This window comes from Aliiglaciecola sp. SL4, from assembly GCF_041538045.1.
Classification (GTDB): domain Bacteria; phylum Pseudomonadota; class Gammaproteobacteria; order Enterobacterales; family Alteromonadaceae; genus Aliiglaciecola.
On the sequence record NZ_JBGOSE010000004.1, the window covers coordinates 172,213 to 287,555 of the forward strand.

General features: G+C 40.8%; 95 protein-coding genes and 1 pseudogene (2 of these 96 only partly in view). 59 read left to right on the top strand and 37 right to left on the bottom strand.

Annotation, left to right across the window (positions count from 1 at the left end; translation table 11 throughout):
* The 3 genes in view from accC to aroQ are tightly spaced (at most 14 nt apart) and all read right to left on the bottom strand, a layout consistent with a single transcriptional unit that may run on beyond the window.
* Nucleotides 1-1,176, bottom strand: partial view of an acetyl-CoA carboxylase biotin carboxylase subunit gene (gene accC / locus AB6T38_RS07890; RefSeq protein WP_348491898.1) — the 5' portion only. Its footprint begins 165 nt before the window's first position; the window shows 1,176 of its 1,341 coding nt (coding positions 1-1,176); it begins with the start codon at nucleotides 1,174-1,176; its stop codon lies beyond the left edge, outside the window.
* Between the two features lie 14 nt (nucleotides 1,177-1,190).
* A complete protein-coding gene (gene accB / locus AB6T38_RS07895) occupies nucleotides 1,191-1,637 on the bottom strand; it encodes an acetyl-CoA carboxylase biotin carboxyl carrier protein (protein WP_372546775.1) in 447 nt (148 codons plus the stop codon).
* Between the two features lie 11 nt (nucleotides 1,638-1,648).
* Nucleotides 1,649-2,098 (bottom strand): type II 3-dehydroquinate dehydratase, encoded by a 450-nt coding sequence (gene aroQ, locus AB6T38_RS07900; protein WP_372546776.1) that lies wholly within the window; start codon nucleotides 2,096-2,098, stop codon nucleotides 1,649-1,651.
* A 210-nt stretch (nucleotides 2,099-2,308) separates the two neighbouring features.
* Here aroQ and AB6T38_RS07905 point away from each other — a divergent pair, with 210 nt between their 5' ends.
* The 3 genes from AB6T38_RS07905 (at nucleotide 2,309) to AB6T38_RS07915 (ending at nucleotide 8,262) form a co-directional block, all read left to right on the top strand.
* On the top strand, nucleotides 2,309-2,893 hold the full coding sequence (locus tag AB6T38_RS07905) for an ACP phosphodiesterase (protein ID WP_372546777.1): 585 nt from the start codon (nucleotides 2,309-2,311) through the stop codon (nucleotides 2,891-2,893).
* Between the two features lie 10 nt (nucleotides 2,894-2,903).
* Nucleotides 2,904-3,533: a uracil phosphoribosyltransferase gene (gene upp, locus AB6T38_RS07910; protein WP_372546778.1), complete on the top strand. Its 630-nt coding sequence runs from the start codon at nucleotides 2,904-2,906 to the stop codon at nucleotides 3,531-3,533.
* Between the two features lie 172 nt (nucleotides 3,534-3,705).
* The gene (locus AB6T38_RS07915) at nucleotides 3,706-8,262 is read left to right on the top strand and encodes an EAL domain-containing protein (RefSeq protein WP_372546779.1); all 4,557 of its coding nucleotides are present in this window, start codon (nucleotides 3,706-3,708) and stop codon (nucleotides 8,260-8,262) included.
* 166 nt (nucleotides 8,263-8,428) lie between these two features.
* Here AB6T38_RS07915 and AB6T38_RS07920 read toward each other — a convergent pair whose 3' ends face one another.
* Nucleotides 8,429-10,252, bottom strand: coding sequence for a protein-disulfide reductase DsbD (locus tag AB6T38_RS07920; protein ID WP_372546780.1), 1,824 nt, complete (start codon nucleotides 10,250-10,252; stop codon nucleotides 8,429-8,431).
* Nucleotides 10,249-10,569: a divalent-cation tolerance protein CutA gene (gene cutA / locus AB6T38_RS07925; protein WP_348491906.1), complete on the bottom strand. Its 321-nt coding sequence runs from the start codon at nucleotides 10,567-10,569 to the stop codon at nucleotides 10,249-10,251. Before cutA ends, AB6T38_RS07920 begins: the two co-directional genes overlap by 4 nt.
* 174 nt (nucleotides 10,570-10,743) lie before the next feature.
* On the opposite strand from cutA, the gene AB6T38_RS07930 reads away from it, so the two are divergent.
* Entirely contained in the window at nucleotides 10,744-11,274 is a 531-nt protein-coding gene (locus AB6T38_RS07930) for an FxsA family protein (protein WP_372546781.1), read from the top strand.
* Between the two features lie 18 nt (nucleotides 11,275-11,292).
* On the opposite strand, the gene AB6T38_RS07935 is transcribed toward AB6T38_RS07930, so the two are convergent.
* Complete coding sequence (locus AB6T38_RS07935) at nucleotides 11,293-11,862, bottom strand: DUF502 domain-containing protein (RefSeq protein ID WP_372546782.1); 570 nt, start codon at nucleotides 11,860-11,862, stop codon at nucleotides 11,293-11,295.
* A gap of 82 nt (nucleotides 11,863-11,944) precedes the next feature.
* Here AB6T38_RS07935 and AB6T38_RS07940 point away from each other — a divergent pair, with 82 nt between their 5' ends.
* The 6 genes from AB6T38_RS07940 to AB6T38_RS07965 all read left to right on the top strand — a co-directional run bounded on the left by AB6T38_RS07940 (nucleotide 11,945) and on the right by AB6T38_RS07965 (nucleotide 17,703).
* Nucleotides 11,945-12,220, top strand: a complete 276-nt coding sequence (locus tag AB6T38_RS07940) for a peptidylprolyl isomerase (RefSeq protein ID WP_372546783.1) — start codon at nucleotides 11,945-11,947, stop codon at nucleotides 12,218-12,220.
* 214 nt (nucleotides 12,221-12,434) lie between these two features.
* Nucleotides 12,435-12,725, top strand: a complete 291-nt coding sequence (locus AB6T38_RS07945; protein WP_372546784.1) for a co-chaperone GroES — start codon at nucleotides 12,435-12,437, stop codon at nucleotides 12,723-12,725.
* 39 nt (nucleotides 12,726-12,764) lie between these two features.
* On the top strand, nucleotides 12,765-14,417 hold the full coding sequence (groL, locus tag AB6T38_RS07950) for a chaperonin GroEL (protein WP_372546785.1): 1,653 nt from the start codon (nucleotides 12,765-12,767) through the stop codon (nucleotides 14,415-14,417).
* Between the two features lie 326 nt (nucleotides 14,418-14,743).
* Entirely contained in the window at nucleotides 14,744-15,031 is a 288-nt protein-coding gene (locus tag AB6T38_RS07955) for a type II toxin-antitoxin system ParD family antitoxin (protein WP_372546786.1), read from the top strand.
* The gene (locus AB6T38_RS07960) at nucleotides 15,018-15,308 is read left to right on the top strand and encodes a type II toxin-antitoxin system RelE/ParE family toxin (RefSeq protein ID WP_372546787.1); all 291 of its coding nucleotides are present in this window, start codon (nucleotides 15,018-15,020) and stop codon (nucleotides 15,306-15,308) included. The genes AB6T38_RS07955 and AB6T38_RS07960 overlap by 14 nt, the downstream gene beginning before the upstream one ends.
* A gap of 40 nt (nucleotides 15,309-15,348) precedes the next feature.
* On the top strand, nucleotides 15,349-17,703 hold the full coding sequence (locus AB6T38_RS07965; protein WP_372546788.1) for a DEAD/DEAH box helicase family protein: 2,355 nt from the start codon (nucleotides 15,349-15,351) through the stop codon (nucleotides 17,701-17,703).
* 415 nt (nucleotides 17,704-18,118) lie between these two features.
* Here AB6T38_RS07965 and AB6T38_RS07970 read toward each other — a convergent pair whose 3' ends face one another.
* Nucleotides 18,119-18,946: a hypothetical protein gene (locus AB6T38_RS07970; protein WP_372546789.1), complete on the bottom strand. Its 828-nt coding sequence runs from the start codon at nucleotides 18,944-18,946 to the stop codon at nucleotides 18,119-18,121.
* A 252-nt stretch (nucleotides 18,947-19,198) separates the two neighbouring features.
* Between AB6T38_RS07970 and AB6T38_RS07975 the strand changes: the two are divergent.
* Nucleotides 19,199-19,384: pseudogene (locus tag AB6T38_RS07975) on the top strand (transposase); the annotation flags it as partial.
* A 417-nt stretch (nucleotides 19,385-19,801) separates the two neighbouring features.
* Here the strand turns inward: AB6T38_RS07975 and AB6T38_RS07980 are convergent.
* From AB6T38_RS07980 to AB6T38_RS07990, 3 genes are all read right to left on the bottom strand, one after another.
* Nucleotides 19,802-21,178, bottom strand: coding sequence for an NAD-dependent succinate-semialdehyde dehydrogenase (locus AB6T38_RS07980; protein WP_372546790.1), 1,377 nt, complete (start codon nucleotides 21,176-21,178; stop codon nucleotides 19,802-19,804).
* Between the two features lie 298 nt (nucleotides 21,179-21,476).
* On the bottom strand, nucleotides 21,477-21,974 hold the full coding sequence (locus AB6T38_RS07985) for a DUF6702 family protein (RefSeq protein WP_372546791.1): 498 nt from the start codon (nucleotides 21,972-21,974) through the stop codon (nucleotides 21,477-21,479).
* Between the two features lie 2 nt (nucleotides 21,975-21,976).
* A complete protein-coding gene (locus AB6T38_RS07990; RefSeq protein ID WP_372546792.1) occupies nucleotides 21,977-24,439 on the bottom strand; it encodes a M1 family metallopeptidase in 2,463 nt (820 codons plus the stop codon).
* A gap of 611 nt (nucleotides 24,440-25,050) precedes the next feature.
* On the opposite strand from AB6T38_RS07990, the gene AB6T38_RS07995 reads away from it, so the two are divergent.
* The 8 genes from AB6T38_RS07995 to AB6T38_RS08030 all read left to right on the top strand — a co-directional run bounded on the left by AB6T38_RS07995 (nucleotide 25,051) and on the right by AB6T38_RS08030 (nucleotide 36,451).
* The gene (locus AB6T38_RS07995) at nucleotides 25,051-25,365 is read left to right on the top strand and encodes a multidrug efflux SMR transporter (RefSeq protein ID WP_372546793.1); all 315 of its coding nucleotides are present in this window, start codon (nucleotides 25,051-25,053) and stop codon (nucleotides 25,363-25,365) included.
* A gap of 39 nt (nucleotides 25,366-25,404) precedes the next feature.
* Nucleotides 25,405-25,827: an ACT domain-containing protein gene (locus tag AB6T38_RS08000; RefSeq protein ID WP_372546794.1), complete on the top strand. Its 423-nt coding sequence runs from the start codon at nucleotides 25,405-25,407 to the stop codon at nucleotides 25,825-25,827.
* Nucleotides 25,828-26,097: 270 nt separating this feature from the next.
* Nucleotides 26,098-27,291, top strand: a complete 1,194-nt coding sequence (locus AB6T38_RS08005) for an efflux RND transporter periplasmic adaptor subunit (protein WP_372546795.1) — start codon at nucleotides 26,098-26,100, stop codon at nucleotides 27,289-27,291.
* 3 nt (nucleotides 27,292-27,294) lie between these two features.
* Nucleotides 27,295-30,477 carry an efflux RND transporter permease subunit gene (locus AB6T38_RS08010; RefSeq protein ID WP_372546796.1) on the top strand — a complete coding sequence of 1,061 codons (3,183 nt, stop codon included), beginning with the start codon at nucleotides 27,295-27,297 and terminating at the stop codon, nucleotides 30,475-30,477.
* On the top strand, nucleotides 30,470-31,900 hold the full coding sequence (locus AB6T38_RS08015) for an efflux transporter outer membrane subunit (protein WP_372546797.1): 1,431 nt from the start codon (nucleotides 30,470-30,472) through the stop codon (nucleotides 31,898-31,900). The genes AB6T38_RS08010 and AB6T38_RS08015 overlap by 8 nt, the downstream gene beginning before the upstream one ends.
* Before the next feature lie 75 nt (nucleotides 31,901-31,975).
* A complete protein-coding gene (locus AB6T38_RS08020; RefSeq protein WP_372546939.1) occupies nucleotides 31,976-32,662 on the top strand; it encodes a response regulator transcription factor in 687 nt (228 codons plus the stop codon).
* Complete coding sequence (locus AB6T38_RS08025) at nucleotides 32,659-33,963, top strand: sensor histidine kinase (protein ID WP_372546798.1); 1,305 nt, start codon at nucleotides 32,659-32,661, stop codon at nucleotides 33,961-33,963. The genes AB6T38_RS08020 and AB6T38_RS08025 overlap by 4 nt, the downstream gene beginning before the upstream one ends.
* 91 nt (nucleotides 33,964-34,054) lie before the next feature.
* The gene (locus AB6T38_RS08030; protein WP_372546799.1) at nucleotides 34,055-36,451 is read left to right on the top strand and encodes a fatty acid cis/trans isomerase; all 2,397 of its coding nucleotides are present in this window, start codon (nucleotides 34,055-34,057) and stop codon (nucleotides 36,449-36,451) included.
* A 416-nt stretch (nucleotides 36,452-36,867) separates the two neighbouring features.
* On the opposite strand, the gene AB6T38_RS08035 is transcribed toward AB6T38_RS08030, so the two are convergent.
* Nucleotides 36,868-37,845 carry a hypothetical protein gene (locus AB6T38_RS08035; protein WP_372546800.1) on the bottom strand — a complete coding sequence of 326 codons (978 nt, stop codon included), beginning with the start codon at nucleotides 37,843-37,845 and terminating at the stop codon, nucleotides 36,868-36,870.
* Nucleotides 37,846-38,359: 514 nt separating this feature from the next.
* Here AB6T38_RS08035 and aldA point away from each other — a divergent pair.
* Both aldA and AB6T38_RS08045 read left to right on the top strand, forming a co-directional pair.
* A complete protein-coding gene (aldA, locus tag AB6T38_RS08040) occupies nucleotides 38,360-39,799 on the top strand; it encodes an aldehyde dehydrogenase (protein ID WP_372546802.1) in 1,440 nt (479 codons plus the stop codon).
* Nucleotides 39,800-39,863: 64 nt separating this feature from the next.
* Nucleotides 39,864-40,262, top strand: a complete 399-nt coding sequence (locus AB6T38_RS08045) for a hypothetical protein (RefSeq protein WP_372546803.1) — start codon at nucleotides 39,864-39,866, stop codon at nucleotides 40,260-40,262.
* Between the two features lie 94 nt (nucleotides 40,263-40,356).
* On the opposite strand, the gene AB6T38_RS08050 is transcribed toward AB6T38_RS08045, so the two are convergent.
* Both AB6T38_RS08050 and AB6T38_RS08055 read right to left on the bottom strand, forming a co-directional pair.
* Entirely contained in the window at nucleotides 40,357-41,565 is a 1,209-nt protein-coding gene (locus AB6T38_RS08050; RefSeq protein ID WP_372546804.1) for a hypothetical protein, read from the bottom strand.
* A 322-nt stretch (nucleotides 41,566-41,887) separates the two neighbouring features.
* Nucleotides 41,888-43,873 carry a sigma-54-dependent Fis family transcriptional regulator gene (locus AB6T38_RS08055; RefSeq protein WP_372546805.1) on the bottom strand — a complete coding sequence of 662 codons (1,986 nt, stop codon included), beginning with the start codon at nucleotides 43,871-43,873 and terminating at the stop codon, nucleotides 41,888-41,890.
* Between the two features lie 368 nt (nucleotides 43,874-44,241).
* Between AB6T38_RS08055 and AB6T38_RS08060 the strand changes: the two genes are divergently transcribed.
* The 7 genes from AB6T38_RS08060 to AB6T38_RS08090 all read left to right on the top strand — a co-directional run bounded on the left by AB6T38_RS08060 (nucleotide 44,242) and on the right by AB6T38_RS08090 (nucleotide 55,799).
* Nucleotides 44,242-46,041, top strand: coding sequence for a PQQ-dependent dehydrogenase, methanol/ethanol family (locus tag AB6T38_RS08060; protein ID WP_372546806.1), 1,800 nt, complete (start codon nucleotides 44,242-44,244; stop codon nucleotides 46,039-46,041).
* Nucleotides 46,042-46,133: 92 nt separating this feature from the next.
* The gene (locus tag AB6T38_RS08065) at nucleotides 46,134-46,802 is read left to right on the top strand and encodes a ubiquinol-cytochrome c reductase iron-sulfur subunit (RefSeq protein ID WP_372546807.1); all 669 of its coding nucleotides are present in this window, start codon (nucleotides 46,134-46,136) and stop codon (nucleotides 46,800-46,802) included.
* Between the two features lie 68 nt (nucleotides 46,803-46,870).
* A complete protein-coding gene (locus tag AB6T38_RS08070; RefSeq protein ID WP_372546808.1) occupies nucleotides 46,871-47,332 on the top strand; it encodes a hypothetical protein in 462 nt (153 codons plus the stop codon).
* Nucleotides 47,307-50,702, top strand: coding sequence for an FG-GAP-like repeat-containing protein (locus tag AB6T38_RS08075; RefSeq protein WP_372546809.1), 3,396 nt, complete (start codon nucleotides 47,307-47,309; stop codon nucleotides 50,700-50,702). The genes AB6T38_RS08070 and AB6T38_RS08075 overlap by 26 nt, the downstream gene beginning before the upstream one ends.
* A gap of 61 nt (nucleotides 50,703-50,763) precedes the next feature.
* The gene (locus tag AB6T38_RS08080; protein WP_372546810.1) at nucleotides 50,764-51,909 is read left to right on the top strand and encodes an alpha-hydroxy acid oxidase; all 1,146 of its coding nucleotides are present in this window, start codon (nucleotides 50,764-50,766) and stop codon (nucleotides 51,907-51,909) included.
* A gap of 74 nt (nucleotides 51,910-51,983) precedes the next feature.
* Nucleotides 51,984-54,029 (top strand): TonB-dependent receptor, encoded by a 2,046-nt coding sequence (locus AB6T38_RS08085; RefSeq protein ID WP_372546811.1) that lies wholly within the window; start codon nucleotides 51,984-51,986, stop codon nucleotides 54,027-54,029.
* A gap of 993 nt (nucleotides 54,030-55,022) precedes the next feature.
* On the top strand, nucleotides 55,023-55,799 hold the full coding sequence (locus tag AB6T38_RS08090) for a BPSS1780 family membrane protein (protein ID WP_372546812.1): 777 nt from the start codon (nucleotides 55,023-55,025) through the stop codon (nucleotides 55,797-55,799).
* 50 nt (nucleotides 55,800-55,849) lie between these two features.
* Here the strand turns inward: AB6T38_RS08090 and AB6T38_RS08095 are convergent, their stop codons facing one another.
* From AB6T38_RS08095 to AB6T38_RS08115, 5 genes are all read right to left on the bottom strand, one after another.
* Entirely contained in the window at nucleotides 55,850-56,269 is a 420-nt protein-coding gene (locus AB6T38_RS08095; RefSeq protein ID WP_372546813.1) for a hypothetical protein, read from the bottom strand.
* A gap of 117 nt (nucleotides 56,270-56,386) precedes the next feature.
* Nucleotides 56,387-58,027, bottom strand: a complete 1,641-nt coding sequence (locus tag AB6T38_RS08100) for an endonuclease (protein WP_372546814.1) — start codon at nucleotides 58,025-58,027, stop codon at nucleotides 56,387-56,389.
* 310 nt (nucleotides 58,028-58,337) lie between these two features.
* Nucleotides 58,338-58,892, bottom strand: a complete 555-nt coding sequence (locus AB6T38_RS08105) for a hypothetical protein (protein WP_372546815.1) — start codon at nucleotides 58,890-58,892, stop codon at nucleotides 58,338-58,340.
* A gap of 9 nt (nucleotides 58,893-58,901) precedes the next feature.
* Nucleotides 58,902-59,381, bottom strand: coding sequence for an RNA polymerase sigma factor (locus AB6T38_RS08110; RefSeq protein ID WP_372546816.1), 480 nt, complete (start codon nucleotides 59,379-59,381; stop codon nucleotides 58,902-58,904).
* A gap of 8 nt (nucleotides 59,382-59,389) precedes the next feature.
* Complete coding sequence (locus tag AB6T38_RS08115; protein ID WP_372546817.1) at nucleotides 59,390-60,088, bottom strand: hypothetical protein; 699 nt, start codon at nucleotides 60,086-60,088, stop codon at nucleotides 59,390-59,392.
* A 161-nt stretch (nucleotides 60,089-60,249) separates the two neighbouring features.
* Between AB6T38_RS08115 and AB6T38_RS08120 the strand changes: the two genes are divergently transcribed.
* Together AB6T38_RS08120 and AB6T38_RS08125 are read left to right on the top strand one after the other, a co-directional pair.
* Complete coding sequence (locus AB6T38_RS08120; RefSeq protein ID WP_372546818.1) at nucleotides 60,250-60,735, top strand: DUF3224 domain-containing protein; 486 nt, start codon at nucleotides 60,250-60,252, stop codon at nucleotides 60,733-60,735.
* Between the two features lie 155 nt (nucleotides 60,736-60,890).
* Entirely contained in the window at nucleotides 60,891-61,907 is a 1,017-nt protein-coding gene (locus AB6T38_RS08125) for a GNAT family N-acetyltransferase (RefSeq protein ID WP_372546819.1), read from the top strand.
* Between the two features lie 31 nt (nucleotides 61,908-61,938).
* On the opposite strand, the gene AB6T38_RS08130 is transcribed toward AB6T38_RS08125, so the two are convergent.
* Nucleotides 61,939-62,691, bottom strand: a complete 753-nt coding sequence (locus tag AB6T38_RS08130) for a phosphatase (protein WP_372546820.1) — start codon at nucleotides 62,689-62,691, stop codon at nucleotides 61,939-61,941.
* Between the two features lie 319 nt (nucleotides 62,692-63,010).
* On the opposite strand from AB6T38_RS08130, the gene AB6T38_RS08135 reads away from it, so the two are divergent.
* The 4 genes from AB6T38_RS08135 (at nucleotide 63,011) to speA (ending at nucleotide 66,314) form a co-directional block, all read left to right on the top strand.
* Nucleotides 63,011-63,451 (top strand): nucleoside deaminase, encoded by a 441-nt coding sequence (locus tag AB6T38_RS08135; RefSeq protein ID WP_372546821.1) that lies wholly within the window; start codon nucleotides 63,011-63,013, stop codon nucleotides 63,449-63,451.
* Nucleotides 63,452-63,559: 108 nt separating this feature from the next.
* Entirely contained in the window at nucleotides 63,560-64,030 is a 471-nt protein-coding gene (locus AB6T38_RS08140) for a hypothetical protein (protein WP_372546822.1), read from the top strand.
* A 2-nt stretch (nucleotides 64,031-64,032) separates the two neighbouring features.
* On the top strand, nucleotides 64,033-64,248 hold the full coding sequence (locus AB6T38_RS08145) for a helix-turn-helix transcriptional regulator (protein WP_348491962.1): 216 nt from the start codon (nucleotides 64,033-64,035) through the stop codon (nucleotides 64,246-64,248).
* 143 nt (nucleotides 64,249-64,391) lie between these two features.
* On the top strand, nucleotides 64,392-66,314 hold the full coding sequence (gene speA, locus AB6T38_RS08150; RefSeq protein WP_372546823.1) for a biosynthetic arginine decarboxylase: 1,923 nt from the start codon (nucleotides 64,392-64,394) through the stop codon (nucleotides 66,312-66,314).
* Between the two features lie 39 nt (nucleotides 66,315-66,353).
* Here the strand turns inward: speA and AB6T38_RS08155 are convergent, their stop codons facing one another.
* A complete protein-coding gene (locus AB6T38_RS08155) occupies nucleotides 66,354-67,514 on the bottom strand; it encodes a serine hydrolase domain-containing protein (protein ID WP_372546824.1) in 1,161 nt (386 codons plus the stop codon).
* A 150-nt stretch (nucleotides 67,515-67,664) separates the two neighbouring features.
* Between AB6T38_RS08155 and AB6T38_RS08160 the strand changes: the two genes are divergently transcribed.
* The 3 genes from AB6T38_RS08160 (at nucleotide 67,665) to AB6T38_RS08170 (ending at nucleotide 70,444) form a co-directional block, all read left to right on the top strand.
* Nucleotides 67,665-69,032, top strand: coding sequence for a DNA-3-methyladenine glycosylase 2 family protein (locus AB6T38_RS08160; RefSeq protein WP_372546825.1), 1,368 nt, complete (start codon nucleotides 67,665-67,667; stop codon nucleotides 69,030-69,032).
* The gene (locus AB6T38_RS08165) at nucleotides 69,029-69,502 is read left to right on the top strand and encodes a methylated-DNA--[protein]-cysteine S-methyltransferase (RefSeq protein WP_372546826.1); all 474 of its coding nucleotides are present in this window, start codon (nucleotides 69,029-69,031) and stop codon (nucleotides 69,500-69,502) included. Before AB6T38_RS08160 ends, AB6T38_RS08165 begins: the two co-directional genes overlap by 4 nt.
* Nucleotides 69,503-69,565: 63 nt before the next feature.
* On the top strand, nucleotides 69,566-70,444 hold the full coding sequence (locus tag AB6T38_RS08170; protein ID WP_372546827.1) for a DMT family transporter: 879 nt from the start codon (nucleotides 69,566-69,568) through the stop codon (nucleotides 70,442-70,444).
* Nucleotides 70,445-70,479: 35 nt separating this feature from the next.
* Here the strand turns inward: AB6T38_RS08170 and AB6T38_RS08175 are convergent, their stop codons facing one another.
* Nucleotides 70,480-71,907, bottom strand: coding sequence for a diguanylate cyclase (locus AB6T38_RS08175; protein WP_372546828.1), 1,428 nt, complete (start codon nucleotides 71,905-71,907; stop codon nucleotides 70,480-70,482).
* A 182-nt stretch (nucleotides 71,908-72,089) separates the two neighbouring features.
* Here AB6T38_RS08175 and glmU point away from each other — a divergent pair, with 182 nt between their 5' ends.
* From glmU to glmS, 4 genes are all read left to right on the top strand, one after another.
* Nucleotides 72,090-73,451 (top strand): bifunctional UDP-N-acetylglucosamine diphosphorylase/glucosamine-1-phosphate N-acetyltransferase GlmU, encoded by a 1,362-nt coding sequence (glmU, locus tag AB6T38_RS08180; protein ID WP_372546829.1) that lies wholly within the window; start codon nucleotides 72,090-72,092, stop codon nucleotides 73,449-73,451.
* Between the two features lie 145 nt (nucleotides 73,452-73,596).
* Nucleotides 73,597-74,730 carry an HDOD domain-containing protein gene (locus AB6T38_RS08185; RefSeq protein ID WP_372546830.1) on the top strand — a complete coding sequence of 378 codons (1,134 nt, stop codon included), beginning with the start codon at nucleotides 73,597-73,599 and terminating at the stop codon, nucleotides 74,728-74,730.
* 144 nt (nucleotides 74,731-74,874) lie between these two features.
* Nucleotides 74,875-75,651: a DeoR/GlpR family DNA-binding transcription regulator gene (locus tag AB6T38_RS08190; protein WP_372546940.1), complete on the top strand. Its 777-nt coding sequence runs from the start codon at nucleotides 74,875-74,877 to the stop codon at nucleotides 75,649-75,651.
* A 9-nt stretch (nucleotides 75,652-75,660) separates the two neighbouring features.
* On the top strand, nucleotides 75,661-77,493 hold the full coding sequence (gene glmS, locus AB6T38_RS08195) for a glutamine--fructose-6-phosphate transaminase (isomerizing) (RefSeq protein ID WP_372546831.1): 1,833 nt from the start codon (nucleotides 75,661-75,663) through the stop codon (nucleotides 77,491-77,493).
* Nucleotides 77,494-77,636: 143 nt separating this feature from the next.
* On the opposite strand, the gene AB6T38_RS08200 is transcribed toward glmS, so the two are convergent.
* The gene (locus AB6T38_RS08200) at nucleotides 77,637-78,548 is read right to left on the bottom strand and encodes an HNH endonuclease (protein WP_372546832.1); all 912 of its coding nucleotides are present in this window, start codon (nucleotides 78,546-78,548) and stop codon (nucleotides 77,637-77,639) included.
* 391 nt (nucleotides 78,549-78,939) lie between these two features.
* Between AB6T38_RS08200 and AB6T38_RS08205 the strand changes: the two genes are divergently transcribed.
* The 8 genes from AB6T38_RS08205 to AB6T38_RS08240 all read left to right on the top strand — a co-directional run bounded on the left by AB6T38_RS08205 (nucleotide 78,940) and on the right by AB6T38_RS08240 (nucleotide 88,409).
* On the top strand, nucleotides 78,940-79,611 hold the full coding sequence (locus tag AB6T38_RS08205; protein ID WP_372546833.1) for a DVUA0089 family protein: 672 nt from the start codon (nucleotides 78,940-78,942) through the stop codon (nucleotides 79,609-79,611).
* 837 nt (nucleotides 79,612-80,448) lie between these two features.
* A complete protein-coding gene (locus AB6T38_RS08210; protein WP_372546834.1) occupies nucleotides 80,449-82,038 on the top strand; it encodes a hypothetical protein in 1,590 nt (529 codons plus the stop codon).
* A gap of 578 nt (nucleotides 82,039-82,616) precedes the next feature.
* Entirely contained in the window at nucleotides 82,617-83,882 is a 1,266-nt protein-coding gene (locus AB6T38_RS08215) for an amidohydrolase family protein (protein ID WP_372546941.1), read from the top strand.
* Between the two features lie 595 nt (nucleotides 83,883-84,477).
* Entirely contained in the window at nucleotides 84,478-84,729 is a 252-nt protein-coding gene (locus AB6T38_RS08220; RefSeq protein ID WP_372546835.1) for a YdcH family protein, read from the top strand.
* Nucleotides 84,730-84,767: 38 nt separating this feature from the next.
* Nucleotides 84,768-85,235, top strand: coding sequence for a hypothetical protein (locus tag AB6T38_RS08225; RefSeq protein WP_372546836.1), 468 nt, complete (start codon nucleotides 84,768-84,770; stop codon nucleotides 85,233-85,235).
* Between the two features lie 172 nt (nucleotides 85,236-85,407).
* Nucleotides 85,408-86,034 (top strand): LysE family translocator, encoded by a 627-nt coding sequence (locus AB6T38_RS08230; RefSeq protein WP_372546837.1) that lies wholly within the window; start codon nucleotides 85,408-85,410, stop codon nucleotides 86,032-86,034.
* 210 nt (nucleotides 86,035-86,244) lie between these two features.
* Complete coding sequence (gene msrA, locus AB6T38_RS08235; protein WP_372546838.1) at nucleotides 86,245-86,832, top strand: peptide-methionine (S)-S-oxide reductase MsrA; 588 nt, start codon at nucleotides 86,245-86,247, stop codon at nucleotides 86,830-86,832.
* A gap of 230 nt (nucleotides 86,833-87,062) precedes the next feature.
* Complete coding sequence (locus AB6T38_RS08240; RefSeq protein WP_372546839.1) at nucleotides 87,063-88,409, top strand: hypothetical protein; 1,347 nt, start codon at nucleotides 87,063-87,065, stop codon at nucleotides 88,407-88,409.
* Between the two features lie 310 nt (nucleotides 88,410-88,719).
* On the opposite strand, the gene AB6T38_RS08245 is transcribed toward AB6T38_RS08240, so the two are convergent.
* From AB6T38_RS08245 to AB6T38_RS08255, 3 genes are all read right to left on the bottom strand, one after another.
* Nucleotides 88,720-88,941, bottom strand: coding sequence for a hypothetical protein (locus AB6T38_RS08245; RefSeq protein WP_372546840.1), 222 nt, complete (start codon nucleotides 88,939-88,941; stop codon nucleotides 88,720-88,722).
* Between the two features lie 280 nt (nucleotides 88,942-89,221).
* Nucleotides 89,222-91,312: a TonB-dependent receptor gene (locus AB6T38_RS08250; RefSeq protein WP_372546841.1), complete on the bottom strand. Its 2,091-nt coding sequence runs from the start codon at nucleotides 91,310-91,312 to the stop codon at nucleotides 89,222-89,224.
* 322 nt (nucleotides 91,313-91,634) lie between these two features.
* Nucleotides 91,635-91,808, bottom strand: a complete 174-nt coding sequence (locus AB6T38_RS08255) for a hypothetical protein (RefSeq protein ID WP_372546842.1) — start codon at nucleotides 91,806-91,808, stop codon at nucleotides 91,635-91,637.
* Nucleotides 91,809-92,073: 265 nt separating this feature from the next.
* Here AB6T38_RS08255 and AB6T38_RS08260 point away from each other — a divergent pair, with 265 nt between their 5' ends.
* Entirely contained in the window at nucleotides 92,074-93,012 is a 939-nt protein-coding gene (locus AB6T38_RS08260) for a hypothetical protein (protein ID WP_372546843.1), read from the top strand.
* Between the two features lie 82 nt (nucleotides 93,013-93,094).
* Here the strand turns inward: AB6T38_RS08260 and AB6T38_RS08265 are convergent, their stop codons facing one another.
* Nucleotides 93,095-94,744 (bottom strand): methyl-accepting chemotaxis protein, encoded by a 1,650-nt coding sequence (locus AB6T38_RS08265; protein ID WP_372546844.1) that lies wholly within the window; start codon nucleotides 94,742-94,744, stop codon nucleotides 93,095-93,097.
* Between the two features lie 57 nt (nucleotides 94,745-94,801).
* Nucleotides 94,802-94,996 carry a nitrate/nitrite transporter NrtS gene (gene nrtS / locus AB6T38_RS08270; RefSeq protein ID WP_372546845.1) on the bottom strand — a complete coding sequence of 65 codons (195 nt, stop codon included), beginning with the start codon at nucleotides 94,994-94,996 and terminating at the stop codon, nucleotides 94,802-94,804.
* 459 nt (nucleotides 94,997-95,455) lie between these two features.
* Here nrtS and AB6T38_RS08275 point away from each other — a divergent pair, with 459 nt between their 5' ends.
* Nucleotides 95,456-95,944: a hypothetical protein gene (locus tag AB6T38_RS08275; RefSeq protein ID WP_372546846.1), complete on the top strand. Its 489-nt coding sequence runs from the start codon at nucleotides 95,456-95,458 to the stop codon at nucleotides 95,942-95,944.
* A gap of 119 nt (nucleotides 95,945-96,063) precedes the next feature.
* Complete coding sequence (locus AB6T38_RS08280) at nucleotides 96,064-96,441, top strand: hypothetical protein (protein ID WP_372546847.1); 378 nt, start codon at nucleotides 96,064-96,066, stop codon at nucleotides 96,439-96,441.
* A gap of 61 nt (nucleotides 96,442-96,502) precedes the next feature.
* Here AB6T38_RS08280 and AB6T38_RS08285 read toward each other — a convergent pair whose 3' ends face one another.
* Complete coding sequence (locus tag AB6T38_RS08285; protein WP_372546848.1) at nucleotides 96,503-98,554, bottom strand: ATP-binding protein; 2,052 nt, start codon at nucleotides 98,552-98,554, stop codon at nucleotides 96,503-96,505.
* A 302-nt stretch (nucleotides 98,555-98,856) separates the two neighbouring features.
* Entirely contained in the window at nucleotides 98,857-99,318 is a 462-nt protein-coding gene (locus tag AB6T38_RS08290) for a hypothetical protein (RefSeq protein WP_372546849.1), read from the bottom strand.
* 371 nt (nucleotides 99,319-99,689) lie between these two features.
* Between AB6T38_RS08290 and AB6T38_RS08295 the strand changes: the two genes are divergently transcribed.
* Nucleotides 99,690-100,274, top strand: coding sequence for a DUF3299 domain-containing protein (locus tag AB6T38_RS08295; protein WP_372546850.1), 585 nt, complete (start codon nucleotides 99,690-99,692; stop codon nucleotides 100,272-100,274).
* 68 nt (nucleotides 100,275-100,342) lie between these two features.
* Nucleotides 100,343-101,023 carry a DUF3299 domain-containing protein gene (locus tag AB6T38_RS08300; RefSeq protein ID WP_372546851.1) on the top strand — a complete coding sequence of 227 codons (681 nt, stop codon included), beginning with the start codon at nucleotides 100,343-100,345 and terminating at the stop codon, nucleotides 101,021-101,023.
* A gap of 5 nt (nucleotides 101,024-101,028) precedes the next feature.
* Here AB6T38_RS08300 and AB6T38_RS08305 read toward each other — a convergent pair whose 3' ends face one another.
* The 3 genes from AB6T38_RS08305 to AB6T38_RS08315 form a co-directional block, all read right to left on the bottom strand.
* Complete coding sequence (locus AB6T38_RS08305; protein ID WP_372546852.1) at nucleotides 101,029-101,703, bottom strand: DUF1826 domain-containing protein; 675 nt, start codon at nucleotides 101,701-101,703, stop codon at nucleotides 101,029-101,031.
* A 52-nt stretch (nucleotides 101,704-101,755) separates the two neighbouring features.
* Entirely contained in the window at nucleotides 101,756-102,169 is a 414-nt protein-coding gene (locus tag AB6T38_RS08310; protein WP_372546853.1) for a MerC domain-containing protein, read from the bottom strand.
* Between the two features lie 136 nt (nucleotides 102,170-102,305).
* Nucleotides 102,306-102,830 (bottom strand): DUF2796 domain-containing protein, encoded by a 525-nt coding sequence (locus AB6T38_RS08315; RefSeq protein WP_372546854.1) that lies wholly within the window; start codon nucleotides 102,828-102,830, stop codon nucleotides 102,306-102,308.
* A gap of 374 nt (nucleotides 102,831-103,204) precedes the next feature.
* Between AB6T38_RS08315 and AB6T38_RS08320 the strand changes: the two genes are divergently transcribed.
* Complete coding sequence (locus AB6T38_RS08320) at nucleotides 103,205-104,593, top strand: alkaline phosphatase PhoX (RefSeq protein ID WP_372546855.1); 1,389 nt, start codon at nucleotides 103,205-103,207, stop codon at nucleotides 104,591-104,593.
* Nucleotides 104,586-105,605, top strand: a complete 1,020-nt coding sequence (locus tag AB6T38_RS08325; protein ID WP_372546857.1) for a GTP-binding protein — start codon at nucleotides 104,586-104,588, stop codon at nucleotides 105,603-105,605. The genes AB6T38_RS08320 and AB6T38_RS08325 overlap by 8 nt, the downstream gene beginning before the upstream one ends.
* A gap of 30 nt (nucleotides 105,606-105,635) precedes the next feature.
* On the opposite strand, the gene AB6T38_RS08330 is transcribed toward AB6T38_RS08325, so the two are convergent.
* Together AB6T38_RS08330 and AB6T38_RS08335 are read right to left on the bottom strand one after the other, a co-directional pair.
* Nucleotides 105,636-106,067 (bottom strand): MerC domain-containing protein, encoded by a 432-nt coding sequence (locus tag AB6T38_RS08330; RefSeq protein ID WP_372546858.1) that lies wholly within the window; start codon nucleotides 106,065-106,067, stop codon nucleotides 105,636-105,638.
* Nucleotides 106,060-106,557: a Fur family transcriptional regulator gene (locus tag AB6T38_RS08335; RefSeq protein WP_372546859.1), complete on the bottom strand. Its 498-nt coding sequence runs from the start codon at nucleotides 106,555-106,557 to the stop codon at nucleotides 106,060-106,062. The genes AB6T38_RS08330 and AB6T38_RS08335 overlap by 8 nt, the downstream gene beginning before the upstream one ends.
* Before the next feature lie 211 nt (nucleotides 106,558-106,768).
* Here AB6T38_RS08335 and AB6T38_RS08340 point away from each other — a divergent pair, with 211 nt between their 5' ends.
* Both AB6T38_RS08340 and AB6T38_RS08345 read left to right on the top strand, forming a co-directional pair.
* Entirely contained in the window at nucleotides 106,769-109,162 is a 2,394-nt protein-coding gene (locus AB6T38_RS08340) for a TonB-dependent receptor (RefSeq protein ID WP_372546860.1), read from the top strand.
* 37 nt (nucleotides 109,163-109,199) lie between these two features.
* Nucleotides 109,200-110,576: a 5-methyltetrahydrofolate--homocysteine methyltransferase gene (locus tag AB6T38_RS08345; protein ID WP_372546861.1), complete on the top strand. Its 1,377-nt coding sequence runs from the start codon at nucleotides 109,200-109,202 to the stop codon at nucleotides 110,574-110,576.
* 125 nt (nucleotides 110,577-110,701) lie between these two features.
* On the opposite strand, the gene AB6T38_RS08350 is transcribed toward AB6T38_RS08345, so the two are convergent.
* Complete coding sequence (locus tag AB6T38_RS08350) at nucleotides 110,702-111,391, bottom strand: phosphatase PAP2 family protein (RefSeq protein ID WP_372546862.1); 690 nt, start codon at nucleotides 111,389-111,391, stop codon at nucleotides 110,702-110,704.
* Nucleotides 111,392-111,724: 333 nt separating this feature from the next.
* On the opposite strand from AB6T38_RS08350, the gene AB6T38_RS08355 reads away from it, so the two are divergent.
* Nucleotides 111,725-113,239 (top strand): acetyl-CoA hydrolase/transferase family protein, encoded by a 1,515-nt coding sequence (locus tag AB6T38_RS08355; RefSeq protein ID WP_372546863.1) that lies wholly within the window; start codon nucleotides 111,725-111,727, stop codon nucleotides 113,237-113,239.
* A 181-nt stretch (nucleotides 113,240-113,420) separates the two neighbouring features.
* Here AB6T38_RS08355 and AB6T38_RS08360 read toward each other — a convergent pair whose 3' ends face one another.
* Nucleotides 113,421-114,884 (bottom strand): carbon starvation protein A, encoded by a 1,464-nt coding sequence (locus AB6T38_RS08360; protein WP_372546864.1) that lies wholly within the window; start codon nucleotides 114,882-114,884, stop codon nucleotides 113,421-113,423.
* Between the two features lie 212 nt (nucleotides 114,885-115,096).
* On the bottom strand, nucleotides 115,097-115,343 hold the 3' end of the coding sequence (locus AB6T38_RS08365; protein WP_372546865.1) for a TonB-dependent receptor family protein. Its footprint extends 1,937 nt past the window's final position; 247 of the gene's 2,184 nt are visible here — the last part of the coding sequence; its start codon lies off the right edge, out of view; it ends in the stop codon at nucleotides 115,097-115,099.

Here is a 115,343-nt window from a genome sequence, read left to right on the forward strand (position 1 = left end):
TCCATAGGCTATTAACTTACCAATCATAGAGTCGTAGTGCGGCGGGACGCTGTACCCTGCATAGATGTGAGATTCCCAACGGATACCAAAACCACCTGGCGAATGGAACATATCGATTTTTCCAGGACTAGGCATAAAGGTAGCGGGATCTTCTGCGTTAATTCGACACTCAATGGCATGACCACGAACTTGCACATCTTTTTGTTCGATTGATAGAGGTTGACCAGCGGCAATACGAAGCTGCTCTTTGATCAAATCTACACCGGTAATCATTTCTGTTACTGGATGCTCAACCTGAATACGGGTATTCATCTCAATGAAGTAAAAGTCACCGTTTTCATACAAAAACTCAAAGGTTCCTGCACCGCGATAGCCTATTTCGATACAGGCTTTACGGCAGCGTTCACCGATACGCTCACGAGTTTCAGAATTAATGCCAGGTGCAGGGGCTTCTTCAACTACTTTCTGGTGGCGGCGTTGCATAGAACAATCGCGCTCGCCTAAATGAACTGCATTACCTTGACCGTCGGATAAAACTTGAATCTCAACGTGACGAGGATTTTCCAAGAATTTTTCCATGTATACAGTCGCATTACCAAAAGCAGCACCAGCTTCAGCCTGAGTCATAGAAATAGCTTCGATTAGCTCTGACTCTTTACGCACAACGCGCATGCCTCTACCACCGCCACCGCCAGCAGCTTTAACGATAATCGGATAACCAATTCGCTTTGCAATATTTTTATTGCGTTCTGGGTCGTCGTTCAGGGGACCATCAGAACCAGGTACACAAGGCACACCCGCTTCTTTCATAGATTTAATGGCCGACACTTTGTCACCCATTAAAGTGATGGTTTCTGCTTTTGGACCAATGAAAATAAACCCACTTTTTTCAACTGCTTCTGCAAATTCTGCATTTTCAGCTAAAAAACCGTATCCAGGGTGGATAGCAACTGAATTAGAGACTTCAGCTGCGGCAATGATTCGGGGGATATTTAAATAGCTTTCTGTGGCTGAAGCTTTACCTATACAGATAGATTCATCTGCAAGCAAAACGTGTTTCAGATCCTTATCTGCGGTAGAATGTACAGCGACGGTTTTGATCCCCATCTCTTTACATGCACGCAGAATTCGAAGTGCTATTTCACCCCGGTTCGCAATTAAGACTTTATCAAGCATGATAATTCGCTCGCTTATTCGATTACGAACATTGGTTGATCAAATTCAACAGGTTCTTGGTTCTCTACCAAAATTTGTTTTATCACACCTGCCTTATCGGCTTCTATTTGGTTCATCATTTTCATTGCTTCAACAATACACAATGTATCACCAACATTTACTTTCTGACCAACTTCAACAAATGCAGGCGAAGTAGGAGACGCTGAACGATAAAAAGTACCAACCATAGGTGATTTTACAACATGTCCCGATATTTCTGGGCTTGCTGCTGGGGCCGCCGCAGCAGCTGGAGCAGCAACTACCGGAGCGGGTGCCGGAGCTGGCGCATATTGCACAGGAGCTTGTGAACTTGCGCTTGCTCTGTGAATACGGACTGACTCTTCCCCTTCGGTAATTTCAAGTTCCGAAATACCAGACTCTTCAACTAGTTCTATCAATTTCTTTATTTTACGAATATCCATTTAAGCTCTCTTTAGTTACTCATTAAATTAATTTGGCAGTGGCGTTTGGCAGCAATAATTGCCGCTTCGTAACCGTAATCCCCTAATCCACAAATTACCCCTTTGGCAATATCTGATAAATAGGAGTGTTTTCTAAATTCTTCACGGGCGTGCACGTTCGACAGGTGCACTTCAATAAATGGAATGCTAACACTTAATAATGCATCTCTAATAGCAACGCTTGTATGGGTAAATGCACCGGGATTAATAATGATAAAATCAATATTCCCCATGGCATTATGAATTCTTTCTATCAGCTCATGTTCAGCATTAGATTGAAAATGAAGCAGCTCAATGCTTTCTTGATTTGCTAGAATTGTTAATTCATCTACAATATCTTGTAACGTCTTTGACCCATATATCGTTGGTTCACGTTTTCCCAACATATTAAGGTTAGGACCGTTTAATAATAAAAATTTCACGAATTTGTCGCTATCTTCTTTTAAATTTCATCGTTGCGATACTCTTAACGTAAATCTGATAAAAGTCAAATGAGAACCGAATAAAAATCAACCAATCAGAGGTTGTTTAGATTAATTATAGAGAATAGTGTCCAATTAGCAGCAAAATACTGGTCTTATCAGCGAAGTTTACTGCATCTTTTTTTAGTTTTAGCTCAAAAGGTAACGTTTTTGAATTATTTAGCCCATATCCACCTTGCTCATGTTTCCCAAACGAGCTTGTTGGGTAATTTTTTGGGAGACTTTGTAAAAGGGAGTAATTTAGAACACCTTCCCATTTCGTTACAGAACGGCGTGCGTTTACATCGAAAAATTGATTCATACACTGATAACCATCCTGTTGTTAAATCATTGAGAGAACAGTTTTCCCCAGATTTGCGGCGCATTTCTGGCGTTATTATCGATATTTATTTTGATCATTTGCTGTCCACACACTGGCAAAATTTTACAACGCAAACTCAACCCCTAGTATTGTCTGAGTTTTACCAGCAATTGAAACAACAACCACCTAATATTAGTCAACATTTTGCATCCGTGCGAGCTGGCTTGCTAAAACATCAGTGGTTGCAAAACTATGAAGACCGGAAAAGCTGCTTAGGGGCTTATCAACAAATTGAAAAGCGTTTGAATATGCGAATTAAATTCGCACAGGATGGATATCGATTCATGAATTCATATCATGCGCAGATAGAGCAAGATTTTTTGGCGTTCTATCCCGAACTCATACATTATGTGCAAACAGTTGAACTAGATTAAAGGATCAATTATGGCCGTCCATGAAATTAAACACCCATTGATTTTACATAAAATAGGCTTGATGCGAGCTAATGGTATTAGCAGTAAAGATTTCCGTGAACTGGCTAGCGAAGTTGGTAATCTGCTGACCTATGAAGCGACACGAGATTTACAAACCGAACAAGTGACTATTCCTGGTTGGACGGGAGAGCCAATTGAAGTGGCAAAAATCAAGGGTAAGAAGATTACGGTGGTACCCATTTTACGGGCTGGATTAGGCATGTTGGATGGTGTGTTGCAATTAATTCCAAACGCTAAAATAAGTGTCGTTGGGCTCTATCGCAACGAAGAAACCCTCGAGCCTGTGGCTTATTTCGACAAAGTAGTTAAAGATGTTGATTTACGTACTGCACTGATTGTTGATCCTATGTTGGCAACTGGTGGAACGTTAATTGCCACCATTGACCTGTTAAAGCAGAAACAATGTAAAAAAATACTTGGCCTTTTTTTAGTCGCCGCGCCAGAGGGAATTGCTGAGGTCGTTAAAAAACATCCTGATGTTGATATTTATGTGGCGGCTATTGATGACAAGCTAGATCACCGAGGTTATATATTGCCAGGGCTAGGTGATGCTGGAGATAAAATATTTGGCACACGTTGATATTAGTGATTTTGCCTAGGGTTTGGTTAAATACATTGTTCGCCGATTTAAGAGTAATATATAAAAGAGTTGGTAAGCGAGCTATATTGAGTAATAATTAAATTTTGCACATTTAGTTTATTTATTCAACATGCTTGGCTAGAACGAGTATAACCTCGGAGTGTTACCAACTTTGCTTGAAAATTTCAAAAATAGCGTTGTTTTTTATGGATTGAGTTATATCTATCGGTTTTGTAGCGCTATTTCTATTGCTTGTTTTTCAATTCTGTGGGGATTTCATGTTTCTGCAGCGCCGCTAATTAGCGAACCCAAGTTTGTGCAGTTATCTACTGTGCAAGGATTGTCACAAGATACAATTAATGACTTACTTATCGATTCCAGCGGATTTTTATGGGTAGCAACTCGGGCTGGTCTGAATCGATTTGATGGTTATCGTGTGCAGCATTTTGATGGCAATGAAATGCAACTGGCCGATATTTCCATTGAAATTATTTTTGAAGACAACAATCAAAACATTTGGCTAGGCACACGTCGTTCAGGTCTTTTTAAGATTGAGACCAAAACCGGAGAAACGACCCTTATTGAACATTTCGCCGTCGGCGGCAGTACTTGGTCGGATAGCGTCACAAGTATCAGTCAATTGCCAAATAACCAAATTATTGTAAGCACGGAGCGAAGTGTTTATATCGTTAGCCCTGATTTGGGCAAAGCTTCACTGTTATATCAACTGCCTAAACACAAACAAGTGGTTGAGTTTAAAATCAACGCTACCCTCTTCTTAGGGGATAAACTGTTAATTGGCCGAGGTGATGGGTTATTTGAGGTTGATTTAGAAAGCGGCAAAGAACGTCAAATTGAACTACTAGGGCAGCAAAACCAGGAACCCATCAGCGAATTGTTTTTAGCCAGCGATAACGTTATTTGGATTGGCAGTAAGATAGGCCTGTTTTGCATCACCCTGAATCAGAATAATCAATTTGATCTGGTTGATCATGCGTTGAGTATTCCAATTTTAGATATATATGAAACGAGCTATGGCAGTTTATACATAGGCTCGCAAGAAGGTCTATTTAGTTACGATCCTTCTTCGGAACAGCTTCAAGACTATTTAAATCCCTCCGATAGTCGGCTTTACATAACATCAGACGATGTAACCGCAATTGATGTAGATAGTAAAGGTAACCTGTGGTTGGGTTCCGCGTTTGACGGTGTATTGTATTGGTCAACACAAAGCACGAAATTCGAAAACGTTCGTCAAAATAAAGACGATGAGATCCAGTTAAGTAGCAACAGTGTGAAGTCTTTCGCCCAGTTCAATGATGATGGTTTGTGGATCGGCACGAGTAATGGCCTGAATTATTATGACCTTAAACAACATGAGTTGCGCGGCCATTGGTTTACTAAAGATATAGTCGGGGCCAAACGAGCTCGAATTCGAGATATAGAAACTTACGGTGACAACACCTTATTGTTAAATACCGATGGTGGCCTGTGGTCTTTTGACACTACTACCAATACTTATGCTCTGGCAGCGAGCGTTGATTCAAAAGTTGCCCAATTACTGAGTAGCAGGCTAGACAGTTTTGCCAAAGGTAATAACGGCTTTTACTGGTTCAGTAACTTGGAAAGCTTCTACAAATATGACGCACAAACTGGTGTCGTGTCTGAAGTCGAAACGTTAAATAAACAAATTGATGCCAGCGCGTCATACGGATTTCTGGGGCGAAGCCGTGTTTACAAAGATCTATTATGGATAGCAGAACGAGAGCAATTATGGGCTTACAACACGAAAACCGATAGCTTGCAAAGTGTCCATCGACTCGAGCGTGCCAGCATGGGACAACCTGTTTACCCTGAGAGTGTCGTTGAAGACAACAATGGGACCCTATGGATTGCGTATCCGGGAGCGGGTTTAGTGGGACTTGATGCGACCATTTATACCCCGAAATATGGCTTCGACAAGCAGAACTTGCTGCCGAGTAATATGATTTATGGGATCAACCAAGATGCAAATGGCTTTATCTGGATGAGCTCTCATGCAGGTTTATTGAAATTCGACCCTGCAGGCCCTTATTTACAACAATATGGGATTTCTCAGGGACTAGACGGAAAAGAGTTCAATGGTTTATCGCATATCGTTTTACAGGATGGACGTTTGGTCTATGGCTCACAAAAGGGGCTGAGCATATTTGATCCATCATCTTTTGAAACTGATGATGGCGTACCACCCCAAGTAAAAATAACGTCCATTAAACTCAGTTCCAGTACACTCAAAATGCCATTGGTCAATTTGGACAAAAGAGTGGTGTTACTTGATCACAAAGATGCCGGTTTGACTATCGAATTCTCTACACTTGCATTTGAACATCAAAATACCATTCAATACCAATACAGGCTTGATGGAACCGACAGTTATATTTATCCGGCAACAACGGATTCGCAGGTTACTTTCCCCAAATTAGATCCGGGGGAGTATGTGTTTTCAGCCATTTCTTTTGACCCTATGACGGGAGTGAAAAGTCCACCTGCTTCAGTCCATATCTTTGTTAAATATTCACCTTGGTTATCGCCTGCAGCTTATACTATTTACATTTTTATATTTGTGTCTTTGGTGCTGTTTTGGTGGTATCGACGAGATATACAAAATAATCAGGTGATGTCGGCACATGCTCAAGCTTTGCAGAGTAAAAATCGACTAACCTTAGCGTTAAGTGCGAGTAACAGTAATGTGTGGGAGTGGCGCTCGGATAGTAACGAGTTTTACGCACCTAGAGTTTCCGAAGAATTAGATTATCAGTCTGACGATAACTTACTTAGCTTTGATGCGCACATGGATCTCATCCATGAAGATGATAAAGCTTTATTTAAGTCTAATTGGCAGGCTTTTATCGATAAAAATAGCCACGGTTTAGACGTAACTTATCGATTACGTTCGCGTACGGGGGATTGGTTTTGGTACCGTGATGTGGGTAATGAAGTAGTAGATGAAACTGGGCTAGAAAGTGTTGTCGCAGGTACCTACAGCAATGTGACTGAAACCGTGGCAGATCGAGAAAAAGTCAGGTTATTTGGTGAGGCTTTCAAGCATACACGAGACTGGGTCGTCATTTTCAATACAGATCTGGTACCAGTAGCGGTAAATACTGCTTGTTGTGAGGCATTTGGGATTAATGAGAATGGTGATTTAAAGAGCCAATTAACTCGTTTATTTAAATTGAATGCTGATTATCCTCCTCGATTCTGGAAGAAACTATCCGAATTGAGCGTGACAGGGCACTGGAAAGGAGAAGAGCAGCTAGATATTCACAATGATAAAGTCTTAAATGTACTCATTAATATGACTTCCATTGCTAGTATGCGGGCTCAGGGGGAAATAGATTATTATCTAATGATTATGTCGGACATTAGTGAACAAAAAGAAGCAGAGAACGAACTGCGTCGACTGGCTAATTTTGATGGTCTGACTGATCTCCCCAATCGCACTTTACTACTCGACAGGATTAAACACGGGATTGATCACGCTTCCCGACACAAGTCTAAATTGGCCGTGTTTTTTATCGATTTAGATCGCTTTAAACAAGTTAATGACAGCCTAGGGCATAAAGCGGGAGATGAATTACTCAAAGTCGTCGCCCAGCGCCTGACCAACCTATTGAGAAAAGATGATACTGTTGCGCGCTTAGGCGGAGATGAATTTGTTGTAATGGTAGAGGAAGTTAAACATCCTGATCGTTTAAGTATCTTGGCTGAGCAACTTATTGAGATCCTTGAAGCGCCTATCCAACTGGGGAACCAAACCGTCAGCGTATCTTCAAGTGTGGGTATAGCGATTTATCCTGGTGATGCCGATACGCCAGAAGAGTTGTTGAGAAATGCTGATTTGGCAATGTATCACGCCAAAGAACAAGGTCGTAGTGATTTTCAATATTTCACTCAACATATGAATGAAAAAGCCCAAGACCGTTTGTTAATGGAAAATCGCCTCAAGAAGGCCCATCAAAGCAAAGCGTTTATTAATTATTACCAACCAATTGTCAATACTAAAACAGGGTTAGTGGGCGGATTTGAATTACTGATGCGCTGGCCTGATACCAATGGCATGGTGCCACCAGAGCAATTTATACCCGTTGCCGAAGAATTAGGTTTAATTGAAAACATGACGTGGGATGCATTAGAGCGGGCCATGCCAGTATTGAGTGAATGGCAAACTAGAGAGCGGGAAGTGTATTTATCCGTTAATCTTTCAGCACGACATTTTGAACGTCAAATCTCAATTGATCATATCGTGTTGCTGTTAGAACAACACGGTTTGCCTGTATCAGCCTTAAGGTTTGAAATTACTGAAAGTGCTTTGATGCGAGATTATGAACGCGCGCTCCATTATATGGAGTCCATGCGCCAACGTGGATTTACCATTGCTTTAGATGACTTTGGTACGGGTTATTCATCACTCAAATATCTAAAAGAGTTTCCTATTCAAGTGCTTAAAGTTGATAAAAGTTTTGTTGATGATATTGGTAAAGATAAAAGTAACGAAGCTTTAGTGTTAACAACTCTGCGTATGGCTGAAAGCCTTGGAATGTATTGTGTTGCTGAAGGTATTGAGGAACAAGTGCAAATTGATTTCTTCAAACAGCATGGTTGCAACCACCTGCAAGGCTATTTTTATTCTAAGCCCGTGCCAGAAGAGCAAACCGCAGCATTAATTGCGAAAAGTTGGCTGCTATAAAGGAAATTAATTGTTCATCATTGTGATTTAGGGTTTCCAACACATGCAACAGGCAATGTTCCGAATTTGCCTGTTTAAAAGCAGTTATAATGAATACGCAGTTAAGGATTAACGTCAGTTTCTTGCTATCTAAATCCAAGCTGACTTAGCACTGCCTTAAAGCTCCCTAATTAAATATCTGATTCACATGGTTAGCAAAAGGGCTAGCTTTCATAAACCCAGTTACCCTGACAGAAGACAATTCCTTACCTTGCTCGTCAAAAAATAGAATAGTGGGCAATCCTAATATGTCGAACGCTTCTTGAAATTCAATGTTAGTGGCGGTGTTGTCAGTAAGATCTATCTGCATCCATACAGTATCAGAAAGGGCATCCATTACTTGCGGATCTGGAAAGGTATATTTTTCGAATTCTTTACAGGCCACACACCAGTCGGCATATAAATCCACCATTACGGTTTTGCCTTGTGCATTGGCTGCACTGAGCTTTTCCTCAAAGTCCTGTAAGTTCTTCACCAATAAGAATGTGGGGTGAGCACTGACATCGGCCTTTGACGATGATGTATCAGCTAAATGGGTTTGATACTGTGACTGTTTAAACTGATGATAACCATATAACACTGAGCCTATTAATCCGGCAAAAATAATTAAACTGCGTATTCCTTTCCACAACGTGGTGGGGGTATTTATATTCATCACGTAGAAATAGGTAAACGCAATCAGGCCTAGCGCAGACCAAATATACTCAATCCAAATATTGCTCACTAAACGCTCCAAGAAGGTTAGTGCAACCACTAGCATCATAAAGCCGAAGGCAACCTTAACTACATTCATCCAGTTGCCTGCTTTGGGCAGTAATTTACCACCTGTAATACCAAATAAGATTAGCGGAATGCCCATGCCAATACTCAATGTATATAAGGCAAAGAAACCTAGAAGTTGATCACCTTGTTCGGCAATGTATAACAAAATGCCAGTCAAAGGTGCTGTAGTACAAGGAGATGCCACTAATCCGGATATAATGCCCATAATAAAGGCACCAATAAAACTGCCACTTTTTTGCTTGTTACTTAATCCGTTTAACTTTTCCTGCCATTTAGATGGCAATTGCAACTCATATGCGCCGAACATCACTAAGGCAAGGGACACAAAAATCACAATTAAAACCCCTAAAATATATGGGTTTTGCAAGTAAGCCGTAAATTGAGCTCCCGCTGAAGCAATGACTAATCCTAATATGGAATAGGTAATTGCCATGCCCTGCACAAATATGAAAGATAAGCTAAAGGCCTTAGAGGTACTGATTGATTTACCTTGGCCTATCACTATGCTGGACAAAATGGGATACATAGGAAATACACAGGGAGTAAAGGCTAAACCTATGCCTAATAATAGAAAGGCTGCTAATTTAAGAATTAGTATTTGCTCACCTTTGAGTAAATTAGCTAGCTCGAACTGTTGTGACACCGGTGCTGAATCGGTAACTTGGTTTGCATCCTTTGGTTGCTCTGCTTCAGTAACTTGCTTAGGGGGGGATGTATTACGTACTTCGTCTAAATACACCACTTGTACCGTTGGTGGGTAACATAAACCAGCGTCAGCGCAGCCTTGATATTGCAGTTTCACTACTGCGTCTTTTTCTGAGCTTAGAACGGTGTAGTGAATTTCAACTTGATCATAGAAAACAGGTTGAGGCTCATCAAAAAACTCGTCTTCTTTGATGATTGCTTCGGGATATATGGGTTGACTAATCTCGCCATTTTTTACGACAGTCTTAAATTGGTTTTTGTATAAGTAGTATCCCTCTGCGATGGTGAAACGCAAAAGTAGCTGATCATTTTTCTGATCAAAATCAAATTGAAATGCCTGCTCAACGGGTAAAAATTCCGGTTCATCGGCAAACAAATCATCAAAAGCTAAATTGCTTTGAGCCAAACTTGCCCAAGAGAATAATACAAATACAGTTAACGATATAAGACGTCTAAAATTCATGTAAGGCTACTTTTAATCCAATTTAAATATGCGTCGCTGGCGGAGGCACTATCAATAATTACCCATTGAGGAACATCATATGGATGCATGCTTAAGGTTAACTTAAATGCGTCTTCTACCTTATTCGACATGGTTTTAATAATTAAGTGCATTTCGGAGTCGGTGACGACCTCATCTTCCCAATGGTAGAACGATGATATCGGCTGAGATATCTGCACACAAGCAGCGAGCTTAAGGTTTACCAACTCACTTGCTATTTTTTCGGCTTGCTTCTTAGTCGGACAAGTCGTTAATACTATACAAAATTGTGAACTCATTAATATACCTTTTGTACTCTGGCCATAATTGACCTTAATAATAAAAGATATCTTTCAAAAGATAGAGATTGGATCTATTCGCACTGTATAGAATTTTATACTTGCTCCTTTGTAAAATAGTCTTGTGAAATTGCAAATTGTCCCCAGATTACTTGTTTGACCGAGGAGCATAATGTGTTTGGTAAATTGTTTATTTTGTTCGCTATCTTACCCATTGCTGAGATTGCGTTGTTAGTGAATATTGGCGAGCAAATTGGTGGTTGGAATACAGTTGCTATCGTTATTGTTACTGCAATCATCGGAGCTTATTTTGTGCGACAGCAGGGGATTGCAACTTTGATGCAAGCACAATCAAAAATGCAATCAGGTGTTATGCCCGGACAGGAGGTGGCCGAAGGTCTTTTGCTGGTGTTGGCTGGAGTGCTATTGGTGACGCCAGGTTTTATTACTGATGGATTGGGCTTTTTACTGTCACTGCCCATAAGCCGTCCATTTATTGCGAAAAGCTTACTTAAGCAACTCGCTGTTAACGTTGTAGCGGATCAACCTGGCCAAGGACAACATACTTATTCTCATACCACTTACTCTGAAACTACATACTCTCAACGGGGAAATCAGCAAGATGGTGATATTATCGAGGGAGAGTATGTTGATAAAGATGAGGTTGAGAAACGGCCTAAAATTGACTCACCATCAGACCATTAATCTCTATAGGTTATTGGATTAATCTTGTTTTGCTTTAACCCCGCCGGTTAAAGCAACTCGCATAGCCTCTTCTACGCCAATGTCTAACTTAGTAATTTGCTGACGTTTTACATATAAGGTGTAACCCCCTATTTGATAGCTCAGGGGAATGTAAACTCCCACTTTATCCTCATCTTGGAAAATTTCGAGGGCAACTTGGTCGGCTGTGATAAAACCAATCAAGTGCATATCGGGTTTAATTTCCACTGATACAACGGCTTTAGAGTTTTCTTTATCGTTGATTTGGAATACGGTTAAAGTATCTCTTATTGCGCCATATACCGATTTAACCAGTGGAATTTTTTCAACTTGTCGATTTGCTGTTGATACAATCCAACGGACAAAAAATACATTCACTAACAGACCTGTAAGGAGAATAAGCGCGCAGGCGGTTAAAATTCCCATGCCAGGAAAGTAAAATGCTTGAGAAACGTATGGAAACAGCAGCGCTTCTGCTCCTGACATAAACCAATAAATAAAATACAGGGTCAATGATAAGGGTAAAATCGCGGCTAGCCCCTGAAAGGATAAAGACAATAGCTTTTTCATTAATTAACAACTTATGTAGTAACGAAATCGAGGCTATAATGACAGAGCTTCGAGCAACTGGCGAGATCTTAAGGATGAAAAAATGAAAGCAGGCGTATGTCACATATTAGTCAAAGATAAACAACAAGCCGAAGAGTTGAAACGTCAACTTGCAAAAGGGGCAAATTTCCAACAACTCGCTAAAAAACATTCTCAATGCCCTTCGGCTAAAAAAGGCGGAGATTTGGGAGAAGTGAAACCCGGTCAAATGGTAAAGGCATTCGATAATGTGGTGTTTAAGAAGCCAGTTTTAACTATTTATGGCCCTGTTAAAACGCAATTTGGTTTCCATCTGATTAAAACCCTATATCGCTCATAATCGCTACAATTTTCCCAATTCCTACAAAAACGGCAAATAAAAAACGAAAATCATCCTAAAAATAGATTTTTTTTAACATAAACCCTTGAAGTCAGTAAGGCTATCCCCATCTTTCCTCGCAGACACTCATTCGAGTTGAGGTGAAAGCCGCAACTCAATCCCCCGATGTTCGGGAACTTTAACTTTAATATTGGAATTTTCAGGAGATTTGAAAATGGCAATCCGTCCTTTACACGATCGCGTTATCGTTAAACGCCAAGAGCAAGAAAGTAAATCTGCTGGTGGCATCGTGCTAACTGGCTCTGCGGCCGAAAAATCAACTCGTGGCGAAATTGTTGCAGTTGGAAATGGTCGACTTTTAGATAATGGTGAAGTAAAAGCGCTTGACGTTAAAATTGGCGACGTCGTAATTTTTAATGATGGATATGGTGTTAAAACCGAAAAACTAGATGGCGAAGAAGTGCTTATCATGAGCGAAGGCGACATCCTAGCGGTTGTTGAATAACAGCATAATCAATAAGATAGAATTAAGAGGAAATTAAACATGGCAGCTAAAGAAGTACGTTTTTCTGATGACGCACGCGTCAAAATGCTTGCAGGCGTTAACGTTCTAGCTAACGCAGTAAAAGTAACATTAGGCCCTAAAGGTCGTAACGTAGTTTTAGACAAATCATTCGGCGCACCTACTATCACTAAAGATGGTGTATCTGTTGCTAAAGAAATCGAACTTGAAGATAAGTTTGAAAACATGGGCGCACAGATGGTTAAAGAAGTTGCGTCTAAAGCCAACGATGAAGCTGGTGACGGAACAACTACTGCAACAGTACTAGCGCAAGCTATCGTGACTGAAGGTTTGAAATCAGTTGCTGCGGGAATGAATCCAATGGATCTTAAACGTGGTATCGACAAAGCTGTCGTTGCTGCGGTTGAAGAACTAAAAGCACTATCTGTACCTTGTGCAGACAGCAAAGCTATCGCGCAAGTAGGTACTATCTCTGCTAACTCTGATTCAGAAGTAGGCGACCTTATCGCGGAAGCAATGGACAAAGTAGGTAAAGAAGGTGTTATCACTGTTGAAGAAGGCCAATCTCTACAAAACGAATTAGACGTTGTAGAAGGTATGCAATTCGACCGTGGTTACCTATCTCCATACTTCATGAACAACCAAGAAAACGGCACAGTTGAATTAGACAGCCCTTTCATCCTTTTGGTTGACAAAAAAGTATCTAACATCCGTGAATTACTACCTACTCTTGAATCAGTAGCAAAAGCCTCTAAGCCTTTGCTTATCATTGCTGAAGACGTTGAAGGTGAAGCACTAGCAACACTAGTAGTGAACAACATGCGTGGCATCGTTAAAGTTGCTGCTGTTAAAGCTCCTGGTTTCGGTGACCGTCGTAAAGCTATGCTTCAAGACATCGCGACACTAACTGGTGGTACTGTTATCTCTGAAGAGATTGGACTAGAACTTGAAAAAGTTCAACTAGAAGACCTAGGTACTGCAAAACGTGTTGTTATCAATAAAGACAACACAACTGTTGTTGACGGTGCTGGTGAAGAAGAAGCTATTCAAGGTCGTGTTGCGCAAATCCGTGGTCAAATCGAAGATTCTACTTCTGACTACGACAAAGAAAAACTTCAAGAACGTCTTGCTAAATTAGCTGGCGGTGTTGCAGTTATCAAAGTTGGCGCAGCGACTGAAGTTGAAATGAAAGAGAAAAAAGACCGTGTTGAAGATGCACTTCACGCAACACGTGCTGCAGTAGAAGAAGGCGTAGTAGCCGGTGGTGGTGTTGCTCTAGTACGTGCAGCGTCTAAAGTTAGCAACCTTACTGGTGAAAACGAAGACCAAACTCACGGTATCAAACTAGCACTACGTGCTATGGAAGCGCCACTTCGCCAGATCGCAGCTAACGCCGGTGCTGAAGCATCAGTAGTAACTAACGCTGTTAAAAATGGTGATGCTAACTTCGGTTATAACGCCGGTAATGACACTTACGGCGATATGCTTGAAATGGGTATCCTAGATCCAACTAAAGTAACTCGTTCAGCTCTTCAATTCGCAGCATCAATCGCAAGCTTGATGATCACGACTGAAGCGATGATAGCTGACGCACCTGCTGACGACGCAGCAGCACCTGGAATGCCTGATATGGGCGGCATGGGTGGAATGGGTGGCATGGGCGGTATGATGTAGTAAATTTCAGCCTAAATCGCTTTTCTAAGAAGCCATAACATGTTGATGTTATGGCTTTTTTTATTTGTATTTTTCGTCAAGATATAAAAGTTTAAGGGTATAAAGTGGGGGATCGATAATGCCTCCCATATATTTAGCTCAATAAAAACAAAGTGATACTTCATCTATGGGCGGCATATAACGGTTTAAGTTGCGTGTTCATATCAATTAAATAAAGCCATGAAAGTAATCAACTGGCTTTACTTTCATTACACTCTTATAGTTAAACTTGAATTACACGCATATAGTGCGCATAATGTGAACATTAAGTGGTTGGAGTGTTAATTATGAATATTACCTTAGGTAAAGAATTCGAAAGAAGAATCACAGAGAAAGTCTCTGATGGCTTATATACCTCAGCGAGTGAAGTGATCCGTGATGGGTTGAGATTATTGTTTGAAAAAGATGCTGCTAAAAATCAGCAGCTTGAAATATTACGCGAAGAAGTAGCTAAAGGTTTTGAACAGCTAGCTGCGGGCGAATCGTCAAACAACAGCGTGATGGATATATTTGAGCAAGCCTCTCTTTCAGTAAATCAACAGTCTGAAACTAAGGGCGACAATGCCAACCTATAGGCTTTCTCCTTTAGCAGAAGATGATTTATATAAAATAATCTCTACGACAATTAACTCATGGGGTAATGAGCAAGCAAAAAAGTACGCACAGAATATAGATGCCGCATTAATAAAACTTGCTCAATATCCTGATTTTGGTAGAGAAAGAAATGAAATTTATAAAGATGCTAAAAGCTTTCCTGTAGAAAAACATATAGTGTTCTATCGAGTCAGTGTTAACGGTATTGATGTTGCTCGTATTCTTCATCAACGTATGGATCCCTCAAAACATTTTTAATGATTAAAAAAATAGAGCGGACTTTGGTGAGAATATAATTATGCCAGAAAGTCATATTAACAAGCTTGCCAAAATAGATGCTCGTCTTCAATTATTAAATGAAGAGCGCTTGGCTTTGCTTAATGAACGCCAAACGTTAATCACGCAACATGAAACTGAATTAGCCAAAAATTTCAATCTACACGCCTCTCCTGAAGCTAAAATTGACCTTTTTCTTTCCTATTTTAAAGGCCGTAATGATGTTTACCCATTTAGGTGGGAATCGAAAAATGGTCACAGTGGTTATTCTCCTGCTTGTTGGAATGAATGGCAGCCAAAAATTTACAATAAACCAAAAATCAGTTGTACTGAATGTAAAAATCAGAACTTTAAAGTACCTGACCATCAAGCTCTCTACGGACATTTAAAAGGTACTCAAACCATCGGTATCTATCCTCTATTAAATGATAATTCGACGTATTTACTTGCAGCAGATTTTGATAAAGAGTACTGGTTTGAGGCTACATCTGCATTTGCAACGACTTGCGAATCATTCAATATTCCCTATCTATTAGAGCGTTCAAGAAGTGGTAACGGTGGCCATATATGGATCTTTTTCTCGGAAGCTGTAGCGGCTAGTGATGCTCGTCGATTAGGCAATGGTTTACTGCGTAAAACGATGGAACTTTATCCACTATTATCATTTGATTGCTTCGATAGATTATTTCCTAATCAAGATATTATGCCAGAGGGTGGCTTTGGTAACCTGATTGCTTTACCACTGCAGCTAGAGCCAAGAAAAGATAACAATAGTGTTTTCATTGACAATGAAGGCGTACCTTATAATGATCAGTGGTCAATATTAGCAGCTACTCAAAAAGTGACTAAACCCCAGCTTCAATCAACGCTGAATCAGCTAAATTCTTATATTGAAATAGCGCCTGAGGATATTGAAAAGAATGAGCCATGGAATAAGCTTAACGGTAATGACAATATTAAGATCAACGATTGCCCAAAGAGTCTTACATTAACGCTAGCAGATCAGCTATATGTTCCGATCGCTAATTTACCCGGCAAGCTGACTTCTACGTTAAAGCATTGCGCAGTATTTTCTAATCCAGAGTTCTACAAACGACAAGCCATACGCTTATCAACGATTGGTACAAGTCGATATATTTGTTCCGCACATATAGAGAATGGTTATTTAATCTTACCTAGAGGTTGTTTAGCCGATGCCATTCGCATCATATCAGGCCAAACAATAGAGATTGAATACACCGATAAACGATTTGAAGGTAGCCAACTAGAAAAAATAAAATTCACTGGTAAGCTTAAAAGCCAGCAGAAAAAAGCTGTTGATGCTTTATTTTCACAAACAAATGGTGTTTTTGTTGCATCGACGGGCTTTGGTAAAACCGTTACGGGATTAGCACTTGTCGCAAAAAGGAAAGTGAATACATTAATCCTAGTTCATAACCGGCAATTGGCAGAACAATGGCTTGAACGGATAAAGGTCTTCTTAACTCATGTGGAAGTAGGCTCATTGTTGGGAGGGAAAGATAAACTAACTTATGAAGTTGATGTTGCTACTTATCAAAGTTTAGTTAGCCGTAATGGACTAGATATTAAACCTGCCATTGAAAAATATGGGCAAATATTAATAGATGAATGCCATCACTTGCCTGCATCAAACTATGAGTGTTTGATAAAGTCAGTACATGCTAAATATATTCACGGATTTACGGCAACACCTAAACGCCAAGATGGTTTAGAAAAATTAATGCACTTCCAAATAGGCGCTGTTGTTTATAAGGCTGCAACTACTGCCAGTAGTTTTGAACAACATGTGAAGATGGTTAAGACTAATACTAGTTTTCCTTCAGAATGGTTAATTGCTGAGACTAAACCACATATATCTCAAGTTTATAAGCACTTAGTTTGTGATCAAGCTAGAAATGAAATGATCGTTAACAAAATCAAACAGTCCGTAAACAATGACAGATCTGTCATGGTGCTTACCGAAAGAAAAGAGCATATTGAATTACTTGCTAAGTTGATGGCTGATAAGGGAATAAAGGTTGTTGAACTGCATGGCGGTATTTCAACAAAGCAAAGACAAGAACGAATAACTTTCTTATCCAGTAAACCAAGTAATGATAAAGCTGTTGTTATCTTAGCGACAGGAAAATACGTCGGTGAAGGTTTTGATTTACCACATTTAGATACTTTATTTATAACACTACCGATAGCTTGGAAAGGCATTTTAGCGCAATACGCTGGACGAATTCAGCGAGAATGGAGTAGTAAAACTGTTATTCAAGTTTACGACTTTATTGATGACTTCCCAACATTACAGCTGATGTGGAAGAAACGAGAAAAAGGTTATAAAGCGCTAGGGTATAAATTTAATGAATAGAATAACTTAGATCTTTGATTTTATATTGAATATCATTCTTCGGGCTGTGAAAAATAATTTTAATTCAATGGGGTAGTTTGTACGCAGCTTTCTAGGGGATAAAGCGGGGTATCACTACTAATACCCATATAACTAATCTATTAAAAACAAGTAGATAAACCCTATATGGGCGGCATGATGTAGTAGTTTTTTAACTCTACATATATAGCTCTAACCATTGAAACGAAAGCCTGAATAGTGATATTCAGGCTTTTTTATTGGTTATTTTAGAGCCGCTGTAAACTTACTTAGGAGCCTGCCAAGAGTGATTCGTATTTGCCAGCTAAATGCGCACTGCCAACCGCTGTGCTGAAGTGTAGTTTGAATTCTGTGGTAAGCGTTAACCATTGCTATCTGCCTTTTAATTATGAATAGTTCACTCAGCATTAGAGTAGAGGGAAAAACTTTCAAAATTCATAATTCTGGCGTCTGCAATAGAAAGAGTTTTAGCTTTTTCGATATTCTCATTTGGAAAAACAAATATTGAGCCAATTTGGGCATATTTCATTTTGTAGAAAACAACCACTCCTACCTTCGACTTTTCAAAAGCAAAAATATTGTCGTGTGGTAGGGTCGTGAGCAATGTAGACTCAGCTATTAAATCTGCAAGTTTTGAAAACTCTATTGCACGAAGCAAAATATAAAATCCGTATTCTGTGAGTAACTCGGTGTCATCTTTAATTCTGTCGTAAAAGACCTCAGAATTATATTCTTCCTTTGTTATCTCCCTCTTTGCATATTTATAAAGTATTGCAAAGTTCACCAACTTCTTAATAGTGAAGTTACCTTCTACAGCCGCCAAATCTGCGGTTTTGATAGCAAAAGAAAGTGGATCATTAGCGTATTTTCTTCTACTGTCTAAATTAAGGTGTTGGTTCATATAGGATGTGTAATTTTCGTTTGATGAAAAACTGTTTATCTTATCAATAATTATTTCTAAAAGGCTTGCTCCCATTTTAAGCCTCATTTTAAAACCAAACTCCATAGTTTCACTAGAAGCCATATTGATGCTGTTCCACTCGTTCAATTTTTCGATATCGATACTAAAATAGTGAGCTCTTACGTCATATTTAGTAAGCTCTTCAAACTTTTCACCTTCCAACTTCCCATAGGTCAATGCACTATTAGATTTTGGTACAGGATCTGAGCAAGCCACAGCGAGTAGAATAAATCCCAGAAATAATATGCTTGTAACTTTATTCATAAAGCCTCTGTTGGTTGAGGTTTGATTTTAGGGGTGAAACTTTCTTTTTTTATAATCTAACCAAGCTATTGATTTTAAGGTTGCCTTAAATTCAAACATTAAACAAACTAATTTATACATCTGTTACCTACTATTCATATGTATATTGATTGACAATTTTAGTCGTTTTAGTGGTTGATCTTCCCCTAACTTTGTAGACACTTTTTACTTAGAAACCGAAGTAAGGTAAAAGTGTTATGAAAAAAATATCCTGATGAATTTAAACAAGAAGCCGTTTGCCAAGTAGTTGAAAAAGGCCATTTCGTACCTAATGTTTCCAAACGACTAGGTATATCGGATAAGTCACTCTATTTTTGGGTGAGTAAGACGAAAGTACCTGCCAGTCAATCAGCAGAGCAAGATGAAATACGTAAATTTAAAGAGAAGTTAAGCCTCTGACAGATGGTCGCTTGCCACAGTTTACCGAGGCTATCATTCGTCCTGATTTAGAACAGCTAGTTAATGGGATTGAATTTGCGTTCGATAAAGACTATCCAGTACCTGGTACTCATCAAAACTAACCTTAAGTTAAATTGTCAGTTTAGGTCGGCAATCGGTGTTTTTACTAAAGCCAAATTGCCGCAGTTAACTACCATTGCCAGCCGTCCTTATATTTACTTTTTCGTTTCTCTAATATTACTTTATTCCCCTTCAACAATAATCTCGCTAATCACTACTGGGCTTAAAATTCAAAGCACTGATTAAAGCAACTACGGAACTAGCGCAACCCACAATAAAAAAGAGCCGATACAATATCGACTCTTTTGACTTTCAAAACCTATTAAACTGCTCTTTATAATATATATCTCAGTCTAATCATTTATTGATCATCACTGATTTAATATTTACAAACTCAGTTATGCCAAATCCACCATGTTCTCTGCCATAACCGCTGGATTTCACGCCACCAAAAGGCAAATTTGGCTGTGCTAATCCATAACCGTTGATATTAACCATCCCGGTATCAAATTCTTCAACGGCTAGTTTTACCGCTTTGTCTTCGTCTGCTGAGAAGATACCGCCGCCTAAGCCATATCTGGAGTCATTGGCAACTTCCATTGCTTCTTTGTTATCTTTGACTTTGATTAGCGCTGCGACTGGACCAAACAATTCATCGTCATAAGCAGGCATACCTGATGTTACGTTCTCAAGAACTGACGGCGGGTAAAAATACCCTGTCATATCCGGGATTTCGCAACCAATCAAAACTTTCGCACCTTTATCAATGGACGTTTTAACTTGCTCATGTAATTCGTCTCGTAAATCTTCTCGTGCCATAGGGCCTATGTCTGTTTCTTTATCGTTAGGATCACCCATTTTTATATTTTTAAGTTGCTCAACGAAGGCTTGTTTGAATTCGTCGTATTTCGCTTCAGTAACAACAAAACGTTTGGCGGCCACACAGGTTTCCCCATTGTTAATCATTCGCCCCTGAACACAGGCTTGTACCGCGGTTTCAATATTGGCATCATCAAGTATCACATATGCATCGTTACTGCCTAATTCCAATACGGTTTTCTTTGAATGTTTGCCTGCTGTTTCAGCTACTTTTTTACCTACACCGTCACTGCCTGTAAACGTAACACCACGCACTTTGCTATGTTCAATAAGCTGGGTTGCCATCGACCCTTTGATGATCAGTGATTGATAAACGTTTTTTGGAAAGCCTGCCTTTTCGTACATCTTTTGAATTTCTACAGCCATGCCAAATACGTTGGAAGCATGTTTCATCACTGTGGTGTTGCCGGCCACAATGTTGGTGATGCTATATCTAATTACCTGATATAGAGGAAAGTTCCAAGGCTCAATACCCAAGATAATCCCTATAGGTTGGTAGCTGATTATCGCTTTACCACCTTCAATTTCACGCTCTTCGTCTTCTAGAGCTTTTATCGCTTCAGTGGCAGTGTATTCACAAATGCCTGCACAAAGTTCAATTTCTTGTTCACCCTGAGCGCGCACTTTGCCCATTTCTTCGGTCATTAATCTGAGCAATTCACTTTTATTTTCGCGAATTGTGTTGGCCAAGCTTAATACCAGTTCCGCGCGTTTATCTTTAGGTGTTTTTCGCCAAGATAAAAATGCGTCATGACTTTTATCTACGGCTGCATTGGCTTGTTCTAAGCTCAAAAGTTGAAACTCGTCTAGTACCTGCTCAGTAAAGGGATTAATTGTTTTTACTGCGTTCGACATGATATTTCCTCTTTTTAATTCAACGAAGCTATAGGTGCAAAACCTTTACCAACTTGTAACCTCATGAATTTAAGGTGAAATTCTATTTTTTAAGTTTAATTCTGTGAACTTGATTCAATACCTTTGCAAAATATTCACAGTCAACATGCATGGTGATTGGTCTTGAAAAAGTAAATAAAAAAGCCCGTAAAATGGGTATTACGGGCTTTTCGACAGAGCAAGTTTAGATTGAAATTTCAGTTGGACTAAAAAATTCTAAATCCAAGCAAACTCTATATATTGCAGTGCAAAGAAAGAGCTAGTGGAATCTGACTTGTAATAATTCCACAGAGTCTGAAAAAGTAAGGGTTTGTAACTCACCTTTACCTTCAACATTAATGGTGTTGACTTGTTGTGGCCATAAATCGCGTAAGGCATCATGACGTATACTTAGATTCTCTAACTTAGCAGGCTGTGTAGTTTCCTGATAAACCCAGAAAAACTTCCCCTCTATTTCATGACCAACTACTTTTAGAGGCAAGGCTTTTTGCTGACTATCAAACAAGTAAAAGCGTTTGCTTACATAGTCGCTAAACTCATTTTGCGTCTTTTCTGAATCGAGTATATCCGCATCCTTACCAAATATTTCTTTTACTGCATGTTCGGCATCATGAACCCTAAAGCGGTGCATGATTTCAATATTCTCAGTGCGCGGATTAAACAACACTGTGCTTATGGAGGTTTTTTGTTGATGTGCGCTTAGGGAAAACGCTATTAATAACAGCGCCCCTAAAGCTAGTTTGATGAAATTATTCATGATTAATTATTGTCGTCTTCGTCAATATTGTCTTCATCATAGGTTTTCACTTCGGTTTTTATGTCATGCATAATATCCCGATAAACCTTGCCGCTACGCTTTTTGGTTTTATAAGCTTCAATCCGCGACGGAATAATTTTCCGAGGATAATGGTTGTTGCTTATATCCACGTCAGCTGTTTCCCAAAGGGGGTCAACCGTCACACTAACTAGCTCTTTGTCTTTGTCAGTGATAATCAGTTTGCTAACCGCTTTAGGGGTACGACGCCAGATTTCTGCTGGAATATATTGGTTTTCAACACTGCCATCGGCAAAGGTTAGCTCCAGTATAATTGGCATGACTAGACCACCTTTATTGGAAAAGTCCAATACATAGTAGTTTTTGTCTTCTTTCACCGCGCGCTCTAAGGCTGTTTTTTCCCAAGGTTTAAGCTTACTTAAGAACTTCTGATAAGCATTGCGTTCTTTGTTGGTTACCGTGAAACGATCATTCTCGTCATAAAAATCGGTAATATCTGGGAAACGCTCAATCCAAAGTTTGCGTCCTTCCGCTTTGTTACGGATGTCTGTTAACGACTTAGGTTTATCCAACTCTTCTTGGCGCTGACGAGCAAAATCGATATCTGGATCATGGGTGTCTAAACGTAGTTTATAGATTTTATCTATGGAGATATCAACATGGTCAGTACTGTAGAACCAACCGCGCCAGAACCAATCTAGATCAACCCCAGAGGCTTCTTCCATAGTGCGGAAAAAGTCTGATGGTGTAGGGCGCTTATACTTCCAACGTTGCGCATACTCTTTAAATGCAAAGTCGAATAATTCACGGCCTAGGATAGTTTCGCGCAGAATATTGAGGGCTGCGGCAGGCTTTGTATAAGCATTAGGACCTAATCGTAAAACGCTGTCTGATTGAGTCATAATGGGTACTTGGTTTGATGACTTCATGTAATCCACAACATCTCTCGGTTCAACACCCCAAGGAATACTAGGATCCCATTCACGACCGGCTACACCGTCTAAAAAGCTATTTAACCCTTCGTCCATCCAAGTCCACTGACGTTCGTCTGAATTGACTACCATTGGAAAATAAATGTGACCAATTTCATGGATAACCACGCCGATTAAGAAACGCTTTTCAGCTTGTGAATAAGTGCGGCTTCCATCTTTTTGCAATTTAGTACGAGGACCGTTAAAGGTGATCATCGGATATTCCATTCCGCCCACAGGACCATTCACTGATTGTGCAACAGGGTAGGGATAATCAAAGGAAAAACGAGAATATACTTCTAAGGTTTGGATGATTGATTCAGTGGAATACTTTTCCCATAATTTGCCGCCTTCTTTTGGGTAAAACGACATGGCCATGACTAAAGGTTGATCATCTCCACCTTGTTGATGGCCACGGGCATCCCACATGAATTTACGTGATGAAGCCCAAGCAAAGTCACGTACATTGTTGGCTTTGAATTCCCACGTTTTAGTTTTGTCAGTGCCTTCTTTTTCGTTTTCTAGTGCTTCTTCAGCTGTCACTACGAAGACGATGCGTTCTGCATCTTCAGCTTGTTCTAAACGCTTGCGTTGGGTGGAAGTGAGTACTTTTTTCGGGTTTTGTAATTCACCGGTAGCACTGACTATATGATCTGCAGGTACGGTCAGTTCAACCTCATAATTACCAAACTCTAAAGTAAATTCACCACGGCCAATGAACTCTCGGTTAGTCCATGCTTCATAATCTGTATAGGCATGTAAGCGAGGAAACCATTGGGCTAACAAGAAAATATCGTTGCCACCTTCACGTTCATCATCAGGGAAGTGTTCATAACCAGAACGTGCTGTTACGGCATCTTCTTCTACAATGTTAAATGCGTAGTCGATATTGAATACGGTCTTTTTGCCAGGCTTGAGGTGACGCGGCAAGTCGATACGCATATTGGTACCCACTATGGTGAATTTAAGCTTGTTACCACTACTGTCGGTCACTGACTGAATGTCGAAACCCAATTCATGATCATCGGTGAATTGCTGGCGACGCAACGCACCTATACTAAGTTGTGCAGGTTTGTCCGATGATGCAGAAGCCGTTGCTGGACCGCGGTTACCAATACCACCAAAGGTTGTGGTCATGGCCGACATTGAGTCGTTGCGAAATTTGTTCTGCTCTAATTGCATCCACAAATACTTTAACGTATCCGGTGAATTGTTGTGGTAAGTGATTTTTTCACTGGCTTCAATTCGACGCTTTTCTTCATCTAATTTAGCCTTGATTTGATAATCAACTTGCTGCTGCCAATATTCATGACCGGGTTCACCTGCGGCGTTACGATACACATTGGGAGTTGGCAGAGATTCATCTAGCTGACGAAATTTATCTTCAAAATCGCCTTTTGTTTGATTAATTGCTGCATTTGCAAAGCCAATGGCAAAACATGATAGCAGGGCTACCATAAAGAATGGTTTAAACATTGTGTTACCTGATTATTGTATAGAAAAATTGCAATGTGAGCAGAGTTTTAATCTAAACTTTCATCGACATGCGGTTATTATTATTTTAGAAACACCTCTAAAATAAGATGTTTACAACGCAGATTTGAAGCCCAAATATGAGATCAAATCATTCTTAAATTGAGCTTACAATAATGAACTATAAAATGAAATGTTATAACATAATTATTGGGTGGCTGAGAATTCCAGAAGTGTATCAATATGATTACACAGTTTGCGAGTTGGATTCTATTCAACGCGATGAATAGCCAGAAATAAGAGGGGAATAGCGAAGTTGATTCAAAATCTCTAGCTTAACTCTTTGCAATCAAAACAGCCCATATATTGTCTTTGACTTAATCTAAGAAGCGTAAAGCAGCTTAAAAACCATCAAAAAAATTGGGGAAATAAAAAAATGGGTGACGCCATTAAGGTATGCTGTTGATTTTGTTGAGTAATTTTATTTTTAAAGGAAGAGGGATTGCTTTCTAAATTGGCTGTTGCTAGGATGCAAACAGCAAACATGATGTGAGGACGACCTCACCGCTCTTTTTTATTAATGGGGACGACCCCAACATAATAAGAGTGTATTTATGTCTTGGTTAATTCTTATCATTGCAGGGTTTTTGGAAGCCGGCTGGTTAGTTGGTATTCAAAAATCTGAGTCATTTACGCATATCCCTTACGTTTTACTTGCCATAATATCTATGACACTAAGCTTAGTGTTGTTTGCCATTGCTATAAAAGACATCCCCATTACTCACGCATACCTTGTTTGGTTGGCTGTAGGCGCGTCTAGCATTGCAATTATTAATCATTACTTTTTCCAGCAAAGCCTTTCAATTGCACAATTGTTTTGCCTTATCATCATTGCTTTAGGGGTGATAGGATTAAAAATAGCCAGTTAAGGGTTTTGTGGAAATACAAACATCAACAAGGGGAGATTTATGTCTGGAGAAAAAGACTTAGCAACACTGATAGCTTCCATGGAGCCCGTTTTGTCACAACACGAGTATGTATTTACCACCTTTACAAGCTACGATTACTCAAGTTTAGGACGATTGAAACCCGTTGGCACCTTTTTAGAAAAAGAAGGCATGACTGCGATTATTCAAAAAGACACTGCTGATGAGGCTGAGATCCCCTATTCCGGTGTTTTCAACTGTATCACTTTGAATGTACATTCGAGTTTGGATGCCGTTGGTTTAACTGCCGCCATTTCTCAAAAGCTGACCCAATCCAATATCAGCGCAAATGTAGTTGCTGGTTATTACCACGATCATATTTTTGTCAGTATCAAGGACGCCGTTCAAGCTGTTAAAGATCTAAAGGATTTGGCTAAGAACGGTTTAGTCAATTTTACTGATTAAAAGAAATTGCCCGAGGTATACCCATTCGGGTTTCGCGATTTCGAGTATTTAGCCGCGTTAGACCAACTTATGCTGGCTTCCCCTCTTAAGTTATAAACATTCCTGATCATTTTTTATAAGTAACTTTTAAACGTTAACCCTACCTTAACCATCACCTTGTTAAGCTTTACTCAATTATCGGCAAATACACTTTATGCATCGTGCACTAGGCAATCATAAAGTGGCTTTAGCTTCATCTTATTTTATGTATTTAATTAGGAATGCTTAATTATGAAATCTTCAATCAGCACAGTGGGACTAGTCGCGGTACTAACTTTGCTAATAAGTGCTTGCCAGCAGGAAAGCGCGCCCACCCAAACAGTTTCTGTTCCTGCCGTCTCTTATGTTGCAGTGACTACGGGCGAACATAAAATTGATACGAAAATGCAAGGCCGTGTTGTGGCTTCCTCCATTGCAGAAGTACGCCCACAGGTTGGCGGTATTGTGCAAAAACGTTTATTTAATGAAGGCAATACAGTTGAGCAAGGAGAGTTGTTGTATCAAATTGATCCTGCTACTTATCAGGCTGCTTATAACGAAGCAAAAGCAAGTTTGAACAGTGCTAAGGCGGCCCTTGAAACAGCAAAGTTAAAAGATGAACGTTATGCAAATTTATTAAAGTTTGAAGGTGTGTCTCAACAAGACGCTGATGATGCCCATGCCACTTACCTAGAAGCAAAAGCTAATATCGAAAAATATGAAGCTGCACTAGCCACTGCTGCTATTAACCTTGAATTTACCAAGGTGACAGCTCCTATATCTGGCCATATTGGTATTTCTAACGTTACGCAAGGCGCCCTCGTAACAGCTTTACAAACTGACGAGTTAGCGACCATTCGTAAACTAGACCCAATTTATGTGGACATGACGAAAAGCAGTAAGGAGATGCTAAAACTGCGTCAAATGTTGGGTTCTAACGGTATTACTCAGGGCTCAACAGAAGTTTCTCTAACTTTGGAAGATGGCTCTGAGTATGACCACAAAGGTCGACTAAAAATGCAGGAAGTATCCGTGGATTCATCAACGGGTACAGTAACGTTACGCGCTGAGTTTCCCAATCCAAATGGTTTACTGCTGCCAGGCATGTTCGTTCGTACTCAGGTAAATGAAGCGGTAAATAAAAACGCAATATTAGTGCCTCAACAAGGCATTTTCCACTCTGCTTCAGGCGAGGCTTATGCCTATGTGATTGGTGAAGATAATGTAGTGGAAAAGCGCGTAGTCGAAACGGTAAATGCCGTTGACAATAAGTGGTTAATTTCAAGCGGCTTATCAGAAAACGATAAACTCTTGGTGGAAGGCGCTGGTAAAATCCGCCCGGGTAGCGAAGTGAAACCTATTTTGGTGGAAATGAACGAGCAAGGAACCATGATTACCGTGGTTAAACAAAACCAAAGTACCTCTTCTATACAAGTGGGAGGTTAGTAAATGTTTGCTCGCTTTTTTATTGATCGCCCTGTCTTTGCTTGGGTTATCTCAATCATTATCATGCTCACAGGTATTGCCTCTATTTTGTCTTTACCCGTGGCCCAGTATCCAAGTGTGGCTCCGCCTGTAATTAGTGTAAGTACTAACTACACAGGCGCAGATGCCGCCACAGTAGAGAATAGTGTTACCCAGATTCTAGAGCAGCAGTTAACGGGTTTAGATGGCTTATTGTATTTTTCATCTTCGAGTACATCTGATGGTTCTGCCTCGGTGAAAATTACCTTTGAAGAAGGTACAGATCCCGATTACGCCCAAGTACAGGTGCAAAACAAAGTTGAACAGGTTAATTCCCGCTTTCCAGAGTCGGTACAAAACCAAGGCGTAACCGTCACCAAGTCAAACTCTGACTTTTTACTGGTTACCGCTTTATATGATAAAACCGATCAGGCGACAGCCTTTGATATTGCTGACTACATATCTTCAAATCTACAAGACTCTTTAGCCCGTGTTGAAGGTGTGGGTGACGTGCAACTTTTTGGTTCACAATATGCCATGCGCATATGGTTAGATCCCAATAAGTTGGCGGCTTATGAGCTGATGCCTTCGGATATCAGCAGTGCTCTACGTGCGCAAAATGTGCAGGTTCCGGCGGGTAAAATTGGCGCTGTACCTACTCTTGCCAATCAAGAACTAAACGCCACAGTTACTGCGCAATCGATGATGTCTACTCCTGAACAGTTTCGCGACATCATCATCAAATATAATTCAACGGGTGCTAATGTACGCTTAGGCGATGTTGCGCGGGTGGAAATTGGTAGTGAAAATTATAGTGCTATCCCTCGTTTGAATGGTCACCCTGCGTCGGGTATCGCCATTATGTTATCACCAGGTGCTAACGCCCTTGATACTGCGACCCGAGTGAAAGATAAAGTGGCTGAGCTGTCAGCTAACCTGCCCGATGGTTACGAAGTGACTTTTCCCCGTGACAGCACCGAATTTATCAAGATTTCCATTAGTGAAGTGGTTCAAACCCTAATCGAAGCGGTAATTTTAGTTGTATTGGTTATGTGGCTGTTTTTGCAAAATTGGCGAGCTACTTTGATTCCAGCCATTGCTGTACCTGTAGTGCTGTTGGGAACCTTTGGGGTGTTGTCAGCATTTGGGTTCTCAATTAATACTCTCACCATGTTTGGTATCGTGTTATCCATAGGTCTACTCGTGGATGATGCCATTGTGGTGGTTGAAAACGTTGAACGTTTGATGCGTGAAAAGAATCTATCGCCTCGTGATGCCACCATCGAGTCTATGTCAGAAATTAGTACGGCATTGGTGGGGATTGCCGTTGTGCTTTCCGCGGTATTCTTGCCCATGGCCTTTTTTGGCGGTTCAACCGGGGTTATCTACAAACAGTTTTCCATCGCTATTGTTTCTTCCATGACCTTATCCGTTATAGTGGCGTTAACACTAAGTCCTACCCTTTGTGCGAGCATGCTTAAGAAAAGCAATCACAGTAGTGAAGGGAAAGGTTTTTTCGCTCGTTTTAACCGTAAATTCGACAGTTTAACGGAATCTTACACTGGGCATGTGCAAAGCATTATTACCCGCAAGGTACGCTGGATGTTGGTGTACGGCGGAATTGTTGTGGTCCTTGGTTTGTTAATTGTGCGTTTGCCAACTGGTTTCTTACCTCAAGAAGATCAGGGTAGCACTATGTTCCAAATTAACTTGCCCCCTGGCGCTTCAATCAAACGCACAAGAGCGGTGGCAGAGCAGGTAGAGCAATACCTAATGGAAAATGAATCTGACATTGTTATTCGCTCATTTTCTATTTCCGGGTTTAACTTTGCCGGTAGTGGACAAAATGCCGGTATGGGATTTGTTGCACTGACCCCTTGGGATGAACGTCCTAATGAAGATCAAAGTGCCGATGCTCTCATCGGTCGCATGAATAAAAACCTGTCTAGTATTCGCGATGCGAGTGTTTACTCCATGTCGCAACCAGTGATTCAAGGGTTAGGTCAAAGCAATGGTTTTACCTTTGAATTACAAGCTGCAGCAGGTACAAGTCGTGAAGAGTTAACCGAGTTGAAAAATGAGTTACTCGAAAAAGCGCGGCAAAGTGGTTTGTTGGTTGGCGTTCGCGAAGGAGCATTAAGTAATACGCCACAATTGAAAGTGGATATTGATAATGGCAAAGCAACCGCCCTGGGGTTGTCGCTATCGGACGTGGCTAGCACCTTAACGTCGGCTTGGGCGGGTTCTTATGTCAATGATTTCATTGATAATGGCCGAGTCAAAAAAGTGTACATTGAGAGTGATGCGCAATTTCGTTCCAAGCCCGAAGACTTGGGGGAATGGCATGTGCGAGGCACCAATGTCGATGGTGAAACTAGCATGACGCCTTTCTCTGCATTTAGTACTACATCATGGTCGGATGCACCGCAAAGTTTATCTCGATTTAATGGTATTGCGTCGTATCAAATTCAGGGTGCTGCCGCCAGCGGTGTGAGCTCTGGTCAAGCGATGGCCGAGATGGAGCGCTTAACTCAAGAAGTGGGACAGGGAAAGCTAGCTTACTCTTGGAGTGAGTTGTCTTATCAAGAGAAGCTCTCCAGTGGACAGTCTTCTATTTTATACGCGATTTCTATTTTAGTAGTGTTCTTAGCCCTAGCAGCTTTATATGAAAGCTGGTCTGTGCCTTTCTCGGTAATTATGGTGATCCCGCTTGGGGTCATAGGAGCAGCATTGGCGGCAACACTAAGAGGTTTGGAAAATGATATTTATTTCCAAGTAGCGCTGGTGACAACCATTGGTTTGGCATCAAAAAATGCTATTCTGATTGTGGAGTTTGCCGAGGCCTCTTATCAGAAAGGTATGTCACTAATTGATTCAGCAGTGCATGCCGCTAAGTTGAGATTACGACCTATTATTATGACTTCATTGGCGTTTATTTTTGGCACCATACCTTTGGCTATCTCAACGGGAGCCGGCGCGAACAGTCGCATATCCATTGGTACCGGTATCGTAGGTGGAACCTTTACTGCTACTGTGTTGGGGATTTTCTTTGTGCCCTTATTCTTCGTGATAATCCGCGGTATCTTTCCAAAAAGACGGCCGGTTTGTGACGATGCCAATGGCCTAGCTAACGATGAACAAACTAAATTGGAGAAAGCGGATGTTTAATTTCTCTTTACCTAAAAACTGGGGGGCTCGGCTACTACCCATGGCCGGAGCATTGGTGTTGGCAGGGTGCAGTACCTTAGCGCCTGAGTATTCTCGTTCAGATTTACCTGTTGCTGAGACTTGGGATAATGCGCCTCTAGAACAAACTCAAGGTGTATCTGAACAACGGGCCGACGAGGTGTCATGGAAAAGTTTTATTAAAGATCAGCGCCTAAGCCAAGTGATTGAACTTGCTTTAAACAGTAACCGAAGTTTGCGCCAAACCTTGGCCGATGTCGAAGCTGCGCGCGCGACTTACCGAATCCAAGACGCTGACTTATATCCAACTATCAATGCAGGCTTAAGTGGTAATCGAACTAAGTCCTCGTCTGGTACTATAAGCACAATTTACCAAGGTGAAGCTGGGTTAAGTGGTTATGAAATCGATCTTTTTGGTAAAAATCGCAGTTTAAGCGAAGTACAAATGGAAGCCTATTTATCGACTCAAGAAACGGCGAAGGCAGCAAAAATTTCATTAATAGGCGAGATTTCCAATGCTTGGTTAACCTTGGCGGCAGATAAAAACCAACTTAAATTGGCTAAAGAAACCGCTAGCAATGCTGAACAAGCCATGGAAATAACCAATAAACGCTTGGAAATGGGTATTGATTCAAAAATCGATGTGGCCAGTGCTGAAACTATCTATTATAACGCCCGCTCTGATATTGCACGTTACACAACCCAAGTAAATCAAGATATAAACGCTTTACGATTGCTGGTGGGCGAGCAAGTTGACGAGAGTTTACTGCCTGATTTATTGCCAACCAGTGACAGTTTAGTGGCTGATGTGCCTGCTGGTTTGTCATCATCGCTGTTATTAGAGCGTCCAGATGTATTAGCCGCTGAGCATACGTTAAAGTCGGCAAATGCCAATATTGGTGTTGCCAGAGCCGCTTTTTTTCCCAGCCTTTCTTTAACTGCAACTGGTGGGCTTGCCAGCTCGGTGCTTGCCGATATATTTAGCGGTGGAGCAAGCTCAATTTGGACGTTAGCGCCAAGTATTACTCTGCCGATATTTGATGGTGGGGCGAATGATGCCACCTTGGCCTACAATGAAGCTCAGCAACAAAAATACTTAGCGGCTTATGAATATACTATTCAAAGTGCCTTTTCTGAGGTGGCTGATGCGCTAGCGCGTCGAGCAACAATTCAAGCTCAGCTAAACAGTGAAAAGTCCTTAGTATTAGCCGCTACTCGCAGTTATGTGTTATCCGTTGCTCGTTATAAAGGTGGCATTGATAATTTCCAAAGGGTTTTAGAGGCACAGCGCACTATGTATCAGGCTAATCAATCCCTTATTTCAACGAAACAGACTGATTTGCAAAACCGGATCACCTTGTATCGCGTGTTAGGCGGTGGCCTAGCAGAAGAAAAAGCTTCGTAAAAATATCTGAATGTTAGTTATGTCCTTGGGGATATCTGCAAGTGGTTATTAGGAAAAAGTAGGAAGAGTTAAGCAATCATGAACGTATTGTTAGTTGAAGATGATATCGACCTTGCAACAACCATTGTTGACTATCTTGAAATTGAGTCTATTGAGTGTGATCACGCAAGTAATGGGTTGATGGGATTGAATTTAATCGAAAGTAACCCTTACCAAATGATTATTCTCGATATAAATATGCCCAAAATGGACGGTTTAACCCTATGCAGTACGCTGCGCGAAAAAGGCATGGATATTCCTATTTTAATGTTAACCGCCCGTGATAGTTTAGAAAATAAGTTACAGGGGTTTGAAGCTGGTAGTGATGACTATCTAGTCAAACCCTTTGCCATGAAAGAGCTGGTGGCTAGAGTTCAGGTACTGGCGAAACGCCGTAGCGGTGAAGTTAAAAAATTATCTGCCGGTGATTTAAGTTTGGATGTAACCCAACATAAAGCTAGTTTGAAACAAACTGCCTTGAAGCTATCGCCAATTGCATTTAAGTTATTGGAAGTGTTGGTGCGCGCGTGTCCAAAAACCGTGAGTCGGCAACAACTTATCCAACAAGTATGGGGAGATGAACAACCTGACAGCAACAGCCTCAAGGTACATATTCATCACGTTAGAAAGCAATTAGATGTTGAGCAGAGCAACGTTAAACTGGAGACGGTATCAGGTGTGGGTTTTGCCATTAAAGTGAATCATGAAGGAATACAAGCATGATAAACAGGCCAAGCCTCAAACTACATTTTTTCCTGAGTGTTGTATTGCTTGGCTCTTCCATGGTAATCGGTTTTTCGTTTTTAAGTGTTAACTACTTTGTCGACGGACTCGATCGAAGTTTAAATGGGATTATGCGCGAGATCGCTCAAACCACAGATGTTGAAGATCAGCACCCTAAAATTATAGCCGGTATTCATATTGCCAGTCGCTGGCAGGACACCCCTGAATTAATCCAGCAAAAATTTCCAAATCCCCCCACAGAAGTTGGCCAACTACTAAAGATAAAAGACCAAAGCACTATTTTATCCATGCCTAAAAATCTGTATTACGTGGTGCTGTATCATGATCTAAAAGGGGAAGACCGTTACATATCTAAGGTTTTACTCGAAAGAGATTTTGTTCCACATTATTCAGATATTCATCCGACTAACCGGTTAGTCTGGACACTGATATTGGCAGTTATCGGCATTTTATTATTTGCATTGCTTTTGATTATGATAATGCTAAAAATTACTAAGCCAATTAAATCATTAAAAAATTGGGCAAAGTCTTTAGGTCAGCATAACCTTCAAAACCCGCCACCGGACTTCACCTTTAGCGAACTCAATGAATTGGCTTTTTTGGTGCAAAACAGCTTAACCTCAGCCCACCAAAGCTTAGAACGAGAGCAGCGTTTCTTGAGTTATGCGAGTCATGAGTTGCGAACGCCCATTGCGGTCATTCGAAGTAATGTGGATTTGTTACAACGAATAAATGAAAAAATGCCTGCCAGTGAAAAGCAAAAACAAGTTCTGGAACGCATACAGCGGGCGGGCCTTACAATGACCAATTTAACCGATACTTTTCTCTGGTTGAGTCGAAATGAGGAAATAAAGTTATCCCCGGAACCTGTCAATTTAGGGGAGAAAATTAATCAAGCCTGTTGTGATCTAAATTATTTGCTTAGTGGTAAAGAAATAGACTTAAAAGTGGATACCGATGACTGCGAGGTGAAAGTTGTTGCGGTAGCTTGTCACATTGTTATTAATAACCTGATTCGAAATGCATACCAGCATACGCAACAAGGTGAAGTGCATATCAAGCAACAAGGGAGTCGCGTAATTATTATTAATAGTAATACCGCAACGGATAGTAATGCTTCAGTGGTAGATTCACAAGATGACAAAGTCGCCTTTGGATACGGCTATGGATTAGGCTTGCAATTAAGCGAGAAAATTGTCAGTCATCATGATTGGTTTTATGAAAAAACCAGCACAACAGGCTTTTATCAAGTTACAGTAGATTTTAGTGGTAACAAGTAATTACCCTTAGCTAACAAAACTAAGTTAGTTTAAAATTTCGCTTCTTTTTTACCTTTATCTAGGGCGTGTCTATTAGCCCGATTGGACTAATATGCAATACAAACAGAACAGATGGATAAAGTTGTTCATTGGCGTCATCCTCATATGTTCAGGCTGCGCAACTATAGCAAGCCTAGATTTAAATCGACTTTACGGTGAAGAAGACACCAATAACCGGGCCTATGCAATCGCTGCTCTTGCCACTCCAGAAAGTACAGCGACTCTTTTCTATGAAAATGAAGTTGCCCCAGTTATCAATGCCCGCTGCGTCGTTTGTCATGCCTGTTACGATGCTCCTTGCCAGTTGAAAATGACTCATCCAGATGGCATCGAGCGAGGCGCAAACAAAGAAAGGGTTTATCACGGTTCGCGAATTATTGCCGCGACACCTAATCGTTTGATGATCGATGCACAAAGCTCTAGCGAATGGCGAGAGCGGGACTTTTATCCGGTATTAAACGAGCGTGAACAAACCGCAACGGCTAACACCCAGGCTTCGGTTTTAGCTAAAATGCTAGCCTTAAAAAAGGCCAATCCTTTACCTGATGACAAAGTTTTGGATGAGCGCTTTGATGTGAGTATTGACCGCAGCCAACAATGTCCCACAATCGAAGAGTTTGAAGGTTATGCCCAAAGCCAAGCATTTGGTGGTATGCCTTATGCGTTGCCGGAATTAAGTGATGATGAGCACAATACCTTAATTAGCTGGATCCAGAGCGGTGCGTATATGCCATCTCCGGCACCGATTTCTGCAGCACAACAAAAGGCCGTTGATCAGTTAGAACAGTTTTTGAATGCCGACAGTTTAAAAGTGCAATTGAGTGCCCGTTATATCTACGAACATCTATTTAGCGCTCACCTATTTTTTAGTGAGCTAAGTGAAGCTGATGTGCAACCGCAATTTTATAATCTAGTGCGCTCCCGCACACCTACAGGTCAGCCCGTCGAAATAATAGCCAGTCGTCGCCCATTTGACGATCCAAAGGTGACTAGGGTCTATTACCGTTTATACCCCGTTACCTCAACCATTGTGAATAAAACCCATCAGCCCTATGCCATTAACAAAGCGTTGACCGACAAATGGCAACAGTGGTTTGTGGATGCTGATTACCAAGTGACAGACATGCCCAGTTACCAGCCTGAAGTGGCTGCAAACCCGTTAACAGCTTTTACTCAACTGCCGGTGAATGCGCGCTATCGATTTATGTTAGAGCGAGCGCAAAATACCATTATGGGATATATCAAAGGGCCAGTGTGTCGTGGCCAAGTGGCACTGAATGTAATCAATGATAGATTCTGGGTGTTTTTTGTTAAACCTGAAGTGGCGGCTTCAAGTGAGATCAATACATTTTATGAAACCCAAAAAGATAATTTGCGTCTACCTGCAGAAAAAGAAAGTACCGCTTTTACGGTAACTTGGATTGAGTATGCCTCACGCCAAGGTGATTACATGCGGGCTAGGCAAAACTTCATGAGTGCTGAAATAGACAAGGGCCATCACTTTAACCCTGACGATATTTGGGATGGTGATGGCGAAAATCAAAACGCCACCTTAACGGTGTTTCGCCATTTTGATAATGCCACTGTGATTAAAGGGTTAGTGGGCGAACAGCCGAAAACCGCTTGGGTCATTGACTATGCGTTGTTAGAACGTATTCACTACTTGTTGGTGGCAGGCTTTGATGTCTATGGTAACTATGGCCATCAATTGATGACCCGCTTGTATATGGACTTTTTACGTATGGAAGGTGAAAGCAACTTTTTGGCATTCCTACCGCCAGATAGCCGCCGTAAAGAACTAGCTTCTTGGTACCAAAAATCTAGTCCTGAGCTCACCTCTTTTTTCGAAGGCAAAGTGAGTATTTTTGATCAACCAAGTGGCATGGAATTTAAAACCAAAAATCACAAACAAGAGTTATTTGATATCTTCACTCAACACGTCGAGAAAGTTTTGCCCGAGCGCTACCAGGTTAGGGACAGTCATTTAACAACTAATTCTAAGGCGTTGCTGGCTCAACTAGGCAAGATTAAAGGGACCAGCGCTTCTATCTTACCTGAGTTAACCATGATTATGGTTAAACCTAAAGATGGTAAGAAAGAGGAAATATTCACCCTAGTGCGCAACAGTGCGCATTTTAACGTGAATAGTTTATTTTCCGAAAATGCGAACCGTGATCCAAAAAATGATAACGTGACGTTAGTGCATGGGTTGTTGGGAAGTTATCCCGACGCATTTTGGCGGGTCAAAGAAACTGAGTTAGCAAGGATGGTTGCTTTGGCTCAACAAATCAAAACAGAGCAAGATTACGCTAGTTTTCTTGACGCTTTTGCCGTGCGACGCACCTCCAAAGACTTTTGGCAATTTAGTGAAAAGCTCAATCAAATATTCATGCAAGATAACCCCATCGAAGCCGGTTGGTTAGACTACAACAGGTTAGAAAACCGTTAAATTCCCCGCTGTAGCACGGGCTTTAGTCCGTGAAAACGATGACCAAACCCCTCGCGGGGCTAAAGCACCCGCCTACAGGTTGGGAATAGGCTATGGAAATAAACCAAACCCAAAAAGGTTGTAGCACGGGCTTCAGCCCGTGGAAACGGTTGCCAAACCCTTCGCGGGGCTAAAGCACCCGCCTACAGGTTGGGAATAGGCCATGGAAATAAACCAAACCCAAAAAGGTTGTAGCACGGGCTTCAGCCCGTGGAAACGGTTGCCAAACCCCTCGCGGGGCTGAAGCACCCGCCTACAGGTTGGGAATAGGCCACGGAAATAAACCAAACCCAAAAAGGTTGTAGCACGGGCTTTAGCCCGTGAAAAGGTTGCCAAACCCCTCACGGGGCTAAAGCACCCGCCTACAGGGTGGTACGTTAAATTTCATCAATTATAGCGCTCACTTTCTGCAAATAAACTTGTTCAGGAATCTTTCCATTTAGATACAACTGTTTGAGCTTTTCTAAACGTACTTCGATGTCTGTTTGCCTTGCTTGGTCAGGTTGACTTGAGCTTGCTTTTTTTTCTGCAGCTTTGAAGGTTAAGTTGCTTTGATTAACATTAGTTTGATTTGTTGTTGTAGGAGTTTGTTGGAGAGTATTTGCGATAGAATTTGTTTGCTGTAAAGGCGTATCTAATGCAATTTTTATCCAGTCTTTTCGTTGGTTAACCTGAGTTACACCATCGGACAACTGGAGTTGCCATGAGTGATCAGCTTCTGAGCTGTAATCGCCATTTGATAATTTAAATCCCTTTAATTCTGAATTGGTGGCAAAGCGTGAGTTATTGACACTATTTCCAGCTCTAATGTACTTTTTTTGAATATCGACCTGAGCTTCTGCCAACAGCAAATACAGATCATTTCCGCTAACATACACAGAACCACTGGAATACAATGTATCGGCGCCTATACCAAGAAACGAAGTGTGCCTATCAGACACTGAAAATATCAATAGTTGATTACCGGAAAGGGATTGTAAGGTGTTAAATAAACCCTCAGATAAAACCTTTACCTCTCGTTCTGTAAAAACTGATTTGACCTCATCACTGCTTACCCAAGAAGATAACAGGCTGTCTGAAGATTTAGGCTCGATGTTAATTTCAGATAAAGCAGAGGCTAATTGGGATTGTGAAATCTGTGCTGCAGGTTGCTTTTTTGTTGGTAAATTTTCAACTTCTTGAATAGCAATATAATCGAGCTTATGCTGCCAAATTGTTTTTTCGAAGCCATGCAGACTGGATGTGTATCCGAATAACATTAGAATTGCTGTAAAACATTGTAAGTTGCTCATAATCATTAGCTGCCAGTCATGCTTAGTTGTTTTAATAGTAGCCTTAGATACAGCAATATACATACCATAGCCTTGATTACAGAGCTTTATATTCCTTTGAAAAAATTAAGGTTAATCTGGATGTGTTGATAGTATTGAGTCTAATGATGCTTTAGTGTGTGTTCATCTTAATAAGATCAGCCATGTTACAACTGTCTTAAAAATCACCAAACTGTATCATCTGCGACACTTGGACATGCAACACTTGATGCTTTTTCTCCTTTATTAAGTTCGCTCAAGTCTGCATAGCTTTTGCCATTTTTATCCCATTAAAATAAAAAAACACTTTTATAACATTGGCTTAACAATAAAGTGGCGATAGTTATAACAGCTGGTGTGACGCTTGCACTAAGTCTTAAGTGTTGTTTTTTTACCTGGTCATATTACAAAGCTAAAAGGTTGCCTGGTAATCAACAATCATTCTGTTTAAACGGATTAGAGTATTCCGAGCCGATACAGTCCTTGAAAGGAGTCTCATGAAGACACGGCGCAATGATTTATAAACGACTTGAAATTAAAACGTGGGAGTAATTCAAGCATGTCTGATATACCAGTTTATCGTAATTATATTAATGGTGAGTTTAGCGCTGAGCCAACATCCACCATTGAGGTGTTCAACCCTGCAAATGGCCGTTTGTTGTCTAAGGTTCCTAATTCTTCAGCTGAGGAAGTTGAACAAGCTATTCATGCTGCGCGAAAAGCCCAGTCTTCATGGGCTCAAAAGCCGGCTATAGAACGCGCAGGTTTTTTAAAGAAAATCGCCGATAAGGTAAGGCAGAATGCTGAAAGGCTGGCTACTGTCATCGTAAAAGAGCAGGGAAAAACAAAAGAGTTAGCAAACGTAGAAGTTAATTTTACTGCTGATTATATTGATTATATGGCTGAGTGGGCACGTCGAATTGAAGGTGAGGTGGTCACTAGTGATAGACCCGGAGAAAACATCTTTGTTTTTAGAAAACCATTGGGTGTTGTGGCCGGTATTTTACCTTGGAATTTTCCTTTTTTCCTAATTGCTCGAAAAATGGCGCCAGCACTCATTACCGGTAATACAATTGTCGTTAAACCTAGTGAAGAGACGCCAAACAATTGCTTTGAGTTCGCTAAGCTTGTTGCCGAAACAGATTTACCTCCAGGTGTATTTAATGTTGTCTGTGGCACAGGACATGAAGTGGGGAATGCTCTTTCTACAAGCCCTAAAATTGATATGATCAGCTTTACTGGGAGTGTCGAAACGGGCTCTAGAATTATGTCAGCCGCAGCGCCTAATGTAACCAAGCTTAATTTGGAGTTAGGTGGAAAAGCTCCAGCAATTGTTTTGGCTGATGCTGATTTAGACCTTGCAGCGCAAGCGATTAAAGATTCCAGAGTCATTAACTCAGGACAAGTTTGTAATTGCGCTGAACGCGTCTATGTTCAGGCTTCTGTGGCTGAAGAGTTTATCGCAAAACTAAGCCAAGCTATGTCCGCCACAAGATACGGTGACCCTATGGCCCAGTCTGATATTGATATGGGACCATTGGTAAATAAAGTAGGTTTGGATAAAGTTGCAAAAATGGTTGAGTTTGCCAAGAAGCAAGGAGCTGAAGTGGTGACTGGAGGCCAAGTTGCTGATTTAGGTCAAGGTTTTCATTATCAACCGACGGTTTTAACTGGCTGTAATAGTGACATGGAAATCATGCAAAAAGAGATTTTTGGTGCTGTGTTACCGGTTCAAATTGTTGCCGATTTAGATGAGGCCATTGGTTATGCAAATGCTTCTGAATATGGACTAACATCCTCTGTATATACACAAAATCTAAGTCTCGCTATGAATGCGGTCAGAGGTTTAGATTACGGAGAAACCTATATTAACCGTGAAAACTTTGAAGCGATGCAAGGGTTTCATGCTGGAGCACGTAAATCAGGTGTTGGAGGAGCCGACGGTAGACATGGATTATATGAGTATATGCGCACTCAAGTGGCCTATATTCAGTCTTAATCTTATTAAGTGGGTCTCGTTTGACGAGACTCACTAAATTAAGGTCAAAGTGGAATGGAATTTCATGGAAAGATTAAAACGAAAACTTAAGAATCGAGGTGTTCATGTTGTTGAATGCAGTAAGGAAACTTACCAGAATAAGAGCGCAGCATTAGAAAGAAAAACAGGCTTTAATAGTAGCGATGAGTTTACAATCTGTGATGAGTTTGCGAGCTTTAGTGCTATCTTAGCTGTTGATGAAAGTGCAATGTTTTACCTTGATAGAAAAACCTTCAATGATTTAGCTTTATTACCAGAAGGACATCCCACGACTATATCCATTTATGAAAATAATATTTTTGAAAGTATCGAAATAGCTTCATTTTTTATACAAAATAGCATTCCTAAAAACCAGTTACCGCTACGCAATATTAATCCCGCAGAACTATCTAATTTGTATCGTGTTTATATAGTAAAAAACTAACTCTGAATTTGGCTTTTTGCTTAATAAAAAGGGCATATTAGGTATGCCCTTGTAATTGATTATTTAATTATTCTTCGGCTATAGCCAACACCATTTAGAATGTTACTGAAGCTTCAGCAATTATACCGTCCCACTCAGCGCCGCCAGCAGCACCAAACTCGGTAGCTCCACCGCCAGAGAATTGCTCTTCTTCTTGTTTCACATATTCAATTTTAAATAAGGTTGAGTCATTCATCCACCAACCGGCACCAACCTGCAACCTTGTTGCATCATTTTCCGTTTCAATTCCTTCACTATCGTTTGTAGATTCTTGATAGCGCACCGCTATGTAGGCACTAGCGGTTAGATCATATTTACCTTCAATTGACCAGAATGCCATTTCCGATTCTTGTTCGATATAGTTGGTCTGCAAGCTGCCTTGACCATCTGCCCAACTGAAATCGTCGGTGGCTTTACCGTATAACCCATGGATCATGAAGTTATCCGTTTTGTATTGAATATCAGCTTGCCAGATGAAGGCATCGACACCGGGTATTATTAATGTGTGAGTACCTCTAGCACTTACTGGCGTGTTGGCGAACTGATAGTTATCGCCATCACCTAAACCTATTGCGGAACCAAATGCTTTACCTGTTACCGCATCCATATCATGATTGGTTTTGAAGGTACCCGCACCGAAAGAAAGTCCGCTCTTGAAATTCAACGTCCCTCTTAAACCATAGTTATAACCACGACCGTCACTGAAATCAGCAAAGAAGTCAGGTGTAGAAATAACTGCATCCCAGGTGATGTTTGTGTCGTTTGAGACATCATGAACACCGTAAACCCAAACACCTTCTTCAGCGGTGATCATGTCAACTAACCCATTTCCTACAAATGGGTTAGCTTGTACCGCGGCACCATCTGAATATCTTAAGAATGTCTGAGTTGTGGAAATGAGATTACCTAAACGCAAGCCCATGGTATCGCTCATATCAAATTGAATCCAAGCCAAATCTTGCGAGATAGCCGCACTGCCGTTATTCCAATCATTTGGTTCTTCTGCAAGCTCGGCAAATATCGACACTTTTTCGGAAACCTGCGCGTTAACGTTCAATGCAAAGCGCAAACGATGGAAGCCAGAGTCAGATTCCGCATCTGCTGGATTTACCGCGGCTCCATCAACTTCCATTCCTGTCTGCCAAGACTGCATAACGGCACCGCTAAATTGAATTTTACTTGTATCAGCAGCGAAGGCTTGGCTAGCTAATAAAGAGGTCAGAATCGCTGATGCGACTTTTAATTTTTTAAATTTAATTTTCATGATTATTTTCCCATTGTATTGTGGCCTGTGAACGGTTAGCCATCGACTATTTCGCAATTCGCATGCCATGCTTTTTACATTTCAGTAACAAAATAAATGCAATAAAAACAATGGGTTGTTTTTTCTATAAAAACTAAAAGTGATGCTTATGTCGCAATGTTGCATTAGCTATGCGACAACTGAATGATACCTGTGATAAACATGCTAAGAGCGGATTTGAGGGAGCAAAAAAAAGCCAACGCAAGACGCATTAGCTTTTTTGAAAGGGACTAAATTAGATCAATTAAGCCGTGCAATAAGACAGTATTTTATAGTTCGTTTGCTAGTAAATTTCGTTAGGTTGAACGATGTTATATTTGCGCATTTTTCGATATACAGTGGAGCGGCAAATATTCAGTTCTTCAGACACTTGGGTGATATTCCAGCGATACTTTTTAAGTGTTTCCAATAAGTGGAGTCCTTCTTGATTTCCGACATAATTTGAAAGCGTTTTATTTTGTTCCGCTGACTCTTTAACCGGCTCTTTCTTTTCAATTTGTACGTTGGTACTTACTATATCTTTTGGCAGGCAATCTAAATCGATTTTGTTATCTTCAGATAAGGCTTCAGCGAACTTTAGAGCGCTGACTAACTGACGGATATTTCCAGGCCAATGATAACTGTGCAAAACATTCCGTGCCTGCTCTGAAACTTGGATTTCTTGCTCAGAGTTTAGATTGTTCAAAAGGTAACTAATTATAAAATCCTTGTCTTTTCTGTCTCTTAAGTTTGGTAATTCGATAGACATACCATTCAATCGATAATAAAAATCTTCTCGAAACAGTTTTTGACTAATTAGTTCCTGTAAATTTTGATGGGTAGCCGAGATGACCTGAATATCAATGTGAGTGGGCTCTGATGCACCGAGTGGGATAGTTTCTCGTTCAGCTAAAACTCGTAATAAGCGAGTTTGCAGTTGAATCGGCATATCTCCAATTTCGTCTAAGAAAATTGTACCTCCGTGGGCTAATTCCAATTTACCTTTCATACCTTTCTTGTTCGCACCGGTAAAAGTGCCACTGCGATAACCGAACAATTCACTTTCAATTAGAGATTCAGGAATGGCTGCACAATTTAGCGCAATGAAAGGACCGTCAGCACGGTCGCTGGCTCGATGAATTGCCCGGGCAAAAGCTTCTTTACCAGTACCCGTTTCACCGGTAATTAGAAATGGAATATCTTTATTGATAACCCGCATTATTTGTTTGATTTGCGACTGAGCCACGGCATCTTCACCTGCTAGTTGTTGCAAGCTAGGGTGAGCGTTCATGGCTACGCTTTCCGCAGGTTTACGTTCTGCAACAGCGTGTACACTGTTCAATTTATTTGATGGAACTCGTAAGCCGATTTCTATTTCTTCGAGCATTTTAGGAGAAAAGGAGCGGACGACTACTCCTCCACCTTTACTTTTGCTCAGGAGTTCATCGATAGATTGTCCAACGATATCCTCTATTTGACTACCAGGCAGTTGTTGGTCAGCTTGCAGTAGAGCATCATATTCAGTAAAAGCTGAGCGATTAGCGCCAACAATAATCCCTCGTTCATTAACTGCTAACAACTGCTCCTGAATAAGATCTGCAAAGCTCTCTGTTGGCCTTATACTCATGGTGATTTGATTTCGATAAGCCTGTCGAAAATAACTATTTTCAATCATTCTTCCGTACATCATTACCATTTGTAAGGTAAGAAATTGGTTTTCTTTGTTTTTCGAGGCACCTAAACAAGAGGCATTTAAACACCCCCTCAATTCACCCATTGGATCAAAAATAGGTGTCACAGAGCAACTTAATTGGCTTTGTTCGGCGAAAAAATGTTCGTGTTGATGAACAATAATTGATTCTTTTTCGGCTAAACAAGTGCCAATTCCATTCGTTCCCACTTGTTTTTCTGACCATCCAGCTCCGATTCGCAGTCCAGATTTCTGACATTTCTCTCGCATACTACTGGGAATTTTCGCGTCTAAAGTGAGGCCTGTTTCATCTGTTAAAACTACAGAAAATCCGGCATTGGAAATCCGTTTTGAGAGACCCGTAACACCATGTTTTGCGATATCCAAAAACTCTTCTTGTCGTTGCAATTGTTGTTGCATTTCAGTACTAGAAAGAATCTCCACTTCCTTTTGTTTATATGGGTCCAGGCCATATTTAAGGATACTTCTCTGCCAGGAATTTACGATTTTTTCGCTTGGACTAATATCTCGGATTTGGAAATTTCCGGTCATAAAAGCGATGACATCATTAGTTGATCTGAGCTGAGGTGTTTGTCTCATTTTATCCGTTCTCCAACACTACTAAATTCCCAGAATAAAAAGTAAAACGATACTCTTTTTGCCCTAGTTATTTGAGCCTGTTTTTTACCAGTCTTTTCACCATAACACTGAACTTTTAAATTTTTAACAACTTTTTGACAAATGTTTGAGAAGTTTATTATATGCAGAGTTTAGGTGTCTCATTTTCGCATTTGTGCTGCAACACCTGTGTACTATTTAAAAATAGTGTTTTTAAAACGTTAAAAGTGAAAAATGAAAAATCATTATTATTCAGTGGGTTAGGAAAATTACTGGTTCGATATGTTATTGGCATGTTAATTGATTTGTAAGTTCGCCAATCAAAAAATCAAACAGGGGCACGGATAATAATGAAATCTTTAGTATTTAAAATGAAATATCTTAGTTGTTGCATTGGCGCTGTCGGACTGATATCCGCTTATTCAGTATCAGCAGCGAATTTGACAACGCTTAACAAAAAAATTGAAAACTACAAACCGGTTACGCACAAACGATTAGTTGAAGCAGCACCCCAAGACTGGTTGTTGCCTAAAGGTAATTACGAAGGCTGGATGTACAGTAAGCTAAAAGAAATAAACTCTAAAAACGTCAGTAAGCTTAAACCGGTTTGGACTTATTCTACGAACTTGGATTCTGGTCATGAAGCACCTGCACAAGTTAACAATGGCGTTATGTTTGTATCTACGCCTTACAACAACGTACTTGCGTTAAACGCCAAAACTGGGCAACTGTATTGGCGTTATAAGCATGATAATCCGTATGATTTAAGTGTTATGCATAATACTAGCCGTGGTGTAGCGTTGTGGGGTGATAAAGTTTATGTTGCTGGCTTAGATGGAACTTTAAACGCGTTGGATGCAGCAACCGGAGAGCGCTTGTGTCAAAGCCAAATTGGCGATTGGAGCATAGGTGCATACATCACGTCAGCTCCCACTCCAGTGAAAGGTAAAATTTTAGTTGGTCCTTCAGGCGGCGAATATGGTGTACGTGGCTTCCTTGAAGCTATGGATGCAGAAACCTGCGAAACTGCTTGGAAAACTTACAGCGTACCTGGCCCCGGTGAGGCTGGTCATGAAACCTGGAAGAAAGAAGGTAAACGCCCTGATGCATGGAAATATGGTGGCGGCAGTATGTGGATGCCAGGCAACTATGACTCTGATGAAGATATTCTTTATTGGGGTGTAGGTAACGGTTCGCCTTGGTTGGGTGATCAACGTCCAGGTGACAACTTGTATGTTGCATCTTCTATCGCGATGGATCCTGACACGGGCAAAATTAAAGGGCACTACCAGTACCACTATAACGACTCTTGGGACTGGGCTGCGATGAACGCACCTATGCTAATTGACGGCCTTAAAGACGGTCGCAAAAAGGTTAAAGGTTTAGTTTCTCCGCAACGTAACGGTTACATGTATTGGTTAGAAAGAGATGGTAAAGGCAAGATTGAATATCTCGAAGGTAAACCTTTCGTAGCGAACAATGCGTTTAAATCTTTGGATCCTAAAACGGGTCGTCCAACCTATGACTACGACCACGTGCCGGTTACTGGCAAACGAGTTTCTTACTGCCCAAGTCTTTGGGGTGGAAAAAACTGGCCTTACGAATCATACAACCCTGATACTGGGATGATGTATGTCCCCGCAAACGACAACATTTGTAATTCCTTCGAAGGTAAATTCCAAGATGATGTTGAACCTGCTTCAGGTCAATTCTGGGCTGGTATCGATATTCCTGACTTAGATGTGTACTTAGCTGATCAAAACAAAGGTGTTGGCCAGATGCAAGCTTGGGACGTGAACAAGCGCGAAAAAGTATGGCAGCACGATTACGGCAAAACTATGAACTGGGGTCCTGTTCTATCTACAGCTGGCAACATTGTATTTAGTGCCGGTACCAATGATCGCATGTTGCGAGCATTCGATGCCAAAACTGGCGAAGTACTTTGGGAATTCCCTCTGAACTCAACCGCTATTGCACCACCTGTCGCTTATGAAGTAGACGGTAAGCAATACATAGCTATAACCGCTGGCTACGGTGTTGATCCTCATTGGACCAATGGTGTTTTGGCAGCAAAAGACGAAAGTGGTGAGTGGATATCAGATGTGCCTGAAGGTGGCGTTATTTGGGTATTCGCTTTACCTGACGCTTAAAAAGCTATAAGGGGAGGCGAGTGTCTCCCCTGACTTTCATAAACCAATAAAATAAAAAGTCTATTTAGCCTGCTGAAGTTCGAGGTGTAGCAATGAAACAAAAAATAAATAATAAGCATGATGATATCGAGCAAGAAGCATGCTGCGGTTGTGCCCAAACCAATCAAAATCACATTACAGATAGCAAGAGACGCAATTTGCTGAAATATCTTGCTTTAGCGATACCGGCAGTGAACTGTTTTACTGGCAATACAGCATTAGCTGCAATCAAGAAAAAATCGCCAGAAAGTAAATTGCCGCCACAAGTGGGTGATCGTTTTACTTATTTTAGTAAGCGTTTACAGGGACCTTTAATTAAAATATCTGATCTCGCCAAATCGGATAAGCAAGTGCTAGTGGTGCCTGTCGATCCAAAAACCGGGGAAGTTCGGGATGGCTCTCGTTACAACCAAATTCTGATTCAAAAACTTTCTAAAGAATCGCTATCCACAGAAACACAGCAAATGTCTGCCGACGGCATAGTTGCTTACTCCGCCATATGTACTCACGCAGGCTGCCCAGTGACTGGTTGGGTAAAAGAGGAAGAAAACTATATGTGCCCTTGCCATCAGTCAGTTTTTAATCCCAAAGAAGGCGGTGGAGTAGTGTCTGGTCCTGCCCCAAGAAAATTACCTGCCTTGGCATTAACCGCTGAAAACGATGAACTCGTAGTTGCCGCAGAGTTTAATAGTTGGATTGGATTTGGTAAGCCACGTCGGTAAACAGGTTAATTCAAATTAATTGGTAGTGAGTCAAATACTACTTAATCGATAACCAAAGAGAGTGAATTATGAAAAAAGTCAGTATTAGTTTAATTGTTATTTCGCAAATGCTTTTGGGACTTACTGTATCTACAACTGTGTCAGCCGCAGCGAAGCCCATCACCGGAGTGAATTGTAATGGTGGTTTTTTCGTAAGAACACCTGATAAACACATTCATTGGATTGATGAAGAAACCGAAGAACATGTTCAGGTTTACGATAAAAGTGATGACATTTATGCCATGGCTCAATGTGGTACAGGTGTGGTGACGGTTTTTGAAAAGCAAATTGATGGTGAGCAGCAATATAATGCGATCTACAGTCCAAATTGCATGAACATTGGCAGTGAAAAAGGTTTGTCGTCACATATTTATCAAGGTAAAGAAAAGATAAATAAGATTGACGCAAAGGACGGAAAGCTCGAAATTCGTTTTGTTAATAACACTTACCTGCGCGGTGAGACCTGTGCGTCAGTTAGTGCAGGAAAATAAAGTGTTAGCGCGCGCTTTTGGGCACGTTGCAGTGGTGAAGCAGTTATTCTGCTTTGCTACTGCTTTTTTGTTTTTAATCAGCTGTAGTGGCACTAAAAGTTCGACTCACGCAACAATAGACGCTGATCGAGTGATGCTCAGAGCAGTGCTGGATAAGCTAGAACAAACTTATCCTCTTTTACCCAGCGTCGATGAAAAACCAATATCATCCCCGCTTTTTAGGTTGGGCAAAGAATTATTTTTTAGCCGTTCGTTAAGTGGCAATAAAGATGTTGCCTGTGCTAGTTGTCATCATCCGTACTTAGCGGGCGGAGATAAACTTAGCTTGCCAGTTGGCGAATCAGCTTATGAACCCGAGTTGCTTGGTCCCGGTCGTTGGCATGATTGGCAGTCTTCTGCTGATCCTAATGCTGATGGTGCACCAAATGTTCCGCGTCACGCACAAAGCACTTTTAATTCATCATTATACAATCGTGCAATGTTTTACGATGGTCGTGTTTTTGTTTTAGATGAAGATTCTAAGAATGGCGGAAAGGGCCAAAACCATCGCACACCTGATAGTAATTTATGGTTAGGTGATATTGCTGCAGGCAATGATTTGCTGGCCAGTCAGACCCGTTTTCCTGTCGTCTCAAATGACGAAATGCGCGGCTATAGTTTTGCCACTGCACAAACTCATGAAGGCATACGTGACGCACTTGTAGCAAGAATGAAACAACATGATAAAAATCAGTCATGGTTAAAATTGTTTCGTGCCGCATTTGGTGAACCTGATGCGAATGCTGAAACATTGATAAATTTTAGCAATATTGAAAAAGCCATTTCTTATTATCAATCGACCCAAGTGTTAATTGATAATGATTGGTATGCCTATATCAAAGGCGATGAAGATGCACTAACAGATTTGCAAGTTGAAGGTGCGTTACTATTCTTCAACCAGTCACAACAAGGCGGTGCTGACTGTGTTGCTTGTCACACCCCGCCAATTTTTTCTGATGAACAATTCCATAATATCGCTGTTCCCCAATTTGGTAAGGGCAAGCAGCCCAATGGAGAAGACTTTGGGCGTAGAGGGGTCACTCAAAAAGACCAGGATAGATTCGCGTTTCGGACACCCACTTTACTGAACGTGACAGCTACTGCTCCTTATACACACTCGGGGGCATTTACCCAATTGCAGGACGTTATTGCTCATCATATCGATCCTGTTAAATCCATTAAAAGTTACGATTTTAGTTTTGCCAATAACCCTCAAATGCAGTATGTCAGTGAATTAAATCCGCAGGCCGAAGCGCATTCCCAAAAGCCCCTTCAATTTTTATTAGAACAACAACAGCAAGGGCTGAGTAAACTGCCTAGTAATGTGAATATTAATAGCCATCAAAGGGATGCTATTGCTGCTTTTCTCAGTGCGTTAACTGACCCATGTTTAAATAATCAAGAATGCCTAGCGGTTTGGGTGCCAAATGAAAATGAAGTAGCACCTGACTCATTGCGTTTAAATGCAAAAATTGGCGAGTTTGCTCCTCCTCCTAAACCTTTGGCTAGTCTGAGCAAAACTTTAATCAATGATACCCGTAGTAAGGTCAAAGCTTCAGGTCGCATAAAAGCCATCGTGCTTAAATCCAATTTATTTGGTTGCGAAATCGCAAAGGTAGACGAGATTAAAAATACACCACATAAATTCCAAGAAGTGGCTTTAACATCAGGGTTAACCAAGCGACACCACATTACTTGGCCACTTTATAATTTACAATCTGCACAACGCCTAATTTTTAGCGGTGGTGTTGCCGCAGGCGATGTTGACGGGGATTGTTGGCCAGATATTTTTCAACCTACCGGAGATGGTTCGGCAGACGTTTTATACCGAAACAACCGAGATGGCAGTTTTACTGACATATCCAAACAGTGGGGAATTACCTCTAAAGAATTATCGAATGGCGTCGCCATGGTCGATATTGATGGGGATAACGATTTAGATATTATTATCTCGAATTTGGTTCACCCTAATTTGTCTTCTATATCAGGTGAGTTAAAAGGTAATCAACATAGCCAGAATCCCACGTTATACATTAATCATAACAACCAAAAATTTATACCGATTAAAAACTCAGGTATTGCTGCGCAGTTAACCAGTTGGTCATTTGCGTTTGCCGATTATGATTTGGATGGTGATTTAGATGCACTAACAACTCACTGGCGAGGTCCTGGGTTGGGTGGTAAGCAGCCCAATCATTTGTGGGAAAATGTTAGCACCGACACTACTTTGGAATTTGTTGCTGCGGATAAAAAAGCGCATTTAATGGAAATGATTGGCAGCACTGATTTTACCTTTACCGGTACCTTCTCTGATATTGATGAAGATGGATATCCAGATCTGTTGATGGCAGCTGATTTTGAAACTAGTCAGGTGTATAAAAATACTGGTAATGGTCACTTTGAAAATACCACTCATTTATCACAGATTACCGATAAAAACGGTATGGGTAGTGCTGTAGCTGATTATGATAATGATGGCGATCTGGATTGGTTTGTCAGCAGTGTATCTGATCCTAACGGTAAAGCTGAAGGAAACTGGGGAGTAGAAGGAAACCGTCTGTACAACAATATTGATGGACAATTTATTGATGTGACGGACGAAGCTGGGGTTGCCGAAGGCTTGTGGGCTTGGGGTGCTTGCTTTGCCGATTTTAACAATGACCAATGGCTCGATATCTTTCACGTAAATGGCTTCGATTTGGATAGTGAGTTACGCAAACACTTGGGTAGCCCCTATGCCTATATGAAGTTAAAACGCTCGATGCGGGAATTTGAAAACACCCCTAGTCGTCTATTTATGTCTAACCAAGACGGTAGTTTTAGCGAACAAAGTGCAGAGCTGGGCATTACCGATAGGCTCTCTGGGAGAGGTGTTGTTTGCTTCGATTACGACCGAGATGGTGATGTGGATATTCTTGTTAGCAATCATCAAGACAGGTTGCTGTTATATAAAAACAATGCATCTTCATCTGCAGACAAAGGTTTCATTCATTTGACCCTGCAAGGGTTGGCTAAAAATACTCAAGCCATAGGTGCAAAAGTTTATGTCACTGCAAATGGTATTACCCAACTACAAGAAGTTCGTTCTGGCGGAAGCTTTATCTCTAGCTCCCCATCTGAATTACATTTTGGTTTAGCCGGTGCTGATATTGTTAATGAGATTCGTATTGTTTGGCCTGGGGCTGAGCAGTTTGAAAGTATTCATCGTAATATTTCGATTAATCAGTTTTATACCATTAAACAAACCGAAGAGCCTGAAGGTGACATCAGTGACTCAGCTCTTAGAGCAATGACAGTATCGTTAAAAAATGTAGATGACATCAGTGAGTAAATCATTACAAAGCTCAAAAATTTGTTATTTAAACCTTAGCTTCAATATAGGAAAAAAGTGAATGAGATTAAGTCAGTGTCATAATTTTCACGACTTTAGAAAACTTGCAAAAAAACGTTTACCTAGCCCCATTTTTGATTACATCGATGGTGGTGCTGATGATGAGGTAACTATGCAACGTAATACTCAAGCGTTTAATCAATGTGACCTTATTCCGAGTGTCTTATCAGGGGTTCAAGAAATCGACATGTCTGTTGAGGTGATGGGCACCAAATTACCTATGCCTGTCTATTGCTCGCCAACGGCGTTGCAACGCCTGTTTCATCATCAAGGTGAACGCGCCGTTGCCGCCGCCGCTGATAAATTTGGAACTCTTTTCGGTGTTTCTTCTCTTGGTACGGTCAGTATGGAAGAGATCGCTGAAAAATTCAGCGCACCGCAAGTTTATCAATTCTACTTTCACAGAGATCGAGGCTTAAACCAGGCGATGATGGAGCGTGCGAAACAGGCCAATATCAAAATCATGATGTTGACGGTCGATTCTATCACTGGTGGAAATCGTGAAAGAGATTTGCGTACTGGCTTTTCTATTCCCTTTAGATTGAATTTAAAAGGGCTTTGGGAGTTTGCATCCAAGCCTATGTGGGGAATCAACTATGTTACCCATGAAAAATTTTCGTTACCGCAATTAGAGGCGCATATCGATATGAGAGGTGGTGCCAGTTCCATAGGTGGTTACTTTACTGAAATGCTTGATCCTTCAATGAATTGGCAAGATGTCGAGCAAATGGTGGCGTTTTGGGGAGGCGAGTTTTGCCTTAAAGGAATTATGAATGTAGAAGATGCTCGCAAGGCAGTAGATATTGGTTGTACTGGCATAGTGGTATCGAATCATGGTGGTAGGCAGCTTGACGGTTCTAGAAGTTCTTTTGATCACCTAGCGGAAATTGTTGACGCAGTGGGAGATAAAATTGATGTGCTGTTTGATAGTGGAGTTCAAAGAGGAACCCATGTATTGAAGGCCCTTTCTCTTGGTGCTAAAGCCGTTGGTATCGGACGGATGTATCTGTATGGGTTGGCAGCAGCGGGACAGCCTGGTGTTGAACGAGCCCTTAGTTTAATGCGCACTGAAATTGAAAGAGATATGCGTTTGATGGGCTGTAAAAACATTCAACAATTGAGCACCAATAACCTGCGTTTCAGATAGGGTTTTGGTTTCCACAGTGGTTAGAAATTTGGTCCACTAAAGACATTTAGGCACAAACAAAACAAGGTGAAAAAATGAATTGTCAGAAGTTTAAGATTATTTGGTGCAGTATTTTCACTATGGCTGGGAGTGGAGTATCTGCTGTCAGTTTGGCTGATTCATTAGCTATAGATGAACGAATTACGGTAACCTCAACTCGTCAACCCCTTGCGATTATGCAAGCCGATAGTAGCGTAAGTATTATTGATTCAATTGAGATTGAAGAAGTTGGTCATCAGCATATCAATCAGTTATTTAATACTGTACCTGGAGGCTGGATAAGCCGAGGAAATGGTCAAGAGCACTTAACCGCTATTCGTTCCCCTGTTTTTACCGGTGCTGGTGGTTGTGGAGCATTTTTATTTGCTCAAGACGGTATTTCCTTGAGGGCTCCCGGATTTTGTAACGCTAATCAATTGTTCGATGTGAACTCTGAACAAGCTAGCAGAGTGGAAGTGGTTAGAGGCCCTAACAGTGTTTTTTACGGCTCGAATGCAGTTCATGGGTTGATTAACGTTATTAGTGCTGATGTTGAGAATGTACAAAATACAGTTTCTGCTGACGTAGGCGGATATGGTTTTAATCGACTCAAAGGTACCTTTAGTCAGGGTACTGAAGAGGCTGGTTTTGCCTTGCTAGGGAATATCACTGACGATAACGGCTATCAAAACGACAGTGGCTTCAATCAGCAAAAAATTGATCTGATTCATCAGCAATCTGTAGGTCGGTGGGAGGTTAAAAACGTCCTTAGTTATGCCAACTTAAACCAAGAGACGGCGGGCTTCATTGAGGGTGAGTTGAGTTACAAAGACGATGCTATGCGACGTATGAATCTGAATCCAGAAGCCTTTCGAGAGTCTAAGAGTTTTCGAGCTCATAGTCAGTGGCAAACAGAACTAGAACAAGGCGTTTTTAAACTAACCCCTTACGTTCGTTGGACTGATATGCGTTTTTTACAACATTATTTACCTTGGCAAGCACTTGAAGAGAACAGTCAACAAAGTGTTGGTGTTCAGGGGCAATATGAAAAACACTTTAACGATGTGGAATTCATTTCAGGAATTGACATTGATCTTACCAATGGTGAGCTAACAGAGTCTCAAGCAGAAGACTTTTCGGCGACAATTCCCAAAGGTGTTCACTATGATTATGATGTGGACGCGACACTTATTTCGCCTTTTGTGCATACAAGGTGGAGTATTACAGAAAATACCCAACTAAGTGTTGGTGCGCGCTTCGATATGACGAAGTATGACTACGATAATCACCTAAGCGATGGTGATGTATGTGAGGAGGGGGTTGAAAATTGTCGTTTTACTCGTCCCTCTGATCAAAATGTAGACTTTGAACAGTGGTCTTGGCGTGTAGGTGTATTACATTCAATTACACCTAATCAAATCATTTTTTCTAATTTAAGCAGCGGGTTTAGAGCTCCGCAAGCCGGCGAACTATTTCGATTACAAAGTGGTCAACAACTTGCGAACTTAGAAGCGGAGGAAGTGCTTTCAGTTGAGTTAGGGTGGAAAGCATCGTGGGAAGGGTTTCAGGCAGAAGCCGTTGCTTATCAGATGGAAAAAGAAAATGTGATTTTCCAAGACACCGAAAAACAAAATATCAGTGAAGGCAAAACCATGCATGCGGGACTGGAGTTTAACTTCCGCGCAGCACTGGCTGACAATGTACAGCTTGATGCCAACGTTGGTTGGGGGCGACATACGTATAAATCTGACTTAACTTTGTCGGCTATAAATATTGAAGGGAATTATATTGATACGGCCCCTAAAGTGTTGGCTGGCGCTCGATTGCATTGGCAACCCGTTAACGCTTTTAACTTCCGTCTTGAATGGACCCACATGGATGAATATTATTTAGATCCAGAAAATACGGCCACTTACGCGGGACACGATTTATTTAACCTGCACTCAAGTTGGCAAATGAACGATAACCTGACCTTGTCATTGAAACTCAATAATTTAACTAATCGCGATTATGCAGAACGGGCTGATATTTCATTTGGTAAATACCGCTATTTTGTAGGATTACCTAGAACCTTGTTCGCCAGCATAACCTTCGTTTTATAGCATGGCCTTTAGGCCATGGAGAAAACCAAACCCAAAAAGGTTGTAGCACGGGCTTCAGCCCGTGGAAACGGTTGCCAAACCCTTCGCGGGGCTAAAGCACCCGCCTACAGGTTGGGAATAGGCCATGGAAATAAACCAAACCCAAAAGGGTTGTAGCACGGGCTTTAGCCCGTGGAAACGGTTGCCAAACCCCTCGCGGGGCTGAAGCACCCGCCTACAGGTTGGGAATAGGCCATGGAAATAAACCAAACCCAAAAAGGTTGTAGCACGGGCTTCAGCCCGTGGAAACGGTACCAAACCCCTCACGGGGCTAAAGCACCCGCCTACAGGTGATGCACAGGTTAATCTTTTTTTCTGTAGCACGGGCTTTAGCCCGTGGAAACGGTAGCCAAATCCTTCGCGGGGCTAAAGCACCCGCCTACAGGTTGGGAATAGGCCATGGAAATAAACCAAACCCAAAAAGGTTGTAGCACGGGCTTCAGCCCGTGGAAACGGTTGCCAAACCCCTCGCGGGGCTGAAGCACCCGCCTACAGGTTGGGAATAGGCCATGGAAATAAACCAAACCCAAAAAGGTTGTAGCACGGGCTTCAGCCCGTGGAAACGGTTGCCAAACCCCTCGCGGGGCTGAAGCACCCGCCTACAGGTGATGCACAGGTTAATCTTTTTTTCTGTAGCACGGGCTTTAGCCCGTGAAACGATTGCTACACTCCTCGCGGGGCTGAAGCACCCGCCTACAGGTGATGCACAGGTTAATCTTTTTTCTGTAGCACGGGCTTTAGCCCGTGGAAACGATTGCCAAACCCCTCGCGGAGCTAAAGCACCCGCCTACAATAGGGATGCAATTTCATAAGTCTGTATGTGTAAAATGGGGTGTATTACCTGCATAAAACTTGTGTTTATAAGGGGTCTAATGCTAATTTCGTTGCTGTTATAAAAATCACTAGAAAATTAGTTGTTCTAGTGGTGTTGGGAATCTACATAGGAATAAAAAAATGGATAATAACGAAAATAGCCCTTATCAAGCACCGGAGTCTGATCTCACTTCAACGGACGCACCTTCTGGAGAGTGGGTTTATACGGGTCCATCAAATAAAGCCGTCGGCGATGGAATGGCGTGGATATCTGAAGGTTTTAGTTTATTTAAACAAGATATAGGAATGTGGATTGTAACTATGATTGTTGGCTTCATTGTCGCAATCGTTATCAATATCATTCCTTTTGTTGGTTCCCTTATTAGTATGTTCTTAACCTATATTTGGGTTGGTGGACTAATGTTAGGTTGTCAGGCTGCTGCAGAAGGTAAGCCGTTTGATATTAAATATCTGTTTGCTGGGTTCTCAAATCATACAGGCAGATTAGTCGGTCTTTCGGCTATTGGAGCGATTATTAGTATTGTGGTGATGTTTATCGCGATGGGGTCTGTCTATATGGATATTCTCGCAGGCGAAAGTACTCCGGAAATGATGGGCGCGCAATTTTGGTTATCATTTCTCGTGGCTATGGCGTTAATGTTACCTATGGTCATGGCGGTGTGGTTTGCTCCAGCATTAATTGTTTTACAAGACATGCCGGTTTTTGCTGCGATGAAACAAAGCTTTATCGGCTGCTTTAAGAATGTGATGCCATTTTTAGTTTACGGCATTGTGATGTTGGTACTGTACATTTTAGGAGCAATCCCGCTCGCTTTAGGATTGTTGGTTGTTATTCCTTTACTATTTACATCCATGTACATTTCTTATCGTTCAATCTATTTAAGCAAAGCCGCTTAAGTTTTCAATATGACTGGATTCACTTACTGTAAGTGAATCCAGCTTTTAAACTAAGATATATAAGCACCTATTACCGCGATAACAATTATCAATATATGTGGAGCGACAACCGTCGGTGTTAACGCATTTTTTAGGTAACTAGCCACTAACCTCATGCTGCTAGGACGGCTAAACTCCCACTGACTATTGTATTGCATGCCATTGTCTTGCATTGGATTCAACAATGCTTTTTCAATAATTAGAAGACGATCGCTTATTCTGCCCTGAAAAGTTTTCCAAATGCCATCCAACATCCAAAACACGATACAAAGAAGCGGCACGATAAAATCAAGTTGTACATGAAAGAGCAATAAACTGCATAAGATCCCACTCGCTAACTTAATCAACAAAGAAAACTTCTCATAGCTATCGTACTGATATTGTAATGTTGTCCATTCTTGCTGAAGGGCGCTTGGCGTGTGGTTGTCCAAAATTTATTCCTTATGATGGATACGTTAGGGTTAAAGTGAAGAGGAATCTAGCGACAGTATTGCAAACAAAAAAACGGCTCACAAGGAGCCGTTATCGTTTTAGTCTATGCTTAGCTGTCAATTTCCCCAAATCTCTGCAACAAATTCTGGGTGATCGACAAATGGATTACGGTTGCCTTGATAAGAATGGGCTGCGTCATTGCGATCTATTTCAAGTTGACTCACTGGATCTTGGTTGTGCCAAGTTTTCATTAAATCCACAAACCACGACTCAAAAACTTGATTGGCGGTACCGTTTAACACAGCGTCAACGAAACTGCTGTTAGAGTCCCAACCGGCAATCACGTTTTCATAACGGGTTGCCATATAGAAATAAGCTCGGGCTAAGTCACCTTTAAATTCGTCAATGGGTTCGAATACCGTTCCTGAATAGCCTAACCCCGAGCGTGCGGAGCCTAACAGTGAGCCATTTTGAGAGGTAAAACTCGCACTACCTACTTCGCCATAGGGGTAGCTACCGCGTTTAGAATTGACGTAACCATCGGTGGCGAAAATATGATGTACGTCTGAATTCATGGGTTCTATGGCGCCACCAAACCAACTACGGGGGAATGCATGTTCTCTGTTATAACAACTCCCTTCCCCTGAATAATTACCACATTGGTCACTGCCGGCAGAATAAGTGTAAGGGTCGTTACTCGCTGGTCGTTCTGCATATATATCTAAAATGCTGCCATCGTTTTCATAATATTGATCTAACGAATAGCTGCTGTAGAAGGTCCACAAACCACTGTAACCCTGAGATGAATGGTTTTTAATAATATCGTACAGTGCTGACTTTAAGTTATAACCGCTAAGTCCAGAGGCATTGGCGTAATATCCAGTTAAATCTGGAAGAGTTCCACCTCCACCTGTTCCACCACCACTGCCGATGCTGAAACTAAAGGTCTCTATTGAGCCAAAGTTACCACCGCTAGTCAGGCTGGTGCCGTCGATAACGAGCTCGTAAGAACCGCTGCCGTAACTACAGCAAATGCCATCACCATATGAATCATTAATAGTAAGTGTATAGTCACCATCGTCTAAACATAAATCCTCAGAGTAACTGGTGTTGTTCGATAACCCAGAACCCGAAGCCTCAACTCCCGACTGAGCATTTTCAATTTGCCAGCTGGTTTCTGAGGCATAGTTGTCCGTTGTAAGGTTAAAGCTACCTGATGTTGTTACACATCCTTCTCCCCCTCCTGAACCGCCGCCATTGCCAACACCGTCATGGGGTTCAAAATCATCTACGTAAACAACTTCCGAACCATCAAAACCGGAGACATCGTAGAATCTCAAACCCACTTCAATATTGCCGCTAGAGCTTGGGGTAAAGTTATAGCTAATTTGTTGCCATTGGTTGGTGACACTAGCATCTGAATATCCGCGATAGCCATCCACATAAAGTCGCGCGCGCATTCCACCTTCGGTGTGGTAAACCCAAGTGCTAAATTCAATGGATTGTCTTGAGGATACAGCAACGGATTGACGAAAATCGGTAGAACCTTGAGTGCTTGTAGTGACGTTAATTGCGGCGGAACTAATACCACTTTTAACCACGCTGGTTGATTCACTTACTGCAATACCACTATCAACAGTAGTCCAACTATCTGCAGAGCCATTGGACCAGTCCTCAAAAGCGCCATTGTCTACATTGGCGTATACCAACTGTGGAACTAGCCATGCACTAAATAATAAAATACTGAGTTTTTTCATTGTTCTGCCTCTTTGCCTGATTGGTAAGCTAAAACAGTGTTGTTTGACTGCAAAACGTTGCAGAGCACATAGGGTATTTCAATGGCGTATGGTAAATTAGTTGACCATGAGGTCATATTTTAGTCAATATTAATTTATAAAAAGCGGAAACTTTCGGCATAACAATAAAAGCAAAATTAACCTAGAGTAAAAAGCAGCGAGAGGGGAAAACAAGGCGGTAACATTCGTCGAGCAAAAAACAACGAGAGAAATCAGCTAGTTTAAATGTCGTTAAAAAACAATCAGCCTAACCAACTCCCTCGAATTTGAGTTAATCCAGCATTTCTATTTTTGCCAACTGCTTGGGGAGTTGTTGTTTTACAAAGCGATAGCGAGCCCAAGTTAAAATGACCACTCCTGTCTGAATAATTACTTGAATTGACCAAAGCCCCTCATAACCGTTGAACATATAATTAATACTAGCAACCACGAATAAACCTAACCATAAGCCAATTACCACCCATGCACTTACTCGCCAATATTGAACTTGTTTGATTAGCTTTTGCCGTTTAAATTGCAGCAGTTGATGAATGTCGAGGCTATACTCTACTGGCGCAGATTTACGTAACCTGTATGCCCAAATACTAAAAGCCAAAGGGATTGGAACCAATATTGCTACAAATAACTGTCCTATGGTGGTGTCAATGTGATAGATAATCACGTACGCACAAAATACACTGACCATCACCCCTGCAATTAAATCGCTTAGTGCTTTTAAGGTTTCCCGTTTATGCATTTTGGATACTTGAGATACCAGTTTTTGTGCATCCACTTGAGGTGTACTTTGTTGAAACGATTGTTGCCATTGTTCAAATTGCGGATCCATTTTCTTTCCTTATAACAATTGTTCGAGTTGCTGTCGGGCTCTGCTGGCGCGTTTAGCTACGGCAGCTTCTGATAAACCTAAAACACTGGCGATTTCTAATTGCGTAAAACCTTCTAATTGCATGGTAATAATCTGTCGATACTTCAGATTTAAGTGATGCAAGGCTGACATTAGGTCCAGTTGTTTGTCTTGATTAGAGACATTTGGAGACATAATTTGCACATCATCAATATCTTCATTTGAAAGGTTTTTATTGTGTCGGCTTTCCCGTAATACGTGATCAACCGCGCGATTATGTGCCACTCGCGCAATAAAGGTTTTTACACTACTGTCCCCTCTGAATGTCTCCAAAGCCCGCCATACGGCCAAACTAATATCTTGGATTAAGTCTTCTCTTAACCCTAAGACTGCTTCGTAGGTGGCAGCAATACGCGCCAACAAGGGCGCGTATTGTTGTAATATCTCGTCAATTCCTGTTGCTTGCGTCACGCTTCGTCCTATTGATTGTCGGTGAGATTTTTAAACGCCACATAGTTGATGCATAGCAGCCAAGGGCCTAGCAATATTGCACTAAGTAATAGTGTGAAGGGGACAGCCATAATTGCTAATAAGTTGATAATGAATACAACCGTTAAGGGTTGCCATGCTTGAAGGGCTAAGCTAAGTCCCTTTTTTACTGACGTCCCTATACTTTCATTTTCTAACAAAAGGTAGGCGGGTATAAACATCAACAATATGCTAAATGGGGTTGCTGAGGCAAATATAATCGATAACTGCACAGGGGTAACATCGACCATTTGCCCATATACCAATAAATCAATTCCGCTGCCTCCCAGTATGGCTATGGCTGTGAGCACTTGCATTACAGTAGGAAGCAATAAAAGTAGACTTAATAAAGGCAGTTTCGCCCAGCCATTGTAGGTGCGGATACTTTGTAATGAACATGATTTATGTTGTGAAATCAGATCTAACACTGGCCATAAAGATGCAATAAGCATAACCATTACTAACTTCGATAAGATCATTCCTACAGGCGCTGGGACTAATTGAATTACACCTTCAATAATGATGCTTGCTAAGAGCAAAAAAAACAGTTTAAAGGGGGCTCTTAACCATAAATTCAGTCCTTGATTTATCCAACTAAGGCTTTGCAAAGAAGTCGTTTTTTCATTTAGTTTTAATGTTGCAGAGTGCATATCAAGTCTCTCTTTTTAGTGAATTACTTAGATAGTCGAGACAAACTAAAATTTCCTGACATTTTTTTTTGAAAAACTTTTGCAAAGCCTTAAACCTGTTTTTATATACAGTTTTAAGATTGGTGTTATAATATTTGCTGGATTTTAATAGAGACATGGACATGCACAATCTTAAAACCATTTTAGTAATAGCGAGTTTCTGTATTTTAGGATTGATTGTGGTCCCTTATGCGCAAGTAGTTTATTCAGGAGATCCCAAATTGAACATGGAAAAGGTAAAAGGCGAGTTTGAAGTTAACATGCAGCCACAAACAGACGTAGATTTTTCTATGGGCAGAATGACCTTGGATAAAAGCTATCATGGCAAGCTTGAAGGCAAGTCAAAAGGCCAAATGCTAAGTCATATGACTGAGGTGAAAGGGTCTGCGGGTTATGTAGCAATGGAAACTTTTACTGGTACCCTTGAGGGAAAAACCGGTGGTTTTGTTCTATTGCATAAAGGTGTTATGAACAAATCAGAACAGTCGTTAGAGATTACTGTGGTTCCTGATTCCGGTAGCGGTGATTTGACAGGAATTGTTGGCACTATGGATATCGAAATTGAAGATGGTCAGCACTTTTATGTGTTTGATTACAAATTGCCTTAGTAAAAATTTGTTGCCTTGAACGAGTTCTAACTCGATCTGATAAGCCATAAAACCAAGGCTTAATTCCCAGTTAATTTAAATTCCTTTATTTTTACTCTTCTATTTACTTGCGTTTATGTATAAGTGGTTATATAAATGCTTATATTGAGGTGTGTATGAACAAAGATTTTTTAAATGAATTGGGTGAACTGGCATTAGGCAGTCGCCTAAAAAGAGTAAGCGAAAGAATGATGGCTGATGCTGCGGCGGTTTATCAGCATTTCGATATGAATATTCAGCCTAAATGGTTTACCTTGCTGGCGTTACTCGATAGAAAGGAACAGGTTAGTGTTGTCCAGGCCGCTAATTTATTAGGCTTAACCCAACCTGCACTGAGTCAATTTAGTCGACAATTGGCCGCTAAAAAACTCATTAATATTAGGTTAGACAGCGAAGATTCGAGAAAAAGGGTACTAAGCTTGTCTGCTTTAGGACGGCAAAAAGTCACTGAAATGCGACCTGTATGGACTGCTGTAGACAAAGCCGCTAAAGACTTATCCCATGAGTTTGAAAATCATTTTTACGATTCCTTAAGAACCTTCGAGCGAGCGTTAAAAAAACGTTCGTTACTTGAACGCAGCAAAGATCATTTCGAACAATTAGATTCCTTAAAAACTGCCCATACTGTGGATACTGACATGTTAGCAAATAACCTCACCTTTTTAGATTTCGAACCTGATTTAGCACCATTTTTTGAGCAAATTAACAGTCAATGGATCAAGAGTATGTTTGTCCTCGAAGACGTCGACAAACAAGTGTTAGGCTCTCCTAAGGAAAACATTATCGACAAAGGCGGCAAAATTTACTTTGCTAAACATTCACAACTTGGCATTGTTGGGGCCTGTGCATTATTAAATAAGGGGGAAGGTGCATTCGAACTTACCAAAATGGGAGTGTTAGAGAATGCCCGTGGTTTGAAGGTTGGAGAGAAACTCTTACAGCATGTGATTGCTCAAGCGCAATTGTTGCCATTGGACTGTTTATTTTTATTAACTAATGGCAAATGTGAAGCTGCCATTCATTTGTATGAAAAGAATGGATTCCAGCATGATCGTGAAATTATGGAAAAGTATGGAAAAAGTTATCAAAGATGCGATGTGGCGATGCGCTGGGTTGGCGCATCACCAAAGTAAGTGAATGCTAACTAATTCCCGGTCTGCCTAGTTACAGTGACTCACACCATTGGGCTAGTTCTTCGCACACCGGCTTATTATGCTCGGCTAAAAAAGCTAAGTAGGTTTTAGCATCACGATTAACGATACGCTCGATGGGAAAGCCAATGGATTCTGCATGGGAAATACACTGTTCGTAGTTGCCTAAATTGAAGGCTATATGAGCATCACTTGAAAACACCACTTTCCAATCGTGCTTGTCCACTAATTCCAAAATGCGGATACAGTTAGGTTCGCTACCTTGTCGAGATTGAATAAACGAGCTGTTATTTATCTCCGGCACCACATTATGCTCTTTAGCTGCGATGATCACCGCTTCATAGTCGATGGGAAAATTTGGATTTCCTGGATGCCCTATAATCTGACAATCTCCCGTCGCGATGGTGTTAATTAACGCCTGAGTGTTGACCGCTTGGGTTCCCGGAGGGAAGACAGGTTCATGAAAGCTAGCAATCACAAAATCTAAGTAAGGTTTCATTCCTGCGGGCACATCTAACCCACCTTCTGGCGGTAAAATATTGGCTTCAATTCCTTTCAAACAGGCCACACCATCAATGAGTCTGGGAATAACGTTACGGTTACCAAAATGCCAAGGATGGGGTGAGTCTGGCATTTGCGGGCCATGATCGGTTAATGAAAACATTTGCATCCCTTTTCTTTTCGCCTCAACAAAGTATTCGTTCACTGTGCTGTAAGCATGAGTGCTGGCGATGGTGTGAGAGTGGGTGTCTACAAGTATTTTCATTTGGTTTATGTTCCTTTAGAAATGTTACAGCTTAAATGAAACCGATTCGCGGTGTAAGAAAGATATTTAAGTTGCCTGTTGGCCAATGACTTAGAGCAAGTTTATAACCTATTGATGTTGCGCGTCCATGACAGGGCTTGTTTGCCAAGCTCTGTATTCAATGCTCGGAGTAGATTGCAAAACTATACACAAGCAGTATATCAATTTATGCTAAATTGGTGAATCACAGTACAGTATATCTATCCCTTGAAAGCGAACAAAATCGTTAAATCTGTTCGTAATTTATTTCAATACGGACACAACCGTCACGGAGATCTAAATGGATAAATTTATGGCTGCAGCCATTGACGAAGCAATCAAAGGAAAACAAGAAGGTGGTATTCCAATTGGCTCTGTTATCGTTTATCAAAACCAAATCATAGGACGTGGGCATAACCGCAGAGTGCAATCAGGCAGTCCCATTTTACATGGCGAAATGGATGCCTTTGAAAATGCTGGGCGCCAAAGCGCCAGTGTTTATCGGCAATGTACCCTGTATACAACTCTGTCACCCTGCTCAATGTGCTCTGGTGCGATTCTGTTATACGAAATCCCAAAAATTATCATAGGCGAAAATCAAACCTTTATGGGCGAAGAGCAATTGCTTAAAAGCCGAGGGGTAGAATTAGAAGTGCTGCAGGCACCAAAATGTATTCAACTTATGGAGCAATTTATTACTGAATCTCCCGAATTATGGAACGAAGATATAGGTACTGAGTAGATGGTAATAATAACTTTAAGTGTCTTTAGATTAACTTAAAGTTAATAATTGTTGACATGGGGTTTGTTTTAGTATACATTTAATCCAAATACTATTGGAGAGAAATGTATGGATATGTCATTTAAAGAAAAAAGTCACTGGATTTCATTGCTCAGCACAGTCTGCATATTTGGCTATTATTTTTACAATATTGTCATGCTTGAAGGTGTTCCATCGGAGGAAGCCAGAGATGTTGCAAAAAGCCTACTCATACAAGCTATTGCGTTGAGTATTATTGTAGAGATAGTGCTACACAGTATGTTGGCTGCTACTAACTATAAGGCGGCTGAAATGGGGGCAGATGAAAGAGATAAACTATTTGAGTATCGGGGTAATCAAGTGGGGTATACGGTTTTAGTGGTTGGAGTGGTCATTACCCTCGGGCGAATTATTACCATTGAATATAACCCTGAATTTGCAGACCACTATAGTTCTATGCAAATACCCTTGTTAACGGCGCATATATTGATGTTTAGTTTTATCTTGTCCGAAGTCGCTCGCTTTTCTGTCACCTTGTTTAATTATCGTAGAGGGTATTAAAAGTGGCAGATTTACCCATTACTAATCGCATTCGTGAAAAGCGTTTTTTCGCCGATGAAATGACGCAACAAGCACTGGCGGATAAAGTCGGCGTCACCCGACAAACTATAATGGCAATCGAAAAAGGTAAGTATTCACCTTCATTGGAAGTTGCCTTCAAAATGGCCGAAGTGTTTGAATGCCATCTTGACGATATTTTTCAATATCAACCTAAATAAATTAGTACCCTTTTAGAACTGCAGCAAAGTATAATGCTGACAATTAACAATGAATTTAAGTTGTTTGAACAATATTAGAAATGGGGCAATTCCTTTTGAATTGCCCCATTTTTTCAAATACTGGCAAACTTCGGAGTAGATAAATGAGCAAACCCGATAATTGGACAATTGAAGACGCAGAAAAATTGTATGGCGTTAAACGCTGGAGTGGCGATTATTTTGAAATTGGTCCTAACGGAAATTTGCATGTTACCCCTGATGTAACAAATGCTGAAATGCGCATAGATTTCAAAGATGTAATTGAAGAAATTAAGGAAGAAGGCATTCAGTTTCCTGTGGTTCTTCGCTTCCATGACATTCTGCGCTCACAAGTTGCATTGTTAAATGAAACCTTCATTAAAACCATTAAAAATGCCGATTACCAAGGACAGTATCGTGGTGTCTATCCGGTAAAAGTAAATCAGATGCGCGAAGTGGTTGAAGAAATTGTCGATGCCGGAAGTAAATATGCCTATGGTTTAGAAGCGGGCTCTAAAGCTGAGTTGCTCACGGTATTAGCTTACAACACCAATTTAGATTCACTTACTATTTTGAATGGTTATAAAGATGAGGAGTTTATGCGCCTGTCGTTAATGGCCCGTAAACTTGGTCGTAAAATCATTGTGGTAATTGAAAAATACTCCGAGCTGTTGTTATTGGTCAAATTAGCCAAAGAACTGGATATTGAGCCCATTATAGGCCTACGTTCTAAAATGACCGTGAAAGGTCAAGGCAAGTGGGAAGGTTCTGGTGGTGATAGAGCTAAATTTGGGTTAACCAATACAGAAATTATTCAAGCTGCCCGTTATCTTGAAGCAGAAGGCATGGGACAGTGTTTTAAACTCCTGCACTTCCATATCGGTAGTCAATTAACGGATATACGAGCAGTTAAAGACGCCATAAGCGAAGGAGCTATGATTTACTCTGAATTGCACCACATGGGCTTCAAACTTGATTACGTTGATGTGGGCGGTGGCCTTGGAATCGATTATGACGGCAGTAAATCGACTAATGATTCCTCACGCAATTATACCATTGCCGAATACGTTGCTGATGTTGTGTTTGGCATGAAGGAAGTGTGTGATCTTGAAGATGTACCACATCCTACTCTTGTAACCGAAAGTGGCAGAGCGATTACTGCTCACCATAGCTGTGTTGTCGCTGAAATCGTTGGTGAGATCCGCTCCAATAGTGCGGAAATGGAAACCGATTTTGAAGAGCACGAGCATATCTTAGTGACCAATATGCGCGATCAAATACGTTTATTGGAAACCCAAGAAAACCTGCAAGAAATTTTTAATGATGCATCCCAGTATAAAGAGCAAGCAATATCAGCATTTCAACTCAGAGTCATTAGCTTTGAAGAGCTTGCCAAAATTGAAACCCTGTATTGGCAAATTATGGTCAGTCTGCAACAACGTATGCAAACCGCAGACTTTGTACCGGAAGAAATGCAAGAGTTGGACTACAACTTATCATCTCAATATTTGTGTAATTTTTCAGTGTTCCAATCAGCGGCAGATACCTGGGCTATCGATCAAGTTTTGCCGATAGTGCCTCTTTCGAGAATGAATGAGCGACCCAATGTCAATTGTTCATTGGTGGATATTACCTGTGACAGTGACGGTAAAATCGATAAATTTGTGTTAGGTAAAGGTATTTCAGATGTTTTGCCTATGCATAAATTAAACAAAGATGAAGATTATTACTTAGGCATGTTTCTCACCGGTGCTTATCAAGATGTAATGGGTGATATGCACAACTTGTTTGGTCGTTTAAATGAAGTGCATATTTTCAGTCATGATGACGATCCCCTTGATTTTTATATTGAGGAAGTTGTTACCGGTTCCTCTGTCGATAGCGTGTTATCGATCATGCAATATAATCCGACCTTCATGGCGGCATCGGTTAAAAAATTGATTGATGCAAAAATCTCTGAAGGTGAAATTAAGCCTCGTGAAGGTGTAAAATGGACGGATTTCTACGAAAATTGTTTGAAAGGTTATACCTATTTAAAAACATCCTAGTTGAGGTTCATTAGGCAGTATTTCGACGCTGCCCAGTGATTATTTCCCCGTCTGTTTTGCCAGTTGTTGCTTTTGATGCTCTTCGTAGGTTTCAAAGTAAGCTTGCCAAAATTTGGCGGTAAAGCTATTGATCAAATTTGATTCAGCATTCATCAGCATGGCGTAGCCAACTTCCTGATCTGGTGCGAAGGATACATCCGCGCGATATCCTTTCACCCAGCCACCATGATAATTTAGTTTGTGGCCGTTAAAGTCGTAGATCCGCCAACCCAACCCATAATGGGCATCTTTTAAAAATCGGCGCCAATCTCGTCTGCGTAATTCTCTTTTCGTTTTAATTCTTTCTGAAGTAACGGTTTGTACTATCTCAGGGGGAATAATTTGCGGATACTCCCCTAACATTGCACGAACCCAAATAGCCATATCTGCAATACTGGCATTTACACCAGCAGCAGGGCCGAAACGGTAATAATCATCTTGGACTTTGGTCTCACGCCACTTTGAACGAGTAATTGCTACATGGGGTTTTGCCCACTTAGGTGAACTCTGTAGCCCTTGTCTGCCTGTGCTGGCGTGGGGCATCTTTAATGGCTTAAATATGCTGTTACTCAACTCTTTGCCATAACTACTTTTATGGTTAATGTAATAGTCTTCAAGTACACCAAATAAGGCGTTTTGGTAGGTATAACATTTACCAGGAGAACATAATGGTTCTAACTTTGCCAACTGACCCAACACGCGTTTTAGGGAGTAGTTAGCTTCAATTAAATTATCGTACGCATTGGGAATATAACCACTTGATTGACTGAGTAAATGGCCTAGGGTGATTGGGTTGGGGTCTAAACGGTTAAAACCATATTCAGGTACGATTTCAAGTAGGGGAGTTTGCCAAGTGAATTGTTTTTCAGCGACTTTTTTAGCCATCAACACCCCGGCGAAGGTTTTCGAAACTGAGGCTAATCTAAAAACCGTATCGCCATCAATTTTTTCACCGAAATTTTCAGTCAAACCATAGCTAATTACCTTGGCTGGCTCACCTTTACGCACGAAAACAAGAATATAGCCAGGCACATTGTGCTTCATAGCTTGTGCTTGGGTTTTTGAGGCAAAATCGTACAGCCACTTGTCTTCCTCGGCGAAAGCCGGTGGGCAGCTAATAACGGTTAAGCAAACAAGGAAAATTAACGTTAAACATCTCATCCCTATAAGGATACTAGGTGAAAGAAAGCGACACAACTGACAAATGAGTTCACGGGTTGAATGAAGTAATTATCTATCAGTTCCGTTTTCAGCGCGTTTTATTCATTTTTTGTAGGTAAACTGAACCTAATTAAGCTAAAAGTATTGGTTATGAATACACTGCAAATATATCAACAAGCGCGCAAATCAAGGGATCCTCGTTTCGATGGCCAGTTTTATGTTGCGGTGAAAAGTACAGGCATATTCTGTCGGCCAATTTGTCCCGCACCAACACCAAAAGAAGAAAATGTTGAGTATTACCAATTAGCCCCTTTGGCTATGCAAGCAGGTTTTCGACCTTGTTTGCGCTGTCGACCTGATAGTGCCCCCGGTTCCTATGCGTGGAAGGGCACGACGACGACTCTTGAGCGAGGCGTAAAATTGTTACGCGCTCACCCTGAACTGACAGTGACCGATATTTGCGAGAAATTAGGGGTAAGCGACCGTTATCTACGGGAGCTATTTCAACAAAAATTAGGCATATCACCCAAAAAGTTTCGATTATTTGATCAGCTGTTAATTGCTAAGAACTTATTGCACAACAGCCATTTGAGTATTGAAGATGTAGCTATCGCGAGTGGGTTTTCCAGCGCCCGTCGATTACAAGCGAACTTGCATTCAAACTTACAGCTCACACCCTCTCAGATCCGCAAGAATGGAGCAAATAAACCCCTTTCAGTTAATCGAGAAGGTTCTGCTTCCTTGCAAATTCAACTAGCTTATCGAGCCCCTTATAATTGGACTCACTTTAGGGACTTTTTAACGCTTCGGGCTATAGCAGACATTGAGACGGTAACTGAAAATAGTTATGGCAGAAGCTTTGTTTACGGCAATGCAAAAGGGTACTTTGTTGCCAGCTTAAACCCGACTAAACACTGTTTTGATATTGAACTTAGTATCAATGATTTAAGCTATTTTCAGGGAGTTGTTCTACAAATTCGTCGTTTGTTAGACTTAGATTGCGATCCACAGGTGATTGATGCTTGTTTACAGGCCACCGGCTTACCCCAAGACGTTATTGCTTCAGGTATACGGATCCCTGGTGTTTGGAGCGTTTTTGAGGCTAGTTGTCGAGCTGTTTTAGGGCAACAAATCTCAGTGAAAGCCGCGGTAAACTTGGTTTCACAATTAGCCCAAGAATTGGGGGGACGTTACCAACAACAACGTCTTTTTCCTACACCAGAAGCCGTAGCTGAATCGGATTTAAGTTTTCTGAAAATTCCCGAAAAGCGCCGACAATGTTTGCGAGATCTAGCTCAATTTTACTGCCAAAATGGTGTGTTGGACGAGATGCAAAGTATCAAAGGAATTGGCCCTTGGACGGTGGCTTATGCGGCAATGCGTGGGCAATCAAATCCAGACATTTGGCTAGATTCCGATTTGATAATAAAAAAGCAAATTCAAAACCACCTGCTAGTACCCGATGAAGCGGCTCCGTGGAGGAGTTATCTTACTTTTCAATTATGGAATATGGCATGAATGAAATCAGTGATTTAAATTACAGTTACCTTGACACACCCATTGGGCAACTTGAAATATGCGCCAATAGTCGCGAGCTTGTCTCCATATATTTTTCTGATCTCCAGCAAGGTACATATCCAAGCAATGCCATTACTAAAGAGGCACTAGCCCAACTTAAAGCGTATTTTGCAAGAAAGTTAACTCGATTTGAATTACCGTTAGCAGCACAAGGAACAGCATTTCAACATCAAGTTTGGCAGGCGCTAGCTACTATTCCTTATGGTTCAACATGCAGTTATGCTGATATAGCTAATCAACTACAAAACCCCAAGGCGGTTCGCGCAGTTGGGGCGGCTAATGGGAAAAATCCACTGTCTATTGTCATCCCTTGTCATCGAGTCATTGGCAAAAATGGCACTTTAACGGGTTATGCTGGTGGGTTAGGCCGCAAGTCTTGGTTATTAGATTTTGAGCAGGGTGCTGAGTAAAAAACGTAAACCTTGGCAGTTAGGGTACGCAATAAATAACTAGGACGTAAGGTAAATGATGTAATGCGATTAAAAGATATGCTTGAACTCGTGATTTTGGGAGCGCTTTGGGGATCTTCTTTTTTATACATGCGCTCAGCAACCCCTGAATTTGGCGCGTTTGCACTTGTGGCGGTGCGCACGGGTATTGCGGCTCTGTGTTTGTTACCAATACTCTTTATGCGTAAAAAAGTCTCGGTAGTGAAACAGTATTGGCGTCCCATTTTATTTGTTGGTTTAGTGAATACCGCCATTCCGTTCGTCATGTTCAGCTATAGCACAGTGCTGTTAGGCGCTGGCATGGCCTCTATTCTAAATGCAACTGCGCCTATGTTTGGTGCCATTGTGGCATTTTTATGGTTAAAGGAACGTTTGAACGAATTGGCCGTGTTTGGGTTGTTTATCGGTTTTGGTGGTGTTGTGGTTATCAGTTTGGTGCGCACAGGCGTTGATTTGCAATTGTCTATTTTGCCCATATTTGCAGCGTTAGGCTCGACATTCGCTTACGGAATCGCTGCTTGTTATACCAAAAAACATCTTACTGGCATAAATACCCTCGCTATTGCGACTGGCAGCCAAGTGTTTGCCACCCTCGCCTTAATACCCTTTGCCGTGGCACTTTGGCCACAACAGATGCCTTCAACCCATGCGTGGTTGCAAGTAATAGTGTTAGGCGTGGCTTGTACCGGCTTTGCTTATATTTTGTATTTTAGATTAATCGCCAATATAGGTGCATCTAAAGCCATTACCGTAGCCTATTTAGTACCGGTATTTGGGGTGCTGTGGGGAGCGGTATTCTTACAAGAAGCCGTCACTTTAGGTATGTTGTTGGGAGCTGGGTTAATTCTACTTGGTGTGAGTCTGACAACGGGGGTTATAAAGTTTAAACTGAAATTAGCTTAGATGATATATTCAAAAGTAGTAAGCACTTACACTTACTACTCTGTCTTAGATAATTGCAACCTAACTATATTACGCCCGTCGCGTTTAGCTTGATATAAGGCATCGTCGGCATATCCAACCACTTCCGTTAAGGGGCGAGGTGTATCTGTGTGTGATACTCCAAAGCTAGCCGTTACCTGTAAAGACGCTGAGCCGGTAGAAGCTGTCATGCTCGACATAGTTTCACGAAGCTTTTGAGCAACGTCAAAAGCTTGGTCAGGGCTAGTATCAGGCAATAAAAGTACAAACTCTTCGCCACCCCATCGTCCTACTACATCGCCATGGCGTAAATGGTTACTCAACATGTTTGCAATTTGTCTAAGTACATTGTCACCGGCATTGTGGCCGTGAGTGTCGTTAACCGCTTTAAAGTGATCAATGTCTATTAAAATCAGCCCAACTTGCTGACCCTTATCCAGCATTTCCGCGTAACGTAACTCCACTTTATTACGGTTAGGTAAGCGTGTTAACGGATCTGTTTGAAAGCTCTTCTGCATGTCTTGCTTGAAGTAATAAAGCAAATGATAAATGAGCATGAATAATGCAAATATGATCACCAACAAGGTCACGATACTGATGATAAAGCTGCGACTGATTTCAGTTTGTCTTTCTTGTAAAGGCGTTAATAAATACATGGTCCATCCAAAAGGATCGACTTTCACTTCAGCAATCAGAGCGTCCATTCCTGAGGTCTTTACTAATAAATTATTGAGTGACCCCTCGGGCAGACGGTCTAAATCTATGTCTTGATACCAATCTAAACTCTCTAAGGTCTTAAAGGTTGCGTTTTCAACGATTAAGTCAGGGTCGGAAGACAGGGCGATATTGTTATCTTGATCAACAAATATGAAATCATAGCCATATTGGCGTTTATACTGGTCAAAAATGTCCACAAAACTATCAAGGCTTTTACTGATCCCGAAGAACCCTAGAAACGCTCCGTCATCATCATATATTTTCAAATCGATATAAAAGTGAGGGTCTTGCCATTGGCCGATATCGGCTATTGCATCTTTAGGAGCTTCTTTATAGCGAAAATACCAATCAACTTCCCCTTCTACTAGGGCCAGTTTAGTACCGTTAGAATTATATTGAGTTCGGCTGCCTTCGCTAGCGATAAAGAATTCCATGTTGAACTCTTTTTCTATTCTTTCAAGCATCGAAAACATTGCACTTTCGTCAATATCTTTGTTTTTCATTAAATTTTGTAACTCTTTGGCTTGGCCTAGAGTTTGTGACACGTGCAGAGGTTCTAATAGGTGATCGATGATCAGCGTGATAGCGGGGGAAATGGATTGCTGTTGGGCTCTGCTTTGCTCGGCAACAATTTTAGACGCAGTGAAGTGAACAAGGGTCACTATTGAGATAACCACTACGGCAAATAAAATCAATATACTACGATGTAATGTTCTAAAGGCGTTCAACGAAACCTACTTTCCATTTAATAAACTCAAGGTGCTATCTTAACTATAAGCAGCTTATACTTCTACGAATAAAATTAGAACACGTTTTAGTCAGACAAATAATATCTGCTTTGAATGATATTACTAGACCTTTTTGTGAGCTTAGTTAGAATAAATAGAATTTTAAGAATTAAGGACTCTTTATGACGTTTTCAGTAGTTGTGCTTGCTGCAGGCAAAGGCACTCGCATGAAGTCTAAGTTACCCAAAGTGCTTCATCCCATAGCCGATAAACCTATGGTGCAACATATTATTGATACGGTGAACACGCTGGGCGCTGAAAACATTCATCTAATTTATGGTCATGGTGGTGAACAACTGCAATCCACATTAGCACATAACCAACTCAATTGGTGCCTACAGGCAGAGCAATTGGGCACGGGACATGCTGTTCAGCAAGCAGCTCCTCATATCAAAGATGATGAGGATGTACTTATTTTAGTGGGTGATGCACCTTTAATAAAAGCACAGACATTACAACAACTCATTGATGTTAAACAGCAATCGGATCTTGCTCTGCTGACTGTAGAGTTAGACGATCCTACAGGTATGGGGCGTATTGTTCGTGATGGCGAAAACGTTAAAGCCATTGTTGAGCATAAAGATGCAACAGCGCAACAACGACAAATAAAAGAAATTAATACCGGCATGATGATCATGGGTGGCGCTGACCTGAAACGTTGGTTGTCAGCATTAAATAGTGATAACGCCCAAGGTGAGTTTTACTTAACTGACGTGATTGAAATGGCAGCCAATGAAGGCAAGGTGATTAAAGCTTCTCACCCTACTAATTCCGTTGAAGTGGAAGGCATTAATAACCGTAAACAGCTTGCTATGATTGAACGGGCTTACCAACTAGAAACTGCCGAAAACCTGCTAATGGAAGGTCTATATCTTTTAGATCCTCATCGTTTTGACTTACGCGGCGAATTATCATTTGGATTAGATTGTAGCATTGACGTTAACGTGATTATCAAAGGCAAGGTTGTATTAGGAAACAATGTAAAAATTGGCCCTAATTGTATTTTGATTGACTGCCAAATAGGTGACGATACGGTAATTGAAGCGAACTCAATAATTGAACAAGCCGAATTGCATAATGGCTGTAATGTTGGTCCCTACGGTCGACTAAGACCAGGTGCGGTGATGCACGACAAGTCTAAGGTTGGCAATTTCGTAGAAATGAAAAAAACCGTATTAGGTAAAGGTTCAAAAGCCAATCACTTAACTTATTTAGGCGATACCTTTGTGGGTGAAGGCGCGAATATTGGTGCCGGCACTATTACTTGTAATTATGACGGTGTGAACAAATCTAAGACCACTATTGGCGATGGCGCATTCATTGGTTCAAATAGTGCGCTAGTAGCGCCTGTAATAATCGGTAAGATGGCAACCGTGGGCGCAGGCTCTACAGTAAGTAGTAATGTAGACGACCATGAACTTGCTGTTGCACGCAGTAAACAGCGAAATATTCAGGGCTGGACGCGGCCAACTAAAAAAACCTAAGCGACTCGACACTAAGTTTTTAATAGCAGTTCAAAATTATTCAATTGCTAATTAAAAATACAAAGAGGTTAACTTTGGTTAATGCAGAGTATTTACAGGCTTTAAAGAAGGCCTGTAAATCAAATTATTGGATATCAAATCGGAAATGTTTGAAAAATTAATCTCTCGCTTGTTTAAGCGCACTAAACCTAAAGTTACAACTAGTGCGTCTTCAGGTAATGCACCTCAAGCTAAGAGTTCGCCTGTTATTTCTGCGACAAAACGTGAATTAACGGAAACCCCAAAACAGGCCGCCCCTGCAGAATCTAACTTACCAGATATTCCGGTTCCATCGAAAAGCATCACCATAAGTGTTGCCTCGTTTAATCCTTTGGAGTTTTTGTTTTACGACTATTTATTAGGGCCCTCTGAAACCAGCACAACCCTAAACCCGTTAGAACAATATATATTAACTCGGGTTAACCATGCCCTTAAAAATCCACAGGATGTGTTAACCCATTTTCCTGTTCTGCCGCAGTCAGTGCTGACTCTTACTAACTTATTAAACGATCCTGATTTTAACTTAACCGAATTCATTAAAGTGATTGAGCAGGAGCCAAGTATTGCCAGTGAACTAATGAAAGTGGCGAATAGTCCAGCTTACAAACGTGGCGAGAATGAAATCACTGATCTGCAAAAAGCCTTTATGTTAATGGGGGCAAAAGATATAAAAGAGTTTGTCTTAAATGGCTTTGTGAAAAAACTATGTCACCAAAAGCCTATTTATTTTAAAGCCTTTGGAGAAAAAGTGTGGCTGCACAGTCAAGAGGTGGCAACCCTTGCAAAGTATCTAGCAAAAGCTCGAAATTTAAATGCCGATGCCGCCTATATTATTGGGCTAATGCATGATCTTGGCAAAATCGTTATTTTCCAATTTATGGTGGAAGCATTTCAAAAAAGTCACCCTGACTTCAAACAGGACTCATTGGTGTTCAAGAAGTTTTTGAGTCAACGTTCCATGTTACTCAGTGTTGAGTTAATGAAAATATGGAAAATGCCTTCATTAATCATTGATGTAGTAAAAGACCAAACGATTTCCATTTCGAACATCTCAGAACTCTCACCTCTATCGGCAACATTGTTTGAAGCCAACTTAATGAGCGAGATTAGTCTTACTTTCCAAGCGGGCAATTTTGATGAAGCGGCGCTAGAGGAAATGCTCAAAGATGCAATTTTGAGTGAGCAAGCTAAAGCGTTGCTCAAACACAATCTTGGTATTGATACAGTTGACGAGAGTTAGTTAACAAAGCCAGGGTGTTAGCCAGAAAATCACAAGATCGAACAAAAAATACCCACGTATGAAAGTTTATACTTGCAAAACGTAATTTACGGTCTATTATTTCTTTCGTTTTGAAATTAAAGAGCTTTCATGAGTGGACTAATCGTGCAAAAACGCAATACCCAACAACGTCGTCGGGCCATTATCGAACGACTAAATGAGCACGGAGAAGTGGCTGTAGATGCCCTATCTAAGCTTTTTTCTACTTCTGAAGTCACTATTCGAAAGGATCTATCTGAACTCGAAAGTAACGGTTTATTACTCAGAAAGTTTGGTGGAGCAGTATTATTGCCTTCAGAGTCTTCTGAATTAACCAATGAAAAACTTTCGAATCGAAAGAAAGCCATTGCCATTACTGCGGCAACGCTAATTAAAGATCATAACCGTATTATTATTGATAGTGGCAGTACTACCGCCGCATTAATACCCCATTTACCAGCCAAGCGCGGCTTAGTCATAATGACCAATTCACTGCAAGTGGCGAATGACTTATTAGAGCGCGAAAACGAACCACAAGTTTTAATGACCGGTGGTACCTGGGATCAACAATCCCATTCTTTTCAAGGTCAAATGGCTGAACAAATGCTCAAAGCCTACAATTTTGATCAGGCGTTTTTAGGGGCTGCAGGTTTAGATATTCAGCGCGGTTCCACAACATTTAACGAGTTAACCTCATTGAGCCGCACCATGGCTGAAGTTTCTAAAGAGGTGATTGTGATGGCTGAGTCAGAGAAATTACAACGCAAAATTCCCAATGTGGAATTGCCTTGGTCAAAAATCTCAATATTGGTTACCGATGACGGCATTGATGAACAAGCCAAACATCAAATTGAACAACACGGCGTAAAAGTGATTTGCGCTACAACTCTTGAAACACATTAGGAGAAGATTATGTGTGGGATAGTAGGCGCAATCGCCGAACGTAACGTGGTTGATATTTTATTAGAAGGACTTAGACGACTCGAATATCGCGGATATGATTCTGCTGGAGTTGCGCTATTAGACGGCAAAGGAAATTTAACCCGCGAGCGTCAAATAGGTAAAGTCAAAGCGTTAAGCGATGCCATTAAAGCTAACCCTGTGAAAGGGTCTACTGGTATTGCTCACACTCGCTGGGCTACCCACGGCGGTGTAACCCAAGACAACGCTCACCCACATTTTTCTAACGAACGTATCGCGGTGGTACATAACGGTATCATCGAAAACTACGAAGAGTTGCGTGTGGATTTGCAAAACAAAGGTTATACCTTCGGTTCAGATACCGACACCGAAACCATTGCCCACACAGTGCACGAAGAGCTTAAAAAAGGTAAAGATTTACTGCAAGCGGTACAAGATTCAGTGGGCCAATTTCACGGTGCTTACGGCACTGTGATTATGGACAAAATGGATGCAGAACGGGTGATTGTTGCTCGTTCAGGTAGCCCATTAGTTATCGGTTTAGGGATTGGTGAAAACTTCATTGCATCAGACCAAATGGCGTTATTGCCGGTTACCCGTCGTTTTATGTTCCTAGAAGAAGGTGACGTAGCCGAAATTACTCGTACAACGGTTAAAATATATGACAGTAACGGCGAAGCTGTTGAGCGTGATGTGTTTGACTCTGACATAGAGCATGATGCTGGAGACAAAGGCGGATATCGTCATTATATGCTCAAGGAAATTCATGAGCAGCCTACGGTTGTGCGTAATACACTGCAAAACCGCTTGGGCGAAAAAGATTTAGTCGAAGGTATTTTTGGTACGGGCTCTGAAGCCATTCTAAAAGACATTAAACATGTGCAAATTATTGCCTGTGGTACAAGTTATCACGCTGGCATGACCGCCCGTTATTGGTTAGAGCAATATGCCAATGTGTCTTGTAATGTGGAAATTGCCTCAGAGTTTCGTTATCGCAAATCAGTGGTGTTGCCCAACAGTTTGTTGGTTACTATCTCCCAGTCTGGTGAAACCGCGGATACCTTAGCGGCCCTCAGATTAGCCAAAGATGTGGGGTATATGTCGAGCCTAGCCATATGCAACGTACCAGGTTCATCGTTAGTGCGTGAATCTGATATGGCATTTATGACTTTAGCAGGTGCTGAAATTGGTGTTGCCTCTACCAAGGCTTTCACTACTCAACTTACCGGCTTCTTGATGCTGACTCTTGCCCTGGGTAAATACAATGGCATGTCTGAGTTAGACAAAAGTTCGATTATCAGTGGCCTGCATAGTCTTCCCGCCAAATTGGAAGAAACCTTAAGTTTAACCGCTGGTATTGAAGACTTAGCCGAAGAGTTTGCCGACAAGCAACATAGCTTATTCCTTGGACGCGGCGACCAGTACCCCATTGCTATGGAAGGGGCGCTAAAATTGAAAGAGATTTCTTACATTCACGCCGAAGCCTACGCGTCTGGTGAACTCAAACACGGCCCTTTGGCACTGATCGATGATGAAATGCCAGTAATAGTGGTTGCACCAAACAACGAACTACTAGAAAAATTAAAATCCAACGTCGAAGAAGTCCGCGCCCGTGGCGGTATTATGTACGTGTTTGCCGATAGACAAGCTAAATTTACAAGTGACGATACCATGCGAGTTATTAATGTGCCTCATTGCGAACCCGCCATCGCGCCAATAGTGTACACACTGCCCCTACAATTACTTTCCTACTACGTAGCCGTAATTAAAGGCACAGATGTTGACCAACCTCGAAATCTGGCAAAAAGTGTTACTGTTGAGTAAGGTGTTGATTTTATAGTATTTTTTTTGGTGTTTTAAGGTTTGGCTGACTAAATATAGCACATAGCTGTTAGTCGGCTTCGAGCGAATAGCAGACGTAGAATGAAAATTTTATTTTGGTTCAATAGCTTTAACTTTATGAAGGCTTAATCATCAACAACTTGAAAGTCAAACTGATTGCTATTATCAATAACAGCATTGAAATCCTCTGGCCATGTGATTTCTTGTCCTGTAATTTTTGGAAGCATCCCATCATGTATTAAGCGCAAAGTATTTGAATAAGAATCAAGACTGCGCAAAGGGTGAGGCAATAAAACGGTTACACCAGAAAATGAAACAGCGATAATTCCCAATTGAGGTACTTCTAATAAACAGTCAGCCTTTGATGTAGATTCAAAATACTCTATATAAAAATCTACTATTTGGAATGAAGGTGTGGAAATCTGCCTGCGGAATTCTCTTAGGTTTTTAGAAAAAGCAAATGTGTACCCTAGTGCGGCAACAGAAATCAAAAAGGCTGTTTTGAGGTGACCTATTTTTGCGAGCCTTTCATTGTAATTATACCTATCTGTACTTTGTAACTTAAAGCTAAAACTGCCTCCAGACTCAGCAACCACACGAGTGTAGTCCTTTACTTTTTGTATATCATGGGGGTTGTTACAGTTCCCAAGAATAGAGATGTTTAAGGGAGTGTCGTCACTTTCCTTATTTAACTCTACTTTAATGTCCATTCCGCCAATATTGATTTTTGCTCTCTCGGTTTGTTGAAATTTCTGGCTTGCCAAACTTTTTAATATCCGATTCATATTTTGTTGATGCGCGATGTTAAGATCTATTTTACTACCAGCATCATTATTGCAAACTTTGCAGGTAAGAATTATTTCCTTTCCTCCCATTGATTTAGGTGGTGCGTGTTCCAGTGTCAGTTCATCGATTGATTTAAAAGTTCCGCAAATAGGGCAACAGTAAGCCTTGCTGGAACACTTTAATATTTGTTCCAAGTTTGATTTTCCCTGCTGGAACAATTTGAGTTTTCTAACTGATTTTCCCTTTGGCAAGCATACTTCCTTAGCGTTTTAGATTACTTATTCTAACACTGTTCCCCTAAATTTATAATGAGTTGTGACTGTCCGCAATTGGCACTAAGCCGTCTCTCAGTCTTGTTTCAGCTCTATAAACGCAGTATTCAGTTTAATCACTATTTCCCACAAGACTCATGAAAAATGGAGCAGGCTGTGATTGCTGCATGGTTTGTCGCTTTCTAACTTTATTTGTAAAACAGCCCTTCAAATGCCTAACTAGGCTTTCCAACATTATTTGAATACCACACTAGCAACAATCCCCCCTATATCACTGTCATAATATTTTACATAATCCTATTTCAATAATTAAAGCTAGTCATAAGCAATTGATATTTCGTTAATAATAATTATGGTGCAATAAATACAAATGCTTAAAAAATTATTAGCCGTTACTTTGTTGCTGTCGTCACAAGCCTCAGCCACACTTATCACCGAAACTACCGATGCTGGTAATACCATGCCAACTGCTATGGTGTTAGCGGCTGGTACAACTTCAATTAATGGAACAATTGGCGACTCACAAGATACGGACCTGTTCAAATTTACCTTAGATGTAGCCTCCATTTTTACAATTGAAGTTAAAGAAGTTAGCAGCGCATTAGATATGAACCTCATTGTTTTTAATTCTTTGGGTCAAGGCCTTGCAGGTGATGATGATGATAGTGAGGGCTGCTCGATAATCACATCTTTAGGTAGTTTAGATAGCTGTTTAACACTTTCTCTTACTGCTGGAGATTATTTTTTTGCAGTAGGCGATAACAATATGGCCGCCTTCGAAAACATTTTAGATTTCAATAATGCGGTTGACTTTATAGACAACGATTGGGGAATTTTACCAGTACCTACTACTGAAAGACTTGGCTTAGTTGGGCCAGAATTTGGCCCTACCGTCATCAATGATATCGGTGATTATGTTGTCAATTTTTCTCAAGCTGTAAATGGACCTTCTATATCTGTACCAGCTCCAGCTAGTTTACTTTTATTTGGCCTTGGTTTAGCTGGCTTAGGATTAAGTCGTAGAACAAAATCTGCCAGATAAGATAGTAAAGTAACCTATCTAAACGGCTCCTTTGAGAGCCGTTTTTATTAACACTTTGATATAACCTCCAACACTCAACTATCAGGGTCATAACAAGGTTAAACGACAGCTTTTTTCTAGATTTCTTACGTCAGCTTAAGGTCTTTGCAGCCCTTAAGAAACTAGTAACCAAGGCCCGCAATTGGCACTATGCCGTCTCTCAGTTTTGTTTCAGCTCTGTAAACACAATATTCAGTTTAATCCACTATTGCCCACTAGGCTCATGAAAAATGGAGCAGGCAGTGCTTGCGCCATGGTTTGTCGCTTTTTAACTTCATTTGTAAAATAAAACCGCAACTTTATTATCAACCCGCTGCTCTTATTGTTCGCATTTTGTATTAGTGCCCATAGAATTCAGGGTACTAATGCGAATCCGAAAAACAAAGGTGAGAGCGCGAGCGAATGAAAACATCAACACTCAGGCCGGGTTGAACACGATGGCACTATTATTTATTTGTATTCGAACTTTTCGACAGCAACAATATATGGATATTAGTACTTTGGCGACGGAATAATTAGAAAGCTGATAGGCGCAATCAAACTAAAAAATAAGGCCAACTAACCCAGCTGCGGGGCAGATTTCTAGGAATGTTCGCAATGTCGAACAAACAAATATGAGTTAATAGTCCCCCAAAGTGTTCTTCTTGCTCAAAGCATAATTGCATCCAATATTTATTTGCCATTGCGTTTTACTCATTGTCATTTGAAGCTTGAACCGTACGCGGCTAGACCAATCAGGGGTTTTCTGCTATTCCTTATATAGCAACTGAAGTCCTTATCCTTCAAGGAGCCTAACCCATGACAACCTCTCAAAATAGTTCACAAAAGTATGGTTTGGGAAGGCATAGCGCCATCAGAACTGAAAAGTTCCTTATGGCCTTTTCACTTTTCTTGCTGTTATTTCCTGCACTCGTTGCCGCCCAGAGTAAAGCTATTGAACACATTCTTCTCCAAACTGATAAATTAAAACTTATGCCTTACGATAATGGTTCGTTGTCCGGTTGGTGTAAGTTGGAAAATAAAGGACGTTTTCCCAAAACGATCCCTGTGCGGGTAGAGCATAAGCTCAGCCCGCAACAACGAGTAGAGTTGTTCAAACCGAATCTCGAACAATTTGTGCTTCAACAGGTTATCCCTGCTATCGAAAAAGCATGCTCTGGAGCAGAAGGTTTTCGGACAAACTATAACATTCGCCTGTCTATGCAAGATTGGTCAGATTCTTTTGGGTACTACGACTTTGATAACTTTGTGTTTCGCTATCGTGATGGGATAGTCACTCGCACCCAGTACAATCCGTCAGGTGCCGCTCGTACCGCACTCGGCGAGGAAGGTATTGACGCACTAACACCCCTAAAACAGCTAAACCGCGTAGATAAAGTCCTTGGCAAAATCGGTCCTATCACGCTCTATCCTCACAATGATCCCTTTTGTTACGGCTCTATAGCTCACGTCGATGCAGAGTTCGATAGCACCATAGATGAGCGTGATGAATGGGTTAAGGCCAATTATAAAGGCAATGATAAAATTGGATTTGAAGGATTTGTTAGTCAAGAGGTGATGCCAAGAGTGCGCGAGCACTGCAAACGTTTTATGGCTGTAGAACTACATTTTTATGAACGAGGTTCAGTTAACCGGTGGGAGTCCATGCTGTTTAGTCTTAATTATGTTGGCTCGGTATCCATCACTTCACATAATATGAGCAAAAAAGCTAAATCATATGCACGCATGAAGATTAATCAGCGAGTATTTGGAACCTGTGACTCCTCACCTTATTGTTCAATGCTCGGAGGTGTGTATCTAGATGCTATATATCGCTACGACACTCAAAAGATTGCTCAAATAAATCAACAATTGGAAGCTGAGTATGCCAAACAGGCGGGAACTGCCGAGCTTCAACGGTTTTTTAACCTGGCTGCTGAGGCAGGATTCAATGGTGGCAAAAATGTTGATGTAAAGATGAAGTTCCCAATACTTTTGATCAGCAAATACATTTATGACTTTAGTCGCTTCGCGATAAGTAAGTCTAAACTCACAGGCAATCGTCAGGATGCTTGTTTTCGTGAAGGAACCAAAGTAGTCGATACCCGCACTACAACTCGCGTGATCGACTATCAAGACCAAATGGGCAACTACGCGGGTAGTGCTGGCGGCATTAAAATAGGCAAGGTGTATCGTGTAAACCCTGAGTTTGTTGAACTATGTGAAAGGTTCTGCGGCCCTACTAGTGGTGAGTTTGCCGATTTTTTAGATAGCCTCCTCACACTGGAAAAGAGCGGGCATATCCTAGCTGGTCTTGACCAGTCAATTAAAACCATGGACTGCAAAAGCAAAGAAGTTTTGCAATTTGAAAAGAACTTAATAAGGCTTACAAATAGCGTAATTCAGTAATGTATTACCTGTAATTAATCGGTCAATTTGAGTCCACAGCACAAAGACGGGGGGAATATAAATGCGCTAGTCGATGAAAAAACAGACGACTAATATTATGTGAATGTGGCTCACGTTAAATTAATTCAACTGAGCCACTTCAAATCAAGCCATTGAGATTTTTACGAAATACAGTCAGTACTTTGCTGATTTTTGACTAAACTAAATAGCATCTAATAACATCGCTAAACCCGTACAAAACTTGAAAAACCTGCGGGGGCAGATCCCGCTGATTGAACAAGTTACGGAGTGAAATCAACGGCTCTGACCTTATCAACCTGGTCTTATTTAATGCCGAACCTGGTTCAAAAGAACGGCCGTTGAAAAGACTCGGAAATAACGTTTGGTCACTGGATTCTGATTATTTAATTGAGAAATAAGCACTTTGCATTAAAAAGAAAGTAAGCAGAATCTGTTAGGCTATTTGGCGTTTCGTAATTATCCATTTGTATTGTTTTCATAAAAAATTGTATAGTAAAAGTACAATCACACTCATAAAAGGGATCTAAGGTATGAAAGGATTTCAGCTCATTCGCAGCATGTTATTTTCTGTTTTTGGCGTATTTTCGTTAAATACTCTGGCCATTGCAGACACTCAGTTTGTTTATGCAGATGCCTTTGTGAATGTTAAAACCGGTAAACTGGTCACGCGTCCGTTATTAGAAATTCAAGACGGTAAAATTGTCAAAATCACTGCCAATAAGCGTGCCCCATTGCCGCAAAATACCGTCGATTTGAGCGGTCATACATTGGTACCCGGACTGACTGATATGCACGTGCATCTTACTATCGACCCGCAAAAACATGGTTACGCTGGTTTAGCGTCGTCTTTACCCCGAGTGACATTGGTTGGGGTTAAACACGCTAAAGCAACCTTATTGGCAGGGTTCACCACAGTACGAAACTTAGGCGCACCGGGTTTTTCTGACGTGGCACTGCGCGACGCGATTAATGATGGCGACATTGAAGGGCCACGGATGTTTGTCGCAGGAAGCTCTTTGGGTGTTACCGGTGGGCATTGTGACAACAATTTGTTGCCTGCTGAATATAAAGTGACAGCCGATGGCGTAGCAGATGGTCCTTGGGGAGTGCGCAAAAAAGTACGTGAGAATATTAAATATGGCGCAACGGTGATTAAGTTTTGCGCTACAGGTGGTGTGTTATCTAAAGGCACCAAAGTCGGCGTTCAGCAATATACGCTTGAAGAAATGCAAGCCATAGTCGACGAAGCGCACATGCGCGGATTAACAGTGGCGGCTCACGCACACGGTACGGAAGGCATCATTAGTGCAATAAAGGCAGGAGTGGATTCAATAGAGCATGCTAGCTTTATAAATGATGAGGCTATTTCTTTGGCCAAGAAAAACGGAACTTACTTTTCTATGGATATCTACGTTACTGAATTTATTCTAAGTGAAGGCAAAAACGCAGGCATATTAGAAGAAAGTTTAGCGAAGGAACGTACAGTAGGTAAAAAGCAGCGTGAAAACTTCAGAAAAGCAGTAAAGGCGGGCGTCAATATGGTATTTGGCAGCGACGCAGGGGTTTACCCCCATGGTGACAACGCCAAACAGTTTTCGCGAATGCTAGAGTTTGGTATGACACCATTGCAAGCCCTACAAGCAGCTACTATCAACTCGGCGAAGCTTCTCCAGCAAGAACAGCTATTTGGCAGCATCGAAGAAGGGAAAATGGCCGACATAGTCGCGATCAAAGGCAACCCATTAGATGACATCAGTTTACTTGAGAACGTTGTTTTTGTGATGAAAGAAGGTACTGTATATTTACAACCAGCACTTAAGTAACCTGAAAAACCGTGGCGGAAAACTCGTTGATCAGAAAAACGCACTGTTAACTATTGCAACATGCTTTTTCGTTGCCTTAACCGCTTTTCGCGCTTTTTCCGCTGTTTTATTTTATCTCGCCAAACAGAAACAACGATTGCCGCTATTATGCCAACAAATAAAGCAGCGATTCCTACTCCAGACCAAAAACACAATTGCTCATATACGCATGGTAAGCCAATTTGAATCTCCGTATTGTTCACAATATTTGGTTACTCCATGCATATAGGACAGTGTCAATTGGTTAGCTATGAGTAAGTTGTCACCCTAATAGCTTTTGTACTATCAATATATTAGACCTGTTGTTTGTAGATAAAATTTCCGGCACTGCGTAGTGGCGGTCAAATTCAGTTGTCACCAGCACTATTCTATAATTCGACTACAATTAATTAAATCAAATGTCATTGCCACAAGCAGGTTGCATACCTAGGAAATTAGCAGCGCTCTAAGTTCAGCGTTTTATCACCCTAAACCTGACCTAGATCAATATGTAAGACTACCTAAGCAGTACACTGAAGTTATCCAATTAGAGCGATAAACATAAGGTAGATTTAGCATGCAGTTAGAAAAACATACTCTTAATAACGATTTTCCTGAGCATAAACACACTATTCGTCATCTTAAAATGAACGATAGTCATTTTGCGAAACAATTTGACCAGTACCATGATGTGAATAAAGAGATCCACCATATTGAGGAACAGAATGAGGCTGTATCAGATGACTATTTAGAAACATTAAAAAAACAACGAGTGATACTAAAAGATGAACTTTTTGCGCAAATAAACGCGACTGAAAAGGCACTTTAGTGTTTGCTAATTTTTAATCAAGAAAAGGCGGCTTAAAAATGAAAATGCACAAAGGGTTATTTGTATTCTCTATTTCCCTGTTATTTTTGGGTGTGATGTTGATTCAGGGCTGCTCCAGTCAGATGGCCGCTAATCTCAGAAAAGTAACCTACCCACCTGATTTCAAATATGTGGAGCCGTCGCAGCTACGTTCAGATATGGATCGTCTGGCGCAACAAATGCGTATATTGGAGTTTGCGTTAAGCCAGCAACATGAGCCACAAAGTGTCGGTTTTGCTAAGCAACAACAGCAAGTACTAACGACTTTGCAGAAGATTGAAAAGATAGCTTCTGGATTGCGCGCAGGAGATGCAGGAGCCAGTCACCCTTTTCTGCAAGACTATATGCGCGACTTTGTAAGTAAAGTAGACAATGCTCGAGTTGCCGCATCTTTAGAAAAACCTAGCTATTATTTGGCTGGCAAAGTGTCTGGAGCTTGCACCAATTGCCACAGCGTAAATCGCTAAACCCGTTCAAAACTTAAAAAACCTGCGGGGTCAGATCCCGCTGGTTGAGCAAGTTACGGAGTGAAATTAACGGCTCTGACCCCGCAGAATTCTCAGTTCCTGTTTACAGTATTGGAACGTCTAGGTACTCTAGTCTGGATGTGATGCTGATGGCGCGAGAGAGAAAGAATAGATGATACCCATTGAAACGATATTGATGTTTTTGGCTGCTTCTGTGGCACTTTCTTTTGCTCCAGGCCCAGACAATATCTTTGTGTTAACCCAATCTGCCTTAAATGGTCGCAAAGCGGGGATTTTAGTGACATTAGGGTTGTGTACTGGGTTATTTGTTCATACAGCAGCAGTTTCACTGGGGGTCGCTGTTATTTTTCAAACTTCTGCACTGGCATTCAATATTCTTAAAATCGTCGGCGCTGTTTATCTATTGTATTTAGCGTTTCAGGCTTTTCGAGCTGGCTCAACTCGATTCGAAGCAAAAGGAAATACCAAGTTGGCTTGGCAACAACTTTATTCACGGGGCATTATTATGAATATCACCAATCCTAAAGTAGCGATATTTTTTCTTGCTTTTCTTCCTCAGTTTGCCGATCCCAATCGAGGTTCAGTTACTCTTCAGATTATAGTTTTTGGCGGTGTTTTTATCATTACCGCTCTTGTTGTTTTCAGCCTAATAGCTTGGTTTGCAGGTTTTCTAGGAGACTGGTTAAAAGGCTCGAGTAAAGCGCAAGTGGTGATGAATCGTGTTGCAGGGACGGTGTTTGCCGGATTAGCGTTAAGACTTGTTTTAAGTGAACGTTAAATTAACCGTCTACTTTAATTGTTGTGTATCTGTTTTTCCCTGAAGTTAGCTACCCAAGTTTAACCGAGCACTCTTTTGTCTTTCCAATAAAACATTTGTGAATTCGATTTTTCGAGCCACATGTTCATGAAATTAATATGCTGCTTTCACGTTCTCTATTCACTAACGTCATATTTTAGTGGGCGTGTTGTTGTTAATTTAAGGATGTCTATGAAATCTTTTGTGTCTGCGCTGATATTCAGTGTGTCGATTTTTAGCGCTAATGTACAAGCTGATGAAACCATCTTAGCTGGTGGTTGTTTTTGGTGTATGGAGTCTGATTTTGAAAAGTTGGATGGTGTAAGCGATGTAGTATCGGGTTTCACCGGCGGTGAAACGCCAAATCCCACCTACAACGGTAATCATAATGGCCATTATGAAGCCGTGAAAATTACCTATGATCCCAATGTTGTTAGCTATCGACAAATTTTGGCTCATTACTGGGTGAATATAGATCCTTTCGATGCTCAAGGACAGTTCTGTGATAAAGGTCACAGTTATTTAAGTGCCATTTTTGTGGCAAATGAAGAGGAAAAAGCCATTGCTGAAAAATCGAAAACAGCGGTACAAGCCAAGTTTCCCGAGCAAAAAGTCGTGACTCCCATATTAGCAGCTACGCAGTTTTATCCCATTAAAGGGAAAGAAGTTGGCCATCAGGATTTTTATAAAAAGAGCCCTATACGTTATAAAATATATCGCTGGAATTGCGGTCGAGATCAACGATTAGAAGAAATTTGGGGCGACAAAGCCAACCATTAAGACACTGAAAATTATGCTGTTTGTGGGAATGTAAACATACGATGGCATAAAACGCTGTAAGCTGTATTTTATGTGAAGGTTTTGCTTTGCTAGCCGTTTGTTGGTTAAATTCACTTTTATATTGTAGTGGTTCAGGTTCTGTTATCTCAACAATTTACAAAGCTACTTGTGGCAATATGATATTAATTGTCATTTTTGCTTACGTACCTCACTGATTTAAGGAAGATAGATTGAAAAAATCATTCATTCTGGTTGTTCTCATCGCCAGTTTATTTGGCTGTAATTCCACCACTGAAAACAACTCAACCAAAACTAACCAAGATGTAAAAAATATGACGGTACAACGCAATCTAAACAGTATCGCGACAGATTATGTGAAGTTGGTATTGCAAGCAGGACAGTTCGACGGTGATATTGTTGATGCCTATTACGGACCAGAAGAGCTTAAGCCGAAAGCATTACAAGAAGGTGCTAGTTTTCCTGGCGACGAGCTCAGTGCTAAAGCCGAAAAATTAATTCTCGAACTTGAAGCACTTGCACCCAATGCAGTACCAAAAGATCAACAAGCTCGCAAATTAATGTTAGAAAAACAACTGCTTGCAATCAAAACTAAGATAAATATGTTAGCTGGAGTGAAGTATAGTTTCGATGAAGAAGCTAGATTGTTATACGACGCTGCGCCACCTAAGTTTGAGCTCGCCTATTTTGATACTTTACTTACTGAGTTGAACAGTTTATTACCGGGAGAAGGGACTTTAAGTGAGCGTTATACAGATTTTACTAACCAATTTATTATCCCCAAAGATAAGTTAGAAATCGTTTTTAAAACCGCTATCGCAGAGGCACGAAAACGTACTTTAACGAAAATCACTTTACCTAAAAACGAAAACTTTGAATTGGAATTTGTCACCGATAAAGCCTGGAGTGGATATAATTACTATCAAGGTAACGCACAAAGTCTTATCCAAATTAACACCGATTTGCCCATTTACATCAGTCGTGCCATTGATCTGGCGGCCCACGAAGGTTACCCAGGGCATCATGTATACAATGCATTGTTAGAGCAAAAATTAGTGAACGAAAATCAATGGATGGAATTTTCTGTTTATCAATTATTTTCGCCTCAGTCTTTGATTGCCGAAGGTAGTGCTAACTATGGGATTGAGGTTGCTTTTCCAGGAGAGTCTCGACTTACCTATGAAAAAGAAGTGCTGTTTCCATTGGCTGGTTTGGATGTAAGTAAGGCTGACTTGTATTACAAGGTTAGTGAGCTATATGGAAAATTAACTTATGCTGGAAATGAAGCAGCAAGACAATACTTGAATGGCATGCTTACCAGAGATGAAGCTGCAAAGTTAATGCAAAGATATCAGCTGTACACACCAGAAAAAGCCGTGCAAAGAACCCGTTTTATCGACAAGTATCGAAGTTATGTTATCAATTACAACCTTGGTAAAGACTTGGTGGCGGACTATGTAATATCAAATGGAGGTACGGCAACCAACATCGATAAACGTTGGCAAGTATTTGAAGAGTTATTAAGTAACCCAAAAACCGCCAGCATGATTGCGAACTAGGCTAAACCTTTAGCTTTTGACAATGTAAGTGAAAAAACGGTATCTGCGAAAGCTGATGGGATTTAACTAAAAGCAGTGGCTCTGACCCCGCAGGTTTATGCTGCGGGGCAGATTTGTTGCAGTTTCGTTTATTCATTCACACTGGGCTTAGCTGTGCATCTGCTTCATAAAACCAGAAAATATATGCCACAAAAAATGAAAAGCTTTCTCGATTTTGCAGCACCTAAATTAAAAGCGGAAGTGGCAGCTTTAAATGATTAAACAATTTATGCGCGGCCAAGTAGTTTTTGACCCTTGGCTTAGTGCTTTGTTATCGATTTAAGCGTTCTATTCGGTTCAATCTGCCAAGTGCGGTTTTAGTTTTAGGATCATCCACTTTTCCCGTTTCACCGGTATACCACCTAATTGACTCTTCTAGGTTTGCGTTAATCTGATAACTGTCTTTTGCATAACTGTGAAAAGACGCGGGGCCAAAAAGTACTGTGAGCAAGCAAAAGGATCGCAAAATTGATAGTAGATAATAACTTTTCATTTTAGGGTTACAACTTGAGTTTTAATCATTAAATTGCTTTGGAAAAGTTGATATCAACTTAGGTAGTAGCTAATTCTAGGTTTGTTACTCGAACAATCGATTCTTAGATTACAAGCTAATCAAATTCGATTCAATGAACTTTTAAAAAATGAAATTACTATTATAAACAGATATTTAAAATGGAAAAAAAGGATGGGCTTTTAGGCTGTATTGACAAACTATTGATCGCTCTCTTTAGTTGAACCGCGTAGCTCAACCAAAGAGGGCAAGTGTTTTTAGTTTAGAAAGATGCTTTAACTGCAAGTCTTGCAGTAGCACCATCACCGATAGTGACGTTATTAGTGCCACCACCTGCTAGATAATCTTCATCTAAAAGGTTTTCAATGTTCAAACGAAAATCGACGTTTTTACCCATTAAGTGAGTGCGGTAAGTTGCACCTACATCAACACGAGCATAACCATCTTTGCTTACAGTATTGGCATTGTTGGCAAAACGTTCGCCTTGATAGAAAACACCGGCATTAAGCGCGAGTTTTTCATTCACTTCGTAACGAGACCAAATTGAAGCAGACCATTTTGGCGCATCGGCAGGAGTGTTACCTTGAAAAGTTTCATCAACTTCATATTCAGCATGTAAATACATTGCAGAAGTCATTACAAACCACTTGTCGGTAACCGCTCCTTGGGCAGATATTTCAAAGCCCTTATGTGTTTGCAAACCAGACTGGGTAGTCACAGTTTCATAATCTGGGTCGTCGTTCAATTGCTCAGAAATTAACGTACCTGATTTTTCAATATTGAAAATAGCGGTATTGATTAACAAACGATCTGATACTTCCCACTTAGCGCCTATCTCAATTTGCTTAGAGGTGGTTGCATCAATTTCCATACCGAAGTTTCTATCTAACTCATTTTCAATAGTTTCACTTGATTGAGGCTCAAAACCTTCTGAATAATTAACATAGATAGTACTGTTTTCAGCTGGGTGATAAAGCACACCAACTTTAGGTAATAATGACTCGTTATCAGCCCCTTCTCGGTTTTGTTTGTCGTAACGACCGCCAATGGCTACTTGCCATTGTTCACTAAAGGTCATTAAGTCTTGGAAATAAACCCCATAATAATCGTATTCAGTGGTACTGAGAGTTTCATCTCTGTGATAATCAAGATCTGGGACTGTTGGTTCAATATCACCTGGCGTGAAGGTAAGAGCGTCGCCTCGTTCAATTAATTGACCGTAGTAATAATCTAAGCCGTTAGCACCAAATAATAGATTATGTTCAACACCACCGATGTTCACTTCACCATTTAAATCGATAAATGCCGTTTTAAATTGCCAGTCATCAAAACGATCGTAAGGGTTCGAGTTATAACTATCACCTGTTTGATAACCTGAGGGTAAACTAGGTGATGATTCGAAGCGTTGACGTTCAAAGGTTTGCTCGTTATAACCAAGTTTTACTTCCCATTCTGGGTTGATGAAATAGGTTAACTTAACGCCAATATTTTCTACTGTGATATCAGTAAATGCCCACGAAAAGTCATTAATCGTGTGCTTTTCGCTAACAATATCACCATTGCTATCGAGCCATGCGCCAGTGTCTAAACCTGCTTTATCATTGGTACGATCATAGTAGGCATTAAGTACAAAATCGTCGCTAAACTGATGTTCTAACACAAGGAAACCTAAGAAACGGTCACGTTCACGGGTCTCAGCATTTTGATAATCGCGATCAAAGTTTACGTCTTGTTTAACGATAACTGCACGGTAGTTAGTATCTGCCATGATTTCGCCACCAGCATCGAGCATGAAGCGAGTAGAACCAAGTTGATCGGTATCCGCTGTTACTTCTAGAAAACGTGATTTAGTTGGCTGTTTAGTGACCATGTTGATCAGGCCACCTGGTGCAGATTGTCCGTATAAAATACTTGAAGGGCCTTTGATTACTTCCACACGGGATAAGGTTTCAATTGGTTGTTGATAATGAGACCAGTGCTGATGTCCGTCACGCAAATAACCAGTAGATGAACTTAATTCAAACCCTCTAGAACTGAAAACTTCACGATTACGCTGTTTAGTACCTGGAGATAAACTTGCGTCATTGTTAAGCACTTCACCCAGTGTAGTAGCTAACTGCTCATTAATAATAGTGTCGGGAATGACCGTTACTGCTTGCGCGGTTTCCAATAGTGGAATGTTGCTGCGCATAGCACCAGAAGCATCCTGCACTTGGTAGTCGTTAAAGTAAGTACCATTTACGCTAATGATTTCAAGATCGTTTTCACTACTGCTCGAGTCCGGTGTCTGAGCTGCACTTGATAGTGACATTAGCCCTAAGCTAACGCCAATGAAAATCTGGTTAAATTGCATGAAAAGTCCTGAAAAAATAGTTTAACTAAATCGTGTGGAAGAGGATGTTAACACAAACGCGAATGATATCAATTCCTATTTGTGGATTGATAGTGAATATAATGGAACAAATAGACATAAAAATTGTCTTTAAAAATTAACTTTGACAGTACCTTGATTGATGAGGGGTATATACTTGAGTGCTTGACTCAGTACGAGTTTTTGAAGAATTATAAAGTGGTATTCATGGCTACTAGATTGAATTTTAAACTGCCGCTATCGCTTTTTACTATGAGCCGGAGTTGCAACAATGGCAATAGCTGGAGAGCTATTATTGCTTATTTTATGTGTAATACATTATCAACTGAATCACTACCATCACCACTAACAAAGGCAATATCCAGCGACTCATTTTAGACATTTGTTGCGAAGATAATCTGAAATTTGAACGTTCAAGCAGTGGAATTACAACCAACAGGCTAATTAACAAAACGCCTAGCAATATTAATACAGTCATTTTTACTCCTCTATCTACTAGCCTTAGTGGGCTCTTTGTGTGTTCGAGGATTCACCACTAGCACGCAAAACACATAAATGCCACATCATTATAGATATGTGGGGAAGAGTGGCGAATTCAACCTAAATGATCTGTTGAGGTTCGTTCCAACTCTTTTTCCAGTGCAACAGTAGTGGAATAATTAGGAATAGCGTAATTTGCTTTTTTTTGTATCACGCATAGGTGATACTTGCGCCAAAATATTGTTAGGTATAGCAAAAAATTCATGTTGAAACGTAGTATTTGGCAATTGATTACCGTATCAGTAATCATTGCAGTAATAATAATTTGCTCATCTATTTACACTCTCTACAGTAAAAAACATATTGATATTGATCCTAAACTCCATGAGATTTCAGGTATTGAGATAGATAAAAGAGGGCGTTTATGGGCCATAAATGATAGTGGAGATGATCCGAAGCTCTACCAAATTACAGCAGACGGTTCTATTGCCAAAGAGATCTTAGTAACCAATGCCAAGAACATTGATTGGGAAGATATGACCCAAAATAGCTTTGGTCATTTTTTTCTGGGAGATTTTGGCAATAACGATAATTCCCGTAGATGGCTGACTATCTACAAGATAGAAAACCCCATTGATATAAAGGGAAACACTACAGAAGCGGAAATCATTAAGTTTACCTATCCTGAATTAGACGACACACCTGTAACGCCGGATAAAAGAAACTACGATTTAGAAGCATTTGTGGAGTTTGATCGGCATTTATATTTATTTACTAAGAATAGAACAGAACCTTTCGATGGTATTACCAATGTTTATAAAGTGGGTGATCATGCGGCCAATTTTGACGCAGAACTAATTGGCTCTTTTAAAACTTGTACAACTATGGGGAAACTATGCTGGATAACATCTGCCGCATTAAGCCCCAACAGAAAACAATTAGCCTTATTGGATTCAACCAGTATCTGGCTATTCGAGAACTATCAAGACGATAAGTTTTTTTCAGGGGATATTTCACGCATCGATTTAGGTATTGTCACCCAAAAAGAAGCGATTACTTTCTTAGATGATAATACTGTTGTATTCACTGATGAGTCTTTTCGAGGTGTTGGCGGCAATGCTTATGTACTGAATCTGGACGAAGTACCTAGAACAGCAATTCGTCAGGCTATTAAAAAAGTTAACCCCCAAGACAGCAACTAACTTGGTTAAGGGATTGAATCCCAATCAAGTTAACTGATTTTTTAGATCTTTCCTTGAAGAGCCTCATTCGCTTCGAAAACTGTTAAGCGGTTTTAAAGAAACCGACTTCTTTATTGAGTTTTTCTGCCAGCCTATCCAAGACAATGGTTGCAGCGTCGTTTTGCTCTAATGAGGACACTGTTTTTTTGTTAATTTCATCAATTTGTGCCATGACCCCGTTTATTGTGCCTATTACATCCACCTGATCTGAAGCGGTGTCAGCAACAATGGTCGCGTTACTAAATGAATTGTTGGCGTTCTCTTCAATTTCCTGCAATAAATTCATTGCATTGTGCGTCTTTGACTGGCCATCTTCGACTTTCGGTAAGGTATTTTGCATCACCGATACTGCAGTGGAGGTTTCTCTTTGAACTTCTTCAATGGTTGATTGTATTTCACTAGTGGCTTCGCCGGTTCGTAACGCTAATTGTCTTACTTCGTCGGCAACCACAGCAAATCCTCGGCCTGATTCACCTGCGCGAGCGGCTTCTATTGCTGCATTTAGAGCAAGCAAGTTAGTTTGGTCAGAAATGCCATTAATCACATTGGTAATTCCACCGATTTGGTTAGTTAGCGCCTCTAACTTACTAATTTGATCTACCGCTTGAGAAACTGTGGTCGCCACATTTTGCATGGCCTCTACGCTCAATGACATGGAGTCTATCCCATTGTTAGCGCGCTCCACCATCTTCTTGGCATTCACTTTGTTATTGGACGCAGTTTCAGAAACTACCAAGATATTTTCTTTAATGTCGCGTAATTGGGTGCGAGTGCTAACGGTTAACTGATCTTGTTCTTGAGCAAGCAATACGATTTCCTTTGAGCCTTTTGTGACGACTGTTGACTGTTCTTTTAAGTCATGTGAAGCCCCGGCTATCTCAAGTACTATCTTGCGTAGACGTTCTTGCATCTTCGCCATTGTTGCCAACATACTAAACTCATGTTTAGTGTTGAATGATTGCACTAAATTGCCTTGGGCTATTTCCTCAAGAGACACTGCAGCAATGGCAGGCTCAGTGCCAAGTGAGGCTTTAACACTATTGGCGATGATATAGGCAACTAGAATAGCCAGTCCTAATGCACTTAAGGTAAGAACTAACATTGTGGTTTTAAAAGAGGAGGCATTTTTTAAAACTTCTTGAGTCGCGGATATGTTTTTTGCTTCTTGTAAATCAATAAACTCGTTGATACTTGCCAGCCACTGAACAAAAAGTTGGCTACCGCCATTCTTCAGTAACGTTAAACCATCAGCGTTTGTTTGCGCTGTTTTAGTATTTATAACACTTTGAATTACTCTTTCAGTTTGCTCCTGCAGAGTATCAATTTGTTGCAATATTGCATTTTCTTTGCCACTAAAAACCGTTCCAGAGGCTCGCATTGTTTGCATTTTTTGGTCGGATGAACGATAAAATTCAGCTAGCTTTTCAATATCATCTATTAGGCCTTTGACCAAATCAGTATTGTCAGCTGTGGCCAGATCGCGAATCGCGATGGCACGGTCATGGACGCTACCGCGATAGTTAATTGCATACCTTTGTTTAGCCACATTGACGTTGGTCATGGTGGTGAGGGTGCTACCGATCATATTCACTCGATATATACCAACCATTGTGAGTATTACCATCAGTAAAATAACAACGCTAAAGCCAATAAGTAGACGGTTATTGATACTAAATTTATTAAATATATCCATTATCTTTCCAGTTTTAAAAGGGCGATTTGAATTATCCAGAAGTTTAAATTTTGATGTTTATTTTGCATCTTTTCGCGCCATATTGCTTGAGTACATTGAAACACAAAAAGGCACAATATAGGTAAGAATTACCTTAAACCAAACGACTTCTGCTTCTCCAAAAAATGCCTCTCCTTGGTTTATTAGCGTAAGTATTGTTCCAACCACGATACTAATTAGAATTGCTGTCTTAAATTGCTTTGCGGTAGACATCGTTATGACCTTAAAAACCCAGTAAAAAATTTATTTTTAATTCGAATAGTGAATGTTTTACAAACCATAACCTCGGTCTTCAAGAAAGCGAATTAAAAGCTTGAAAGCGGTAATTTTCAGAACAACTTTTTTAACCTATTTTGTTCTTATGTAAATCAGATATAAGTTTGTGTTTTGTTAGAAGTCTTACCCGATTAGTTAGGAACATTGTAATCGAAGAAAACTTTCAGCGGGTTAGCTTTCAATCACCATTTTTAAATTCTAAGCTCAAAAATTTTCCCTTGAAAAAGATTCATTGTAGTTTAAATCAAGGGTTAATCTATTAGACTAAAGCAGGGTATGCATACTCAGACGAGCTTTACTCATGCGATTAGAGGAGATGATATTTAGGTTGAACCTATCTTCATGGTATGGGTCACAGACATACTTGCTTAAATTCTCTTTTTTGGAAATCGTTTTATGTCCTACCGCTATCATGTTCTGATTGTATTCTTAATAATTGGTTTGTCAGCGTGTGCTGGCAGACATAAGGGGGAACAGAAAGAGCAAGAACACTTTTTTACTGAAATACATTCCGATGGTTCGAAACGCTTTATTGTCGCAATAGTGTATCAGCAAGATAAGCAAAGCGGCAGCCGCGGCGAAGGAAAGCGTGAAGGCAAAAAAGGCGGAGGTGGTGGACGATCACGACAAGGTCAATCAGGACGCGGACGGCCGGACGCTGATCAAGATTCTTCGCAAGTGAGTTCAGTTCAGCGTAATGAAGGTGGTTCGGATGAAGAAAAACGTCAAGAGATAATGGATTTGTTAGAACTGAAACTGACCGAGACCGGTTATTGTCGACATGGTTATATTGAATTAGATTATTCGCAAATGCGCAATAAAACTGAATTAGTCGGTGAGTGCCAAGAAAGTGCTTCTGAAGAAGATAAACAGCGTTGGGATTAGTCATTTCAGTTAAATAACTGGGTATCGCGATTTTTTCAATGCCCTGCATGATAAGTTGCTATTCTTAATTCTACAAAAGATGATTTTGAATCTGCAATTAACCATGTCTTGGAGGCATTATGAAGTATTTCTTAGTAACCCTAGTTTTAATCTTTAGTAGTGCTGCTAATGCAGAAGATTACAGTATTGATAGTGACAGCATTTTAGTTACCGTGATCCTAAAACACCAGCAAGACAAAAGTTTGTCAGAACTACAAGCTATCCAAGACAAAAACGAATTTTGGCAATCGTTTCCTCCCGAGAGTATGAAAATTGAGTCTTGGTATGTGGCAATGGGGTTAGGACAGGTGATTACTTTGCGTGTTTCTCCTAAAGATCTGCGAACTTTAAATTTGGCGGTAGAAAAATCTGCTTGGGGATCTTTTACAACTGAGTTTTACCCCACTTACGAGTTTCAGGAAATTGCCAAAAAGATTAAAGCTAGCAAAGCTAAATAGGTTAGGCACTTGGATGTGAGCTGGGTAGCAAAGTGGGTTTTAAATCGATAAAGCAGATAAATTAAGAAAATTTATCTAGCATGGAATATAGCTTCCCTTGTTCTATAGGTTTAGAGATATATTCGTTCATTCCACAGGCGAGGCACTTTTCACGTTCGTCAGACATGGCATTAGCCGTTAAAGCGATGATAGGAATTGAGTTAACAGGAGCTGGTAGTTGTCGAATATGCTGGCTGGTTTCATAGCCATCCATATTGGGCATCTGGCAATCCATTAAAATTAATGAATAATCGTGACCGAATTTTATTCCGTGCTTGAGTATGGCAAGGGCTTCAATTCCATCTTTCACAATATCGAATTTAATCTTTTGTTGTTTTAGCATTTCACTAATTACGACTTGATTAATTTCGTTATCTTCGACAATTAAAACCCGCAAATGTTCAAGGCTAATCTTCGTCGGTTTAACTTCAGCAGCATCTATGGCTTGTTCTGCATTTTCAACAATTCCAACATTAATGCTAGCGGTAAATTTGCTTCCTATATGCGGTGCACTTTCAACACTCACATCACCTCCCATTAACTGACATAACTTCCGAGTAATAGAAAGTCCTAAACCAGTACCCCCAAATTTTCGAGTGGTTGAAGCATCTGCTTGATTGAACGGAGAAAACAGGTTCTGCAATTGAACTTTATTAATACCTACTCCTGAATCTTCTACTGTAATAGAGAGCTGAGCTTGGTTATTACTTTGCATTGAGAGTTGGCTAGATATGGTTACATTGCCTTGAGAGGTAAACTTTATGGCATTCGAAAGTAGGTTGGAACAGATTTGGCGCAATCGCGTTGGATCAGAAATCACAAAGACATTATCCGTTGATTGGAAGTTTTTAACCAGCTTGATGGGTTTATCTTGAACCTTTGGATTGAAGATATCGACACAATTATTAAGCAATTGATTGAGGTCTATAGTCACTTTTTCTAAAGATAGTTTATCTGAATCTATTTTAGTGAAATCTAAAATGTCACTGATGATCCCAAGCAATGAAGTTGCACTATCTTTGGCCAAGCCAATAAATCGCATTTGCTCTTGGTTTAGGGGGCTACTTTCGAGTATTTGAAGCATTCCCAGTACACCGTTAATAGGTGTGCGAATTTCGTGACTCATATTAGCTAGAAATAAACTACGTGCTTCTAGTGCGAGGGAAAGTTCTTTATGCCTACTTTCCAATTGAATTCTATTTTTTACTTGCACAGTGATGTCTTGAAAAGCACCCACTATTCTTACGCACTCCCCATGATATAGCTCAGCCTTACCTTTGACTGTTACCCATTTGGCATTGCCTTTAAAAGTAACAATTTCAAATTCTCCTGAAAAATGCCCTCCATTTTCAATCACATTTGTGATCAGTGATGTAATCCTCTGTTTATTTTCACCAGACTTGTAGAAATCTAACCCAGACTCTAGGGTCGGTTCGTACCTTTGTTCTACTTCATGGATTCTTTTTGTGACTTCAGACCAATAAAGCTTATTTTCGACTAAATCAAACTCCCATGCTCCAACATCTGCTACTTGGCCCATTTGCTCTAAAATGTTTTGTTGGCGAGCCATGGCTACTTGCTGCACTTGCAGTAATTTTATTTTTTCAAAACGAGCAATTTCATTGCCTACCCAATGGGACAGCAATTCGATAAAGTCATGTTCGTTTTGGCTAAACGGCTTTGAACGGGGAGCGCTTGCGGAGAAATTAATTGTACCAAAACGTCTGCCTTCAACGATTAAAGGTGCCCCAATATAACTTTCTAGGCCGAAGTTTTGGTAACATGGATGTTGGGCAATGCGACTTTTTCCGGCATGGTAAAATGATAGAGCTTGATCGGTTTCTAAGGTGTGTAAACAGTAGGTTTCTGCTACATCGAAAGTGGTGCCAGGCATTAATGAGTCATCTGGGGAAATAGCATATTTAACAGTGTAGATATCGTTGTCTATTTCACTAATGATACCTAATTCTAATTGGAAATAATCAGCACCAAATCTCAATAAAGAAATCATTTTTTCAGAATCTGATAATGTGTTATCAGAGGTGATTTGATACAGCTTAGTTAGATTATACACCGCAACTTTTACCCTTCTTAATTTAAACCAGAACTAGGTTCAAATTGAGTGTTTTACTTTGTGAATCAGGGCTCTTTATTTACCCGAGAGGCCACACATTACCCTTTTAGGAAATGAATTTACAATTTAATTTGGTTTTTACGGATTTTACCCAACTTAGGATCAGCCTTATTCCATTTAATCCCAAAATCTGCGAGGTTAGTTCCCATGAAATCACCCGCAGGTTTGAGACATCTTAGATAATATCATTGACTCTGCCCCCGCAGATTTTTTGGGTGTGTAATTTCGCTGGTAGTTTAGATCTAGGTAGACGAGAGGGTAATACGTTTTTCAACTATGATTGGCATATCTCGACGTACAGCAGAGATGCGTACGCGTACTTTTTTGGTGTCACCGGAAAGAGATTGGTATTTAACCGATTGGTTGCCTTGGATCCGAGTCAGATACATAGTGCTATTTCCTAATAATTTTACCCCTTTGCTACTCACCACTTCTGCTTTTACATTATGATAATCAGGGTGAATGTAATAGCTAATAGTAAAAGCACCTTCTTTGGCTGAGGCGTTTTCATCAGTGGACAAGGTTACCTTCAAAGGAGCGCCCTCTGCTGGTTTAAAATGCTGGAGCATCACTGGATGTAATTCAGGTAATAATGGCGGAAACAAAGGAATTTTACTTGTCCCGTAGTCATGATACTGACAGCTAAAGCTGTATGCTGAGAACAATACGCAACAATACCCAAGAAAAAGAGTTAATTTTTTCATTTTAATGCCTAATTTGTCAGTTGAATGTGAGATTCGTTAAAACGTATAACTGGTTTTCATGTCGACTTCAGCATGGAAAAAAAGGAGTAAGTCAGCGTTTTTTAAAGGAGTTTTTGGCACAAAAATATACTTGATTGCCAAAATGAACGTCTATCAAACTAGCAAAATAATCCTGTCACGGTCAAGTTTTATCGATGAGAAAGCGAACAGCAGCGTTCAAAGTGCCAATTGGTCGCAATAGATAAACTAACGACCGCAAATTATAAACTAACCATTATCTATTCTTTCTTAGACCGCTGTTATTATGATATAACATTCTTAGACTTCGAGTTGAAAATTTGTACTAACTAAATTTAAGAGTGGGAATAAAGTTGAACAGAAAAAATACTTTGAGTCGTCATTATAGCTGTGGATTCATTTTACTACTTTTGCTTGCCTTTACATCAACCCAAGCGGCGAGTACCCCAAGTTACGATGAAATCGAATGGATTGAATTAATGCCCAAGAGTGATCTTGATGCTCTTCTCGATCCTCCTGACTTTCTCGTCGAAATCAAAGACGGTAGTGACCTCGACTCTGTAGAAGCGTTGTCGGGTATGGAGCAGAAGAGTGGAAATGCCGAGCGATTTCAGCAAGCATTGACTTCAACTCGAGTTATCCAAAGCTTCGATAAAAAACAGATAAGAATTCCTGGTTTTATTGTTCCTCTTAGTTCCGATGAACAGCATCGTGTAGTGGAGTTTTTCATCGTTCCATATTTTGGCGCTTGTTTGCACATGCCTCCACCGCCACCTAATCAAATTATTTACGGTACCTTTAAAGAAGGAATAAAAGTTTCTCAACTTGATGCGGCTTTTTGGTTTGAAGGGACAATTAATATTGAAACTAATAGCAATGATACCGGAACATCGGCTTATGCCATGGCGTTGGATAATATTGAAGAGTATGAATATTAATTTAGTCGCAAAAATGCGCTTATTTTTCCCTAGTTGCTGTTAATGATTCAGCCAATGAAAAGACAGTTTTGATAGCGTCAATATCTGCAAAGTTTAAATTGTTGCTCATCCTATCGGTCTGCGTAGGTTTAGGACTTGTTGTTGGGCGGCTGGGCACAGACATATGGTCGTCCACTAAAGATGCTCTTTTTTCTGGATCCCAGGAGTATTTTAGCTCTAACGAATTATTACTAGAAAAGTATCAAGAAGCCAAAGTGACAGCATTGGATTGGCAGTCGCTTTTGCCATCAAATGAATTAGATGTGATTACCAAATATCAGGGTATTAAATCACAAGATAGTGCTGATATGAGTTCACAAATCTTGCGATCAATTGAGGCCGCTACTGACCCAGAATACAAAGCGGCTTTGCAATCAACAAACGTTGTTGGAGCCTATCAAGATCAAATAGTTGCCATCTCAGGATTTATTGTTCCTATTGATTATTACCCAGATAAAACGGTCAAGAATATGTTTTTAGTACCCTATTTTGGTGCCTGTTTGCATTTCCCTCCACCGCCGCCAAATCAAATCATATTTGCAACTTTAGAGGCTGGCTTTAAAAGCTTGGAGCTAAACCAAGCTTATACGTTAACTGGAGAGATTAAATTGGGATTGTTTGAAGATCCCATGGGAACGTCTGCATACCGACTAGATGTAATTTCCATTGCCGCGTTTAACGGCCAACCTGATGACGTGCGACGCCACTAAGGTGTTTAATTTAGAAAGTCTAGGGTCAGTAACAAACGATTTTGCTTGGCTTTGTAAGCTGGGGAGCGGTGTACGACACCCGCTAAATCATTGCCCATCCATGTTTCTCCTTTAAGTAGAGCCACATCACCGGTACCCATACTTTTGATGTCAGTTCGCTGGGCATATAATCCTGAAACGCCATCTTCTAAGCCTTTACTGCCATGGCCCAGTTTATTTCGGTTTACTTTGTCATGCTCAAGCCACTGGGTCCCTTTTCCTGCAAAGGTAGTGACTAGGCGACAAGGAACCTGATCTACATGAAAACGGGGGCACATGGGGGCATCGAGTATGCGTAACCGAAAACCTACTTCGTCCAGTTCAAATAGGGTGCAAAATATATCTACCAATTCCGCCGTATAATCAATAAAAGCATCCCCTACGCTTTGCAGAGTCAGCGCTTCACGAATATCCTCGTTAATTGTTTTAGCGTGGATAAAGGCCGATTTGTTTAATGACGACGTGGTTTGCAGCAGGTTTTCAACATCAGTTATTACTGCTGTGGATAGTTGACGTTGCCAGATAGCAATATTGACATCTTGTTCGTAAATCTGAGTCAATACGTTGATATCATCTGAACATACTGAGTGGCGAATCAGATCATCACTCATATCCTTGTTTAATGCTGTAGCTGCTTGCATGGAAACCTCATTTAATCTGATTTAGAAGCACTATTTGTAGGGGCCAATTCGTTTAACTAACGGCTTGGTAAGCTTGATAGCCAGACTTGCGTTGTCTTAAATTCTGGACATGTCCAAAACCAACCAATGCAGCACCGACTACGGAGGCTATTACCTCTCCAGTTTCACCAAAAACTTCATGACCAAGTACACCGACTAGGATTAAAATTGCGATTCCCACTAAGGCTGTAATCAGAACAGGCAAGCTACGTTGGTGCATATATCCAAAAGTAATGGCAAAAATGCTGATAGGAACAACCGCATAAAGTAGCCATATATGAAAATGTTCGTCGTCAAAAATCGCTAGGCTAGTTAAGGTCGGCAATAAAAACAGAATGACCGGTGATAGTAGACAGTGAATAACACATAAAGTGGATAAGGTAATGGCTGAACGATCAGCAAGGGAAAGTAGTTTGTTATTAATCATTTTGATTCCTAGTTAATATTTTAGTTGGCGTGGTTGTCACAGGCTACTTCTAAGAAAAATATAAACACTAAATTTACCCTTAAGCCTCGCCAGTATTGCTAATTCAAAGTTGCGATATTTATCTGCATGTTGTTGGTTAAGGCCACCTCAATTGGCGCTGATTCGCGTCTATCATGGTTGAACCTTGTCCAGTTTGGGTGCTCCATTGAACTTCTAAATTTTGCAAATTATTGCTGGGGTTTAAGATCGGAAACGAAATCTGAGATACATCATCATGGCATTCGATCAGATATAGAATATCTATGTCATTGTGTTCATGATCACTTTTATGCTGATGACCGTGTTCTTCATCATGCTCGCTCTCACCCAATTCAAAGGCCCCATGAATGTTGTTACGCTGAGTGCATTTAGAATCAAATTTAATTAGGTTTTCAAAGTGCTTTTGTTTCTCTTCAAATTGCTCAAACAACTGCTGTTGTTGTTGATTTTCGGGGCGATTTTCAAAACCGAGTATGTCCGAAGCGGGAAGGATAAATTGCACTTGCCATAAGTCATCTTCTTGAACGATAAATACCGATCCCTGTCCATGGATATGTTGTTGAGATTGCAAAGCCGTACTCCAACCAACAAAGATCAGTGCACCTAAAATGGATAATTTCATTTTTACCCCATCTCAATTATTTACAGTTAATTTGATCATTTTTGAAATCTTTCATTGTCTTTACACATGGAGATATCACTTACATATAGCGATAATATAACATTACTTTTTTAATTGATATAGTATAACATATCCGAGTCATCGCAGATGATTGATAGTTATTTAATTTCAGTGGCTTTTTTATTGTTTTCAAAACACTTTAATAGCGGCCTGAATGGGTTGAAACTTTGCTATTAAGAATTTGTCATATGTCTGCATAGAAGCATATTTATATTGACCAATAATAACACTGCCAAAATGCTGCAGGCATTTGTTGGTTGGAATAAACACCAGCTAGAGTCATGCCAACTCATATATTTAGAATAGGAATTTTTATGGTTACCCGGAGACAGTTTAATCGAGGTTTTATCGCGGTTGCATTTAGTGGTCTTGCTACCCATTTACAAGGCGGCGAATTAACCCGCTTTTTGTCGACTGTTTCTTCTGCCTCTGGCAATTTATCTAATGGGGCTGCTGGCCCAAGAGATTTGGGCAATTTGGTTGCAGATCCCAAAGGTATTATTGATTTGTTACCAGGATTTAGTTATCAGCAGATTTCGCATCTCGGTGACCTAATGAACGACGGATTAACTGTACCTGACCGAGCGGACGGTATGGGCTGCTTTGAGTTAGATGACGAAAGGGTTGTATTGGTACGTAATCATGAACTGACGCCATTAAGAAAACCTGCAGAGCTAGCGGATGAAAGCTTTGATAGCACAACCGTTTATGACACTGACGCTGCGGGCAATCCGCTGCCTGGTGGAACCAGTAATATTGTTTATAACCTAAAAACCGAAAAAGTCGAATACCAGTTTATGTCGTTACTTGGCACCATTCGTAATTGTTCTGGTGGTATTACGCCTTGGGGAAGTTGGTTAACCTGTGAAGAGTCAGTTGCAACTCCATCAGATAATATTAAAAAAGACCATGGTTACGTATTTGAAGTGCCATCTAAAACAATGAAATTGGTTAAACCAGAACCTATAAAGGCGATGGGGCGATTTAATCATGAAGCTGCTTGTGTCGATCCAATTAGTGGAATTGTTTATCTCACAGAAGATCGCTCAGACAGTCTGTTTTATCGATATATTCCTAAAATAAAAGGTGATTTAAAAGCCGGCGGACAGCTTCAGGCTTTGGTCATTAAAGGTAAACCCAAATTTGATACGCGTAATTGGCAAGCGCCACAAATGCAGATGAATCAAGAGTATGTTTGCGAATGGATAGATCTCGATGATGTGGAAAGCCCGAAGGACGATTTACGTTTAAGAGGGTTTGAACAAGGCGCTGCGTTGTTTGCTCGGGGTGAGGGAATACATTTTGGAGAAGGAGAAATGTATTTTTGCTGCACTAGTGGGGGAGCAGCTAAACTGGGACAAATTATGCGTTACCGCCCTTCTTCTGACTTGAAAAAACAGACAGGTACTTTGAGTTTGTTTGTGGAAAGTCCAAATAAAGCGACTTTTAACTTTGGTGACAATTTAGCAGTAGCACCAAGCGGCCATTTAATCGTATGTGAAGACCAGTACTCCGACATTGTAAATAATCACCTAAAAGGGGTGACTCCTCAAGGTCAAGTTTACGACTTCGCTAAAGTGCGTTGGCAAACCGAACCAGCAGGCGCATGTTTCTCGGCAGATGGTTCAGTGTTGTTTGTAAATCTGTATTCTCCCTCTGTTACTTTGGCAATACGGGGTCCTTGGGAGTCACTCTATGCATAAGACTAAAAATGTCCCTACAAATATTATAACCGGTGCTCTGGGAGTCGGAAAAACAACATTGATTCAATCTTTGTTAGAACATAAACCTAAAGATGAAAGGTGGGCGGTATTAGTCAATGAGTTTGGTGAAGTTGGCGTCGATGGTGCCCTATTAAATCGTCCAGAAGAAACTGGTATATACATTCGAGAAGTACCTGGGGGATGCATGTGTTGTACCTCCGGGTTACCCATGAAAATGACCTTGAACCTGTTGCTGGCACATGCCAAGCCCCAGCGTTTGCTTATCGAGCCAACGGGTCTTGGTCATCCTAAAGAAGTGTTAGCCACACTCACCTCTGAGGATTATCAGGGGGTGCTAGATGTGCATGCTACCTTTGGCCTAATCGATGCCCGTAAACTGGAGGATCCTCGCTGGCGAGAACATAAAACCTTCCAAGAACAACTGCAAACTGCTGATTATATTGTGGCAACTAAATCAGATCTTTATGTTGATGATTTAGCATCGACAATGCGCAGTTATTTATCAGAAATTGGGGTCTCTGACACCCCAGTGGTAATTGCAGATAAAGGCAAAGTTGATCCCATGTTGCTTTCGAAAAAGTCTCAACACGCGGAAAATATCTATGTGCATCAACATAACCACCCCGCACACTCTATTTTGACCCCCAGTATTGAAACTCCTGAAGAGGGCTCAATTAAAATTGAAAATAGTGGCGAAGGGTATTTCTCTTGCGGTTGGATTTGCGCTCCTTCAACCATATTTGAGCATCAACATATCGTTAATACCTTAAGTGGCGTTGATGTTGAACGTTTAAAGGCAGTGTTCATTACTGATCAAGGGGTTTTTGGATGTAACTATAGTGATGGGGCTTTACGCCTGACTAAAATAGATAACGCCAAAGATTCACGCATTGAATTTCTTACTCAAGATAAGTTGCTAGCACAGCAAACATGCGAAATGTTAGAGGCTTGTTTGGGGTTAACCTCAATATCTTCTAATACGCGCAGTTAATGCCCTACTTTCTAAAGGCTTTGGATTATTTCACTCTACTTGTGATTTCGATGTTTCCAGTGTGTGCGGCGTTAGACGTTTAATTCTGCGCTGCAACTGGTAATTTCGAATATGGGCAAAGGCGATAATACTCGAACTAATCACCGTCATAACCACTTCCCCAATGCTGCCCAACAGATCATGCCCTACAAGTGCAGTGGCGATTAACAATGTTAGTCCTAATGATGCCAGTAAAAATACTTTGCGGCTGCGATGATGAAAATAGCCCGTTACCAAGGCAATAGCGCTAATTGGAAGCACTGCAAACAATAGCCAACGGTGGAATAGAGTGTCGTTTATTGACAGCAAACCAGATAATGGAGGCATGAGAATAAGTAAAATAGGAAATAGCAGACAATGCACTACACATAGCAGAGATAACCCTACTGCAGTTTTGTCGCCTATTTCTTGAATTTTATCCATTCGCTTCTCCAGAAGAATGACTTTTTTTCGTTACCGAAACACAGATTTCACAGGTGCTATTTAACTCAATTTGTGAGCCTGTGGTCAAAAAACCATGTTTCTGAGTGAGTAGAGACAGCGTTTCAATCATATCATTCCCCAACTCTATTTTTTTTACGCACTGACAAGACTTACAGATTAAAAATAAAGGAGGATGGTGTTTCCAAGGCCCAAATGTAGGTGCACAGATAATGTATTTATTAATAGAGTGTAGTCGATGAACCAAATTAGCGGCTTCTAAAAACTCCAAAATTCGGTATACCGACATGGGAGTAATTGGTGACCCAATAATAGCATTGTAGTGTTCAGTAAGTTCATAAGCTGAAACCGGTGTATTAAGTTTGAATAACACTTCCAATACATGTTGACGCTTTTCCGTTAAGCGGCTTCCTGTTTCTTCGCAAATTAGTCGTGCTACTGATATCAAATTTTTCGTTTCATTAAACTTCATTGTCTTTACCTTACACGTGATTGGGTCTCACCATAATTTGTTAAAGGTATTGATTTTTATAAGGTTTTTTAATTGGTGATAATAAGTACAGATTCATATTTTGCTCATACTCGCGACGCTGCTTTTACTCTATCAGGATTGTTTTTCATTTTGATACAGTATAACATAACAATATTAAGTGAGATAGTATAACGTAACTAAAGAGGCTGGGATGTATAAAATATCACGAGTAGTGGCACTTGTTAGCGGGCTTATACCTGCTAGCTTAATGGCACAATCGATAGAGGGTGTAATTAAAAGTAGCGACGGTAATGCTGTTGCTGGTGCGCTTGTTACCGTTGAAGGGACTAGCGCTAAAACGGTCACAAATAGTGATGGAAGCTTTTTACTTAATGATTTAAGCGCTGGGTCGGCAGAGCTGCATATTTCAGCGTCTGGATATGCTCATCTTTATGAAGATATCGTATTGACTGAAGCTGGTGTGAAAAGCTTAGCATTAACCCTAATTCGCTCTCCAATTGAAGTTATCGACATTGCTGGTTCGCCAATTCATATGTCAGTGATGGAGTCAGCGTCTCCTGTAAGTGTTTTATCTGGGGAAAATTTACGTCGTCAACAAGCTTCAACCTTAGGTGACACCTTAGAAAAATTGCCTGGAGTACAAACTAACTTTCACGGCAACGTGGCGAGTACACCTATTATTCGTGGCCTTAGCGGACCCCGTGTATTAATAGCGCAAAATGGCTTAGACGTGAGTGATGTGTCTCGAGTTGGACCTGACCATTCGGTAGCAACGGAAGCATCTACTTCTCAACAAATTGAAGTGTTACGTGGTCCGGCAACGCTTTTTTATGGTAGCGGTGCAGTTGGTGGTGTGGTCAATGTCGTCGATGGACGTGTACCTACAGATAACACTACTCGAGGCGAATGGTTGCTAGAAACTAATTCCGCAGACGAAAAGCAGCTGGCTACGTTCAATGTCACTACTGGTTACGAATCTTTTGGTTTTTACGCTGATGGCTACTGGCGCGAATCTGAAGATTATGACGTACCTGTAGAAGCTGAGGTTGAAGAGGAGGAACATGATCATGAAGAAGAAAGTCATGATTATGTGGTTGAAAATAGTGCTGAGAAATCCAATGGTTTCACCTTAGGCGCTAGTTATTTGTTCGAAGAAGGCTATGTAGGTGTTGCAGTCGAGCAGTTTAATCGTGAATACGGTATCCCGGGTCACTCCCATGATGGTGATGTCAGCGTTTTCGCCGACTTAGAGCAAACTAGAGTGCAAGTGCTTAGTGAAATTTACGTTCAGTCACAATGGTTAAACAAGGTGAGTGTAAAAGGTGGTATTACTAACTATGAGCATGCTGAAATAGAAAGTGGTTCAGTTGGGACCTTGTTTGAAAATGATGGCCAAGAGTTAAAAGTTGATTTACTACATAACCCCTTTGCAGATTGGAACGGTGGTTTCAGTATACATTTTAAAAACAATGATATGTCCGCTGTTGGTGAAGAAGCCTTCTCTCCCCCTTCAGAGTCACAAACTCTTGCACTAGCAGCGATGGAAGAAAAGCATTTTGGTGACGTATTGTTGCAATTTGGTGCGCGTATTGAGCGTGTTACTATAGATGCAGATAACGTTTTATTGCCTGCTCTTGAAGCTCATGACCATGAGGAAGAGGCGGAAGACGACCATGATCATGACCACGGTGACGAAGAAACTGCCACGCGAGTGTTTGATGTTGCCCATAAATTCACTCCCGTTAGTTTGTCGGCTGGGTTAGTTTGGGACTTCGTACCAGGTTATAACTTTGGTATTTCAGTATCTCGCTCGGAACGTGCGCCTTCAGCGGCTGAACTTCTATCTTTTGGTCCACATATTGGAACTAATAGCTATGAAGTAGGTGCATTGTTCGCTTTAGATGGCGAAGAAATCGGTTTATCCAACCAAACCATTGATCTTGAAACAGCTAATAATATCGATCTAACCCTACGTAAAACTCAAGGCGATTTGGCTTTCGTATTTAACGCTTTCTACAACCAAGTTGATAATTACTACTATCAAACATCTACTGGGCTTTATGTTGAAAGTAGTCATGATCACGACCATGACCATGACCATGACGAAGGAGAAGAAGAAGAGCACTTTGACGAGCTACCTGTTTATATCTTTGCTGCTAATGATGTCGTCTTAAACGGCTTTGAATTGCAAGTAGCATGGCAAGCCACAGACACCTTTAAAGCAACAGTATTTTCTGACTTTGTTCGCGCTCGTTTAAAAGACGGTGGCAATTTACCTCGTACTTCTCCAATGCGTTTTGGAACACAACTCGCTTATATTGATGACAATCTAACTGCAAATTTAGATGTGACTCGCTATCAAAGCCAAGACCATGTTGCAGAAGATGAGACTAGCACCGACGGCTACACCATGTTGGATGTAAGTGTTTCCTATGATTTACCTATCTCAAGTCAAGACATTATGGTGTATCTAAAAGGCACTAACTTGACCGATACGGAAGCCCGAGTACACACCTCATTTATTAAAGATATAGCTCCACGCCCAGGACGCAGCTTTGCTGTGGGTGTAAGAGGCAACTTCTAATTTAGATTATCAATTATTACACATTAAGGAATTAACAATGATAAGCACTCGCAAACTTTCTTTCCTTGCAGCTTCAATCGGGGCTTTGATGCTTACTGGTTGTGGAGATGCAGAAACGACCATTCTCGAAAAAGAGTCGATTGAAGTGGATGATTCGATTGAAGATGATCATGATCACAGTGATGACCAATATCTAATTGAATCAATGGGCCGTTTGGCAGTATTAACTGCCGACAGCAGCGCCGCTATATACGACTTGGACGATGGTGACGAGTTGGACACGTTTTCGCTAACTTATGCATCTAGCACACTAACTTCATCAGCGGATTATCGATACGCAGTAATAGCAAGTCGCTCTGATGACTATGTAGGTTTTATAGATAGTGGTATGTGGCGTGAAGATCATGGTGAGCATTTGCATGACTATGAACAAGCTCCAGCAATGAGCGACTATGAAATTACCGGTAGTCTGCCAACCCATATTATAAAACACGATGGTCAAATGGCGATTTTCTTTGATGGAGATGCAGAATCAAATACACCGGCATCTGTAAAAGTTGCTACAGACACTGACATTAGCGGTGAAAATAGTGACCTGCCTACTTTGAATTACTCGGTAAACATGCACGGTGCCGTTGAACCGAAAGGTGAGTATTTACTGTCTACGTTTCGTCGCGACGATGCTGAAAGTACTTCTGTAGCTAAAGTTCTTCCTGACCAAGTGGCACTATATCATTTACACGACGGTGAGTATGAACAAGAGCTAGTGCTTGATGTACTTTGTCCTGATTTGCATGGCAGTGCTATCAATGAAAGTCACGCTGTATTTGGTTGTGGTGACGGGGTACTCACTGCCCATGAGCATGAAGGTGATTATGAAGCTGAAAAAATTACCAATATTGACGTATTGGACGGCTTGAGAATCGGTACTATTTACGGACACGAAGAAAATGATACTTTTATCGGCATAGCTGCTGGCCATAATGGTGGTGAGTCAATTTTAATTAAAATTGCCCCTGAAGACAGTGAAATGGAAGCCCTAGAGTGGCAACCAGAAAGTGATGCAAGCCCTGTAGCTTATGGTTTCTCTTACGAAGGCGACATGTTTTTGGTGTTAGATAGTCAAGGTTATTTGAATATTCTAAGTGCCCATGACCATGACGGCGAAACACATTGGGAACTTGAGCAAAGTTTCGATATTACCGATGAAGATGTTGCCAATATGCCAGAAGGAATGTCTTTTAGCATGGCTGTAGCGCAAAACGGTAATTACGTGTACGTATCTGACCCAATTGCAGAACATGTTTTGCAAATTGATTTAGAAACTATAGAGGTCGTAAGCGATATTGAGTTAGGTTTTGCCGCGGCCAGTATTTCTTGGTTAGGTATAGCTGAAGAAGCTCATGACCACTAGTCATTAGGGTTTTATAATATATGGCCATGGTGGACTTTTACGTCTAACCATGGCTTTTTTTGTCTTTCAGAGCTTGGATTTTCACAATAACTTATGCAGTTTATTGCGTTGTCGTTAACTAATTTCTAATCCGAAGAAAAGTGCCCATTCATACGCAGAAATCGGGCTACCACAAGGGTTAAAAGCGCCCAGCCAATTCCCATTAACCAGCCTGCTAACACATCAGTTGGCCAATGCACCCCAAGATACACTCTGCTCACACCAATGGAAAAAGTAAATAGAATTGCAATCATATAGAAATAGCTTTTTACCCTGCGACGAACGGGCAAGTGGGAGAGCATTCCTGCTAACGTAAAGTAAACTAACGCTGATAACATGGCGTGTCCGCTTGGAAAGCTACTGGTATAAACATAACTGCCATGGGGGACTAAGTCAGGTCGTGGACGCGTAATGCCATATTTCAATGAAAAGCTAACTATCATTCCAGAGGTAATCGCTAAGACCAATAAAGCCGCTATCTTAGGCTTGTTCTCAATAAGTAAAAATAAAGTCACGAATAAGGTAAAACTAGTCAGAATGGCCACTCCACCTAACGCGGTGATATCTCTCATCATCTCTTCTACCCATTTAGGGCCAATGGGATCTGATAGGTCATTGGTGTCACGAAAGGCAAGAATAATGCTTTGATCTATTTGTGGTGTTCCCCCTGTAACTGCAAACCCTGCTAATTCATAGAATATCCAAATAATCAGAGCAAATACGAACAGCAATATGAACTGCTTAATGTCAGATTTTTCCAAATCAAATTTTAGCATTTCAGACCTCCTTAACGTTTTTCTTTTTTTGATAAGTGGTTTTGGGGGAACCAACATCAACCTGATCAATATAAACTATCACGTTTACGTAATATTCACCTCATTAACACCATTGTAAAAATTGGAATGAAATTCCATTTCATGTACAAATTTAGCACGTCTTACTCGGCTATCTTTGTTTTCATTTAACTTGCTGTATTTATTAAGTTTAAATTGAATTTAAGACTAAAGTCGTAGATCCGTTTTGGTCTCAGACGAGTTAATTAGAGGCGTTTTATTGGTATTCTGATATACACATCAACCGATATACTTTACTGCAAGAGAGAACCAACAATGTCAGCAACTTCTAGAATTCTTTGTCCGACACTTAAAGAGCGTGTAATGAGTGCAGAACAAGCCGCTGAATTGATACCCGCAGGTGCTAATATCGGCATGAGTGGGTTTACAGGGGCAGGTTATCCAAAAGCAGTACCAAAGGCATTAGCCGAACGTATCAAACGGGTAAACGCAGAGGGAAATGACCCCTTTCGCATTAGTTTATGGACAGGCGCATCAACCGCTCCTGAGCTAGATGGGGTGTTAGCCGAAGTGGATGGTATTGAAATGAGATTACCATTCCAAAGTGACCCTATTTGCCGTAACAAAATTAATACCGGCACTATGGACTATGTGGACCTGCATCTTTCTGAGGTGTCACAATACGCATGGTCTGGCTTCTTAGGCAAAATGAATATTGCCCTTATTGAAGTGTCAGGAATACGTGAGGACGGTAAATTAATCCCTTCTTCTTCAATTGGTAATAATAAAACTTGGATCGAACAAGCGGATAAAATCATTCTGGAAGTGAATAGCAAACAGAATATTAAGCTTGAAGGTATGCACGATATTTATTACGGCACTGCATTACCACCAAATCGCAAACCTATTATGCTAACTGATCCTGCTGACCGTATTGGTGAGTTTTATTTTGAATGTCCTCCTGAGAAAGTCATTGCAGTGGTTGAAACCAATGCCGAAGATAGAAACTCACCATTCAAAGCACCTGATGCTGTTTCGCAAAAAATTGCTCAACATATTCTAGACTTCTTCGAGCGTGAAATTGAAGTAGGTCGTTTACCGAAAGAATTATTACCAATCCAATCTGGTGTGGGCAATATTCCTAATGCGGTACTTGAAGGTTTAGATGCAGGTCCATTTAAAAACCTGTCAGCTTTCACTGAAGTTATCCAAGATGGTATGTTAAAAATGTTGAAATCGGGCACCTTGGGTGTTGCTTCAGCAACGGCATTTTCATTGAGTCCAGAAGGGCTGAAAGAATTTGACGAAAACATTGATTTGTACCACGACAAAATTATTTTGCGCCAACAGGATATCAGTAACAATCCAGAATTGGCTCGCCGTCTAGGTATTATTGCCATGAACGGTATGATTGAAGCAGATATCTACGGTAACGTGAATTCGACCCATGTAATGGGAACTCGAATGATGAACGGTATCGGTGGTTCTGGTGATTTTGCCCGCAACGGTTATTTGTCTATTTTCGTATCACCTTCAATCGCAAAAGACGGCGCTATCTCTTCTATTGTGCCTATGGTATCCCATGTGGATCACACAGAGCATGATGTGAAAGTAATAGTAACTGAACATGGTTTGGCTGATTTACGTGGTTTATCTCCTCGTCAGCGAGCTAGAGAGATTATAAACAACTGTGCAGATCCGAGTTACCGCCCAGCGTTGCAAGACTATTATGAAAGAGCATTACATTCAGGCCGTGGCATGCACACACCACATTTACTTAGCGAAGCCCTTAGCTGGCATGAACGTTATGAAAACGAAGGTCACATGTAAACTGTCACTTTCTCGTTAACCTAAAAAAACCTCTTAATTGAGGTTTTTTATTTTTTAGCCGTAAATAAAATGTTTATGCAGGGCCTCAAGTAGGGGTGACCTCAGCAAGTCACTTGAGTGCTAAAATCCTTGCTTCGTTATTTTAACAGGGCAATCAATTTGTTTGTCATGCTTGCATCGATTAGACGGATGCTGCCTTGTGACTTTTATTTAGATATACCAAGAATATTAAGCCAAGAAGCACAACGGCTGCACCAATAGGTCGACCTAAGTCAGGAGAAAGGTTAAAACCAATTTCCGCGGTCATGATGTAGGAAATGGTGACCCCTGTAGCAATGACCGCAGGAATACTGGTGATCCAATGGAAAGTACCGCGGTCAAGCAAGTATTTTGTTGCCAACCACAATACGCTGGTGGATAACAGCATATTTGAGAACGCGAAATAACGCCAAATCACTGAGAAGTCCAACTTAGTCATAAAGTAGGCAATGGCTAAAATGGGCAACGCAAGTAATAAGCGATTCCGTATGCTCTGGGGGATATTAAATGCATCTACTATGGTCAGTCGTAACGAGCGAAATGCAGTATCGCCAGAGGTGATAGGGAATACGGCAACCGCTACAATTGCCATAATGCCGCCAAATAAGCCTAAGTAGCTATTGGCAATGTGGTTTACCACTAACCCCGGGCCACCAACATCTAGCATGGCTTTGAGTCCTGCATAGCCTTCTGGGAAAGCGGCGATGCCAGCCAATGCCCACACACAAGCTACTATGCCTTCACACATCATCGCGCCGTAATACACAGGTCTTACGTATTTTTCATTGGTTAAACAACGGGCCATAATTGGGGCTTGGGTTGAATGGAAACCACTGATTGCTCCACAGGTAATAGTCACAAACAACAATGGCCAGGTAGGTAAACCGTCCGGATTCGGTGCCAAAAAGTCGTGGGCATGGTCAGCTTCAAAATAAGCCATAAAATCACCCGCCATCGGTAGGTGTGGGGCATCAATGAGCAAGGCAATGGCAATCATGGTTGTCATTACGATCATTAATAATCCAAAGATGGGATAAAACTTGGTGATAATCTTATCAATAGGTAAAAGTGTTGCTAGGAAGTAGTAACCTAAAATGACCAGTACCCAGAAGGTATTGTTGGCCAAAAAGGTATCTTGGAACGCGTCGAGGTTACTCAATAGGCCTGCGGGGCTCATGATAAACACCACCCCAACAAAAAACAGTAGCATGGCGGTGAAGATAAGCATCAAAGCTTTAAAAATGATGTTGAAATAGTGCCCTGCTATTTCTGGTAAGCTTTTGCCGTCTTCTTTGATGCTCATGACACCCGAAAAGTAGTCGTGAACGGCACCACCTAATACATTACCTAATACAATCCAGACTAATGCCACTGGCCCATATAAAGCACCAAGAATAGGACCAAATATAGGTCCTACACCGGCAATATTCAAAAACTGAATTAAAAACGCACGGACAGGATGAACAGGGACATAGTCAACACCTTCACTAAAGCGTGTTTGAGGTGTGGCAACATTGGGGTCTATGCCAGCCTGTTTTTCAACAAATGGGCTATAAAATTTATAGCCCAGGACCAATATAGTAATACAGATAAAAAAGGTGAGCATTGCAGTGTATATCTCAGTTTAGGGACTTTCGAAAAAGAGCGCGGTAATCGCACTCCGCCTTTCATTTTATATAATGTATTGCGGGATAAAAATTGGCGTAAATAGTAACAAAGTCGGACTCAACAAAAAATGGAAAACATGGCTTATTAGTGGTTAAACCACAAAAAAGGGCTAACAAAGTTAGCCCTTTCAATAAAAAACTGGCAATACAACTAGAAGTTGTAAGTATAACCTAAGGTTGCAGACTGTGGCTTACCGGCGAATACTGAGCCGTGTACTCGCGTGGTCATATAGGTTTCGTCGAGTAAGTTATCTACTGTTAGGTATAGTTCAGAAGCGTCATTGATAAAGTAACGTGCTGATAAGTCAATAATGGTTCTCGCGTCAATTAACTCATTAAGCGGGATAACACCTTGCCCTGCTTTGGTACGCATCTTCGAAGTGTAACGCCCGGCTAAT

Coding starts and splice junctions, on each gene's coding strand:
- accB (WP_372546775.1), bottom strand. CDS start 1,637: ATGGATATTCGTAAAATAAAGAAATTGATAGAACTAGTTGAAGAGTCT.
- upp (WP_372546778.1), top strand. CDS start 2,904: ATGGCCGTCCATGAAATTAAACACCCATTGATTTTACATAAAATAGGC.
- AB6T38_RS07920 (WP_372546780.1), bottom strand. CDS start 10,252: ATGAATTTTAGACGTCTTATATCGTTAACTGTATTTGTATTATTCTCT.
- cutA (WP_348491906.1), bottom strand. CDS start 10,569: ATGAGTTCACAATTTTGTATAGTATTAACGACTTGTCCGACTAAGAAG.
- AB6T38_RS07935 (WP_372546782.1), bottom strand. CDS start 11,862: ATGAAAAAGCTATTGTCTTTATCCTTTCAGGGGCTAGCCGCGATTTTA.
- AB6T38_RS07940 (WP_372546783.1), top strand. CDS start 11,945: ATGAAAGCAGGCGTATGTCACATATTAGTCAAAGATAAACAACAAGCC.
- AB6T38_RS07945 (WP_372546784.1), top strand. CDS start 12,435: ATGGCAATCCGTCCTTTACACGATCGCGTTATCGTTAAACGCCAAGAG.
- groL (WP_372546785.1), top strand. CDS start 12,765: ATGGCAGCTAAAGAAGTACGTTTTTCTGATGACGCACGCGTCAAAATG.
- AB6T38_RS07955 (WP_372546786.1), top strand. CDS start 14,744: ATGAATATTACCTTAGGTAAAGAATTCGAAAGAAGAATCACAGAGAAA.
- AB6T38_RS07960 (WP_372546787.1), top strand. CDS start 15,018: ATGCCAACCTATAGGCTTTCTCCTTTAGCAGAAGATGATTTATATAAA.
- AB6T38_RS07965 (WP_372546788.1), top strand. CDS start 15,349: ATGCCAGAAAGTCATATTAACAAGCTTGCCAAAATAGATGCTCGTCTT.
- AB6T38_RS07970 (WP_372546789.1), bottom strand. CDS start 18,946: ATGAATAAAGTTACAAGCATATTATTTCTGGGATTTATTCTACTCGCT.
- AB6T38_RS07980 (WP_372546790.1), bottom strand. CDS start 21,178: ATGTCGAACGCAGTAAAAACAATTAATCCCTTTACTGAGCAGGTACTA.
- AB6T38_RS07985 (WP_372546791.1), bottom strand. CDS start 21,974: ATGAATAATTTCATCAAACTAGCTTTAGGGGCGCTGTTATTAATAGCG.
- AB6T38_RS07990 (WP_372546792.1), bottom strand. CDS start 24,439: ATGTTTAAACCATTCTTTATGGTAGCCCTGCTATCATGTTTTGCCATT.
- AB6T38_RS07995 (WP_372546793.1), top strand. CDS start 25,051: ATGTCTTGGTTAATTCTTATCATTGCAGGGTTTTTGGAAGCCGGCTGG.
- AB6T38_RS08000 (WP_372546794.1), top strand. CDS start 25,405: ATGTCTGGAGAAAAAGACTTAGCAACACTGATAGCTTCCATGGAGCCC.
- AB6T38_RS08005 (WP_372546795.1), top strand. CDS start 26,098: ATGAAATCTTCAATCAGCACAGTGGGACTAGTCGCGGTACTAACTTTG.
- AB6T38_RS08010 (WP_372546796.1), top strand. CDS start 27,295: ATGTTTGCTCGCTTTTTTATTGATCGCCCTGTCTTTGCTTGGGTTATC.
- AB6T38_RS08015 (WP_372546797.1), top strand. CDS start 30,470: ATGTTTAATTTCTCTTTACCTAAAAACTGGGGGGCTCGGCTACTACCC.
- AB6T38_RS08025 (WP_372546798.1), top strand. CDS start 32,659: ATGATAAACAGGCCAAGCCTCAAACTACATTTTTTCCTGAGTGTTGTA.
- AB6T38_RS08030 (WP_372546799.1), top strand. CDS start 34,055: ATGCAATACAAACAGAACAGATGGATAAAGTTGTTCATTGGCGTCATC.
- AB6T38_RS08035 (WP_372546800.1), bottom strand. CDS start 37,845: ATGTATATTGCTGTATCTAAGGCTACTATTAAAACAACTAAGCATGAC.
- aldA (WP_372546802.1), top strand. CDS start 38,360: ATGTCTGATATACCAGTTTATCGTAATTATATTAATGGTGAGTTTAGC.
- AB6T38_RS08045 (WP_372546803.1), top strand. CDS start 39,864: ATGGAAAGATTAAAACGAAAACTTAAGAATCGAGGTGTTCATGTTGTT.
- AB6T38_RS08050 (WP_372546804.1), bottom strand. CDS start 41,565: ATGAAAATTAAATTTAAAAAATTAAAAGTCGCATCAGCGATTCTGACC.
- AB6T38_RS08055 (WP_372546805.1), bottom strand. CDS start 43,873: ATGAGACAAACACCTCAGCTCAGATCAACTAATGATGTCATCGCTTTT.
- AB6T38_RS08060 (WP_372546806.1), top strand. CDS start 44,242: ATGAAATCTTTAGTATTTAAAATGAAATATCTTAGTTGTTGCATTGGC.
- AB6T38_RS08065 (WP_372546807.1), top strand. CDS start 46,134: ATGAAACAAAAAATAAATAATAAGCATGATGATATCGAGCAAGAAGCA.
- AB6T38_RS08070 (WP_372546808.1), top strand. CDS start 46,871: ATGAAAAAAGTCAGTATTAGTTTAATTGTTATTTCGCAAATGCTTTTG.
- AB6T38_RS08080 (WP_372546810.1), top strand. CDS start 50,764: ATGAGATTAAGTCAGTGTCATAATTTTCACGACTTTAGAAAACTTGCA.
- AB6T38_RS08085 (WP_372546811.1), top strand. CDS start 51,984: ATGAATTGTCAGAAGTTTAAGATTATTTGGTGCAGTATTTTCACTATG.
- AB6T38_RS08090 (WP_372546812.1), top strand. CDS start 55,023: ATGGATAATAACGAAAATAGCCCTTATCAAGCACCGGAGTCTGATCTC.
- AB6T38_RS08100 (WP_372546814.1), bottom strand. CDS start 58,027: ATGAAAAAACTCAGTATTTTATTATTTAGTGCATGGCTAGTTCCACAG.
- AB6T38_RS08105 (WP_372546815.1), bottom strand. CDS start 58,892: ATGGATCCGCAATTTGAACAATGGCAACAATCGTTTCAACAAAGTACA.
- AB6T38_RS08115 (WP_372546817.1), bottom strand. CDS start 60,088: ATGCACTCTGCAACATTAAAACTAAATGAAAAAACGACTTCTTTGCAA.
- AB6T38_RS08120 (WP_372546818.1), top strand. CDS start 60,250: ATGCACAATCTTAAAACCATTTTAGTAATAGCGAGTTTCTGTATTTTA.
- AB6T38_RS08125 (WP_372546819.1), top strand. CDS start 60,891: ATGAACAAAGATTTTTTAAATGAATTGGGTGAACTGGCATTAGGCAGT.
- AB6T38_RS08130 (WP_372546820.1), bottom strand. CDS start 62,691: ATGAAAATACTTGTAGACACCCACTCTCACACCATCGCCAGCACTCAT.
- AB6T38_RS08135 (WP_372546821.1), top strand. CDS start 63,011: ATGGATAAATTTATGGCTGCAGCCATTGACGAAGCAATCAAAGGAAAA.
- AB6T38_RS08140 (WP_372546822.1), top strand. CDS start 63,560: ATGGATATGTCATTTAAAGAAAAAAGTCACTGGATTTCATTGCTCAGC.
- speA (WP_372546823.1), top strand. CDS start 64,392: ATGAGCAAACCCGATAATTGGACAATTGAAGACGCAGAAAAATTGTAT.
- AB6T38_RS08155 (WP_372546824.1), bottom strand. CDS start 67,514: ATGAGATGTTTAACGTTAATTTTCCTTGTTTGCTTAACCGTTATTAGC.
- AB6T38_RS08160 (WP_372546825.1), top strand. CDS start 67,665: ATGAATACACTGCAAATATATCAACAAGCGCGCAAATCAAGGGATCCT.
- AB6T38_RS08165 (WP_372546826.1), top strand. CDS start 69,029: ATGAATGAAATCAGTGATTTAAATTACAGTTACCTTGACACACCCATT.
- AB6T38_RS08170 (WP_372546827.1), top strand. CDS start 69,566: ATGCGATTAAAAGATATGCTTGAACTCGTGATTTTGGGAGCGCTTTGG.
- glmU (WP_372546829.1), top strand. CDS start 72,090: ATGACGTTTTCAGTAGTTGTGCTTGCTGCAGGCAAAGGCACTCGCATG.
- AB6T38_RS08185 (WP_372546830.1), top strand. CDS start 73,597: ATGTTTGAAAAATTAATCTCTCGCTTGTTTAAGCGCACTAAACCTAAA.
- glmS (WP_372546831.1), top strand. CDS start 75,661: ATGTGTGGGATAGTAGGCGCAATCGCCGAACGTAACGTGGTTGATATT.
- AB6T38_RS08205 (WP_372546833.1), top strand. CDS start 78,940: ATGCTTAAAAAATTATTAGCCGTTACTTTGTTGCTGTCGTCACAAGCC.
- AB6T38_RS08210 (WP_372546834.1), top strand. CDS start 80,449: ATGACAACCTCTCAAAATAGTTCACAAAAGTATGGTTTGGGAAGGCAT.
- AB6T38_RS08215 (WP_372546941.1), top strand. CDS start 82,617: ATGTTATTTTCTGTTTTTGGCGTATTTTCGTTAAATACTCTGGCCATT.
- AB6T38_RS08220 (WP_372546835.1), top strand. CDS start 84,478: ATGCAGTTAGAAAAACATACTCTTAATAACGATTTTCCTGAGCATAAA.
- AB6T38_RS08225 (WP_372546836.1), top strand. CDS start 84,768: ATGAAAATGCACAAAGGGTTATTTGTATTCTCTATTTCCCTGTTATTT.
- AB6T38_RS08230 (WP_372546837.1), top strand. CDS start 85,408: ATGATACCCATTGAAACGATATTGATGTTTTTGGCTGCTTCTGTGGCA.
- msrA (WP_372546838.1), top strand. CDS start 86,245: ATGAAATCTTTTGTGTCTGCGCTGATATTCAGTGTGTCGATTTTTAGC.
- AB6T38_RS08245 (WP_372546840.1), bottom strand. CDS start 88,941: ATGAAAAGTTATTATCTACTATCAATTTTGCGATCCTTTTGCTTGCTC.
- AB6T38_RS08250 (WP_372546841.1), bottom strand. CDS start 91,312: ATGCAATTTAACCAGATTTTCATTGGCGTTAGCTTAGGGCTAATGTCA.
- AB6T38_RS08255 (WP_372546842.1), bottom strand. CDS start 91,808: ATGACTGTATTAATATTGCTAGGCGTTTTGTTAATTAGCCTGTTGGTT.
- AB6T38_RS08260 (WP_372546843.1), top strand. CDS start 92,074: ATGTTGAAACGTAGTATTTGGCAATTGATTACCGTATCAGTAATCATT.
- AB6T38_RS08265 (WP_372546844.1), bottom strand. CDS start 94,744: ATGGATATATTTAATAAATTTAGTATCAATAACCGTCTACTTATTGGC.
- nrtS (WP_372546845.1), bottom strand. CDS start 94,996: ATGTCTACCGCAAAGCAATTTAAGACAGCAATTCTAATTAGTATCGTG.
- AB6T38_RS08275 (WP_372546846.1), top strand. CDS start 95,456: ATGTCCTACCGCTATCATGTTCTGATTGTATTCTTAATAATTGGTTTG.
- AB6T38_RS08280 (WP_372546847.1), top strand. CDS start 96,064: ATGAAGTATTTCTTAGTAACCCTAGTTTTAATCTTTAGTAGTGCTGCT.
- AB6T38_RS08290 (WP_372546849.1), bottom strand. CDS start 99,318: ATGAAAAAATTAACTCTTTTTCTTGGGTATTGTTGCGTATTGTTCTCA.
- AB6T38_RS08305 (WP_372546852.1), bottom strand. CDS start 101,703: ATGCAAGCAGCTACAGCATTAAACAAGGATATGAGTGATGATCTGATT.
- AB6T38_RS08310 (WP_372546853.1), bottom strand. CDS start 102,169: ATGATTAATAACAAACTACTTTCCCTTGCTGATCGTTCAGCCATTACC.
- AB6T38_RS08315 (WP_372546854.1), bottom strand. CDS start 102,830: ATGAAATTATCCATTTTAGGTGCACTGATCTTTGTTGGTTGGAGTACG.
- AB6T38_RS08320 (WP_372546855.1), top strand. CDS start 103,205: ATGGTTACCCGGAGACAGTTTAATCGAGGTTTTATCGCGGTTGCATTT.
- AB6T38_RS08325 (WP_372546857.1), top strand. CDS start 104,586: ATGCATAAGACTAAAAATGTCCCTACAAATATTATAACCGGTGCTCTG.
- AB6T38_RS08330 (WP_372546858.1), bottom strand. CDS start 106,067: ATGGATAAAATTCAAGAAATAGGCGACAAAACTGCAGTAGGGTTATCT.
- AB6T38_RS08335 (WP_372546859.1), bottom strand. CDS start 106,557: ATGAAGTTTAATGAAACGAAAAATTTGATATCAGTAGCACGACTAATT.
- AB6T38_RS08340 (WP_372546860.1), top strand. CDS start 106,769: ATGTATAAAATATCACGAGTAGTGGCACTTGTTAGCGGGCTTATACCT.
- AB6T38_RS08345 (WP_372546861.1), top strand. CDS start 109,200: ATGATAAGCACTCGCAAACTTTCTTTCCTTGCAGCTTCAATCGGGGCT.
- AB6T38_RS08350 (WP_372546862.1), bottom strand. CDS start 111,391: ATGCTAAAATTTGATTTGGAAAAATCTGACATTAAGCAGTTCATATTG.
- AB6T38_RS08355 (WP_372546863.1), top strand. CDS start 111,725: ATGTCAGCAACTTCTAGAATTCTTTGTCCGACACTTAAAGAGCGTGTA.
- AB6T38_RS08360 (WP_372546864.1), bottom strand. CDS start 114,884: ATGCTCACCTTTTTTATCTGTATTACTATATTGGTCCTGGGCTATAAA.